Source organism: Pseudomonas sp. B1(2018) (genome assembly GCF_003097365.1).
Classification (GTDB): Bacteria; Pseudomonadota; Gammaproteobacteria; order Pseudomonadales; family Pseudomonadaceae; genus Aquipseudomonas; species Aquipseudomonas laurylsulfatiphila.
Map to the genome: position 1 here is coordinate 1 of NZ_PYUK01000017.1, position 114003 is coordinate 114003.

The window sequence follows — 114003 nt, forward strand, 5'->3', positions numbered from 1 at the left end:
CTTTATCGGCGCTTGGGTGAAAGGAGGAGGGGCGAAATCTCCCACGGATCTGTACTGCGCTAACAGTCAGAATCGGGCTTTGTCCCTCCTCCTCCCTTCAAGTCCTACCATACAAGCGGGCTTGCTCGCGAAAGCGGTCTGACAGTCAACTTTGATAGTGACTGATACGACCTCTTCGCGAGCAAGCCCGCTCCCACATTGATTTATGGTGTGCTGATAATTGGCGAATCTGTCATGTGGTTCTAAGACTAAGGTCGTCTGGAACCTGCCCCGCAGCCGCATAGAGTGGATACCGTTCCACTTCAATCTGTGCTGCGAGGATAAAAACAATGAACGACAGCATTTACCTCTCGATTCAAAACAGCCCGCGTTTCAAGGAGCTGGTCAGCAAGAGGGAGCGATTCGCCTGGATTCTTTCGGCGATCATGCTAGGGCTTTACTCCGGATTCATTCTTCTGATTGCCTATGGGCCGCAGGTGCTGGGGGCAAAAATCAACCCTGAGTCCTCGATTACCTGGGGCATACCGATTGGTGTCGGGCTGATTGTCTCGGCCTTCGTCCTGACCGGCATCTACGTACGCCGTGCCAATGGCGAGTTTGACGACCTGAACAATGCGATTCTCAAGGAGGCTCAGCAATGATCCGGCGTCTACTGGCTCTATTGAGCATCGCAGCTTTTGCACCGGGCGCCCGGGCGGCTGACGCCCTGACCGGTGCCGTGCAGAAGCAACCGCTTAACGTCTCCGCGATCCTGATGTTCGTGGTATTCGTAGGGGCAACCCTGTGCATCACTTACTGGGCCTCCAAGCGTAACAAGTCGGCTGCCGACTACTACGCGGCGGGCGGCAAGATCACCGGGTTCCAGAACGGTCTGGCGATTGCCGGTGACTACATGTCGGCGGCGTCTTTCCTGGGTATTTCCGCGCTGGTGTTCGCTTCAGGCTACGACGGGCTGATCTATTCGATCGGCTTCCTGGTGGGCTGGCCGATCATCCTGTTCCTGATCGCCGAGCGCCTGCGTAACCTGGGCAAGTACACCTTTGCCGACGTGGCGTCCTACCGCCTCGGGCAAACCCAGATCCGTACGCTGTCTGCCTGCGGTTCGCTGGTGGTGGTGGCGTTCTACCTGATCGCCCAGATGGTCGGTGCGGGCAAGCTGATCCAGTTGCTGTTCGGCCTCGACTACCACGTCGCGGTAATTCTGGTGGGCGTGCTGATGTGCCTTTATGTGTTGTTCGGCGGCATGCTGGCGACCACCTGGGTGCAAATCATCAAGGCCGTTCTGCTGCTGTCCGGCGCTTCCTTCATGGCGCTGATGGTAATGAAACACGTCAACTTCGACTTCAACATGCTGTTTTCCGAGGCGATCAAGGTTCACCCTAAAGGTGAGGCGATCATGAGCCCGGGCGGTCTGGTGAAAGATCCGGTCTCGGCGTTCTCCCTGGGCTTGGCTCTGATGTTCGGTACCGCGGGTCTGCCGCACATCCTGATGCGCTTCTTCACCGTGAGTGATGCAAAGGAAGCTCGCAAGAGTGTGCTGTACGCAACCGGCTTCATTGGCTACTTCTACATCCTGACCTTCATCATCGGTTTCGGCGCGATCCTGCTGGTCAGCACCAACCCGGCCTTCAAAGACGCGGCCGGCGCATTGCTCGGCGGTAACAACATGGCGGCGGTGCACCTGGCCAATGCGGTCGGTGGCAGTATCTTCCTGGGCTTCATCTCGGCCGTGGCGTTCGCGACCATTCTGGCGGTAGTGGCCGGCCTGACCCTGGCGGGTGCTTCGGCGGTGTCCCACGACCTGTATGCCAGTGTGATCAAGAAGGGCAAGGCCAACGAGAAGGATGAGATTCGTATTTCGAAGATCACCACCATTGCCTTGGCTGTGTTGGCCATCGTGCTGGGCATTCTGTTCGAAAGCCAGAACATCGCGTTCATGGTGGGCCTGGCGTTCTCCATCGCGGCGAGTTGCAACTTCCCGGTACTGCTGCTTTCCATGTACTGGAAAAAGCTGACCACTCGCGGTGCGATGATCGGCGGCTGGATGGGCCTGATCAGTGCCGTAGGCCTGATGATCCTTGGCCCGACCATCTGGGTGCAGATCCTGCATCACGAGAAGGCTATCTTCCCGTATGAGTACCCGGCGTTGTTCTCGATGATGATTGCCTTTGTTGGGATCTGGTTCTTCTCGGTCACTGACAAGTCGACTGCGGCTGACAATGAGCGGGCGCTGTTCTTCCCGCAGTTTGTTCGTTCGCAGACTGGGTTGGGGGCGAGCGGGGCGGTTTCGCACTAAGTCTTGATGCTTTGATATAGCTGGCGATGTTTTATGAAGTGCTCCGGTCGAGAGATCGGGGCACTTTTTTATTGTGCGTTAATCGACCTGAATTTTGCGGATGTACCGATTTACTGTGGGAGCGGGCTTGCTCGCGAAGGCGGCCTTCCAGCCGACCTGTCTTTCGCTGATCGTATACATATCCATTGCTGCGGTAACGGCCACCTATGGTTTCGCCCTTACGGCGACTCACTTTTTTACAAGCGCCTAAAAAAGTAAGCAAAAAACGCTCGCCCCTTACGTACGGCCCCTCGCCTAGGCTCGGGGTTCCTTCGCTCCGGTATTCATCAGGGCGCATCGCCTCCGGTCTGCTTCGCGACGACCTCCTCTCGATGTGTTCGACTTCGTCGAACGGCGCTGCGCGCCTGCCCCCTGATGAACACCTCCGCTCAGCCTTCCGAGGGGGCGGGTGGATCAAGATCAAGAGCGGCAGGCGAGCTAACGCTCGGCCTGTAGGAGCTGCCGCCGGCTGCGATCTTTTGATCTTGATCTTCCGCCTCTTCGACATTGTCAAAAACCAGAATCAAAAGATCGCAGCCTGCGGCAGCTCCTACATGGAAACACGCACGCATCAGAATCAGGCCGGCCGGTAGGCCGCCTCGCTTTGCTTTTGCGGTGTACGCCCCCCTCGTGAGGCCGAGCGCAGGTTTTGCGCAGTGGGCAACCCGGCATGGATGCCGGGTTAGCCGCCCCCGGCCATGGATGGCCGATGGCGGCGGGCCCACGGAGCAGGACCGGAGCGAGGGCATGCCGAGCCATGGCGAGGCACCGAATGTCAGGGGCAAGAGCGTTTGGTTACTTTGCGCTTTTCAAAGTAACCCGCTGTAAGAGCGGAACCATAAGTCGTCGTTACCTGAATAATGGATATGTACTCGACAAAGCGCACAAACAAAAACGGCCTCCTGCTCTTTATATAAAAAGCAGAGGCCGTTCCCGGTACAACTCAACACGCTACAGCAAGACAGATCTTACTTGCGGTCTTCCAGCTTGGTGATGTCACGCGACTCGTAGCCGGTGTACAGCTGGCGCGGACGGCCGATCTTGTACGGGCTGGAGAGCATTTCTTTCCAGTGGGAGATCCAGCCGACGGTCCGCGCCAGGGCGAAGATCACGGTGAACATGCTGGTTGGAATGCCGATCGCCTTGAGGATGATCCCCGAGTAGAAGTCGACGTTCGGGTACAGCGAGCGCTCGATGAAGTACGGGTCGGTCAGGGCGATCTCTTCCAGGCGCATGGCCAGTTCGAGTTGCGGATCGTTCTGGATGCCCAGTTCCTTCAACACTTCGTCGCAGGTCTGCTTCATGACGGTGGCGCGTGGGTCGCGGTTTTTGTAAACGCGGTGACCGAAGCCCATCAGTTTGAACGGATCGTTCTTGTCCTTGGCCTTGGCGATGAACTTGTCGATGTTCGAAACATCGCCGATTTCATCGAGCATGGTCAGTACGGCTTCGTTTGCACCGCCGTGGGCAGGACCCCACAGTGCAGCGATGCCGGCAGCGATACAGGCGAACGGGTTGGCGCCCGAGGAGCCCGCCAGGCGCACGGTGGACGTCGAGGCGTTCTGCTCGTGGTCGGCATGGAGGATGAAGATCCGGTCCATGGCCTTGGCGAGTACCGGGCTGATCGGTTTGATCTCGCACGGGGTGTTGAACATCATGTGCAGGAAGTTTTCCGCGTACGACAGGTCGTTGCGCGGGTACATCATGGGTTGGCCCATGGAGTACTTGTAAACCATCGCTGCCAGGGTCGGCATCTTGGCAACCAGGCGGATCGCGGAGATTTCGCGATGCTGCGGGTTATTGATGTCCAGGGAGTCGTGGTAGAAGGCCGAGAGGGCGCCGACTACGCCGCACATGACGGCCATCGGGTGGGCGTCGCGACGGAAGCCGTTGAAGAAGGTCTTCAACTGCTCGTGAACCATGGTGTGGTTCTTCACGGTGCTGACGAACTGGGCCTTCTGTTCTGCGGTCGGCAGTTCGCCGTTGAGCAGCAGATAGCAGGTTTCCAGGTAGTCCGACTTTTCAGCCAGCTGTTCGATCGGGTAGCCGCGGTGCAGCAGGATGCCGTTGTCGCCGTCGATATAGGTGATCTTCGACTCGCACGAGGCGGTCGACATGAAACCTGGGTCAAAGGTGAAACGGCCCGTGGCCGTCAGGCCCCGAACATCGATAACATCGGGACCAACGGTGCCGGTTAAAATGGGCAGCTCGACGGGGGCTGCGCCCTCGATGATCAACTGCGCTTTTTTGTCAGCCATGTGGCCTCCTATTTATGCTTGAAATCATCAGACAGACCCCCCACGCAGGGCCCGCACCACTATAGTGAGATAAATTCGAATGTCAATTTGCCTAAAGTCTTGCTCCAGAAGGCTTTAACCGGACTTTTTTCTCGAAATTGGCTGCCATTTACGCCTTTTATGTCCGTTGCGCAATCAGCTGTTTGGGTTAGGTCTTTGCGTTGTCATTAGTAGCCTAACTGTCTATACTCGGCCACCGACCGCCAGGGGCTTTTGGGCCTGCTTTATTGGGGGTCGCATCCCTGGGTGGTGGTTACCTGACCAGTGCACTCCCCAACAACTTTGCCCTGATTGTTAGGGGCTCTTCAGTGTGAAAAAAAAGCCGTGAAAAGCCAACGACCTGTAAACCTAGACCTAAGGACCATCAAACTCCCCATCACCGGCGTTACGTCGTTTCTTCACCGTGTTTCCGGCATCATCCTCTTCCTGGGCCTTGGCTTCATGCTTTATGCATTGGGCAAATCCCTGGGTTCCGAGGAAGGTTTTGCCGAGGTGAAGGCATGCTTGACCAGCCCGCTGGCCAAGTTCGTAGCATGGGGCCTCCTGTCCGCTCTTCTGTATCACCTGGTAGCCGGTGTGCGCCACTTGATCATGGATATGGGCATCGGTGAGACGCTGGAAGGCGGCCGCCTGGGCTCGAAAATTATCATCGCCGTTTCCGTGGTGTTGATCGTTCTGGCAGGAGTTTGGATATGGTAACCAGCGTTACGAACCTTTCGCGTTCCGGTCTTTATGACTGGATGGCGCAACGTGTGTCTGCGGTCGTTCTCGCGGCTTATTTCATCTTCCTGATCGGATACCTCGCAGCGAACCCGGGCATTGGCTACGACCAATGGCACGGCCTGTTCGCCCACAACGGGATGCGTATCTTCAGTCTGCTGGCCCTCGTTGCCCTGGGCGCTCACGCCTGGGTCGGCATGTGGACCATCGCGACCGACTACCTGACGCCGATGGCGCTGGGCAAGTCCGCGACTGCAGTACGTTTCCTTTTCCAGGCGGTATGCGGCGTTGCGATGTTCGCTTACTTCGTCTGGGGTGTGCAGATTCTCTGGGGTATCTGATTCATGGCTAACATTCCAACGATTTCTTTCGACGCCATCATTATTGGTGGTGGCGGTGCCGGCATGCGCGCAGCGCTGCAACTGGCACAAGGTGGTCACAAGACTGCCGTGATCACAAAGGTGTTCCCGACCCGTTCGCACACTGTATCCGCCCAGGGCGGCATCACCTGCGCGATCGCGTCTGCTGACCCGAACGATGACTGGCGCTGGCACATGTACGATACCGTCAAGGGTTCCGACTACATCGGTGACCAGGACGCTATCGAATACATGTGTCAGGAAGGCCCGGCTGCCGTTTTCGAACTGGATCACATGGGTCTGCCGTTCTCGCGTACCGAGCAAGGCCGTATCTATCAGCGTCCGTTCGGTGGCCAGTCCAAGGATTACGGCAAGGGCGGCCAGGCTGCGCGTACTTGCGCTGCCTCCGACCGTACCGGTCACGCACTGCTGCACACCCTTTATCAGGGCAACCTGAAAGCCGGTACCACGTTCCTGAACGAGTACTACGCTGTCGATCTGGTGAAGAACGGCGAAGGCGAGTTCGTCGGTGTGATCGCGATCTGCATCGAAACCGGTGAAACCACCTACATCCGCGCCAAAGCCACCGTGCTGGCGACCGGCGGTGCAGGCCGTATCTACGCGTCGACCACCAACGCCCTGATCAACACAGGTGACGGCGTTGGCATGGCGCTGCGTGCCGGCGTACCGGTACAAGACATTGAAATGTGGCAGTTCCACCCGACCGGTATCGCCGGCGCCGGTGTACTGGTTACAGAAGGTTGCCGTGGTGAAGGTGGATACCTGATCAACAAGCACGGCGAGCGTTTCATGGAGCGTTATGCTCCGAACGCCAAGGACCTTGCCGGTCGTGACGTTGTTGCCCGTTCGATGGTTAAAGAGATCATCGCCGGCAACGGTTGCGGTCCGAATGGCGACCACGTAATGCTCAAGCTCGACCACCTGGGCGAGGAAGTGCTGCACAGCCGTCTGCCAGGCATCTGCGAACTGTCGAAGACTTTCGCACACGTTGACCCGGTGGTTGCTCCGGTTCCGGTTGTTCCGACCTGCCACTACATGATGGGCGGCGTTGCCACCAACATTCATGGTCAGGCGATCACCCAGAACGCCGAAGGTGTCGACCAGATCATTCCTGGTCTGTTCGCTGTGGGTGAAGTGGCTTGCGTATCGGTTCACGGTGCCAACCGTCTGGGCGGCAACTCGCTGCTCGACCTGGTGGTATTCGGCCGTGCTGCCGGCCTGCACCTGGAAAAGGCGCTGACCGATGGTATCGAATACGACGACGCTACCGAAGCCGACATCGAAGCTGCCCTGTCGCGCCTGAACGCACTGAACAACCGTACTGATGGCGAAGACGTGGCTACCCTGCGTCGCGAGCTGCAAAGCTGCATGCAGAACTACTTCGGTGTATTCCGTACCGGCGAATACATGCAGAAAGGTATCGCTCAGCTGGCTGAGCTGCGTACCCGCATTGCCAACGTGAAGATCAACGACAAGTCGCAGGCGTTCAACACTGCCCGTATCGAAGCGCTGGAACTGCAAAACCTGCTGGAAGTGGCCGAAGCTACCGCCATCGCTGCCGAAGTACGTAAAGAGTCCCGCGGCGCACACGCCCGTGAAGACTTCGAAGACCGTGACGACGAAAACTGGCTGTGCCACACCCTGTACTTCCCGGGTGACAAGCGCGTCACCAAGCGTGCCGTGAACTTCTCGCCGAAGACTGTTCCGACTTTCGAACCTAAAGTCCGGACTTATTAAGGGTGACCGCCATGTTGCAAGTCAGTGTATATCGTTACAACCCTGATCAGGACGCTGCGCCGTTCATGCAGGAATTCCAGGTCGATACCGGTGGTAAAGACCTGATGGTGCTGGACGTGCTGGCCCTGATCAAAGAGCAGGACGAAGGTTTCTCCTATCGTCGCTCTTGCCGTGAAGGTGTTTGCGGCTCCGACGGCATGAACATCAACGGCAAAAACGGCCTGGCGTGCATCACGCCGCTGTCTGCTGTCGTAAAAGGTAACAAGTTGATCGTTCGTCCTCTGCCAGGTTTGCCGGTTATCCGTGACCTGGTCGTCGATATGAGCATCTTCTACAAGCAATACGAGAAGGTTAAGCCATACCTGCAGAACGACACGCCGGCTCCGGCCATCGAGCGTCTGCAGTCCCCTGAAGAGCGTGAAAAGCTGGACGGTCTGTACGAGTGCATCCTGTGCGCTTGCTGCTCGACTTCCTGCCCGTCCTTCTGGTGGAACCCGGACAAGTTCCTGGGCCCGGCCGCCCTGCTGCAAGCGTACCGCTTCCTGGCAGACAGCCGTGATACCAAGACGTCCGAGCGTCTGGCTTCGCTGGATGACCCGTTCAGCGTATTCCGCTGCCGCGGGATCATGAACTGCGTCAACGTATGTCCGAAAGGCCTGAACCCGACTAAGGCCATCGGTCACATCCGTAACATGTTGCTCTCGAGCGGCGTGTGATTCAGCTGCTGTACCCGCTGTACCCGTAGATGCTGCGGCGCAGGCTTCAACCGGCGCCGTAGTTTTAACCTGAGCAGCAGCTTAAAAGGCTGCGGCTCTTATTTTGAAGAAATGAGACAAGCAGGGGCATCCGGGCTGGTACCCGGACTATCAGTGTGATCCTAGTGGCTTGTTTTGGTCGCTGCATTCGGACTTCTGCAAGTTTGCTCGGTGTCGACACCGGTGGTGTTCCCCTAACCGAGGGTGACCAAGCATGCAAGAAAGCGTGATGCAGCGCATGTGGAACAGTGCCTACCTATCCGGTAGTAACGCTGCCTATGTGGAAGAGCTTTATGAGCTCTACCTGCACGACCCTAACGCTGTGCCAGAAGAGTGGCGCACCTACTTCCAGAAGTTGCCTGCTGACGGCAACTCTGCCACCGATGTTTCGCACTCCACAATTCGCGATCATTTCGTCTTGCTGGCAAAGAACCAGCGCCGCGCCCAACCGGTTTCCGCCGGCAGCGTGAGCAGTGAGCACGAGAAGAAGCAAGTTGAAGTGCTGCGATTGATCCAGGCCTACCGTATGCGTGGCCACCAGGCAGCCCAGCTTGACCCGCTGGGGCTGTGGCAGCGTCCTGCACCTGCAGACCTGTCGATCAATCATTACGGCTTGACCAATGCCGATCTTGATACGACCTTCCGTGCCGGCGACCTGTTCATCGGCAAAGAGGAAGCGAGCCTACGCGAAATTCACGAAGCGTTGCAGCAGACATATTGCCGCACCATCGGCGCTGAATTCACGCATATCACCGATTCCGAGCAGCGCCAGTGGTTCCAGCAGCGTCTGGAAAGCGTGCGCGGCCGTCCGACGTACTCCGCCGACATCAAGAGCCACCTGCTCGAGCGCGTGACCGCCGGTGAAGGCCTGGAAAAATACCTGGGCACCAAATACCCGGGTACCAAGCGTTTCGGCCTGGAAGGCGGCGAAAGCCTGATTCCGATGCTCGACGAGCTGATCCAGCGTTCCGGTTCCTACGGCACCAAGGAAATCGTCATCGGCATGGCCCACCGTGGCCGTCTGAACGTGCTGGTCAACACCTTCGGCAAGAACCCGCGCGAGCTGTTCGACGAGTTCGAAGGCAAGAAGAAGGTCGAGCTCGGTTCCGGTGACGTGAAATACCACCAGGGCTTCTCGTCCAACGTGATGACCACCGGCGGTGAAGTTCACCTGGCGATGGCGTTCAACCCGTCCCACCTGGAAATCGTTTCCCCGGTGGTCGAAGGTTCGGTTCGCGCCCGTCAGGATCGTCGCAACGACCCGACCGGCGAGAAGGTCCTGCCGATCTCCATCCACGGTGATGCTGCTTTCGCAGGTCAGGGCGTGGTCATGGAAACCTTCCAGATGTCTCAGACCCGCGGTTTCAAGACCGGCGGTACCGTGCACATCGTGATCAACAACCAGGTCGGTTTCACCATCAGCAACCCGCTGGACTCGCGTTCCACCGAGTACGCGACCGACGTTGCGAAAATGATCCAGGCGCCGATCCTCCATGTTAATGGTGATGATCCGGAAGCCGTATTGTTCGTGACCCAGCTGGCCATCGACTACCGCATGCAGTTCAAGCGTGACGTGGTGATCGACCTGGTCTGCTACCGTCGTCGCGGCCACAACGAGGCCGACGAGCCAAGCGGCACCCAGCCTCTGATGTATCAGCAGATCACCAAGCAGCGCACCACCCGTGAGCTGTATGCCGATCGCCTGACTCAAGGCGGTGTGCTGGATGCAGAGCGTGTTCAGGCGAAAGTCGACGAATACCGCAACGCGCTGGACAACGGTCTGCACGTTGTGAAGAGCCTGGTCAAAGAGCCGAACAAGGAACTGTTCGTGGACTGGCGTCCGTACCTGGGTCACACCTGGACCGCGCGTCACGACACTCGCTTCGATCTGAAGACCTTGCAGGAACTGTCCGCCAAGCTGCTGGAAATCCCGGAAGGCTTCGTGGTTCAGCGCCAGGTTGCCAAGATCTACGAAGACCGCCAGAAGATGCAAGCCGGTGGCCTGCCGATCAACTGGGGCTACGCCGAAACCATGGCGTACGCGACCCTGGCGTTCGAAGGTCACCCGATTCGCATGACTGGCCAGGACATCGGGCGCGGTACGTTCTCGCACCGTCACGCTGTCCTGCACAACCAGAAAGACGCGGGCACCTACATCCCGCTGCAGAACCTGTACGACGGTCAGCCGCGTTTTGACCTGTACGACTCGTTCCTGTCCGAAGAAGCGGTATTGGCGTTCGAGTACGGTTACTCGACCACCACGCCGAATGCCCTGGTTATCTGGGAAGCCCAGTTCGGCGACTTCGCCAACGGCGCCCAGGTCGTAATCGACCAGTTCATCACCAGTGGCGAGCACAAGTGGGGCCGTCTGTGCGGTCTGACCATGCTGCTGCCGCACGGTTATGAAGGTCAGGGGCCGGAGCACTCCTCGGCTCGTCTGGAGCGTTACCTGCAGCTGTGCGCCGAGCACAACATTCAGGTGTGCATGCCGACGACGCCGGCTCAGATCTACCACTTGCTGCGCCGTCAGGTGATTCGCCCGCTGCGCAAGCCACTGGTAGTCCTGACTCCGAAGTCGCTGCTGCGCCACAAGCTGGCCATCTCGACGCTGGAAGATCTGGCCGAAGGTTCGTTCCAGACCGTCATCCCGGAAATCGATGCCCAAGACCCGAAAAAGGTCGAGCGCGTTGTTCTGTGTAGCGGCAAGGTCTACTACGACCTGCTGGAAAAACGCCGTGCCGAAGGTCGTGACGACATCGCCATCGTGCGTATCGAGCAGCTGTACCCATTCCCTGAGGACGACTTGAAAGAAGTCCTGGCTCCTTATACCAACGTCAAGCATGCCGTCTGGTGTCAGGAAGAGCCGATGAACCAGGGTGCGTGGTACTGCAGCCAACACCACATGCGTCGCAGCATCAGCAACCTCAACAAGTCTCTCGTACTCGAGTACGCGGGCCGTGAGGCTTCTGCTGCACCTGCATGCGGTTACGCATCGATGCACGCCGAACAGCAGGAAAAACTGCTGCAAGACGCCTTTACTGTTTAACGCCTTCGCGCACCTGAAACCGAATTTAAGGAACCACAGACAATGGCTATCGAGATCAAAGCCCCCACTTTCCCGGAATCGGTTGCCGATGGCACCGTTGCCACCTGGCACAAACAACCGGGCGATGCGGTCAAGCGCGACGAACTGATCGTCGACATCGAGACCGACAAAGTCGTGCTGGAAGTGTTGGCTACCGCTGACGGCGTGCTGGGCGCTATCGTCAAGAACGAAGGCGACACCGTTCTGTCCGACGAAGTCCTGGGCTCCATCGTTGAAGGCGGTGCTGCTGCCGCTGCTCCGGCTGCCGCTGCTGCTCCGGCCGCTGCTGCCGCAGCTCCGGCCGCCGGCGCTGACGAAGACGCTATCGCCGCTCCAGCCGCTCGCAAGCTGGCCGAAGAGAACGGCATCAACCTGGCTTCCGTCAAAGGCACCGGCAAAGATGGTCGTGTAACCAAGGAAGACGTGGTTGCCGCTGTCGAAGCCAAGAAAGCTGCTCCTGCTGCCGCACCTGCCAAGGCTGCTGCTCCGGCTGCCGCTGCTCCTGTGTTCGCTGCTGGCGACCGCATCGAGAAGCGCGTACCGATGACCCGCGTTCGTGCCACCGTGGCCAAGCGTCTGGTTGAAGCCCAGTCGAACATGGCGATGCTGACCACGTTCAACGAAGTCGACATGACCGAAGTCATGGCGCTGCGTTCGAAGTACAAGGACCTGTTCGAGAAGTCCCACAACGGCGTGCGCCTGGGCTTCATGTCCTTCTTCGTGAAAGCGGCCACCGAAGCACTGAAGCGCTTCCCGGCTGTCAACGCCTCGATCGACGGCGGCGACATCGTTTACCACGGCTACGCTGACGTCGGCGTTGCAGTTTCCAGCGATCGCGGCCTGGTAGTACCGGTTCTGCGTAACGCCGAACTGATGAGCCTGGCTGAAATCGAAGGCGGCATCGCCACCTTCGGCAAGAAAGCCCGCGACGGCAAACTGTCGATGGACGAAATGACCGGTGGCACTTTCACCATCACCAACGGCGGTACTTTCGGTTCGATGATGTCGACCCCGATCGTCAACCCGCCACAAGCCGCCATCCTGGGCATGCACAACATCATCCAGCGTCCTATGGCCATCAACGGTCAGGTCGTTATCCGTCCGATGATGTACCTGGCACTGTCCTACGATCACCGTCTGATCGATGGCAAAGAAGCTGTGACCTTCCTGGTGACCATCAAGAACCTGCTGGAAGATCCGGCTCGTCTGTTGCTGGATATTTAAAAAACAGCGACAAGCTGCAAGTGACAAGCCCCAAGCTCAAGGCGAACGAGTGGGGGCTTCGAGCTTGTGGCTTATTGCTTGTAGCTTGAAGCTAAAAGAGGATTCTTTTACATGTCGCAGAAATTTGACGTAGTAGTGATCGGTGCGGGCCCTGGCGGTTATGTCGCTGCCATCAAGGCCGCGCAGCTGGGTCTCTCCACTGCCTGCATCGAGAAGTACACCGACAAGGAAGGCAAACTGGCTCTGGGCGGTACTTGCCTGAACGTCGGCTGCATTCCATCCAAGGCCCTGCTGGACAGCTCGTGGAAATTCCATGAAGCCCAGGACGGTTTCGCGATCCACGGTATCAATCACGCTGGCGTGACCATGGACGTGCCAGCGATGGTCGGCCGTAAAGCCAACATCGTCAAAGGCCTGACCTCCGGCGTTGCGACCCTGTTCAAAGCCAACGGTGTGACCTCCATCCAGGGTCACGGCAAGCTGCTGGCCGGCAAGAAAGTCGAAGTCACCAAGCCTGATGGCTCGGTAGAAATCATCGAAGCCGAAAACGTCATCCTGGCACCAGGTTCGCGTCCGATCGACATTCCGCCAGCTCCGGTTGACCAGAATGTGATCGTCGATTCGACTGGCGCCCTGGAATTCCAATCCGTTCCAAAACGTCTGGGCGTGATCGGCGCTGGCGTGATCGGTCTGGAACTGGGTTCGGTCTGGTCGCGTCTGGGTGCAGAAGTGACTGTCCTGGAAGCCCTGGACACCTTCCTGATGGCAGCTGACACCGCTGTTTCCAAAGAAGCGCTGAAAACCCTGACCAAGCAAGGTCTGGACATCAAGCTGGGCGCTCGCGTCACCGGTTCCAAAGTGAACGGCGACGAAGTCGTGGTGAACTACACCGATGCCAACGGCGAACAGAACATCACTTTCGACAAGCTGATCGTAGCCGTTGGTCGCCGTCCGGTGACCACTGATCTGTTGGCTGCCGACTGCGGCGTGACCCTGGACGAGCGCGGTTTCGTGCACGTTGACGATCACTGCGCCACCACCGTACCGGGCGTTTACGCCATTGGCGACGTGGTTCGCGGCATGATGCTGGCGCACAAAGCGTCCGAAGAAGGCATCATGGTTGTCGAGCGCATCAAGGGCCACAAGGCCCAGATGAACTATGATTTGATCCCTTCGGTTATTTATACTCACCCGGAAATCGCGTGGGTTGGTAAAACCGAGCAGGCCTTGAAAGCCGAAGGCGTTGAAGTTAACGTCGGCACCTTCCCGTTCGCAGCCTCCGGCCGTGCCATGGCCGCCAACGACACCGGTGGTTTCGTCAAGGTCATCGCAGATGCCAAGACGGACCGCGTACTGGGCGTCCACGTGATTGGCCCAAGCGCTGCCGAACTGGTTCAGCAGGGCGCGATCGGTATGGAATTCGGCACCAGCGCTGAAGACCTGGGCATGATGGTTTTCTCCCATCCGACCCTGTCTGAAGCCTTGCACGAAGCTGCTTTGGCAGTGAATGGCGGCGCCATCCACATCGCCAACCGCAAGAAGCGTTAAGACATAATAAGAAACCACGGCGGTTTGGCCCGTCGTGAGCCTTGCATGCAAGACTCACCGCGGAATATCCGCTGGACGCAGTCTTGCGTAGCTCAGCTACGCAAGCAGCAGTCACAGGTGGTGCGGCACTGAACAGTGCAGCACCGAATGCGCAGTACCTAACGAAGACGGTAATAAGCATGAATCTTCACGAGTATCAGGGTAAGCAGCTGTTCGCTGAGTACGGCCTGCCAGTTTCCACCGGTTACGCGGTAGACACCCCGGAAGCAGCAGCAGAAGCTTGCGACAAAATCGGCGGCAGCGAGTGGGTTGTCAAAGCCCAGGTCCACGCCGGTGGTCGCGGTAAAGCGGGCGGCGTCAAGCTGGTTCGCAACAAAGAAGACGCCAAAGCCTTCGCACAGCAGTGGCTGGGCAAGCGTCTGGTGACTTACCAGACTGACGCCAATGGTCAGCCAGTCACCAAGATCCTGGTTGAATCGTGCACTGATATCGCTAAAGAGCTGTACCTGGGCGCTGTCGTTGACCGTTCGAGCCGTCGCATCGTGTTCATGGCTTCCACCGAAGGTGGCGTGGACATCGAGAAAATCGCTCACGACACTCCAGAAAAAATTCTGAAGGCCACTATCGATCCACTGGTTGGCGCTCAGCCATTCCAGGGTCGTGAACTGGCTTTCCAGCTGGGTCTGGAAGGCAAGCAAGTTGCCCAGTTCGCCAAGATCTTCGTAGGTCTGGCCAAACTGTTCCAGGATCACGATCTGGCCCTGCTGGAAGTGAACCCGCTGGTGATCAAGGCTGACGGCGATCTGCACTGCCTGGACGCCAAGATCAACATCGACGCCAACGCCATGTACCGTCAGCCTAAGCTGAAGACTTTCCACGATCCGTCGCAGGACGATCCGCGCGAAGCGCACGCTGCCAAGTTCGAACTGAACTACGTAGCGCTGGAAGGCAACATCGGTTGCATGGTCAACGGTGCTGGCCTGGCCATGGGTACCATGGACATCGTCAACCTGCATGGCGGCAAGCCAGCCAACTTCCTCGACGTGGGCGGCGGTGCTACCAAGGAACGCGTTACCGAAGCGTTCAAGATCATCCTGTCCGACACTAACGTCGCTGCAGTACTGGTCAACATCTTCGGCGGCATCGTTCGTTGCGACATGATTGCCGAAGGCATCATCGGCGCGGTGAAAGAAGTCGGCGTGAAAATCCCGGTTGTTGTTCGCCTTGAAGGCAACAACGCTGAGCTGGGCGCTAAAGTACTGGCAGAAAGCGGTTTGAACATCATCGCTGCTACCAGCCTGACCGACGCTGCTCAACAAGTCGTTAAAGCTGCGGAGGGCAAATAATGAGCGTCCTGATCAATAAAGACACCAAAGTTATCTGCCAGGGTATTACCGGTTCGCAAGGTAGTTTCCACACCCAGCAAGCCATCGAGTACGGCACCAAGATGGTTGGTGGTGTAACTCCAGGCAAAGGCGGCACCGAGCACCTGGGCCTGCCAGTGTTCAACACCGTGAAAGACGCCGTAGCTGCCACTGGCGCCACCGCCAGCGTAATCTACGTTCCGGCTCCTTTCTGCAAGGACTCGATCCTGGAAGCTGCTTTCGGCGGCATCAAGCTGATCGTCTGCATCACCGAAGGCATTCCTACCCTGGACATGCTGGACGCTAAAGTTAAGTGCGACGAGCTGGGTGTTACCCTGATCGGCCCTAACTGCCCAGGCGTGATCACTCCAGGCGAATGCAAGATCGGCATCATGCCAGGTCACATTCACTTGCCAGGCAAGGTCGGTATCGTTTCCCGTTCCGGCACCCTGACCTACGAAGCTGTGAAGCAGACTACTGACGCCGGTTTCGGTCAGTCGACTTGCGTCGGCATCGGTGGTGACCCGATCCCGGGTTCGAACTTCATCGACATCCTGAAGCTGTTCCAGGAAGACCCGAAGACTGAAGCGATCGTGATGATCGGTGAGATCGGCGGTTCGGCTGAAGAAGAAGCGGCTGCCTACATCAAGGCACACGTGACCAAGCCGGTTGTTTCCTACATCGCTGGTGTGACTGCTCCTCCGGGCAAGCGCATGGGCCATGCTGGCGCAATCATCTCTGGCGGCAAAGGCACTGCAGACGAGAAATTCGCTGCTCTGCAAGACGCAGGCGTTAAAACCGTGCGTTCGCTGGCAGACATCGGCAAGGCCCTGGCCGAGCTGACCGGTTGGGCTGTCAAGTAAGCCTCGTGCTTGGCTGACGCTTTACCAAACAAAGGCCACCTTCGGGTGGCCTTTGTCGTTTTCGGCATTTGTGTTGGCTCTGCTGGCCCCTTCGTCGGAACGCCGCCCGGGGCAAGCCCGCTCCCACAGGTTTTGCAGGGAAGTCCAAATCGTATGTACGCAACAAATCCTTGTGGGAGCGGGCTTGCCCGCGAAGGCGGACTTACAGACACCAACCATTTATATGCATAAACGCGACACGGAAATGTCGCGTATCGGATAGTTCGCCCTCAAACAGTGCGTTTGTCAGACAAATTCGTTAGGCTACGCGCCATTTTTGCGTCTGCGGCCCACAAGGCACCAACGCGCTAAAAGGGTCGGTCTTATACGGACTGACAGCATTTCCCTCACCCATAGGGAAATCCCTCTCTAAATTCCGATTCAGTAGTGTGGTATTTCCTTAATGAAAGTGTTGAAAGGCCAGGACATCCTGGCACTTGGTTTTATGACGTTTGCCCTGTTCGTCGGGGCTGGCAACATCATCTTCCCGCCTATCGTCGGTTTGCAGTCCGGGCCCAATGTCTGGATGGCGGCGCTGGGTTTCCTGGTCACGGCCGTTGGTCTGCCGGTGATCACCGTTGTGGCGCTGGCCAAGGTCGGCGGGGCAATGGATGCCTTGAGCAGCCCGATCGGTAAAGTCGCCGGTGGCCTGTTGGCAGCGGCCTGCTACCTCGCTGTTGGCCCGCTGTTCGCGACGCCACGTACCGCCACGGTATCCTTCGAAGTGGGCCTGGCACCGCTGACCGGCGAGAGCCCGCTGGCATTGTTCCTGTACAGCTCGGTTTACTTCCTGCTGGTGTTCTTCATCTCGCTGTATCCAGGCCGTTTGCTGGATACCGTAGGGCGCTTCCTCGCTCCGCTGAAGATCATCGCCCTGGCCGTGCTGGGCATTGCAGCATTCGCCCTGCCGGCCGGAGACATTGGCCAGGCCACGCCTGAATACGTGGCGGCGCCGTTTTCCCAGGGCTTCATCAATGGTTACCTGACCATGGATACCCTGGGCGCCCTGGTGTTCGGCATCGTCATCGTCAACGCCATCCGTTCCCGCGGCGTCGAGTCGCCGGCACTGATCACCCGTTATGCGATCATCGCCGGCCTGATCGCCGGCGTCGGCCTGGCACTGGTGTATGTCAGCCTGTTCCGTCTCGGTTCGGGCAGCCATGAAGTGGCCGCTGGCGCTACCAATGGCGCGGCGGTATTGCACGCTTACGTGCAGCACACCTTCGGTTCGCTGGGCAGCGGTTTCCTGGCTGTGTTGATTTCCCTGGCGTGCCTGGTGACCGCGGTCGGCCTGACCTGTGCCTGCGCCGAGTACTTCAGCCGTGTGGTGCCGCTGTCCTACAAGACACTGGTGATCATCCTCGCGGCGTTCTCGCTGCTGGTGTCCAACCTGGGCCTGACCAAGCTGATTGCGTTCTCGATCCCGGTTCTCACCGCGATCTACCCGCCGTGCATCGTTCTGGTGGCGTTGAGCTTCTGCAAGGACTTCTGGCATGAGCAGGGCCGTATCCTCGGCCCGGTCATGTTGGTGTCGTTCATCTTCGGCCTGATCGACGCCCTCAAGGGCGCAGGCCTGGCGGACTGGATGCCGACGCAAATGGCCCATCTGCCGCTGAGCGAGCAGGGCCTGGCCTGGCTGGTACCTTCGGTGATGACGCTGGTGGTTGCCGTGGTCTGCGACCGTCTGCTGGGCAAGCGCGAAGAGGCGCTGGCTTAAGCTTTACCGGCCCGTCACAAGCGGGCCCGTGAAAAAAACAGAAATGCCCCGTATCAATCGATACGGGGCATTTTTTTATGGGGTGATGCGGTGTCTTTTGCGTTGCGCTAACGTCGAAGCATTGCAAATCCTGATGTGGGAGCAGGCTTGCTCGCGAAGACGGTGGGTCAGTCAACATCCATGTTGGATGATCAGCCGCCTTCGCGAGCAAGCCCGCTCCCACAGGGATTCGGTACTCCTCTTGCACATCACAAGGACCTGCATGTCGTTCATCCAAGCCAATCTGATCCACATCCTTGCCGCCATCTGGTTCGTTATCTGCTGGGGCGGGTACACCCGTTATGCCACCTGGAAAGGCCGTGACACCGCGTGCCTGGCCAGTGTGCTGCACCTCTATCGTGAAGACTGGATGCGCCGCATGCTGCTGCGCGACAACCGTATCGCCGATGCCAGCGTGATCGGTAACCTGGAACGCAACGCTTCGTTCTTCGCCTCCAGTACGTTGATTATCCTGGCCGGTATTCTCACGGTGCTGGGGGCTTCGGAAAGGGCGGTATCGTTGTTGGCGGATATCCCGATGGTGCAGCAGGCGTCCCAGGGCATGTCGGAAATCAAGTTGCTGTGCCTGGCGCTGGTGTTTGTCTATGCGTTCTTCACGTTCAGCTGGTGCATGCGCCAGTACAACTTTGCGGCGGTACTGGTAGGTTCGGCGCCAATGGTCGGCGAGCGTCTTGTGTCGGAGCAGGAGCGCAAGGCGTTTGCTTCCCGCGCGGCCCGTGTCATCTCCATGGCCGCCAACCAGTTCAACTTCGGGCTGCGTTCCTACTACTTCGGCATGACCATGCTGGCCTGGTTTGTCAGCCCCTGGTTGTTCATGTTGATGAGCGCCGGCGTGGTATTTGTGTTGTACCGTCGCGAGTTTCACTCTGACGTTCTCGACGTGATGGTCTATACCCCTACAGAGGCGCCATTGCCCGAGGTGATCAAAGAGGCTGCTTGATGAGTATTCCGTTCTGGTGCGTGTTTATCAGTGCCGTGCTGATTTACGTGGCGCGTATGCCCGTGACCAAGGCCATGAAAGAGCAGGGCGGTTACAACAATCATCTGCCGCGCCAGCAGCAGGGCCAACTCACAGGTTTTGGTGCCCGTGCGGTGGCGGCACATCAGAATAGTTTTGAAGCCTTCATATTGTTTGCGGTGGGTGTGTTGATGGCGCATACAACGCAGACGGCAGGCTGGCTCATCGATTTGCTCGCGATCATCTTTGTGATCACTCGGGTTATTTATCTGGTGTGTTACTGGAAGGACCTGGCCTGGCAACGCAGTCTGGTCTGGCTGGTGGGATTAATCTGCTCGCTGTTGCTGATGATTAGTCCGACTTTTCGAACGATTTTGCTCTAAGCATTTTTTTGAAGGCAAAAGAAAACCCGCACTTGGCGGGTTTTCTTTTATCACGCTAAAAACCGGATTAGTTTTTAGGCGCTTCTGGAGCGGCCGGAGTGGCCGGTGCAGCCGGAGCAGCCTCTTTTGCCGCTTCCGCGTTCGATTCAGCCTGAGCTTTGGCAGCTTCGGCGTTTTCTTTCGCCGCGTCGTTCACTTTATCCTGAGCTTTGCTCATGTCTTGCTGAGCTTGCTCAGCATGTTTGTTAGCTTCTTGAGCTTTGTCCTCGGATTTTTTATCGCAGGCAGCGAGACCGAGGGAAGCGGTCAACATCAAGGCAATAGCTAAAGTCTTACGCATGGGGTGTTTCTCCTGATGAAAAGCATCTACTGGCCTTAAGAACCCATACATCAGGGTTAAGTTCCTTAATTCTTTCAGATATATAAGTTTTGTTCTAATGCGGAACTTTTACCCGGACTGCCACCGCATTGCACGAACCTAAACAAGAGTGTTTATCAAATGACTGAGAACCCCGTTTTTGAGCGAGCGAAGCGCTTTTTGTCGGCGCTGCGACATTGTCAGGTACTTGGACTAAGCGTTCACAGCGCCAGCAGCGAAGGGCTGACGATTGTGCTGCCGTACAGCCCACAGATCGTCGGCAATCCCGAAACCGGCGTGATTCATGGCGGGGCACTGACCTCACTGATGGACACGGCCTGTGGCATGGCGACGCTCTGTGTGCTCCCGGAGTTCGAAGTCTGCCCGACCCTCGACCTGCGCATCGACTACATGCACGCCGCCGAACCGCACAAGGATGTCTATGGCTTCGCCCAGTGCTACCGGGTCACCACCGACGTGATTTTTGCCCGTGGCTTCGCCTATCAGGATGACCCCGGACAACCCATTGCCCATGTGATGGGCACATTCATGCGCATGGGCAAGGGCATCAAAGGCACCAAGGGCTTTGGTGGCGCAGTTGCCGGAGGTGCGCAATGAGCGAGTCGCTGAAGGACCAATTGCAAAAGGCCCATGAGCAGGGTGACTACGCCTCTCTGCTGGGGTTGATTCCCTATGCCCGGCTGATCGGTGTCGAATGTTCACGGGTGGGCGATGAGCTGCTGTTCAAGCTGCCGGCGAACAAGGACAACATTGGTAACCCTTTGTTGCCGGCGATTCATGGCGGTGTGATCGCCGGGTTCATGGAATTGGCAGCGGCGCTGCACCTGCTGGTGTTTACCGGATCATCCGGGGTGCCGAAGATCATCGACTTCTCCCTGGATTACCTGCGGGCCGGGCAGTTTCGCGACACCTGGGCCCGATGCCAGGTTTGCCGCCAGGGACGGCGGGTCGCCAACGTGGCGATTACCGCCTGGCAAAGTACCGAGGCCGAACCCATTGCCACGGCCCGTGCACATTTCAAACTCGAGGAGCCCTTGAAATCCTGAAGTCAGCCCCAAACTCAGATGACAACCCGCCGCCGACCCTCAAGGTCGCGGCTTATGCCATCTGATTGGAGTTTGATGACCATGAGTGTGGAAACTCAAAAGGAAACCCTGGGCTTCCAGACCGAGGTGAAGCAGCTGCTGCATCTCATGATCCATTCGCTGTATTCCAACAAGGAAATTTTCCTTCGCGAATTGATCTCGAACGCCTCTGACGCTGTCGACAAATTACGTTTCGAAGCCCTGGCCAAGCCAGAGCTGCTGGAAGGCGGCGCCGAACTGAAAATCCGCGTGAGCTTCGACAAGGACGCTAAAACCGTCACGCTCGAAGACAACGGTATCGGCATGAGCCGCGAAGATGCGATCACCCACCTGGGTACCATCGCCAAGTCCGGCACCGCCGATTTCATGAAGCACCTGACCGGCGACCAGAAGAAAGACTCGCACTTGATCGGCCAGTTCGGTGTCGGTTTCTACTCCGCCTTCATCGTCGCCGACAAAGTCGATGTGTACAGCCGTCGTGCCGGCAGCGCTGCCAGCGAAGGCGTGCACTGGTCGTCCAAGGGCGAAGGTGACTTCGAAGTTGCGACCATCGACAAGGCCGAGCGCGGCACTCGCATCGTCCTGCACCTGAAATCCGGTGAAGACGAGTTCGCCGATGGCTGGCGCCTGCGCAACATCATCAAGAAGTACTCCGACCACATCGCCTTGCCGATCGAGTTGCCGAAAGAAGTGGCGGCCGTTGAAGGCGAAGAGAAACCGGCCGTTGAATGGGAAACCGTCAACCGCGCCAGCGCTCTGTGGACCCGTCCGCGTACCGAGATCAAGGACGAGGAATACCAGGAGTTCTACAAGCACATCGCTCACGATTTCGAAAACCCGCTGAGCTGGAGCCACAACAAGGTCGAAGGCAAGCTGGAATACAGCTCGCTGCTGTACGTGCCGACCCGCGCTCCGTTCGATCTGTACCAGCGTGAAGCGCCAAAAGGCCTGAAGTTGTACGTGCAGCGCGTGTTCGTCATGGATCAGGCCGAGTCCTTCCTGCCGCTTTACCTGCGCTTCATCAAGGGTGTGGTCGACTCCAACGACCTGTCGCTGAACGTGTCGCGGGAAATCCTGCAGAAAGACCCGATCATCGACTCCATGAAGTCGGCACTGACCAAGCGCGTGCTGGACATGCTGGAAAAACTCGCGAAGAACGAGCCTGAGCAATACAAGGGCTTCTGGAAAAACTTCGGTCAGGTCATGAAGGAAGGCCCGGCAGAAGATTTCGCCAACAAGGAAAAAATCGCCGGTCTGCTGCGTTTCGCATCGACCCATGGCGACGACGGCGAGCAGGTTGTCGGCCTGGCCGAGTACCTGGCGCGCGCCAAGGAAGGTCAGGACAAGATCTACTACCTGACCGGCGAAACCTACGCACAGGTCAAGAACAGCCCGCACCTGGAAGTCTTCCGCAAGAAAGGCATCGAAGTGCTGCTGTTGACCGACCGCATCGACGAGTGGCTGATGAGCTACCTCAGCGACTTCGACGGCAAGAGCTTCGTCGACGTGGCGCGCGGTGACCTGGACCTCGGCAACCTGGACTCGGAAGAGGACAAGAAGGCCGCGGAAGAAGTCGCGAAGTCCAAAGAAGGTCTGGTTGAGCGTCTGAAGACCGCGCTGGGCGAATCCGTTGCGGAAGTTCGGGTGTCTCATCGCCTGACCGATTCGCCGGCGATCCTGGCCATCGGTGAGCAGGACCTGGGCCTGCAGATGCGCCAGATCCTCGAAGCCAGCGGGCAGAAGGTTCCGGATTCGAAGCCGATCTTCGAATTCAACCCGGCTCACCCGCTGATCGAGAAGCTCGACAATGAGCAGAGTGACGAGCGCTTTGGCGATCTGTCGCACATTCTCTTCGATCAGGCGGCCCTGGCGGCCGGCGACAGCTTGAAAGATCCGGCGGCCTATGTGCGCCGCTTGAACAAACTGTTGGTCGAGCTATCAGCTTAACTGTGTTGCAGAAAAACCCGCTTCGGCGGGTTTTTTCATTCTGGTGTTCAACAATCAGGAGTCAGAAATGAGCCAAATCACTGTACGTTCCGTTGCCTATCAGATCGATGGCCAAGCCTACGAAAGCCGTCTGGCCTTCGATGCCGACCATAAAGGTCCGCGTCCGGGTTTGTTGATGGCGCCGAACTGGATGGGCGTCAGTGCCGGTGCCGAGGAAATCGCCAGGTCCGTGGCAGCCAAGGGCTACGTGGTGCTGATCGCTGATCTTTACGGGCAATCGGTTCGTCCGTCGAACAATGACGAGGCCGGCGCGGCAATGATGCCGTTGAAGAATGACCGTGGGTTACTGCGCAAGCGCATGCAGGTAGCGTTCGAACAGTTGCAGAGCCAAGGCGAGGCGGCCGTCGATACGTCGAAGCTGGCGACCTACGGTTTCTGTTTCGGCGGCTGCTGTGCCCTGGAGTTTGCCCGTACCGGTGCGCCGGTGAAGGCCGCGGTATCCTTCCACGGCACGCTGGACACCCCGAATCCGGCCGACGCGAAAAACATCAAGGGTAAGGTCCTGGTCCTGCACGGTGCTTCCGATCCACTGGTGCCGAAGGAACAGTTGCCGGCGTTCGAAGATGAAATGAACGCGGCCGGTGTGGACTGGCAGTTGCTGAGCTACGGCGGTGCATTTCACTCGTTCACCGATCCGCACGCGAATGTGCCGGGCATGATGATGTATGACGCCAAGGTGGCTGCCCGGGCGTTCACTTCGATGCATAACTTGCTGGATGAAGTGTTCAGGGGCTGACCATGATTGGGTCGGTGTGAGTGCCGGCCCCTTCGCGGGCAAGCCCGCTCCCACAGGGATTTGGTCCATGCGCAATTTTTGCGGACAACATGGAAACTGTGGGAGCGGGCTTGCCCGCGAAGGCGGCCTGACTAACGATAGAAAAACTAAGGCAATTCGATCCTCTCACTTTCTCCCGGCACCGTCGGCCAGTCCCCGGCCGCCCAACGCCGCCGCGCTTCATCAATCGCCGCCGGATCGCTTGCGACAAAATTCCAGTTGATCCGCCGTGGCCCGTCCAGCGGCGCGCCGCCAAACAACACGGCGTGACTGTCGCTTTCAGCAAACAGAGTCAACTCTTCCCCGGCAGGCAGTACCACCAGCGAATGCGGTTCTATCAGCTCGCCATCCAGTTGCACCTCGCCGCTCAACACATACAGCGCACGTTCTTCATGCTCGGTGGGAATCAGCAATGTCGTCGCCGTTTGCAGGTGCAATTCCGCGTACAACGTAGGAGAAAGCACCGGCACCGGTGACTCCAGGCAAAAGCCCGACCCGGCAATCATGCGGATCTTCACCCCCAGGTTTTCGCTGACTGGCAAGGTGGACGCCGGATGGTGGCTGTAATGCCCCGGACCCTGTTCTTTGTCCTTGGGCGATGCCAGCCAGATCTGCAAGCCGTGCATCGTGAAGCCGCTCTCCTTGAGTGCCTCGGGCGTGCGTTCGACGTGGGCAATGGCGCTGCCAGCCGTCATCCAGCTGACATCGCCGGTATCAACAACCTGGTTGGAGCCCAGACTGTCCTTGTGCTGGATTTGCCCCTGGAACAAATAGGTCAGGGTGGACAGGCCAATGTGCGGATGCTGGCGGATGTTCATGCCTTTGCCCGGCGGATAACGGGTTTCCAGCATGTGATCGAAAAACACGAATGGCCCGACGCTGCGGCACTTGGCGGATGGCAGTGGGCGCAGGATCGGCTGGCCTTCGACGTCTTCGGTGCGGGGGCGGATCACGAGCGGAGTGTTCATGGTGCGTTCCAGGCTGGGCGGGTGATGCGTTCGAGCATAACCCGCTTGCGCAGCCCTTGCCGCTATTGGCTGAAGGCGCCTTCGGACAAATGCGTTTCGATGCTGACTTCAGAGGTGGTCATCAGCTTGTGGATCGGGCAGCGATCGGCCACGCGGTGCAGCTCGTCGCGCTGGGCGTCAGTGAGTACGCCCTTGAGGGTCAGTTTGACGTGCAGCGTGTATTGGCCTTTCTGTTCCAGGCTGTTGTCGCGCTTGACCTCGACGCCGACACCGGTCAGCGGGATGTCCTTCTTCTTCGCATAGAGCTTGAGGGTCAGGGCTTTGCAGGCGCCGAGCGCGGCATCGAAATAATCGTGCGGTTCCGGCGCGGTGCCTTCACCGCCCGCCGTGACGGGCACGTCGGCGAAGAGTTCGTGGTCATCGATTTGTACGCTGTGGCGAAAGCCTTCGGCAGAAACGGTGTTGACGGTAACGGTCATGGGAAACCTCGAAAGCAACGGGATATTTGTTCGATCAAAAAGACCTTGAAGGTATAGAGCATGGTGCCGGATGTGCGTTCCGGTTTTCTTGTACAGATGGGGCTTTTCGCTGAATCGTTACCGTGGCAGTAATGTTGTTTTGATATCACTTTTTCGTCTTACGCAATTTTTCAACAGTCCGATACCGTCTAAAGAACCCGCTGCCCGACGCAGCGCTTTTGGAAGGAACCAGGGGAATGAGTATCAGAAGTCTCAATATTGCGCCGCGTGCGAGTCTCGGTTTTGGCCTGTTGGCGTTGATGGTTTTTGGCTTGGGTGCGTTCGCTCTGCTGCAGATGTCGAACATGCGGGCGCAGTCCGATCAAGTCGATGACAACTGGCTGCCCAGTGTCATGGCGGTCGGTGATATGAGTCAGGACATGTTGCGGCTGCGAGCATTGACCATGCGTCTGCTGATCAATCGCGACCCGCAGGCACAGGCGCAGAACGTCAGCAAGATCAACGATCTCAAAACTGTCCTCGATGGTGCACAGCAACGTTATGACAAGTTGATCGTGCTGCCTGAAGAGCGCGTGTTGTTCGACCGCTTCAAGGCCGCCGAAGCAAAGTATCTGCAGTTTCAGAGCCAGGTGATGGCCGAAGCTACCCAGGGACGGGTGGAAGAGGCGGCGGCCATTCTCAATGGCGAGATGAATCCTCTGGCCGATGAAATCACGGTTACGCTCAGGGAGCTGGTCGAGCTCAATCGGCACAGCGCCAATCTGGCAACCGAAGCGGGTCGCCTGGTGTTCAGCCAGTCGCGGGTCTGGGTCGGGGTAATGATCGGTGTGACCGCGTTGATCACCATTGGCCTGGCGCTGCTGTTGACGCGCAGCATCGTGTTGCCGTTGTCACAGTCATTGAAAGTGGCGGAGGTGGTCGCCGGCGGCGACCTGACTGCAGCCATCAGCATTTCCGGCAAGGATGAGCCCGCGCGACTGCTGCACGCGCTCAAGAGCATGCAGCAGAGTTTGCGCGAAACCATCCAGCGTATATCCGACTCATCCAGTCAATTGGCTTCGGCTTCGGAAGAGCTCAGTTGCGTCACGGAAGACGCTACCCGAGGCCTGCATCAGCAGAGCCTGGAGATCGAGCAGGCGGCCACGGCGGTCAATCAGATGACCGCTGCCGTGGAGGAGGTGGCGAGCAATGCCGCAGCAACGTCGCAAGCTTCTCGCGAGTCCGACCGCATTGCCCAGCACGGCCGCGAACAAGTGCACCAGACGGTGCTGTCGATCGAGTCTCTGGCTGAAGATGTCACGACCAACGTCGCTCAGGTCGAAGATCTGGCGCAGAAGGTATATGGCATCACTACCGTGCTGGACGTGATTCGCGCGATTGCCGAACAGACCAATCTGCTGGCCTTGAACGCCGCGATCGAAGCCGCGCGAGCCGGGGAGGCCGGGCGCGGGTTTGCGGTAGTAGCCGATGAGGTGCGCGCCCTGGCGCATCGCACCCAGCAATCGACCCGGGAAATCGAGCAGATGATCACCGGTATCCAGCAGGGTACCGACCTGGCCGTCAGCTCGATGCAGCAGAGCAACACCCGGGCGCGCTCCACGCTGGAGGCGGCAAAAGCGGCGGGGGTTGCCCTGGAAGACATCGCCTCGGCATTCACGGTGATCAATGAGCGCAACATCGTGATTGCCAGTGCCTCGGAGGAGCAGGCGGCGGTGGCGCGGGAGGTCGATCGCAACTTGATGAACATCCGAGACCTGGCGCAACAGAGCTCGGCCGGAGCGAATCAGACCAGTGCGGCGAGTCAGGAGTTGTCGCGCTTGGCGGTGGACCTGAATACGCTGGTGGCACGTTTCTCGGTCTGATCGAAGATCAAGAGATCGCAGCCTTCGGCAGCTCCTACAGGTTTATGCGATCCATGTAGGAGCTGCCGAAGGCTGCGATCTTTTGACTTAAAAAAAGCCCCGCGATGGCGGGGCTTTTTGTGTCGATCCGGATCAGCTGCCTTTGACAGTCTTGCCGTTGACCTTGCCGTCCAGGAGCATGATGTTGTACTCCTTGCCGTCGTTTTCGACCTGTTGCAGGCGGACCAGCAGGTAGTCCCAGTCCTTGGCGAACCACATCACGGTGATGCGTTTGCTCTGCGTCGGGTCGCGCACGCGCTCAACCTTGATCGCATCGATCTGACCGGCCTTGGTGTCGACTTTTTCCGAACCCAGCACGCGGAAGTCATAGGTGTCGACTTCACCGCCATCGACCACTTGATAGCTCATGGTCTTCTTGCCGGCAGCGACATCATGTTGCAGTGCCAACTGGTAGGTGGACTTGTCGACCATGCCGCGGTTGAGTGGAAGCTTGACGGCGTCACCGCGATCGGTGCCGGTGATCATCTTGGTGTTCCAGTCGAAATCCAGATCCGATTTCTTGGCCTTGCCCAGGCCGCCACGTTCAAAGTGGTACGACTCCGGAAGAAGCGTGTCCTTGTCCAGGGTCAGGGTGCTTTCCTCGGACAGGCTGGCAATCATCATCGATGCCTTGAAACTCAGTTTCCATTTGCCGTCGCTGGTTTTTTCGAGGCTGCGTTCGGCAGTGCCGCTCATGGGGAGCTGTTTCCAGTCGGCGGTGTAGCTGGCGGAGAAGGGTTGAAGTTCTGCCGCCTGAGCGAAGGGCAAAGCGAGCAGAGCGCAAGCGAAGAGCAGGGCGCGACGCATAAAATCTCCTAGTTTCGAATCAAGTGGCCGCTGGCCGCGAGTAGCTGTCCATCCAGTAAAGCACCTTGCTCGCCGAGGGCCAGACGACCTTCGGCAAACCAGCGTACAGCCATCGGGTAGATCAGGTGTTCCTGAACATGGACCCGCTGCGCCAGACTCTGCGGCGAATCCTGTAACTCTACCGGTATTACAGCCTGTACGACCAGTGGTCCGCCATCGAGTTCCTCGGTGACGAAGTGCACGGAGCAGCCGTGCTCGGCGTCGCCGGCCTCCAGCGCGCGCTGATGAGTGTGTAACCCTTTGTATTTGGGTAGCAGTGAGGGGTGGATATTGAGCAGGCGACCCTGATAGTGGCGTACGAAACCCGCGCTGAGAATGCGCATGAATCCGGCCAGTACCACGAGTTTGGGGTTGAAGGCGTCGATCAGTTCGATCAGCGCGGCATCGAAGGCCTCGCGACCTTCGAAAGCCTTGTGATCCAGGGTGCGGGTGTCGATACCCGCGTCCCTGGCGCGTTGCAGGCCGTAGGCGTCGGCGCGGTTGGAAATCACCGCAGCGATGCGGACCGGGCTGTCGCCGGTCCGCGTGCTGTCGATCAGGGCCTGCAAGTTACTGCCGGTGCCGGACAACAGCACCACCACATCACAGGTCTGAGACATCAATGAGCCTTGAGGTTCTTCAGTTCTACCTGAGCCGCGCCTTCGGCAGCGGTGGAGATCTGGCCGATGACCCAAGGCTGCTCGCCCGCTTCGCGCAGAACGTTCAGGGCGGCTTCAACGTGCTCCTGAGCCACGCAGATGACCATGCCCACGCCGCAGTTCAGCACGCGGTGCATTTCGTTCTCGTCGACGTTGCCTTTCTCTTGCAGCCAGTCGAACACGGCCGGACGATTCCAGCTGGCCACGTCAACCACAGCCTGCGCGCCTTTTGGCAGAACGCGCGGGATGTTGTCCAGCAGGCCGCCACCGGTGATGTGGGCCATGGCTTTGACCGCGCCGGTTTCCTTGATCAGCTTGAGCAACGGCTTCACGTAGATGCGGGTCGGGGCCATCAGCAGGTCGGTCAGCGGCTTGCCGTCGAGCTGGGTGTTTTCGATGTCGGCGCCGGACACTTCGATGATCTTGCGGATCAGCGAGTAGCCGTTGGAGTGCGGGCCGGAAGACGGCAGGGCGAGCAGGGCGTCGCCGGCAGCAACCTTGGAGCCGTCGATGATTTCGGATTTTTCCACGACGCCGACGCAGAAGCCGGCCAGGTCGTAGTCTTCGCCTTCGTACATGCCCGGCATTTCAGCGGTTTCACCGCCCACCAGCGAGCAGCCCGACAGTTCGCAGCCAGCGCCGATGCCGGTAACAACCTGGGCAGCGGTGTCGACGTTCAGTTTGCCGGTGGCGTAGTAGTCGAGGAAGAACAGTGGCTCGGCGCCGCACACCACCAGGTCGTTGACGCACATGGCAACCAGGTCGATGCCGATGCTGTCGTGCTTGTTCAGGTTCAATGCCAGGCGCAGCTTGGTGCCGACGCCGTCAGTACCGGAAACCAGCACAGGCTGTTTGTAGCCGGCCGGGATTTCGCAGAGGGCGCCGAAACCGCCCAGGCCGCCCATGACTTCCGGGCGCGCAGTGCGCTTGGCGACGCTCTTGATGCGTTCGACCAATGCTTCACCGGCGTCGATGTCTACACCGGCGTCCTTGTAGCTCAGGGAGGGTTGCTTGCTCATGATCCAGGCCTTTAGGGGGGATTCAGGGGTAACGACCGAGTCCAGCGGGGCCGCCGAAATCGACGAAGGCGATTGCCTCACGCGAATTTCGAAAGTGCCCGGCTGTTGCCGGTCTGCGAAGGCGCGCGATTTTATCAGGCTTGAGCCGCAGCGGCCATCCTCAGGCCGACAGCAGGGCCATATCCGTTAAAAAAAACGTTGATGCGCGGTGTCGATGGCATCCTGCATGGCTGTATAAGGTGTCGCGATTAACCGTCTATCGTTATGACAGTGCGAAAACTTACCCGGAACGTGTGAATGTTTTGCGTCGGGCAATGGTCACAGCCTTGCTCGATCGTCTTCATGCGGTCTGTTCCAGCCGCTCTTGTCGTCAGGAATCTTCCATGCGTTTTTGTAAATTCTTGCTTGTGAGTTGTTTGTCAGTGGTCAGCCTGATCAGTCATGCCGAAACCGTCAAAGGCCTTTATCAGGTACGTGAGCCGGTGAATGGCCAGTCGCCCGAGGAGCGTGACCAGGCGACTCAACGAGCATTGGACACTTTGGTGTTGCGCCTGACCGGTGACCCCAAGGCCGCTCAAAATCCGGGGCTGGCGGCGATTCGCAAAGATCCGCAACAGATCATCAGCCAATACGGCTTTGAAGCCGGTCCGCCGGAAGTCCTGAAAGTCGATTTCGACCCGGGTACCACCGAGCAGGCCCTGCGCCGCGCCGGCCTGGCCATGTGGGGGGCCAATCGGCCGTCGATCCTCGGCTGGTGGCTCAACGATTCCACCGAGGGTTCAAGCCTGGTGGGCGACGGCCAGGCCAGTGCGGCGCCGCTGCGTCGGGCTGCCCAGCACCGGGGCTTGCCATTGCGCTTGCCATTGGCGGACCTGAACGAACAGATCGTCGCGACCGCGCCGAATCTGGAAGGCGCAGATTCCGGCCCTTTGCTTGCGGCATCGGAACGCTACAACGCCGACGCCCTGCTCGCGGTGCACGCCAAAGAGGAGGGCGGGCAGTGGCAAGCCAAGTGGCAATTGTGGCTGGGGGATAAAAAAGAGGCAGGCAGCGTGCAGGGCGCCGATCAGGCCGCCGTGGCCGATGCGGTGATGCTGGCGGTCAATGAGCGCCTGGCGCCGCGGTTTGTCGCCAAGCCCGGTGCTTCGAGCGCGCAATTGCTGGAAGTGCAAGGCATGAATCTTGAGCACTACGCGTCCCTTGGGCGCTTGCTGGAGCCATTTGGCGGGCGCGTGCAAAGCGTCGACGGCGACCGGATCGTCTACCGGGTCAATGGCAGCGCCGAGCAGTTGCGTGCGCAACTGTCGCTGGCACGGTTGCAGGAAACGCCGGCGGCTCAGGCACCGACTCCGGCAGTGCCGGTTCAACCGGCCGCTGGTGGTGCGGTGCCAGCCCAGGCGCCTGCGCCAGCGGTGACACCGCAACTGCGGTTTCGCTGGTAGTTTTTCTCTCTTTATATAGAAGCAATGGAGTGGTTCATGGCCGATACGCGGCGTTGGTTCTGGCTCGGTGGGGTGGTCCTGCTTTGTGTTTTTGTCTGGTTGTTGCATCCGATCCTGACGCCGTTCCTGGTGGCCCTGCTGTTGGCCTATCTGTTCGACCCGCTGGTGGATCGACTGGAGAAGGCGGGGCTGTCTCGCACCTGGGGTGTAGTGGCGGTATTTGCCCTGTTTACATTGATCCTGACCGCGCTGCTGTTGGTCCTGGTGCCGTTGCTCGCCCGGCAGCTGTTTCGCTTGTATGAGCTGGCCCCGCAGATGCTCGACTGGCTGCAGCACACGGCATTGCCCTGGGCGCAATCGAAATTCGGTCTGTCGGAGGGCTTCTGGAAGTTCGACAGGCTCAAGGCCGCCATCGGCGAGCATATGAGTCAGACCTCTGATGTTGTCGGTGTGGTACTGAGTCATGCGACGGCCTCGGGGTTGGCGTTGATTGGCTGGTTGGCGAATCTGGTGCTGATCCCGGTGGTGAGCTTCTACCTGTTGCGCGATTGGGACCTGATGATGGCCAAGGTCCGCAACCTGCTGCCCCGTGATCGTGAGGAGCGCGCGGTGTCGCTGGCGGGTGAATGCCATGAAGTACTCGGTGCGTTCATTCGGGGCCAGTTGCTGGTCATGGTGGCCCTGGGGGTGATCTACGCGGCAGGCCTGATGCTGGTCGGGCTGGAGCTGGGCTTGCTGATTGGCATGATTGCCGGTCTGGCGGCGATCGTGCCGTACATGGGGTTTATCATCGGCATCGGTGCGGCGCTGATTGCAGGGCTGTTCCAGTTCGGTGGCGATCTATACCCGATGCTCGGCATTGTCGCGGTGTTCATGGTCGGCCAAGCGCTGGAGGGTATGGTGCTGACGCCGCTGCTGGTCGGTGACCGGATTGGTCTGCACCCGGTGGCGGTGATTTTTTCGATCCTGGCCGGGGGGGAGCTGTTTGGCTTTACCGGTGTGCTGCTGGCATTGCCGGTCGCCGCGGTGATCATGGTGCTGGTTCGCCATGTGCAAGATTTGTATAAGGATTCCGATATCTACGGGGGCGTTGACGAACAGCAGCTGTAAAAGGTGTCGATGGGCGATGGCGGGCTGCCTCGGGTTCGTGCCGGGTCCGCCTGATTACACAGCGCGACTGTCACATGCACCGCCAAAGAAACTGTCATAAAACCGGTGCGTTAACGCAAACCTTTGATTTTGCTTGTGGTCTATCGCATTGTGCGGCCCGCTTCACGGGTATAAACTTCGCAAACTTTACACAGAGGCCACTAACGGTTCCTTTGGAACTGTTCAGTCAGCATGAAACCGATTCAGTTGCCCCTAGGTGTGCGTCTGCGTGACGACGCCACCTTTATCAACTACTACCCAGGCGCCAATGCCGCTGCACTCGGCTATGTCGAGCGGCTATGCGAAGCCGACGCCGGCTGGACCGAAAGCCTGATCTACCTTTGGGGCAAGGATGGGGTAGGGCGTACGCACCTGTTGCAGGCTGCCTGCCTGCGCTTCGAGCAATTGGGAGAGCCTGCGGTGTATCTGCCGCTGGCCGAGCTGCTCGATCGCGGTATTGAGATTCTCGATAACCTTGAGCAATACGAACTGGTCTGTCTCGATGACCTGCAGGCGGTTGCCGGCAAGGCGGACTGGGAAGAAGCGCTGTTCCATCTGTTCAATCGGCTGCGCGACAGCGGCCGGCGCCTGCTGATTGCCGCGTCGACATCACCGCGCGAGTTGCCGGTGAAGCTGGCAGACCTCAAGTCGCGCCTGACCCTGGCCTTGATCTTCCAGATGCGTCCACTGTCCGATGAGGACAAATTGCGTGCCCTGCAATTGCGCGCGTCCCGTCGCGGACTGCACCTGACCGATGAGGTCGGGCATTTCATCCTGACTCGCGGTACCCGCAGCATGAGTGCGCTGTTCGAGTTGCTTGAGCGTCTCGATCAGGCCTCCCTCCAGGCTCAGCGCAAGCTGACAATCCCGTTTTTGAAAGAAACCCTCGGCTGGTAGACCCTCTGAAACCGGGGCTTACAGCCGTTTCGGCATATTTCAGGCGCCAGAAATTCCGCTTTCCTGCAAGGTTGCAGGCCGCGTGCATGTTTAAAATGGGCTTAAGCGCTTAGATGTAAACGAGAAACCAATAAGTCACAAAAAGATTGATTGAATTTGCAAATGAGGTCGATAGCGGGCATAGTCTCGACTTCTTTACAACTTCAGCCACGGTCGTGCCCATGCTAAATCGCTTCGCACCCCTCGTGCCTCTCGCACTCGTCACCCTGTTGTTCGGTTGCGCTGCCCACACTCCAGTGGCCCAGCAAGCGCCGCAACAGCAGGTTCAAAACTCGGCCACTGCCCAGTCTTCCGCTCTCTTTCAGGAAGAGCTGGCCACCGAAAAAGAACTCGCAGACTTCGCCGGCGGCAAGTCCTACCAGCTTCCGGTCCTGGCCGACAGCATCCTCGAACGCGGCATGTCCCTGATCGGTACCCGTTACCGTTTCGGTGGCACTTCTGAAGCCGGCTTCGATTGCAGCGGTTTCATCGGTTACCTGTTCCGCGAAGAAGCGGGCATGAACCTGCCACGCTCCACTCGCGAAATGATCAACGTGGACGCTCCGCTGGTCTCGCGCAGCAAGCTTGAGCCGGGCGATCTGCTGTTCTTCGCAACCAACGGTCGTCGTGGTCGTGTCAGTCACGCCGGTATCTACCTGGGTGACAACCAGTTCATCCACTCCAGCAGCCGCCGCAGCGGTGGTGTGCGCATCGATAGCCTGGGCGATAGTTACTGGAGCAAGACCTTCATCGAGGCCAAGCGCGCCCTGGCGATGGCACCTAACGCGTCACCAATCGTCACTGCCCGCAAATAAGTGCACAGTTTGTAGGGTGAACTTAAAGTCTTACTTGAAGTTTGCCCCATAGCAGCTAGAATCCTGATCTATTAATGATGGCAAACCGCCTGCGTCCCGCGCAGGCGGTTTTCTTTTCTGCACTCCCGGCAGAAAAAGCCGCAGCCAGATCAGGATGCTCTGCTTATGACGACGTCGGCCCGCCTCGCAATCATGTTCTTCGCCGCGCTGCTCAGTGCCTGCGCCAGCCGCACACCGCCTCCCGCGCCGGTGGTTCGCGCGCCCATCGTGTTTGGTTCCCCGCAAGCTTTTTCGCCCGAAGCGGAAGACGTGCTGTTTCGCGCACTCGGTCTGGTGGGTACGCCTTATCGCTGGGGTGGCAACACACCGGATTCCGGATTTGATTGCAGCGGCCTGATCGCCTATGTGTATCGCGATGTCGCCGGTATTGCCTTGCCGCGCACGACGCGCGAGATGATCTCCATGCAAGCGGCGAATGTCGGCAAGGAAGGCCTGCAAACCGGCGACCTGCTTTTCTTCGCTACCAATGGCGGTTCCCAGGTCAGTCATGCCGGGATCTACGTGGGAGAAGGGCGTTTTGTCCATGCGCCGGCCACCGGCGGCACTGTAAAGCTCGACAGCCTGTCCAAGACCTATTGGCAAAAGGCTTACCTGAGCGCCAAGCGTGTTCTGCAGCCTGAGCATCTGGCGCGCAACCCGTAACGTCCGGAGCTGCTGCTCATGACTGCTCGCACGCTGAATCTCGACGACGCCCTGTATCAATACCTGCTTGATGTTTCCCTGCGCGAAACGCCACTGCTCAAGCGCTTGCGCGATGAGACCCAGGCGCTGCCGATGGCACGCTGGCAGGTGGCGCCGGAGCAGGGACAGTTTCTCGCTTTGCTGGTGAAGCTGACCGGCGCCAGGCGCTTGCTCGAAGTCGGTACGTTCACCGGTTACAGCGCGCTGTGCATGGCGGCGGCATTGCCGGCTGACGGTTCGCTGATGTGCTGTGATATTCCCGGCGACTACAACGCCATTGCACGGCGCTACTGGCAGGAAGCGGGGCTCGCCGGGCGGATCGACCTGCGCCTGGCACCCGCACTGGAAACCCTCGCCGAGCTTGAGCGGCAAGGTCAGGGCGGGCAGTTCGACCTGGTGTTCATCGATGCAGACAAGGCCAACTACCCGAGTTATCTGGAGCATGCCCTGCGTTTGCTGCGGGTCGGTGGGCTGGCGGTGTTCGACAACACCCTGTGGAGCGGGCGTGTGCTTGAGACCAGCCCCGAGAGCGCGGACACCCGGGCGATCCAGGCGCTCAACCTGGCGTTGAAGGATGATGTGCGGGTGGATCTGTCGTTGTTGCCGTTGGGTGACGGGCTCACACTCTGTCGCAAACGTTGAGCTGGAAATCATGTGGGAGCGAGCTTGCTCGCGATGGCGGCATGTCAGTCAACCAGGATGTTGAGTGTGCTGGCCTCATCGCGAGCAAGCTCGCTCCCACAGGTTTTTTATGTTTCAGTGATAACGTTACCTAGCAGCCGACACCCGCCACACCTTGTTCCCCACATCATCAGCCACCAGCAGATCGCCCTGCCGGTCGATCACCACGCCCACCGGGCGGCCCATGGCTTCTTCCTTTTCGTTGAGAAAGCCGCTGAGCACTTCAATCGGTTGTCCCGCAGGTTTGCCTGCGCTGAACGGCACGAAAATCACTTTGTAGCCACTGTGGGGGTTACGGTTCCAGGAGCCGTGCTGCCCGATGAAGGCCCCTTGGGTGAACGGCGCCGGCAGCTTGCTGTTTTCAGCGAAGGTCAGGCCCAGTGATGCCGTGTGTGGGCCGACGGCGTAGTCCGGAGCAATGGCCCTGGCCACCAGGTCGGGGTTTTGCGGCTCGACGCGAATATCGACATGCTGGCCGTAGTAACTGTACGGCCAGCCATAGAACGCGCCGTCCTTCACCGAGGTGATGTAGTCCGGGACCAGGTCGCTGCCGATTTCATCCCGCTCGTTGACCGCGGTCCACAGCACGCCACTGCGCGGTTCCCAGGCCATGCCGTTGGGGTTGCGCAGGCCCGAGGCGAAGATCCGTTTTTGGCCGGTGGCGCGGTCCACTTCCCAGATCGCTGCACGACCTTCTTCCTTGTCCATGCCGTTTTCCGCGACGTTGCTGTTGGAGCCCACGGTGACGTAGAGCTTGCGACCGTCCTTGCTGGCGATGACGTTTTTGGTCCAGTGGTGGTTCAGCGGCCCACCCGGCAAGTCGACCACTTTGACCGGCGGCGAGTTGATCGACGTATCGCCGTTTTCATAATGGAATCGCAGCAAGCTGTCCGTATCGGCCACATACAGGTTATTGCCGACCAGCGTCATGCCAAAGGGCGAGTTGAGGTTTTGCAGAAACACCGTGCGGGTTTCCGCGACGCCATCGTGGTTCTTGTCGCGCAGCAAGGTGATGCGGTTCGCACTGGGCACGCGAGCTCCAGCGCGGCCCATGACTTTCTTCATGACCCAGCCGCGAATGCCTTTGCCGTCTTCGGGTTTGGGTGGCGCGTTGGTTTCCGCCACCAGTACGTCGCCGTTGGGCAGCACATAAAGCCAGCGGGGGTGATCCAGGTCTTCGGCAAAAGCGGCCACTTGAGTGCCCGCGGCGGCGACGGGTTTCGCGCCCTGGGGCCAGCCGATGGCCGGGGCGATGTTCACGGTCGGGAGCAGGGTTTTGTTGGGGGGCGGCAGTTGAGGAGAGGTGCCGGTGCCGTCGGAGACTTGCAGGCCGGCGGTCTCACTGCAACCGGCGAGCCCTCCGCAGATCGCGATAACGAGAACGAGCGGGGGCGTGCGCATACGGGTGTTCCCTATGAATGCCTTGTTCTAATCATAGAGACGCGTCGTCGTCCAATGGTTCAACCTCTAGCCGCGTGCTTCCTTGAACAGCACCGCAATGCCGGGGTGATAGTTACCGGCTTCATTGCGCAACTTGCGGTAGGCATAAGGGAAATACCAGGCGACCGCGCAGGTGTGTTCCTTTTGCAGATCGTCGACCATGTCCTGCAGTTCTTCCGGTGTCGCGCCTTGCTGGGCTTTTTGCGGGGCGACGAACAGGCAGCCGAGTTTCAGGTCGCTGGCGTGGCTCAGGCGCTTCGCATCGCTGGCGATGTCGAGCAGGGCCTGGCTCAGATTGAGGCTGTTGACCCGTGGCCAACGCTGGCTGGCCTGGATGTAGGCGCGGGTTTCGGACGAGGCGAGGAACAGGTCGGCGCGGCTGTTGCGTTCACCTTCTTCGGTCTGCTTGCGGGTGGGTGTCTGTTGCAGTGTGACCATCTCGGCCATCCAGGCGGCGGCCGACAGCAGTCCGAGATTGGCTTTTTCGTCGTGCCAGTAGGGGGTGTCGCCATCACCGCGGACGGCGTTGTAGCGGTCGATGCATTCGAACCAGCGCTCGAGCACAGGACGCAGGAATTCCAGCTTTGGATTGCTGATGATCATGCCTTGCATGGGCTCACCCTTATTATTGTGTTGTGAGGTATGGCTCTTTGATATCACTGCTGAGGGCGAGGCACAAGATTGGCGTCAGTTTTTTGATTGACGACCGTTATTCGGTGGGTGGCCTCCCGGCTTTAATTGACGCTCCACCCCCAACCCTCTAACCTTCGCGGCTTGTTTCAGGTGCTCTGTGACTTGGGTCGACAGAGTGAAACAGGGAAGCCGGTGAAGCGCGTTCTTCCGTTGGTCGAAGACCCGCCATTCCGGCGCTGCCCCCGCAACGGTAAATGAGTGAAAACTGTGTCTGATGCCACTGTGTCGATTCGATGCGGGAAGGCGCGCAGTCTGGCTTCGCGCCACTCATGAGCCCGGAGACCGGCCTGATTCATCCAGCGGCATCACGGTGGGCGATGCCAGGCTTGTTGCCTTCTATTGCTGTGCCTGCCCGCCGTTATTCCTGCCTCAACGGAGAGCTCCCCCATGACTGATACCCCCGATCGTGACGAACGCCACCTGGCGCGCATGCAGCGCAAAAAAGCCGTGATCGACGAGCGCATCGCCAATTCCCCGAACGAGTGTGGTCTGTTGCTGGTGCTGACCGGCAACGGTAAGGGCAAGAGCAGTTCGGCCTTCGGCATGCTCGCCCGCGCCATGGGGCACGGCATGCAATGCGGCGTGGTGCAGTTCATCAAGGGCCGTAACAGTACCGGCGAAGAGTTGTTCTTCCGGCGCTTTCCCGAGCAGGTGCGTTTTCATGTGATGGGCGAAGGGTTCACCTGGGAAACCCAGGACCGTCAGCGCGACATCGCTGCCGCCGAAGCGGCGTGGGCGGTGTCCCGGGAACTGCTGCGCGATCCGTCCATCGGCCTGGTGGTGCTGGATGAGCTGAACATCGCCCTCAAGCACGGCTACCTCGATCTCGATCAGGTGCTCAGCGACTTGCAGGCCCGGCCGCCGATGCAACACGTGGTGGTCACCGGGCGTGCCGCCAAGCCGGAAATGATCGAGATGGCCGACACGGTCACCGAAATGGGCATGATCAAGCACGCGTTCCAGGCCGGGATCAAAGCGCAGAAAGGCGTCGAGCTGTGAGCCAGCCTCGTCATTGCCCGGCGGTACTGATTGCCGCGCCGGCCTCCGGCCAGGGCAAGACCACCGTCACCGCGGCGCTGGCCCGATTGCATCGCAATCAGGGGCGCAAGGTTCGCGTGTTCAAGTGCGGCCCCGACTTTCTCGATCCGATGATCCTCGAACGCGCCAGCGGTGCACCGGTGTATCAACTGGACATGTGGATGGTCGGCGAGCAGGAGAGTCGCCGGTTGCTGTGGGAAGCGGCCGCTGAAGCCGACCTGATCCTGATCGAAGGCGTCATGGGGCTGTTCGACGGTACGCCGTCGAGCGCCGATCTGGCGCGGCATTTTGGTGTGCCGGTGCTGGGTGTAATCGACGGCACCGCCATGGCCCAGACCTTCGGCGCACTGGCCCTGGGACTGGCGCGTTATCAGCCGGACTTGCCGTTCGCTGGCGTGCTGGCCAATCGCGTCGGCACGCTGCGCCACGCGCAATTGCTCGAAGGCAGCCTGACTGAAGGATTGCGCTGGTACGGCGCGCTGTCCCGGGAAACCGGAATTGAACTGCCGAGCCGACACCTGGGGCTGGTGCAAGCCAGTGAACTGAACGATCTCGACCTGCGCCTCGATGCGGCAGCCGACGCCCTGGCCAGCAGTTGCGAGGTCGCGCTGCCACCGGCAGTCGAGTTCGCCGCACCGGATGCCATTGCTGCCGAGCCGCTACTGGCCGGTGTGCGCATTGCTGTGGCCCGTGATGAGGCCTTTGCATTCACCTACGGTGCGAGCCTGGATTTACTGCGGGCGATGGGCGCTGAACTGTCGTTCTTCTCGCCGATCCGCGACCGCCAATTGCCGGAGGCGGACAGCCTGTATCTGCCGGGCGGTTACCCGGAGCTGCACCATGTCGCGCTGGCGCAAAACACGGCGATGCTCGAGGCGATCCGCGCCCACCACCGCGCGGGCAAACCCTTGCTCGCCGAGTGTGGCGGCATGCTGTATCTGCTCGACTCCCTGACCGATGTCGAGGGCACTCGCGCCGAACTGGCGGGCTTGCTGGCCGGTGATGCGGTCATGCAAAAGCGTCTGGCCGCGCTGGCGTTGCAAGCGGTGGAACTGCCGGAAGGTTCGCTGCGCGGGCACACCTATCACCATTCGCTGACCAGCACTGAACTGACGCCGATTGCTCGAGGCGTGAGCCCTAACGGCGGGCGCGGAGCGGAGGCGGTTTATCGTGAGGGGCGGATGACTGCCTCTTATGTGCACTTTTATTTTCCGTCCAATCCCTCGGCGATTGCCGCGCTGTTTGCGCCGGACCTTGAAGCCGCCTTCGCGAGCAAGTCGGATCGCCGCACCGCCGCTCCCACAGGGGAATGCATTTCTTCAGGCCGCTCACCTTTAAATGTGGGAGCGGGCTTGCCCGCGAAGAGGCCATGACCGACAACGCATTCACCGAAGCCGAACGCGCAGCGGTCTACCGCGCCATCGGCGAGCGCCGCGACATGCGCCACTTTAGCGGCGGTACGGTCGAGCCCGAGTTGCTCCAGCGCCTGCTCGAGGCTGCGCACCAGGCACCCAGTGTCGGCCTGATGCAGCCTTGGCGCTTCATCCGCATCAGTGATCGCGCCTTGCGCGGGCAAATCCAGGGGCTCGTGGAAGAGGAGCGCGTGCGCACCGCCGAAGCCCTCGGCGAGCGCAGCGACGAGTTCATGAAGCTCAAGGTGGAAGGCATCAACGATTGCGCCGAGGTCCTGGTCGCCGCACTGATGGACGACCGTGAGCAGCATATCTTCGGTCGCCGCACCTTGCCGGAAATGGACATGGCCTCGCTGTCCTGTGCCATCCAGAACCTGTGGCTCGCGTCCCGTGCCGAAGGGCTGGGGATGGGCTGGGTGTCGCTGTTCGAACCCCAGGCACTGGCGGACTTGTTGAGGCTGCCGCCGGGTGCCAAACCGCTGGCGGTGCTGTGCCTGGGACCGGTGAAGACGTTCTACCCGGCACCGATGCTGGTGCTCGAAGGCTGGGCGCAGGCGCGTCCGCTGCATGAATTGCTGTATGAGAACTATTGGGGAGTGAGTCAATGAGTGTGGCGTTGTTGAGTGTCGCCGCGGTTGCGCTGGATGCGCTGCTGGGTGAACCCAAACGCTGGCATCCGCTGGTGGCGTTCGGCCGTTTTGCCGATCGCATCGAGCAACGTTTCAACGGCGGCGGTCGCGGCTGGCGCAGCCATGGCGTCACTGCGTGGGTGATCGCCGTGCTGCCGCTGGTGCTGTTGGTCACGGCATTCTCCTGGGCGCCTTACATCGGCTGGATTGTCGAGATTCTCGCGCTCTATTGCGCCCTCGGCATGCGCAGCCTCGGTGAACACGTCACGCCGGTGGCCAAGGCCTTGCGCGGTGATGACCTTGATGAGGCGCGCAAGCGTGTGAGTTATCTGGTCAGCCGTAAAACCAGTGACCTGGATAAAACCGAAGTCGCCCGTGCCGCCACCGAGTCGGTGCTGGAAAACGGCAGCGACGCGGTGTTCGCCGCGTTGTTCTGGTTTGCCGTGGCCGGGGCGCCGGGCGTGGTGCTCTATCGCCTGAGCAATACGCTGGATGCGATGTGGGGCTATCGCAATGAGCGCTTCGAACGGTTCGGCTGGGCGGCGGCGAAGATCGACGACCTGCTCAATTACATTCCAGCGCGTCTGGTGGCACTGACTTATGCGCTGCTGGGCAAAACCCGGCTGGCGTTGAAATGCTGGCGCACCCAGGGTCCGACCTGGGACAGTCCGAACGCCGGCCCGGTGATGGCGGCAGGCGCGGGGGCCCTTGGCGTCGAATTGGGCGGGGCGGCGATTTATCACGGCGAACTGCACCAGCGTCCGCAACTGGGCGAAGGCGTGCCCGCGGACGCCGACTCCATTGACCGGGGCTGGCAACTGGTCCAGCGCGGGGTATGGTTATGGCTGCTGATTCTCTGCCTGGGGGCCGAATTTTATGCTTGAGCACGGTGGACGATTGCGCAAGGCGGCGCTCGAATACGGCATAGATGAAGCCGACTGGCTGGACTTGTCGACGGGCCTGGCGCCCTGGCCGTTCCCGGTGCCGGATATTCCGCTGCGGGCCTGGGCCCGTTTGCCGGAGGCGGACGATGGTCTGGAACAGGCAGCCTGTGATTACTACGGCACCTTGCAGGCATTGCCGGTGGCAGGTTCGCAAATGGCGATCCAGCTGCTGCCGCGATTGCGTCGGGCGGGCAAGGTCGGCGTGCTGTCGCCGTGCTACGCCGAGCACGCCGAAGCGTGGCGTCGCAACGGCTACATCGTGCGGGAAGTGCTGGAGCAGGAAGTCGACTTCTTCATCGACAGCATCGACGTGCTGGTGGTGGTCAATCCGAATAACCCCACGGGCCTGAGCCTCACCCCCAGTCGCCTGCTCGACTGGCACACGCGACTGGCCCAGCGCGGTGGCTGGCTGGTGGTGGACGAAGCGTTCATGGATAACACGCCGCAACTGAGCCTGGCGCCGTTTGCCCATCAAGTCGGGCTGATCGTCTTGCGCTCCTTCGGCAAGTTCTTCGGCCTGGCCGGCGTGCGCCTGGGGTTTGTGCTGGCCGAGCGCAAGTTGCTCAAGTTGCTGGCAGAACAGGTGGGGCCCTGGGCTGTGAGCGGGGCGACCCGGGTAGTGGGGCAGGCCTGCCTGCGCGATACCGAGGGGCAAACGCGGCAACGGCTGCGCACCGAAGAGGCCAGTGAGCGCCTGGCGTCTTTGCTGCAGCAACATGGCTTCGAGCCCCATGGCGGCTGTGCGTTGTTCCAGTGGCTGATCACCGAGCGCGCCGAAGCACTGCATGAGTTCATGGCCCGGCGCGGCATTCTCCTGCGGTTGTTCACGCACAACAGCAGCCTGCGATTCGGCCTGCCCGGTGACGAAGCCGCCTGGGTGCGGCTGGCGCAGGCATTCGAAGATTTCGCCAAGGAAAAGCAATGACCACGCTGATGGTGCAGGGCACCACGTCGGATGCCGGTAAAAGCACGCTGGTGACTGCGTTGTGCCGTTGGGCTACGCGTCAGGGTGTCAGGGTAGTGCCGTTCAAGCCGCAGAACATGGCACTCAATAGTGCGGTGACCGCCGACGGCGGCGAGATTGGCCGTGCCCAGGCAGTTCAGGCCCAGGCCGCGCACCTCGAACCGCATACCGACATGAATCCGGTATTGCTCAAGCCCAACAGTGACACCGGTGCCCAGGTCATCATCCATGGCCGCGCCGTCACGACCATGAACGCCGTCGCCTATCACGACTACAAAAGCATCGCCATGCAGGCGGTGCTGGCCTCCCACGAGCGCTTGAGCGCGGCCTATCCACTGGTGATGGTCGAAGGCGCAGGCTCGCCGGCGGAAATCAATTTGCGCGCCGGCGACATCGCCAACATGGGCTTCGCCGAAGCGGTGGATTGTCCGGTGTTGCTGATTGCCGATATCAATCGCGGCGGGGTGTTCGCCCATCTGGTGGGTACCCTCGAACTGCTGTCGCCGAGCGAACAGGCGCGGGTCAAAGGCTTCATCATCAATCGTTTTCGCGGTGACATCGCGTTGCTGCAACCCGGTCTCGACTGGCTTGAAGAACGCACCGGCAAACCGGTGATCGGCGTGCTGCCGTACGTGATGGATCTGCACCTGGAGGCCGAGGACGGCATCGATCAACGCCAGACCGATAAAGCCGATCGGGTGCTGAAAGTCGTGGTGCCGGTGCTGCCGCGCATCAGCAATCACACCGATTTCGATCCGCTGCGCCTGCATCCGCAAGTGGACCTGCAATTCATCGGGCCCGGCCAGGCGGTTCCGCCTGCCGACCTGATCATTCTTCCTGGTTCGAAAAGTGTCCGCAGCGACCTCGCGTACCTGCGGGCCAACGGCTGGGAAACCGCGATCGCCCGGCATCTGCGTTACGGCGGAAAACTGCTGGGGATCTGTGGTGGCCTGCAGATGCTCGGTGAGCAGGTGCATGACCCGCTGGGCCTTGAGGGCGCGCCGGGCTCCAGTGCCGGTTTGGGGTTGCTGGCGTTCCAGACCCGGCTCGAACAAGAGAAACAGCTGCGCAATGTGTGCGGTCGCCTGGCGCTGGAAGATGCGCCGGTATCGGGTTATGAAATCCATGCTGGCGTGACCACCGGACCGGCGCTGGAAAACGCTGCCGTGCAACTGGATGACGGTCGCTGCGATGGCGCGCAAAGTGCGGACGGGCAGATTTTCGGCACCTACCTGCACGGGCTGTTCGAATCGCCGACAGCGTGCAGTGCGCTGTTGCGCTGGGCCGGTTTGCAGGAGGTGCAGGACGTGGATTATCACGCCTTGCGCGAGCGCGATATCGAGCGGCTGGCGGATCTGGTGGAGAAGCATCTGGATACCGGACTGTTGCGGAAACTCTGTGGAATCTGAGGTGAGAGCTCTGGCCTCTTCGCGAGCAAGCCCGCTCCCACAGTTGATCGCGTTCCAATGTGGGAGCGGGCTTGCTCGCGAAGACTGAAGTGGCCACACCGTCTATTTGAAAGGATGTAACCATGCTCCAACTGATCCTCGGCGGCGCCCGCTCCGGCAAGAGTCGCCTGGCTGAAAAACTCGCCATCGACAGCGCCCTGGCCGTGACCTATATCGCCACCAGCCAGCCACTGGATGGTGAAATGAGCGAGCGGGTCGCCCATCACCGTGCCCGTCGTCCTGCCGAATGGGCGCTGATTGAAGAACCCCTGGAACTGGCCCGGGTACTGCGTGAGAGCGCACGGGCCGACCACTGCCTGCTGGTGGATTGCCTGACCCTGTGGCTGACCAACCTGCTGATGCTCGACGATGCCGGGCGCCTGGCCGCCGAGCGTGATGCCCTGCTGGACTGCCTGGCGTCGCTGCCGGGTGAAATCATTTTTGTCAGCAACGAGACCGGAATGGGTGTCGTGCCGCTGGGCGAATTGACTCGCCGCTATGTCGATGAAGCCGGTTGGCTGCATCAAGCTCTGGCTGAGCGCTGTCAGCGTGTCGTCCTGACCGTCGCCGGCCTGCCCCTGACTCTGAAAGGAACTGCGTTATGACTCAATCCTGGTGGCTGAACCCGTGCCGGCCGGTCGATACCCAAGCGGTCGAACAGGCACTGGCGCGGCAACAGCAACTGACAAAACCGGCCGGCTCCCTCGGTCAGCTGGAATCGGTGGCGGTGCAACTGGCGGGATTGCAGGGGCGGGTCAAGCCGAGTCTGGAACAGGTGTGGATCGCGATATTTGCCGGCGACCATGGCGTGGTCGCCGAGGGCGTGTCGGCCTTTCCCCAGGAAGTCACCGGGCAGATGCTGCTCAACTTCGTCAGCGGTGGTGCGGCGATCAGCGTGTTGGCGCGGCAACTGGGCGCTTCCCTTGAGGTGGTTGACCTTGGCACGGTGACGCCGTCGCTGAATCTGCCCGGTGTGCGTCACCTGAACGTCGGCCCGGGCACGGCGAATTTCGTACAGGGACCGGCCATGACCGAAGCCCAGGGACAACTCGCTTTGCAGGCCGGCCGTGACAGCGTGCAGCGGGCGATGGCCAGCGGTGCGCAGTTGTTCATCGGTGGCGAAATGGGCATTGGCAACACCACCGCTGCCAGCGCCCTGGCCTGTGCCTTGCTCGATTGCCCGGTGGGCCATTTGACCGGACCTGGCACCGGGCTCAATGCCGAAGGTGTCAGCCACAAGGCCCAGGTGATCGGGCGCGCCTTGGCATTGCATGGCGCACAGCGTGACGATGCCTTGCAGACCCTGTTCAATCTTGGTGGCTTCGAGATTGCCGCGCTGGTCGGTGCCTATCTCGCCTGTGCTCAAGAAGGTGTCGCGGTGCTGGTGGACGGCTTCATCTGCAGTGTCGCTGCGTTGGTCGCGGTGCGCTTGAATCCTGAATGCCGTCAGTGGCTGTTGTTCGGTCATCGCGGCGCCGAGCCGGGGCACCGTCATGTGCTGGAAACCCTGGATGCGCAACCCTTGCTCGATCTTGGTCTGCGGCTTGGCGAAGGCAGTGGCGCTGCATTGGCTGTGCCGCTGTTGCGTCTGGCGTGCGATCTGCACGGGCAAATGGCAACTTTCGCCGAAGCCGCCGTGGCAGATCGTCCGGCATGACCCTGCGCGTGGATCTGTTGCGTCACGGTGAAACCGAATTCGGCGGCGGGTTGCGCGGCAGCATTGATGATGCCTTGACCGACACGGGCTGGGCGCAGATGCGCGCCGCCGTGGTCGGGCAGGGGCCATGGGATCGGTTGATCAGTTCGCCGTTGCAGCGTTGTGCGCGGTTTGCCGAGGAACTCGGTGCGCAACTGGGTGTGCCGGTGCAATTGGATAAAGACCTGCAAGAGTTGCATTTCGGCGCCTGGGAAGGGCAAAGCGCGGCGGCGTTGATGGAAACCGACGCGCAGGCGCTGGGCTTGTTCTGGGCCGATCCTTACTCGTTCACGCCGCCTCAGGGCGAGCCGGTTGCGGACTTTTCGACACGGGTGCTGGCAGCGCTGGAGCGTTTGCACGCGACCTGTGCCGGTGAGCGCATTCTGCTGGTCAGCCACGGCGGGGTGATGCGCCTGTTGCTGGCACAAGCTCGCGGGCTGCCGCGAGAGCAGCTGCTCAACGTTGAGGTCGGGCATGGCGCACTGTTTTCGCTGACGATGGAGTCCGCTGGTTTATTGAAGGAAGTGCTCTGACCATGTTGCCATTCTGGATCGCCCTGCAATTTCTCAGCAGCCTGCCGATTCGCCTGCCCGGCATGCCTGAGCCTGGGGAACTGGGGCGGTCACTGCTGTTTTATCCGTTGGTGGGATTGCTCTTTGGCGTGATTCTGTGGGCCGTGAGCTGGCTGTTGCAGGGTGCGCCGGCGTTGCTGCACGCGGCGTTGTTGCTGAGTGTTTGGGTGCTGCTCAGCGGCGGGTTGCATCTCGATGGCCTGGCGGACAGCGCCGATGCCTGGCTCGGCGGTTTTGGCGACCGTGAGCGTACGCTGACCATCATGAAAGACCCGCGCAGCGGGCCGATCGCCGTGGTGACGCTGGTGCTGCTGTTGTTGCTCAAGTTCACTGCGCTACTGGCGCTGATCGGGCAACCGAATTCGCTGGCATTGGTCATCGTGCCGTTGATCGGTCGCAGCGCGTTGCTCGGCCTGTTCCTGACCACACCCTATGTGCGTGCCGGTGGCCTGGGGCAGGCATTGGCCGATCATCTTCCGCGTTCGGCGGGCCGGCAGGTGTTGGCGGTCAGTGCGCTGGCATGTGTTTTGATTGCCGGTTTGAGTGGTGTGGTGGCGGTGGTGTTGGCGGTTCTCGGGTTTGTCTGGCTGCGGCAGGTGATGCTGCGGCGGTTGGGTGGCACGACGGGGGACACGGCAGGGGCGATGCTGGAGTTGCTGGAGGTAGGGGTGTTGGTTGAATTGGGATTAGTCTGAGCGCAGTGATGGTGACTGTTCTGGCCTCTTCGCGGGCAAGCCCGCTCCCACAGGGTTTCTGTATTGTTGACAAAATAGTGGGCACACCGAAAATCACTGTGGGAGCGAGCTTGCTCGCGATGGCGATCTAACAGGCGCCACTCCCTTGTAACTTGATTTAACACGCTCACGGGTATATACACGCACCATGCTCGATTCCCAATGTTTATGCATCAACCTGCGTCGCGCCGCCCGTGGCGTCAGCAGGCATTACGACGGCGCTCTCGACGGCTTCGGGATCAACGTTGCGCAGTATTCTTTGCTGTGCAATCTGCAGCGTCTGGATCAGCCGAGCATTTCAACCCTGGCCGAGGCCATGGGCCTGGATCGCAGCACCTTGGGGCGCAATTTGCGGGTGCTGGAGGGTGACGGCCTGGTGACACTGGTCGAGGGCGAGGACATGCGCAACCGCATTGTCCTGCTGACCGAGGCCGGGGCAGAGCGCCTCAAGGCTGCCTTGCCGGCCTGGGAAGCCGCACAGCAGCGCTTGATCGATCGCCTGGGTGCCGAGAAGCGCGAAACCTTACTGAAGCTGCTGGACGAACTGGCGTGATGCCGGTTTTTCCGAACATAAGCGGGTATATACCCGCTACCGGAGAACAACAATGACATCGATGTGGCGTACGTGCGGTTGGGTTCTGTTGGGGAGTGCGCTGATCCTTGCGTTGTCTCTGGGGGTTCGACATGGCTTCGGGCTGTTTCTGGCGCCGATGAGTGCCGAGTTCGGCTGGGGTCGTGAAGTCTTTGCCTTCGCCATCGCCTTGCAGAACCTGATCTGGGGCCTCGCCCAGCCATTCACCGGCGCGCTGGCCGACCGCTTCGGCGCGGCGAAAGTGGTACTGATCGGTGGCGTCCTGTACGCAGCCGGGCTGATTTGCATGGGGCTCTCCGACTCGGCAGTGACTCTGTCTCTGAGCGCCGGCCTGTTGATCGGCATCGGGCTGTCCGGCACGTCGTTCTCGGTGATTCTGGGGGTGGTCGGCCGCGCAGTACCGCCGGAAAAGCGCAGCATGGGCATGGGGATCGCCAGTGCTGCCGGCTCGTTCGGCCAGTTCGCGATGTTGCCCGGCACGCTCGGTTTGATCGGATGGCTTGGCTGGTCCGCGGCGTTACTCGCGCTGGGCTTGCTGGTGGCGCTGATCGTACCGCTGGTGAGCATGCTCAAGGACAAGCCGTTGCCCGTCCTGGGCCACGAACAAACCCTTGGCGAAGCACTGAGCGAAGCCTGCTCGCATTCCGGATTCTGGCTACTGGCGTTCGGCTTTTTTGTCTGCGGATTCCAGGTGGTGTTCATCGGCGTGCACTTGCCGGCCTACCTGGTGGACCAACATCTACCGGCCACGGTCGGCACCACGGTGCTGGCGCTGATCGGCCTGTTCAACATTTTCGGCACCTATACCGCCGGGTGGCTCGGCGGGCGCATGTCCAAGCCGCGTTTGCTCACCGGTTTGTATTTGCTGCGGGCGGTGGTCATTGCGTTGTTCCTGTGGGCGCCGGTGACCACCACCACGGCCTACCTGTTCGGCATGGCCATGGGTTTCCTGTGGCTGTCGACGGTACCGTTGACCAACGGTACGGTGGCGACCTTGTTCGGCGTGCGAAACCTGTCCATGCTCGGTGGGATTGTTTTCCTGTTTCACCAGCTCGGTTCATTCCTGGGCGGCTGGCTGGGCGGGGTGGTGTATGACCGAACCGGGAGTTATGACTTGATCTGGCAAGTGGCAATTCTCTTGAGCCTGTTGGCCGCCGCCCTCAACTGGCCGGTGCGTGAGCGGCCGGTGGCACGCCTGCAAACTCAAATGAGTGCGACATGAACAGCCTTTGGCCACGCATCGCTGTAGCCGCTGTCTGCGCCTTGTTGCTGGCGTTGTCGTGGTGGGGCTGGCATCAGGGCGGGCTGGCGCTGATGCAGTTGGGCATGGGTGCTTGCTAGTGAGCGGCGAGGGCGAGTAACGTCGCTTTTGACGAATTATCAAGGATGCTCGAGATGCTCAAGCGCTGGTGTGCTGTTCCCGCGTTGCTGATGACGTTGTCCGGGCTGGCTTGGGCCGCTGATTGTCCGGAGGTGCTGCAGGGCTCGCTGCCGAAGTTGCGGGCCAAGGAGTCCATCGACCTGTGCCAGCGTTACGCCGATAAACCGCTGGTAGTGGTCAACACCGCCAGTTTCTGCGGGTTCGCACCGCAGTTCGAGGGCCTTGAGGCACTCAATCAGCACTACAAGGGGCAAGGGTTGGAAATACTCGGCGTGCCGTCAAACGACTTCAAGCAGGAGTCCAAAGACAGCGCCGAGACGGCGAAAGTCTGCTATGCCAACTACGGCGTGACTTTCACCATGACTGAACCACAAAAGGTTCGTGGCGACGATGCGACGCACTTGTTCAAAGTCCTCGCCCGTCAAACCAGTGCGCCGAAGTGGAATTTCTACAAGTATGTGGTGGATCGCCAGGGCAAGGTGATCGCCAGTTTCTCCAGCCTGACCAAACCGGATGATCCCGAGTTCATCGCCGCGGTAGAAAAAGCCCTGGCTTCGCCACCGCTTGCTTCTGCCCCCTGACGTTCGGCCTCGTTGTTTGGTGGTGCACACGTTCCCTTGTAGGAGCTGCCGAAGGCTGCGATCTTTTGATCTTGCTTTTGCGATCTGGAGATAGTTGAAGATCAAGATCAAGGTCAAAAGATCGCAGCCTTCGGCAGCTCCTACACGAAATCTGTATTCCGCGGGATTCCGTGAAGAACCAAAAAAGCCCCGCCTCTGTGAAGAGAGCGGGGCTTTTTTGAATCCGGTGGCGAGCGGTTCAGGCTCGCCGGGAATCATCAGAAGCGGTAGGTTGCACCGAGTCCGAAACCGTTTGCGTAGTTTTCATACTTGGCGTTGTAGCTTTGGCCGCGGTCGTTGCTGTTGTTGACCTTGACCGATTCTTCGCGCAGGTACGAATACGCCAGGTCGATGGTCAGGTCGTCGGTCGGACTCCAGCCGGCGCCCACGCTGAAAATTTTGCGATCGCCCGTCGGGATGCGCGGAGAGCGGTCGACGTTGTTGGTCGGTGCCTGGTCAACGGACAGACCGGTACGCAGTACCCATTGCTTGTTCAGCTGGTAGGACGCGCCGATGGCGTGAGCCCAGGTGTCGTGCCAGTTCTGTTCTTCGGTGATGGTACCGAACTGGCCATTCAGAACGGCTGGAACACCTGAGTTTTCAACGGTGATTTCTTTCAGGCGGCTCCAGCGGGTCCAGGTGCTGCCTGCGTACAGAGTCCACTTGTCGTCAAGCTGGTGAGTGACCGAGAAGTCCACCGATTCAGGTGTGGTCAGGTCCAGCGAAGCGTCGTATTTCTGGTTCGGATTCTGGCCGATCAAGCCCAGCACGTTGTAGTTGACCTTGGTGTTGCCTTCGAGCTTGTACTTCACTTTCGAGTGGTAGGTCAGGCCGACGCGGGTGCTGTCGGTGGCTTGAACCAGCACGCCGATGTTGTAGCCCAGCGCAGTGTCGTCACCTTCGATCTTGACCTTGCCGTCTGGCGCGGCCTGGGTGATCGACAGGTTCGACTCCAGGGTGCCGTCGATGCGGTTGATGGTCGGGCCGAAACCGATGGAGACCTTGTCGTTGAAGGCGTAGCTGACAGTCGGTTGCAGGGTGACGATTTTAACTTCGCTCTTGCTGCCGAAGTAACGGCCGGCAAAGTTGTTTTCGTAGTCGGTGACCAGACCGAATGGTGCGTACACGCCGATACCGAATGCCCAGTGGTCGTCGATGGGTTTGACGTAGTAACCCATCGGCACGCCCATGAAAGGGACCATGTCACCTTTGTTGGTGCCGCCGTTCGGACGGGAGCTGGCATCACTGATGTCGGTGTGCGCGTCGATGAATGCAACACCGCCGGTCACTTGTTCGCGCTTGATGCGGGACATGCCGGCAGGGTTGCCAGCAATGGTGGATGCGTCGTCGGCAGCAGAAGATCGCCCGGCAAAACCTGTACCCATCCCGCTGATGCTTTGTTCGTTGAGGGCAAAGCCACTTGCGAAAATCTGGGTGGATGCCATGGCAACGGCGAGACTAAGGGTGGTTTTGAGCATTACTTTTTTCATTATTAGAACTCCTGGTGATCACCGGGGCGAAAATTACCAATATTTTCGTCCCGGCGCCATAGGCTGTATGCCTTGATTTAGAGCGGTTTTGTAGGACAATCAGACCAAAATCACCGCCTGTTGCGCGATGTTTGGATCCAGAAGAGTCAGCAGGCTACCTGATTCAGAGGTGAAACACAGGTTTGCCAGGCGCTGGTGAAATCACGCAGACGCCCTTGGGGATGAAATGTCTGGCGCCAGATCCTGGCCATGCCCAACAAATCATCAGGGGAGGGGAGGGGGGTATTCTGTTCCTCCACCAGCAGCCAGGCGATGGCTGTGGCGTAACGCAGGTTGACGGTCAACTCGAGGTGCGGGCCGCTCAGAAACGCATGCTGGCTGGCCAGGCCGCGGACCAGGCTTGCACGCTCCGGATCAAGGGCCAGGTAATGGTCCCAAAGTGCCTGGTGGCGGGGCTCGGCGATGCGGTACAGGCCGTGCCCACGGCGGTCATGCAGGGCGGAACCAAGGGCTGACTGGCTGGCGGCAATGCCCAGCAGCAGGGATTCGGCAGTAGCGCTATGGCGTCCGAGGTAGATCAATGTCGGACGAATCACATAGCGACACAGTTCGCTGGCAGCGATACCCATAAAACCCTCGAAACCTGAATTGGACGGCGATACCTGAAGGGGGCTTGGCAGCTGTGAATCGGTTCAGGCTCGCCGCAAGCGGGTCAAGCCGCTTGAGTTGAAGTGTAGTGTCATATTCGCGCTGTAAAGGACTGTTTTTAAAATATTTCCAGCGAACAGTTATAACCCTTATATCTGATCGTGCTTAGTCGTGGCTCGAGGGTGGGGAAACATCGGGCAATGAAAAAGGTTCTTCACGGAATCCCGGGGGGAATACAGATAACCAAATATCTGTAGGAGCTGCCGAAGGCTGCGATTTTTTGATTTTGCTTTTGCGATCTGGAAATTACTGAAGATCAAGATCAAAAGATCGCAGCCTCCGGCAGCTCCTACAGGGGAACATGTGCACCACAAAAACGAGGCCGAGCGTTAGCTCGCCTCGCGGTGCTTTTGCGGTGCACGCCCCCTCGAGAGGCCGATCGCGGCGGGCTGTATAGGGGCGAGCTTGCTCCGGGCAACCAATAAAAAAGCCCTGCTTTTCGGGCAGGGCTTTCGGTTTTTTCAGCCTTTCTGGCGTTTCAGGCAACCAGGGCCTGACGGGTACGCTCGATCACGGCCTGCAGCGGTTCGGCGCTGGAGTATTGATCGGGGTACAGGCGTTCGCTGTGACGAGCGATGCCGTGTTCGTTGACCAGGGTGAAGCTGAAGCAGCCTTTGCGAGCGGCCATGATCAGGCAGTTCATTGGTGCAAAAGCGTTGGTTAGGGTGCGAATGGCATCCTGAGTGTGGATTTGAGTAGACATTATTGGGTGTTCCTACAAATGACACGGATAAGAACCGTGCAACGTTAAAACGTTCCAGTAACGTCGATCACCATTGATCGAACGAAGAACCCGACTGGAACAAAGCAGCCAGTTTGAAGCGCTGATAAGTTGGCGCGCTTGGGCTGGCAGGTAGGTACTTAGGAGGGCAGGCAACACATCAAGGGCAAAGGTTCTGGGCCCGGGGTGAAGATCCTGATCAATTTGCAGGTTGGTTCGAGCAGAGTAGGCAGGCGGAGCAACACCCTTTGTTTTCGATTCAAAGGTCGTGTCGGCGCAAGATTTACCTGGAAACCATCGAGGTGGTCGATCCCGCTTGTTCGGTGGAGGCTTCCGTCGGGAAGGCTGACCGGGGGGATTTGTTCGACCAGAATTGACTTTCAGCTTGGTACTAACGCCGCGGATACTAACGGATTGAACTGGATAAGGGAAGTGTGTTAGCAAAAAAGGACTCCCCGACGGGGCTCGATCGGGCTGCTTTACCTTGCAGACCAGCGTATGAAGCGGCGCTGCCTCCGATGGATAGGCCCTGTAGCACAACAAAATCCGACCATCGGTCATCGACGTTGATAGCAACGCAGCCGTCTAAAAACCGGGTTTGCCAGAGCTTATCCCCAGGCATGACAAAAAAAACGCGCCGAAAAAGTGCGTTGATATAACCGTCGCAAAGGCACTTGTGCACATTAGTTGCAGAGTCTGTCACCCCGCTGTCATCTCAGGTTCAAGCGCAATGGCTGCCTGTAACCAAAATTTAAGTCAATGAAAAACATCGCTTTTTTTTACTGGTGAAAAAATCGTCAGTTTGACTGCGAACCCCATTCCACAGGGCTTTGAGCGGGTTCAAGGGCGGTTGTCCACTGAGTTATCCACAGCTTCTGTGGATTGTCCCGAGCGCTTGCTCTAGGACGGGCGTGCCGGGACATTTTCAGCTTTACCTGTAAGAAAAAGAGAGTAAAGTTGCGCGCCTTCCGATCTGCCCCACAGTGCTTTATGAAGTTTCGCTCAGCCCCTGTTTCCTCTACCTCCACACCACCCTCTGTTGCCCCTACCAAGCGCTTTTCCATGCGCGTGGCAGAGTGGCTGTTGGACAGTCCGCACCTGGGCGAAAACCCCAACGTCAAACACATCGCCGGACGTCTGCTCAAGCAACCGGCCCGTGAGGGCGTGGTGGCTGCGCAAAGTCGCCTTGGCCAGTTGATGTGCCGCGAATGCGGGAATGCCCGGGACCGCCGTATCGGTCAGGACCTGTTGCGTCAGGCCGCCCGCGCAGGCGATCGCCGCGCTCAACAGGAACTGGGGCTGATCGAAGACTGAGCTGTCCAAGACCGGACGCCTTGGTTAACCTTCAGGCTTTACCCGAATGGCAGGAGTGGCTATGGCAATGGACTTGACCAGCGTGTTGCTGGGTCTGGCAGCGGCAGGGTTGCCGTTGCTGGTATTGGCCTGGCAACTTCAGCGTCGGGCCAGCACCACGCAAGCAGACGTTGCACTGCTGCAGGAGCGCCTGGCCATGGCGCAACTGGCACAGGACGGCTTGAATGCACAACTGGAGTCCAGCCGCGATGAAATCGCTGATCTGACCCAGGCCAACTCCGCCAAGCAGGCTGATCTGGCTGCATTGCGTCGTGAAGTCGAACTGTTGCAGATCGAGCGCGACGACGCCCGGGATGCGGCCCACGCGTGGAATATCGAGCGCGCCGGCAAAGACGCCGAACTGCGCCGTCTGGATGCCCAGGCTGCGTCGCTCAATGCCGAATTGCGCGAGCAACAAGACAGCCATCAGCAGCGCCTTGAAGACCTGCAAGGTTCGCGGGACGAATTGCGCGCGCAGTTTGCCGAGCTGGCGGGGAAGATTTTCGATGAGCGCGAGCAGCGTTTTGCCGAAACCAGCCAGCAGCGTCTGGGACAGTTGCTCGATCCGCTCAAGGAGCGCATCCAGTCCTTCGAAAAGCGTGTCGAGGAAAGCTATCAGAACGAGGCCCGTGAGCGTTTCTCCCTGGCCAAGGAACTGGAGCGCCTGCAACAGCTGAATTTGCGCTTGAGCGACGAAGCCACCAACCTGACCCGCGCCTTGAAAGGGCAGAAGACCCAGGGCAACTGGGGCGAACTGATTCTTGAACGTGTGCTTGAGCATGCAGGGCTGGAGAAGGGCCGTGAGTACCAGACTCAGGTCAATCTCAAGGGACCGGACGGCGAGCGCTTCCAGCCGGACGTGATCATCTATCTGCCGGGGGACAAGCAGGTGGTGGTCGACTCCAAGGTCAGCCTGACCGCCTATCAGCAATACGTGGCGGCTGAAGACGAGGCCATCGGCCAGATCGCCATCAAGCAGCACGTACTTTCATTGCGCAATCACGTCAAAGGCCTGGCCGGCAAGGATTACAAGCGCCTCGATGGCTTGCACAGCCTGGATTTCGTGTTGCTCTTCGTGCCGATCGAGGCGGCGTTTTCTGCCGCGTTGCAGGCTGAGCCAACGCTGTTTCAGGAGGCATTCGACCGCAACATCGTGATCGTCAGCCCCACCACGTTACTGGCGACCCTGCGTGTCATCGACAGTCTGTGGAAACAGGAGCGCCAGAGCCAGAACGCCCGGGAAATCGCCGAGCGGGCCGGGTGGCTGTACGACAAGTTCGTGCTGTTCATTCAGGATCTGGACGAAGTCGGCAATCGCCTGCAGCAACTGGACAAAGCCTACAGTTCGGCACGCAACAAGCTGACAGAGGGGCGTGGCAACCTGGTCAGTCGCAGTGAGCAACTCAAGCTGCTGGGCGCACGGGCGAGCAAGAGTCTGCCGGCGGATTTGCTGGAGCGGGCGATGACCGATATCGATGGGTTGGTCGAGTTGCCGGAGTAGCCCCCGGTCGAGCGTGGACCCTGTGGCGAGGGAGCTTGCTCCCGTCCGGCTGCGTAGCAGTCGTCAGACAGTCCAAATGGTATGGGGACCGCTGCGCGGCCCAACGGGGGCAAGCCCCCTCGCCACAGGAGGCTGTGTTAAACCTCGCTACAGAGGCAAATACCGACTCAACAACGCCCGCAACGCCGCCGGTTTCACCGGTTTGGCCAGGTAATCCAGCCCTGCTGCATGCACCTTGTCGACCGTCTCCGGTCGGCCATCGGCACTGATCACCACGCCAGGAACCGGCTCGCCCATTTGCGTGCGCAACCAGGCCATCAGGTCGGTTCCGGTTTCGCCATGATCGAGGTGGTAATCCACCAGCGCCAATTGCGGGCGCATGCCTTCGCCCAGTAGCGTTGCGCACTCCTCGCGATTGCGTGCGGTCCAGACCTGGCAACCCCAACGGCTGAGCAAACTGTTCATGCCGATCAGGATGCTGTCCTCGTTATCGATGCACAGCACCTGCGCGCCATTGAGCAATTTGCCATTAAGCTCGGCGACTTTTACCGGCGCTGCGTTTTGCGCCTTGGCCAGCGGTACGCTGACGCTGAACACGCTGCCACGTCCCGGCCAGGAGCGCACGCGCAAGGTATGGCCGAGCACGCGGCATAGCCCGTCGGCAATGGCCAGCCCCAGGCCGAGGCCTTTTTCCGCCCGTGTCTGATGGCTGTCGAGGCGCTTGAATTCTTCGAAAATCACCTGTTGTTTATCTTCCGGAATACCCGGCCCACGGTCCCAGACTTCCAGGCTCAATGCTTCCTTGTGCCGACGAACGCCGAGTAGTACCGGCCCTTTGCCGTAGCGAAACGCATTGGTCAGGAAGTTCTGCAAAATTCGCCGCAGCAGCTTGATGTCGCTGTCGACCCGCAGCGCGCTGCCGCGAACGCGGAACTCCAGGCCTTGTTCCTGCGCCAGCACCTTGAACTCTGTACCGAGGGTATCGAACAGTTCATTGAGCGCGAACGGCTGGCGATTCGGGTTGATCTTGCCGTTCTCCAGGCGGGAGATGTCCAGCAGGTCGCTGATCAGGTCCTCGGCCGAGCGCAGCGAGCTGTCCAGGTGTCCGACAAGCTTCTGCGCTTCGCCGGAGAGTCCATCGTGTTGATGGGAGAGGGCGGCGGAGAACAGGCGTGCCGCATTCAGCGGTTGCATCAAGTCATGGCTGACGGCCGCGAGGAAACGGGTCTTGGACTGGTTGGCCGCCTCGGCGATGCCCTTGGCTTCGGTCAGGGCGACGTTGAGCTGGGACAGTTCGTGGGTCCGTTCGGTGACCCGTTGCTCCAGGCCTTCGTTGGCTTCGGTCAGCGCCTGCTCGGCTTCGCGGAACGCGGTGATGTCGGTGAAACTCATGACGAAGCCGCCACCCGGCATCGGGTTGCCAATCAGCTCGATCACCCGGCCGTTGGGGAAAAGGCGCTCGGAGGTATGCGCGCGGCCCTGGCGCATCCAGTGCAGGCGACGCGCGACGTGAACTTCGGCTTCGCCGGGGCCGCACAGGCCACGCTCGGCATTGTGGCGAATGATGTCGGCGATCGGCCGACCGACACTGATCAAGCCGTCCGGGTAGTTGAACAATTCCAGGTAGCGACGGTTCCAGGCCACCAGTTTCAGCGACTGGTCGACCACGCTGATGCCCTGGGTGATGTTCTCGATGGCGCCTTGCAGCAAGGCGCGGTTGAACTGCAGCACCTCCGAGGCTTCGTCGGCGATGCGCACGACGTCCTCCAGTTGCATCTCCCGGCCTTCGATGGCGGCTTTGACCACTGCGCGGGTCGAAGAGGCACCCAGCACACCGGCCAGCAGGCGTTCGGTGTGGGCGATCCATTCACCGTCGGCGTTCTGGTTCGGGTTGAAGCCTTTGCCCTGGCGATAGGCAAAACGGATGAAGCTCTGGCGGGCGCGTTCTTCGCCGACGAAGCGCGCCGCCAGTTGCAGCAGGTCGTCGATCTGCACTGCCAGCATCGAGCGCGCGCTGGGGCGGGCACTGATTTCCTGGCCGATGAAGCGACCCGCCTGCCAGTGCTCGGAAACCCGGGTGCGCGACAGCACCGAGACCCAGGCGAAGAGCGTGAAGTTGCCCGCCAGCGATAGCACCACGCCCTGGGTCAGCGGGGTGATCGGAAGGTTCAGTGGATTGCTGTGCAACCACGCCAGCCCCGGGAATGTGCTCAAGGAAACGCCGAGGCTGAGGGCGGCGATCGGCAGGATCAGGGTGTAGAACCACAGGAAGGTACCTGCGGCGAGGCCGGCGAAAACACCGCGGCGGTTGGCCTGTTTCCAGTACAGCGCACCCAGCATGGCGGGGGCCAGTTGGGTCACGGCGGCGAAGGCGATCTGGCCGATGGTCGCCAGGCTGGCGGTCGAGCCCAGCAGGCGGTAACTGACATAGGCCAGCAGCAGAATGACCACAATGCTGACGCGGCGCACCGACAACATCCACTGGCGGAACACTTCGAACGGGCGCTCGGCATTGTTGCGACGCAGCAGCCAGGGCAGCAGCATGTCGTTGGACACCATGGTCGACAGTGCCACGCTGGCCACGATCACCATGCCGGTGGCCGCCGATGCGCCACCGATAAACGCCAGCAGGGCCAGCGCCGGATGCGCCTGCGCCAGGGGCAGGCTGATGACGAACGAGTCCGGCAATACCGAGCTGGGCAGCAGCATCTGGCCGGCCAGGGCGATCGGCACGACAAACAAGGCAGCCAGGGCGAGGTAGGCCGGGAATACCCACTTGGCCAGGCGCAGGTCCTGGGGATCGATGTTCTCGACAACGGTCACGTGGAACTGCCGCGGCAAGCAAATGATCGCCATCATCGCCACACCGGTCTGCACCACCATCGACGGCCAGTTGATGGTTTCCTTCCAGTACTGTTCGAGGCGCGGCGCCAGCATGGCCTGGTCGAACAGGTCGTCGAAACCGTCGTACAGGCCGTAGGTCACGAACGCGCCGACCGCGAGAAACGCGAACAGCTTGACCAGTGACTCGAAGGCAATGGCCAGCACCATGCCGCGGTGGTGCTCCGTGGCGTCGAGGTTGCGGGTACCGAAGACGATGGTGAACAGCGCCAGCACCAGCGACACGATCAACGCCGTGTCCTGGGCCCGGGTGCCCATGGCGTCGGCGCCGGCGCCGATCAGCAGGTTCACGCCGAGCACAATGCCTTTGAGCTGCAACGCGATATAGGGCAGCACGCCGACCAGGCAAATCAGCGCCACCACCACCGCCAGTGACTGGGATTTGCCATAGCGCGCGGCGATGAAGTCGGCGATCGAGGTGATGTTCTCCTGTTTGCTGATCATCACCATTTTCTGCAGGACCCACGGCGCGCCGACCAGCAACAGGATCGGCCCGAGGTAGATCGGCAGGAACGACCAGAGCTGTTCGGCGGCCTGGCCCACGGCGCCGAAGAACGTCCAACTGGTGCAATAGACCGCCAGCGACAGGCTGTACACCCAGGCGCGCACACGCGGCGGCAAGGGCGCGCTGCGACGGTCGCCATAGAAGGCGATGGCGAACATGATGGCCATATAGGCCAGGGCGACGGCGGCAATCAGCCCGGTGGACAGCGACATGGGGACTCCAGACAAAAGATACCCGGACCTCCCGCCCGGACAGACAGTCTCGCACGACCGCCGGTGTTAGTCAGTGTCGACCAAGGTCGTGGCGTGGCGGGGTGTCGCAGGGGATTTTGCAGTGTCTGGGTGGGCCTCTTCGCGAGCAAGCCCGCTCCCACATTACGGTCGCGTTCAATCAGGATAAACGCGATCACCTGTGGGAGCGGGCTTGCTCGCGAATAGCGGTATTACGGAATCAACGCAATCTCGATCAACCGATGCAGCTCTTCAACCTCCAGCGCGGCCTCGGAAAACAGAATGCGGAAAACGATGGGGGCGGCGATCAGGTTGATCAGCCGATCGACACCCGGCACGGGCTCGTTGGGAAAACGGTCGAGGATCGTCTGCAACTGCCCGCCAATGATCGTCGCGCAGTAACTTGGCTTGAGCGCCGCCTGTACGTCGCGCAGCATGTTGCGGCCAGGTTCGGAGCTCATTTCGTCCAGGTACTGTTCCGCCCAGGCTCGAATATCCCCACGCAGGCTGCCGGTGTGGGTGGGGTCGTTGTCGGGCTGCATGCGGGCGAGGGCGACGTCGGCCAGCAGCGCCGACAAATCCCCCCAGCGTCGATAGATGGTCGAGGGGGTAACGCCTGCACGCGCAGCAATTTGCGGCACGGTCAGGCTGGCGCGGTCCTGCTCCTCGAGGAGTTGACGCACGGCCGAATGAATCGACTCTTGTACCCGTGCGCTGCGTCCGCCCGGGCGTAAGGTGGGAGCTGTCATCCTGGGGTTCCTGTAAAAGCCATGCCTCGGACCTTAACACAAAGAATTTGCTTTAAGAGAGATCCAGTAGCACACTCCGCAAAAGCAAAAAGTTAGCTTTTGTGGAGCGCGCCCATGTCCAGTTCTCATTCAAACCGTGCCAGCCTGTGGTTTCTCGCCGTTACCTTGCTCAGTTTCCTGGCGGCTTCCACGGCGCCGACGCCGCTGTATCACCTGTATCAGGAGCAGATGCAGTTTTCGGCCGCGACCCTGACCCTGATTTTTGGCGTGTACGCCCTCAGCCTGTTGGTGGCGTTGCTGACCGTCGGTTCGTTGTCGGATTACCTGGGGCGCAAACCGGTGATTTTCACGGCGGTGGTGCTGAATATCCTGGCGATGCTGCTGTTTATCCACGCCGACAGCGTCGCCTGGCTGATCAGCGCCCGAGTCCTGCAAGGTTTTGCCACCGGCATGGCTACCGCAGTGCTGGGCGCAACGCTATTGGATACCGACCGCGAACGGGGGCCGCTGGTCAATAGCGTTGCACCCTTGACCGGGATGGCCATTGGCGGGCTGGGCTGCGGTGTGTTGGCCGAGTTCGCCCCGGCGCCGTTGCACCTGACGTACTGGCTGCTGCTGGCGTTGTTTGTGATGCAGGCGTTGTATGTCTGGCGCTTGCCGGAAAGCGTCTCGCGGCAGGCCGGGGTTTGGGCCTCGTTGCGACCGACTCTGCACGTACCGCTGCAGGCGCGTTCGACTTTGTGGCGGGTGCTGCCGCTCAATACTGCCCTGTGGGCCCTCGGCGGTTTCTACGCTTCCCTGGCGCCTTCGCTGGTGCGCACGGCCACAGGCTCGACCTCGAACATGATCGGCGGGGCGACCGTTGCCGCCTTGACCTTGACCGGTGCGCTGATGATCTACAGCATGCGCAACCGACCCGCCGGCAAGTCATTGTTATTGGGCGCCAGCCTGATGCCAGCGGGTGTCTTGATGGTTTTGCTGGGTGTGCACAGTGCCAGCCTGCCGCTGTTCTTCCTTGGCACCCTGGTCGCAGGCTGTGGTTTCGGCTCCGGTTTTCTTGGCACCTTGCGTAGTCTGGTGCCGCTGGCCTTGCCCCATGAACGTGCCGGGCTGGTGTCGACGTACTACGCACTGAGCTATCTCGCCTTCTGCCTGCCATCGCTGCTGGCCGGGAACCTGAGCCGAACCCTCGGTTTGGTGGCGACCGTCGACGGTTATGGTGCGGTGTTGATACTCCTGGCCCTTGGCGCTTTGGCAGGTTTGATGCGCCCGCGTTCAGGCAGGGCATGCGAGGTCAATTGAATATCTATGTAATAGATAACATATAGAGATATTACCCGTTATATTGATATTCGATCCGGATCTAAGATGGGCTCTACCTCACGAGAGGACAGGAGTTCGCCATGACATGCGCCAATAGCATCAAGCCCGGAATCAAACCGTTCAGTCACCTGCAGCACCCACGCGAAGTGATCCGCCAGTTCACCCCCAACTGGTTCGCGGCCACCATGGGCACCGGTGTGCTGGCCCTGGCTCTCGCGCAATTGCCGGTCGCCATGCCCGCCTTGCACGCCTTTGCCGAAGCCCTGTGGCTGTTCAACATTGCGTTGTTCCTGCTGTTCATGGCGCTGTACGCCGCCCGTTGGCTGCTGTTTTTCGACGAAGCACGACGGATCTTCGGCCATTCCACGGTCTCGATGTTTTTCGGCACCATCCCGATGGGCCTGGCGACCATCATCAACGGCTTCCTGGTGTTCGGCTTGCCACGCTGGGGCGACGGTGTGATTCACCTCGCCGAGGTGTTGTGGTGGCTGGATGTGGCGATGTCGCTGGCCTGCGGCGTGCTGATTCCCTACATGATGTTCACGCGTCAGGAGCACAGCATCGACCAGATGACCGCTGTCTGGTTGTTGCCGGTGGTCGCGGCAGAAGTGGCGGCCGCCAGCGGTGGCCTGTTGGCGCCGCATTTGGCCGACGCTCACTCGCAACTGGTGATGCTGGTGACCAGCTACGTACTCTGGGCATTTTCCTTGCCGGTGGCTTTCAGCATCCTGACCATTCTGTTGCTGCGCATGGCCCTGCATAAACTGCCCCACGAAAACATGGCCGCCTCGAGCTGGCTGGCCCTTGGCCCGATCGGCACCGGCGCGTTGGGCATGCTGGTACTGGGCGGCGATGCACCGCTGATTTTCGCGGCCAACGGTTTGCCGGGCGTCGGTGAGATCGCTGCGGGACTGGGCCTGGTGACCGGCATCACCCTGTGGGGCTTCGGCCTGTGGTGGATGCTGATGGCGTTGCTGATCACTGCGCGCTACCTGCGCGCCGGCATCCCCTTCAATCTGGGCTGGTGGGGCTTCACCTTCCCGTTGGGCGTCTATTCTCTGGCGACGTTGAAGCTGGCCAGTACCTTGAACCTGACGTTTTTCAGTGTGTTTGGCTGTGTGCTGGTGGCGTTGCTGGCGGTGATGTGGCTGATCGTCGGCAAGCGCACGGTGCTGGGCGCCTGGCGTGGCGAGCTGTTTGTCTCGCCATGCATTGCCGGTTTGAAGAAATAACCGGCAAAGATTAGGTAAGGTGTGGCCTGGATCGAGTTTCGATACTCCAATTACAGTATCCAGGCCACTCTCTACATAATCAGGGACACATGGAAGATGAGTCACCCCTCACAGTTCACCTTGTTGCGTACCCGGCGCTTCCTGCCGTTCTTCATTACCCAGTCCCTTGGGGCATTCAACGACAATGTGTTCAAGCAGTCGTTGATCCTGGCCATTTTGTACAAGCTGACCATCGAGGGTGACCGCTCTGTCTGGGTCAACCTGTGTGCGCTGCTGTTTATTCTGCCGTTTTTCCTGTTCTCGGCCCTGGCCGGGCAATTCGGGGAAAAGTTCGCCAAGGATGCGTTGATCCGCCTGATCAAGCTTGGAGAAATCGCCATCATGGCGGTCGGCGCCGTCGGTTTTCTGTTCGATCACCTGTCGCTGATGCTGCTGGCGCTGTTCGCCATGGGCACCCATTCGGCGCTGTTCGGGCCGGTGAAGTACTCGATCCTGCCGCAGGCCCTGCGTGAGGATGAACTGGTTGGCGGCAATGGCCTGGTGGAAATGGGCACCTTCCTGGCGATCCTCGCCGGCACCATTGGCGCCGGGGTCATGATGTCTTCGGCGCATTACGCACCGGTGGTGTCCACGGCGATCATCGGCATTGCCGTGCTCGGCTACCTGGCCAGCCGCAGCATTCCCCGGGCGGCGGCCGCTACGCCGCAAATGCGCCTGAACTGGAACATTTTCAGCCAGTCCTGGGCCACATTGAAACTGGGCCTGGGGCAAACACCGGCGGTGTCACGCTCGATTGTCGGCAACTCATGGTTCTGGTTTGTCGGGGCGATCTATCTGACGCAGATCCCGGCCTATGCCAAGGAATGGATGCACGGCGACGAAACCGTGGTGACGCTGATTCTGACGGTGTTCTCGGTCGGCATCGCATTGGGTTCGATGCTGTGCGAGAAGCTCTCCGGACGCAAAGTCGAGATTGGCCTGGTGCCGTTCGGATCGTTCGGCCTGACCGTCTTCGGTCTGTTGTTGTGGTGGCATTCCGGTGGAATTCCGGACAGCACCGCCGGCCATGGCTGGATCGACATCCTCGGCTTCGGCCACACCTGGCTGGTGTTGCTCGACATCCTCGGCCTGGGCGTCTTCGGCGGTTTCTACATTGTACCGCTGTACGCGCTGATCCAGTCGCGCACAGCGGAGAACGAGCGGGCGCGGGTGATTGCCGCCAACAACATCCTCAACGCGCTGTTCATGGTGGTGTCGGCGATTGTCTCGATCGTCTTGCTGAGCGTGGCCAAGCTGTCGATCCCGCAGTTGTTCCTGGTCGTGTCGTTGCTGAACATCGGGGTCAACGCCTACATCTTCAGGATTGTCCCGGAGTTCACCATGCGTTTCATGATCTGGCTGCTCAGCCATTCCATGTATCGCGTGGAGCACCGCAACCTGGACCTGATCCCCGACGAAGGCGCGGCGCTGCTGGTGTGCAATCACGTGTCGTTCGTCGACGCCCTGCTGATTGGCGGCGCGGTGCGTCGGCCGATTCGCTTTGTGATGTATTACAAGATCTACAACCTGCCGGTGCTGAACTTCATCTTCCGTACCGCGGGGACGATTCCGATTGCCGGGCGCCAGGAAGACATCCAGATCTATGAACAAGCCTTCACGCGCATTGCCCGGTATCTGAAGGACGGTGAGCTGGTGTGCATCTTCCCCGAAGGCAAATTGACCGCCGATGGCGAGATCAACGAGTTCAAGGGCGGGCTGACGCGGATTCTCGAAGAGACACCGGTACCGGTGATTCCGCTGGCCTTGCAGGGGTTGTGGGGGAGTTTCTTCAGCCGCGATCCGGGCAAGGGACTGTTTCATCGCCTGTGGTCGCGGGTGACATTAGTAGCAGGGCCGGCGGTGGCGGTTGAAGTGGCGCAGCCGGCGAAGTTGCAGGCGATGGTGGGTGAGTTGCGCGGGACAGTCAGATAGTCGGTGACAGTTCGGGCCTCTTCGCGAGCAAGCCCGCTCCCACAAGGATTGATGGTGTGCTCTATATGTGTGGGAGTACACGAAACCTGTGGGAGCGGGCTTGCTCGCGAAAGCGGTAGTGGCCTAAGCGCTGACTTTGAGCCCAACCAACCCGCTAATGATCAACGCCACACTCGCCAGCCGTACCAGCGCCATCGACTCGCCAAACAGAATGATCCCGGCGATCACTGTGCCAACGGCGCCGACACCGGTCCAGATCGCATAGGCTGTGCCCAGCGGCAATTCCTTCATCGCAAGGCCGAGCAAGCCAAGGCTGATGGCCATGGCGGCAACGGTCAATACGGTGGGGAGCGGGCGGGTGAAACCGTCGGTGTACTTGAGGCCGACGGCCCAGCCCACTTCGAACAGGCCGGCGAAAAACAGAATGATCCAGGACATGAAGACCTCCATCGTCTGACGGGGTCGTCCCCAGATTAATGACTCGATCGAGCCGCGAGGTCGTCCTCGCGATGGGCAATATAGTGCCCAGCATTAACCCGGGGATCAAGTTTTCCAGTCAGTCGCTGACCTGCTGCGCCGCTATTTCCCGATCCTGTTTTTCACTCATGCGACGGAAATACGTGGAGAGCAATGCCCCGGAAATATTGTGCCAGACACTGAATAATGCACTGGGCACTGCCGCCAGCGGCGAGAAGTGCGCGCTGGCCAACGCGGCGCCCAACCCGGAGTTCTGCATGCCGACTTCCAGGGCCAGGGACTTGCGCTGGGCCAGAGGCAGCTTGAACAGGCGCCCGGTGAAGTAACCCAGCAGGTAGCCAAAGCTGTTGTGCAGCATGACCACGGCCATGATCAACAGGCCGGACTCGGCAATCTTTGCCTGGCTGGCGGCCACCACTGCCGTGACAATGATCACGATGCTGACCACCGACACCAGCGGCAACACATCCACGGCGTGGCGAACCTTGTCGCCGAGCACCCGTTGGGCAACCACGCCCAGCACGATCGGCAACAGCACCACTTGCAGGATCGACCAGAACAACTCCATGAACGACACCGGCAACCAGGCCGAGGCCAGCAGCCAGATCAGCGCCGGCGTCAGCAAGGGGGCGAGGAGGGTGGTGACGGCGGCGATGGCCACCGACAGCGCCAGGTCGCCACGGGCCAGCCAGGTCATCACGTTCGACGAGGTGCCGCTTGGGCAGCAGCCGACCAGAATCACGCCGACGGCGATTTCCGGCGGCAAGTGGAACGCCTGGCAGAGCAACCACGCCACGCCCGGCATGATCACGAAATGTGCGACCACACCCAGGGCCACGCGCCAGGGATGGCGAGCGACTTCGGCGAAGTCTTCGAGCTTGAGGGTCAGGCCCATGCCGAACATCACCAGCCCCAGCAGCGGCACGATGGCGCCTTTGAGGCCGATGAACCATGCCGGCTGCAGGAACGCCACGACAGCGAAAATCAGTACCCAGTAGGCGAAGGTGTTGCCGACAAAACGACTCAGTGCAGCCAGTGCGCGCATGGCTTGATCCTTGTTAGGTGAAAGCGTTAGGGAGCTAAGCATACGCTGCTGGCAAAAAAGATCGCAGCCTGCGGCAGCTCCTACATTGGAATGTGTTCCTCCTGTAGGCGCTGCCGCAGGCTGCGATCTTTTGATTCAGGCGATCAGATCCCCTGCGGAGTCTCTTCACCACCCAGCGCTTCAACCAGCGCCGGCAGGAAGTCACCGAAGGTCAGCATCATCAGGGTGAAGCTGGCGTCCAGTTGGCCCAGGGCTTCGTCGCCACCGTCCTGTTCCGCCTGGTCTTGCAGCAGGTCTTCGAACTTCAGGCGCTTGACCACCATCTTGTCGTCGAGGACGAACGACAGTTTGTCCTGCCAGGCCAGGGACAATTGAGTGACCACTTTGCCGGTGCTCAGGTGCAGCTGGATTTCTTCGCTGGTCAGGTCCTGGCGCTTGCAACGCACGATGCCGCCGTCTTCGTGGGTATCGCGCAGTTCGCACTCGTCCAGTACAAAGAAATCGTCCGCGGCTTTCTGCGTGGTGACCCACTCGGTCATGGTCGCGGTCGGCGACATTTTCACGGTCAGCGGACGCACCGGCAGGGTGCCGATCACTTCACGCAGGGTCGACAGCAAGTCTTCGGCGCGTTTCGGGCTGGCCGAGTTGACCAGGATCAGGCCCTGTTTCGGCGCGATGGCGGCGAAGGTCGACGAGCGGCGGATAAAGGCGCGGGGCAGGAAGGCCTGGATGATTTCATCCTTGATCTGATCGCGTTCCTTCTTATAGACCTTGCGCATTTGCTCGGCTTCGATCTCTTCGACCTTTTCCTTGACCGCGTCACGCACGACGCTGCCTGGCAAAATACGTTCTTCCTTGCGCGCGGACACCAGCAGGAAGTCACCGCTGACGTGCACCAGTGGCGCATCTTCGCCTTTGCCGAACGGCGCGACGAAACCGTAGGTGGTCAACTCCTGGCTTGCACATGGGCGCGCCAGTTTGGTGGCCAGTGCAGTTTCCAACGCCTCGGCATCAACAGGCAGATCTTGGGTCAGGCGATAGATAAGCAGGTTTTTGAACCACATGGGGTGAGTCTCTCCTTTATACAAAGGGGGGCATTATTGTCTTCGCCGTGCCATAGGCCAACCTTTCTCTAAGCCTTTGGAAGGCCTGAGAAAATTATTTAAAAAAGTGCTTGCCAGAGGTTGGGTCGCTCCGTAGAATGCGCGCCACACCGAAGCGAAGGGTGATTAGCTCAGCTGGGAGAGCGTCTGCCTTACAAGCAGAATGTCGGCGGTTCGATCCCGTCATCACCCACCATTCGTTTCATGTGTTTAGCGCAGCGGTAGTTCAGTCGGTTAGAATACCGGCCTGTCACGCCGGGGGTCGCGGGTTCGAGTCCCGTCCGCTGCGCCATATTCGGTAACCTGGAACACTGAACGCCAGGTCACCACGGAAAAACCCGCTATAGCGGGTTTTTTTCTGCCTCAAGTTTGTACGTTGTACCCGCGGGATGTGTCGTTTTACCGGTTTTCGGATTTATTTGAAAAAAACTTCAATTAAATCAACACTTTACGAAAACTTGTGGCATAATGCGTCCCGTAACGAAGCGAAGGGTGATTAGCTCAGCTGGGAGAGCGTCTGCCTTACAAGCAGAATGTCGGCGGTTCGATCCCGTCATCACCCACCATTCGTTTCAAGCGTTTCGCGCAGCGGTAGTTCAGTCGGTTAGAATACCGGCCTGTCACGCCGGGGGTCGCGGGTTCGAGTCCCGTCCGCTGCGCCATATTCGGTAACCTGGAACACTGAACGCCAGGTCACCACAGAAAGCCCGCCTTGTGCGGGCTTTTTGCTTTCTGGCATTTGGCCAGTCCTGAAAGCGATCCCGGGATCGCTTTTTTGTGTCTGCCCGGTTATTGCTCGGCGTTGCGGCTGTGCCGGTAGTCGCTGACAGCTTCATAGACGGCTTTGCGCAGGCGATTGATGCCGCCGATGGGGCGGTGTGCCTCGATACCGAACCAGGGATTGAATGACTGGTTGTCGCATTGCAGGTTCAGTGCCGGTGTGTCGAAGTCCTGCGCCGGTACCTTGATCCGCGCCACCGTCTCGAAGGGCGCATCGCTTTCACGCCATTCAATGCTGGTGTCTTCAATCGGCATGTACTTGTTGGCGTCCTGCCGCTGGATTTGCAAGACGAAACACGCGGGTACCCGGTCGGTCGACAACTGTTGATTCAGCGCATTGCGCAGGAAGTTCGGCAACTTGCGGTTTTGTTCCGGCAGGTTGTAGGCCGGGCAACTGCCCGGATCGGGCATGACCCGGAACTTGGCATTGGCTTCACCGAATTTGTAGGGTGAAACCGAAAAGTACGTCGTCCGGGTTGGGCTCGATGGCGCAGGGGACAAGGTCGCCAGGGCAATAAACAGGTGGCGAACCTGCCACGAACGCGGATCCCACCCCGGAAAGAACGCCATCATCTTTTTACCCTCGGCCTGGGCAGCGACGTTCTGACGGTATTCGGCCACGTTACTTACAAAGAAGTTCGGATGGCTGAACATCACAAAGTCCTGTTCGCTTCGCCCCGGCTGATCGCTCAATAGTTGTTTGCCCGGAACATCGAACAGCTTGATCGCCATGCCCCGGGCATCGCGGATGCTGTCGAACTGCGGGTAGGCGTTGCCGTTGGACAGGCGCATCGTCGCTTGCCAGGTTTTGCCCGGCTCGCTGAACACGCCCTGGCGCAATTCGGCGGCCAGTTCCGGCAACACCTGGACTTCGGCTTTCACGCAGCCGTGGGCCTTGGCGTGAGCATCGCGCAGGTAGCGGGTGCTTTCGCGGTGCTGATCGACGATGCGCACGGCGGTCTGGATGATGTCCCGGGTCATCGCGGCTTCATCGTCCGCAATCGACTCCTGCGCCGAGACCGGTCCGCGCTGCTGCCAGGCAAGCCAGGCGGTGGCCAATGCCCAGCCAAGCACGCCGAGAACCAGCAGCCACAGCAACAGCTTGCCGAGAAAGGCGCCCAGGCGCAGCCAGAGTGTAATCAGCATGAGAGCGTCCTTTTGGCTGAGGTTGTGGTCATGGCAATTGCGCTTCCAGCGGGCCGCCCAGCACTTTCAGATATTCCAGCAATGCCCAGCGCTCCTGCGGCTGCAGCCAGCGGCCGATCACGCCATTGCCGAGTTTGCCGGCACGGAATTCATGACCACTGTTGTGGTTGCCGGTGATTCGCGTGTCGAACAGAAAACCATTGGTAAAGGCTTCGGTGCGGTAACCCAGGTGTCCCGGGTCATATTCGAAAGTGCCTTTGTAGAACGTGGTTGCACGCTCATCCTGAGGCGACAGCAATTGATAAATGCTCGGTACCGAACCGTTGTGCAGAAAGGGCGCTGTCGCCCATACACCCGCCAACGGCCGGGCTTTGTACGAGCGTAATTCGCGTACGCCGATTGGCAGGCCGAAACCGTCCATTTCCGGGCGCTCGGCGGGGGTGACATTGGCGTCCTGATAGGCGTGCTCGCGGACAAATGCAGTGACATAGGCCAGCCCCTTGGCTACGGACATCTTGCTCAGGTCCAGTGGTTCGACGGGTTTTGGCTCTACATCGAGTTTTTCCAGTTCCGCCTGCTTCCATTGCAGCGCTGTCAGGTCGAAGCGGTGGTCGGCGATGTTGTTGGCCGCGCCCGGGTCTGTGCCGATGTCATCCACCGGGAGCATTTTCAGGTGCTGAACGTATCGTCCCTCGCCTTGGGTGGTACGCGGTACATGGCAGCCCGCGCAGTTTTCCGCGAACAGGGTGCGCCCCTTGGCGGCCAGCGGCTTGTCGATCGCGCCCAGCAGGTCTTCCGGCCAAGCCGGCGGCGAGAGTCGTTGCAGGGTTTCTTCGATCAGGTGCAGGTCGCGCACACGGACGCTGGAGGGATAGCGGGCATCGCCCGTCAGCGGCTGGCCGTTCTGGTCGAAGAAGTTCAGCGTGGCGCCGACGCCCAACGCCTCGCCGATGTTGCGGGCCATCGGTTGTTTCGCCGAGCCGTTCCACTGCACCCATTCGAACGTCCACATGTCCCACAACTGCGGATAATCGACCGGAGCGTTGGCCACGCGGTAGTTGTCGGGGGAAATCGCGTCACCGAAGCTGGCGTTGGCAATGCGCCCGAAGGCATCGGTGCGCCCAGGGCCTTCCTCGGTTGGATAGAGTCCGCGATGAGTGTCGTTCCAGGCCACTTTGAGGAATGTATCGAGCGAAGTCTTGAGTTCTTTGCGCAGTTGCTTGTGGCGCGTCTCGTAGTCTTGGCCCAGTACGTTGCGTGCGAAACGTTCGAATTTCCACGGGTTGTAGTAGGTCGAGACCAGGCTGGCGACCAGCGCTTGTCCGAAACTGCCTCCTTTGAGCGTAGGAACGCTGGACGGCAGCACATGCTGCGCCGAACCGCCGTCGATACGCACGGCTTGCCCCTTGAAGCGCAGTTCGCCGGTATGGCAGGCCGCACAGGTGATGTCCAGAAACACCTCCGGGCTGCCGGCATTCTGATGCCGGGTAAAGCCTGCGGGGAGGTTGCCGGGGTTGTTCGGTGTGGGTTTCTGGCCGGTGTCCACCAGAAAACCGAAGCGCGCGAGGTACTCGGGGGCGGCGAAGCGTTGCTGCGAGAAGGGCAGTTCGAGGGCGGTGAACCAGTCATAGCGCAAGCCTTTGACCTGGGTGCCCTGGGGTGTGAAGTAATAAGTCTCTCGGTCGACGGCGCTCCATTGGTCCAGGTAATGCACCTGTTGTGCAGGCGACCAGGCCGGCAGTTTCGGGTTGGCGACGTAATAAAGAACCACGGCCAGGGCCAGCCCGAGCAGGACTGCGATGAGAGCCAGCAAGCGTAGGAAGAGGCGCAAGATAAACATCCTTGTCGAATTATCATGCCGTTATGCCCGAGTACCCAATGTGCGGCAAGGGGCCATTACGCCAGATTGCAGGTTCAGGAATCAGCCTCCGTCGGAGCAAGATGAAGGAAGCTTCATCACTCCAATTGTGAAAAGCGTTTAAACACCTGAACTTATCAATTGATTCCGGCTCTCATGCCGGTAGCCATTGGTCGTGGCGGCCTGATAAGCTCGCGGCTTTACTCGATTGCCCTTTAGGCGCATGAACAAGGAAATAGCATGAAACAGCATCGGTTGGCGGCGGCGGTGGCCCTGGTTGGCCTGGTACTTGCGGGTTGTGATTCGCAGACCAGCGTAGAGCTGAAAACTCCGGCGCAAAAAGCTTCCTACGGCATTGGCCTGAACATGGGCAAGAGCCTGGCTCAGGAAGGCATGGATGACCTGGATTCCAAAGCTGTAGCCCAGGGCATCGAAGACGCCGTCGGCAAGAAAGAGCAGAAGCTCAAGGATGAAGAACTGGTTGAGGCGTTCGCCGCACTGCAAAAGCGTGCCGAAGAGCGCATGGCCAAGATGAGCGAAGAGTCGGCCGCTGCCGGCAAGAAATTCCTCGAAGAAAACGGCAAGAAGCCTGGCGTGACCACCACCGCTTCGGGCTTGCAGTACGAAGTCGTGCAGAAAGCCGATGGCCCTCAGCCTAAGCCGACTGACGTAGTGACCGTTCACTACACCGGCAAGCTGACCAACGGCACCGTCTTCGACAGTTCCGTCGAGCGCGGCAGCCCGATCGATCTGCCGGTCAGCGGTGTGATCCCGGGTTGGGTCGAAGGCCTGCAACTGATGCACGTTGGCGAGAAGTACAAGCTGTACATCCCTGCTGACCTGGCTTACGGCGCTCAAAGCCCGAGCCCGGCGATTCCGGCCAACTCGGTGCTGGTATTCGACCTGGAACTGCTGGCCATCAAGGACCCGGCAAAAGAAGACGCCGCTGCCAAGTAACCAGCGCCAGCTTCGACAACAACGCCTCGCTCATGCGGGGCGTTGTTGCATCTGGCGTTCGGCAGGGGTAAACAAAACGAACAGACGCTCTAGGCCGGAGTCTTAGGCATAGTAGTGTCGGCGGTAGACGCACAAGGCCGCCAAGTCAATGAAATTATGGGTTTTTTTTGATGAGTAAAAAACGCCCGATCTGAACGCAGGCCTTGTAAAACGGGGCTTGCAGCGATGAAAAGCAGCTCTGTTCACAAGGTTATCCACAATTTGTGTGGATAACATTTCAACGGGAGGAATGATGAAAGCACCCTGGAATTTCGCTCGTTTCCTGCCACTGGCCGGACGTCTGCTGGCACGCGGTCGATTGCCGACCCTGTTGTTCGCGGTCGCCAGCAAAGGCGCAAGCCAGGGCAATCGACTGGGCAAGATCAAGGACGACCTGAAGCTGTTACAGGCACTCTGCCTGGCCTACTGGCGTGGCGAGTATCGCGCCATCAGCCCCAAGGCGCTGGTGTCGGTTGTCGCGGGCCTGATGTACTTCCTCAGCCCGGTGGATGCGATCCCGGATTTCATTCCGGTGTTCGGCATGTTCGACGACATCGCAGTCCTGGCGTGGTTGATGAAAGTGCTCGACGACGAGCTCAATGCCTTCCGCGTCTGGCGCAAACGGCAGGTCCCGGAGAAGCTCGCGGTGGTTGAGCGCCTGCCCGATACCCCCGAGCAACTTCAACTGCAAGGCCCGAAAAAACGCTGAGTCGATTTTGACGACTTCATAGATTGATGCCCCCCGCGACCTTGGCCGCTGTTAGGATTACACTTCTAGGGAAAAGTGCCGACTCGCTAAGTGTTGTTGTCCTACGGGGTAGTGATGGATATTCAGATAATTACACGCGAAGGCGAGCCCGAGTATGCGGTTCTGCCATGGGCTCAATATCAGGCGTTATTGAAAGCAGCGGGCATCAAGGAGCAAGCGTCGCCTCAAGCCACGAAGTCTCAGGCGGCGACACCAGACGCGATTCTTCCGGGTCTGGATCAACTACGCAGTTTGCGCGAGGGGAAGGGCATCGCCATCGAGGCGCTGGCCCGCACGGTAGGCATCAGCCCGTCTTACCTGGCCATGATCGAAAGTGGCGAGCGTCTGCCCGACGCCGCGATTCGCCGCAGCCTGGCTTGGGAATTGACGGTGCCAGGGTGGAGGGATGAATCGTGAGTGTACGCATCAGTCGTCAACACTGGGACGGATTGCTGGGCGAACTGGATCAGGCGCGACGCCAGCGCCATCTGTTGACGTATCGGGCATTGCTGGAGCGCTTGCAGCTGCCGACCCCGGCCATGCAGACCCTGACGGCGGCCCTTGAGCATCTGGCGGCTCTGGACGCCAAGGCGGAGCAGCCATTGCGCAGTTCACTGGTGATCAGCCAGGGCGCCAGCCGTTTGCCGCGCACCGGATTCTTTGAGTGTGTCGAGCGTCTCGGGCGTTTTTCCGGGCCGTCGGACGGCGTTGCCGCCGCGTCCTGGCACGCTTCGGAAGTGGTGCGGGTGTTCGAGTACGAATACCCGGAATCGGCCGAGGCCTGAATGTTTTTGCAACTCAAGGCGCGAGCCGGATATTGGCTCGCGCGCCGGTTGTTTCACTGGTCGTGGTTTGTTCGCCAGCCGCAGGGCTGGCGCTGGCTCGAAGGCCAGTTTGCACGCATGGCCAACCTGGGCGACGTCGGCGCCCAGAGCTTCTATGGGCACATCCTGACGTTTCGCGGTGTCGGCCTCGGCGCTCGTGAGGAGGGCGTGCGTTTGTTGCGCCTGGCGGCATTGGCGGGCGATGGCAAGGCGGCGTATCAGGTGGGCGTGATCTGTTTGGCCGGAACGGCGAGCAAGGCGCCGGATCCGCTTGAAGCGGCGCGGTTTTGGGGGATTGCTGCCAAGGCCGGGCATCCGTTGGCGCCGATCAAGTTGCAAGAGTTGGCGTCTCGCGAGGCTGAGCTATAACCCTGGGCTGGCGGGGGATGGCTATTTGGGGAATTGTTTTGCGCCTGTCTGCAAGGCGATCTGTCTTTTGTTGACTGTGTACATATCCGTTTCTTCGGTAACGGCCACTTACGGTTCCGCTCTTACAGCGGGTCACTTTTGGCAAACGCCCCAAAAGTAACCAAAAGGTCTCGCCCCTTACGTACGGCCCCTCGCTGAGGCTCGGGGTACCTTCGCTCCGGTATTCATCCGGGGGCATTGCCCTCCGGTCGGCTTCGCTTCGACCTACATGCAATGAGTTCGACTGCGTCGAACGGCGCTGCGCGCCCGTCCCCGGATGAACACCTCCACTCAGCCTGCCGAGGGGGCGGGTGGATCAAGATCAAGAGCGGCAGGCGAGCTAACGCTCGGCCTGTTGAGTGGTGAAGAGCGTTTGTGTACGCAAATCTGCTTTTGCTCTTCTGTGGGAGCGAGGCTGCTCGCGAAAGCGTCCTGTCAATCACCGCTGCCCCATCAGGCAAGCACCTTCATGTTCCTGCCCCACCAGGGTATCAATCACATGCACGCTATAGCCCTGCACATTCTTCGCATGGTGCTTGGCTTGTGACGCCATTTCCGCCAGCTGGCTCGCATCGAGTTGTCCACAGGCCTGTGGATGAAGATGTACCACGCCGATCGACAGTGACAACAGCGCAAACTCCTGTCGTACGCCCTGGCGATTCGGTGCGATGAAGCAGCCGGCTTCCAGGTGCTCGCTGCGGTAGAAGCGTCGGCATTGGCTCTGGAAGTCGTCGAGCAACTGGTTCAAGCGTTTGCGCCAGTCTTCCGGGCCGAGCACCAGCAGGAAATCATCACCGCCGATGTGGCCGACGAAGTCGCGGGACGGGTCGACGCGGTCGTTCAGGCATTGCGCCAGGCACAACAGGACTTCGTCGCCGCGGCCATAGCCGTAGATGTCGTTGAAAGGTTTGAAGCTGTCGATGTCCACGTAGCAGATCACCGATTCCCGTTGCTGTTGCAGCAACCGCGTCAGGCATTGCTGGATCGGCACGTTGCCCGGGAGCAAAGTCAGCGGGTTGGCGTAGCGGGCTTGCTGGATCTTCAGTTCGGTGATCAGTTTGAGTACGTCTATCACGCGGCCCAGCCCGAGATAGCCGCCATTGAGGGTGATGATGAAATCTTCTTCGATGCGCTGGCGGGCACGGCCGGTGATCAGGCGGCTGACTTGTTGCAGCGACTGGCTCAGCTCGACGGCGAGGAAGTCATCGTTCATCAGGCGGCTGATGGGTTTGCGGGCGAACAGATCGGTGGCAAAGGGCTTGAGCAGGGCATCGGAGAGCGAATGCCGATGGACGATACCGCAAGGCTGACCCTGTGCATCCAGGACCGCCAGCGAGTTCAGGTTGGCCTGGCGGCGAAAGGCTTCGAGTACCGTGGCGGTCGGGGTGTCCCGGTTCACGGCGGGTTGCTCGTTGAGCAGTGCGCTGAGGTCGCTACCGTCTTCGCTCAGTACAACGCTGGTGCTGTCCTGGCGGGGCATCATTGCCCGGGCATCCTGTGGCGGGTGTTCCTGGGGGCGGCAGAGCAGATAGCCCTGGACCAGATCGACGCCCATCTCGGTCAGTACCGTGAGCTCTTCCGGTAACTCGATACCTTCGGCAATGACTTGCGCCCGCGAGGCCTTGGCGATTTGCAGGATCGAGCCGACGAACTCGCGCTTGAGCGCATCCTGATGAATGCCATCAATGAAATGCCGGTCGATTTTCACGTAATCCGGCCGCAGTTCGGACCACAAGCGCAAACTTGAATAACCCGCCCCCAGATCATCCAGCGCAATCGAAAATCCCATCGCCCGATAGTGATGCAGGGCGGTTTGCAGCAGCTGGAAATCATCCGTCGGCGTCTGTTCCGTGAGCTCGATGACTACCTGACTCGGCGGAATGCCGAAGTCCTGCAGCAATTGCAGGGTGCGTCCCGGTTGATGGGCTGCTTCGAGCAGGGATTCCGGGGATACGTTGAGAAACAACAGGCCGGGCAGTTGTTGTTCATTGAAGCGTCGGCAAGCGCTTTCGCGGCAGGCAATTTCCAGCTCGCTCAAACGACCGGCCTGACGAGCGACGGCGAACAGGGCGACAGGGGAGTGCAGAGGGCTGTTGGACGGCCCGCGACTGAGGGCTTCGTAGCCGAGAATGCGCCGCTCAGAGAGGCTGATGATCGGTTGGAACAAACTGTGCAAACCGCCTTGAGTCAGGATCGAGCTCAATGCACTCAGCTGTTCGGTTGTGGTCATGGCGATCTCTGGCGATAAAAAAAGGACTGGCGTGGTCCCTTTCGACAAGGAGCACGCCAGTCCCGTATTTCACGACAGAATGATGACTGTTTGATGACGCCCCGGAGGGCGTTAGCATTAAATTGCCATCAGCTGTTTATCAACACTCAGTGCTTCGCCACTGTCGTGTTGAGTTTCAGGTAGTCCAGCAGAATCCGCCCGGTTTCGCTCAGGTAGGCATCGTCTTCCGGTTTGGTCTTGTCGTCCTCGGCCGCGATGGCGTCCTCGTCTTCTTTCTTCAGCTCTTTGAGCGGTTCTTCGCCCTTGGCCTTGCGACGGATGTTCTCCATGGCCAGCTGTTTGGCTTCGATGTCGGCGTGCTGGGCACGACGCTCGGCTTCATTGAGGCTGACGGTCTTTTCGGCCATCAGTTTCTGCGCCAGGGCCAGCTTGTCGCGGATGAACACGAACTCCGCATCCTTGGCGGTACGAATGTCGTGCTCGGACTTGAGCTGCGAAAGGTACGGCTTGAAGGGGTCGACCGCCGGCTTGATCGCCGCCTTGATGGTGTCCCACGGCATGGCTTCGGGCAGGGCGCTTTCGCCGATTTCCTTGGTGTCGATGATCGACGGGTAATCGATGTCCGGCAAGACGCCCTGATGCTGGGTGCTCTGTCCGGAAACCCGGTAGAACTTGGCCAGGGTCAGTTTCAGCTCGCCATGGTTGAGTGGCTGGATGGTCTGCACGGTACCTTTGCCGAAGGTCTGGCCGCCGATGATCAGTGCGCGGTGGTAGTCCTGCATGGCGCCGGCAAAAATCTCCGAAGCCGAGGCGGACAGGCGGTTGACCAGCAACGCCATCGGGCCTTTGTAGAACGCACCGGGGTTTTCATCTTCCAGCACGTCTACACGGCCATCGGCGTTACGCACGAGCACGGTCGGGCCTTTGTCGATGAACAGGCTGGTCAGTTCGGTGGCTTCCTGCAAGGAGCCGCCGCCGTTGTTGCGCAGGTCGATGACCACGCCGTCGACTTTGTCTTTTTGCAGTTCGGTCAGCAGTTTCTTGACGTCGCGGGTGGTGCTCTTGTAATCCGGGTCGCCGGCACGGAAGGCCTTGAAGTCCAGATAGAACGCCGGGATCTCGATGACGCCGAGCTTGTAGTCCTTGCCGTCCTGCTTGAGGTTCAAGACCGACTTCTTCACGGCCTGGTCTTCGAGCTTCACCGCTTCACGGGTGATCGGCACGATCTTGGTGGTCTGGTCGTTCGGCGCATTGCTGGCCGGGATCACTTCCAGGCGCACCACGGTGCCTTTCGGACCACGGATCAGCTTGACCACTTCGTCCAGGCGCCAGCCCACCACGTCGACCATTTCCTTGTTGCCCTGGGCAACGCCGATGATCTTGTCGGCCGGTGCGACCTGCTTGGTCTTGTCCGCCGGACCTGCCGGCACCAGGCGCACGACTTTCACCTGGTCGTTATCGCTCTGCAACACGGCGCCGATGCCCTCGAGGGACAGGCTCATGTTGATGTCGAAGTTTTCCGCGTTATCCGGCGACAGATAGTTGGTGTGCGGGTCGTAGGACATGGCGAAGGTATTGATGTACGCCTGGAAGATGTCTTCCGCGCGGGTCTGGTCCAGGCGCGCCAGCTGGTTCTTGTAGCGCTTGGTCAGGGTTTCCTGGATCTGCTTGGAATCCTTGCCGGCGATCTTCTGGCGCAGGACCTCGTCCTTGACGCGTTTGCGCCACAGGTCGTCGAGTTCCGCGGTGGATTTGAGCCAAGGGGCGTCCTTGCGGTCGATCAGCAAGGTTTCCTTGGTGTTGAAGTCGATCTTGTCGACGCCCTTGTTCAGCTCGGCAAGGGCAAAGTCCAGACGCGCCTTCACGCGGTCCAGGTAGCGCTTGTAGATGGTGAACCCGGCGTTGAGGTCGCCGCTCTTGAGGAAGTCGTCGAACTGCGTCTTCCACTTGTCGAATTCGGCAATGTCGCTGGCCATGAAATAGCTGCGCGATGGATCCAGCAGCTTGAGGTAGCTGTCGTAGATGATCACCGAGCGCGCGTCATCGAGTGGCGGCTTGCTGTAGTGGTGGCGTTTGAGCAATTCCACGACGTTCAGACTGGCGATCACTTCGTCACGATCGGGTTGAAGCTTGTCCCAGCTATTGGCTGCGAATGTATTGCTCGAAATCGGCAGCAAGCCGATACCGATGAATAAGGCGAGGGCAGTGCTGGGGAACAGATGCTTCATGCTGATTCGACGCGGGGACAATTGATAACGCATATTAGGCCGTCTTTGAAGTCGCCGGCTCTTTGGGAGCCGGTCGCATAATGCAAAAAGCCCGGCGCTATAGCTTCGGGCTCAGTCCAGACTCACTATGGAGGCACTGTGAAAGCATTGCAAGGCGTTGACGGTCAAGTGGTATGGGTTGATGAACCCAGTCCTGCATGCGATGTAGGGCAAGTTCGTATTCGAGTGGCGGCAGCGGGCCTCAATCGTGCCGATTTGTTGCAGAAAGCCGGTCTTTATCCGCCACCGCCAGGGGCCAGCCAGGTGCTCGGTCTAGAGTGCTCGGGGGTCATCAGCGAGGTTGGCGCCGGCTCCTCCTGGCAGGTGGGCGATCGGGTTTGCGCCTTGCTGGCCGGGGGCGGGATGGCCGAAGAGGTGGTTGTCGACGGGCGGCATGTATTGCCGGTTCCCGACGGAATGTCACTGGTCGAAGCGGCGGCATTGCCCGAAGTTTATGCAACGGTCTGGTTGAATGTGTTTCAACTGGCTGCGCTCAAGCCGGGTCAGAAAGTTTTGTTGCATGCCGGAGCAAGTGGCATTGGTTCAGCGGCCATTCAGCTGTGCAAGGCCTTCGGTAACCCGTGCTGGGTCAGCGTCGGTTCTGCCGAGCGACTGGCGTACTGCGAAGCGCTGGGTGCCCAGGGCGGCGTGGTGCGTAACGGTGATCTGGAGAGCTTGCGCGATCTGGGGCCGTTCGACGTGATTCTCGACCCGGTGGGTGGCAGTTACGCGGCATTGAACCTGAAGTTGCTGGCTCAGGATGGTCGCTGGGTGTTGATCGGTCTGATGGGCGGGCGCGAGGCCAAGCTGGATCTGGCCCAGGTGCTGGCCAAGCGCGTGCAGTTGCTGGGTTCGACCCTGCGCAGCCGGGATGATCAGTTCAAGGCAGATCTGTTCAGCGATCTGGGCCTGCACGTGTGGCCATTGTTTGCCGAGGGGCGCTTGAGTGCGCAACTGGCCAGGACCTTTGCAATCAAGGATGCCGAAGCAGCGTTTGCAGAACTGGCGAGTAATAACGTGGCGGGGAAGGTGGTGTTGGTGATTGACGAGAGCCTGAACTGACAACGAGAAACCTGTGGGAGCGAGCTTGCTCGCGATGGCGGAGTGTCAGTTGATATTAATGTAACTGACTCGCCGCCATCGCGAGCAAGCTCGCTCCCACAGGGGGCCGGGTTATTTCCAGTCGTGGATCGGCCAACCGGCCTTTTCGGCCTGCTCGCGCAACACCGGATCCGGATTGACCACGTGGGGGAAATCCACCTTCAGCAACAGCGGCAGGTCATTGCGAGAGTCGGAATAGAAACTTGCGCCTTCGAGGTTTTCCTCTTCCGCATCCAGCCACTCCAGCAAGCGGGTGATCTTGCCTTCGCGGTAGGTCAGGGTGCCCACGGTATGGCCGGTGTAAACGCCCTGAGCCACTTCCAGCTCGATGCCCAGTATCTCGTCGATGCCCAGGCGCTCGGCGATGGGGCCGACCAGGTGAGTGCCCGAGGCCGAGATCACCAGAATTCGGTCGCCGGCCTTGCGATGCGCCGCGATCGCCTTGGTGGCGTCGCTGAAAATGATCGGCTCGATGTAGTCTTCCACCCAGGGGCCAACCAGATGCTCGACCTCTTGTGGCGTGCGGCCGATCATCGGCTCCAGGCTGAAGGTCATGAAGTCTTCCATGCGCAATTTGCCGTGGCTGTAAGCGTCCATCAGCTCGTTGTTCTGTCGCATGAACGACTCGGGGTCGACCCAGCCCAGGCGGCCCATCTGCTCGCTCCAAAGGGTGGCGCAGTCGCCGTGGATCAGGGTTTCGTCCAGATCAAAAATTGCCAGGGCCATCGGGTTCTCTCTGAGAACAGCTGCAAGCTTCAAGCTGCAAGCTGCAAGAATTGGGTTAGGTGGTCAGCAGTCTACAACTTGAAGCTTGCAGCTTGAAACTTGCCGCTGCCTTCAAGCTACCTCACACAGGGCCGTCGGATCGATGGAAAGCGCCAGGCGCTGACCATCGGGATGCAGGTCGGCCGCCGAGCGGTTCAGCACATCCACCACCAGTTCCACGCCCCGGGCTTCGACCCGGTAGCGGATTACGTTGCCCAACAGGCTGTGGCTGCGTACCTGCGCGTCCAGTTCACCGTTGAGGCTCAGTTCGATGGCTTCCGGGCGAATGGCGATGCGCTTGTTGATTGGCCGCTGCAGCAGCTTCGAGGCACTGTCGGCATCCAGCAGGTTGTAGTTGCCGATGAAACCGGCAGCGAACACATCCACCGGCGCAGTGTAGAGGGTTTCGGCGTCGCCGCTTTGTACGATCTTTCCCTGATTCATGAGGAAAATCCGGTCAGACATGGTCAGGGCTTCTTCCTGATCGTGTGTGACGAAAATCGTGGTCAGGCCCAGTTCGCGCTGGATCTGACGGATCTGTTCGCGCAGGTGCTTGCGAATGCGCGCATCCAGCGCCGACAGCGGTTCGTCCAGCAGCAACAGGCGTGGTCGGGTCACCAGCGAGCGGGCGAGGGCGACGCGCTGGCATTGGCCCCCGGACAGCTGATGTGGATAGCGTGCGGCGAAGTCCTGCAACTCCACCAGTTTCAGTACTTCGGCGACGCGTTTCTGGCTGTCATCGGCATTGACCTTTTGCATGCGCAGACCAAAGGCGACGTTTTGCTCCACGGTCATGTTGGGGAACAGCGCATAGCTCTGGAACACCATGCCGATCCCGCGTTTCTGCGGGCTCACCGGCACGATATCGGTACCGTCGAGCAGGATTTTGCCGCCATCCACCGACGTCAGGCCGGCGATGCAGCGCAGCAGGGTGGACTTGCCGCAACCGGAGGGGCCGAGCAGGGTGACGAACTCACCTTTCTGGATTTCGCAATTGATGTCGCTGAACACCGTGGTGCCGGCGAAGCTTTTCTGAAGATGTTGGACGCTGACATAGCTCATTCGCTTTTGTCCCTGTTCAAGATATTGGCAATCCAGGTCAGAACCAGCACAAAGAAGAAGTAGGAAATCACCAGCGCACTGGTGAAATGACCGCTGCTGTTGCGCATGTTGTTGAGGTAGACCTGCAGGGTTTCGTAGCGGGTGCCGACGAGGATGTTGGCGAACACGAACTCACCGAACAGGAACGAGAACGACAGCAGCAGCGCCACCATCAGGCCCTTGCGCAGGTTCGGCAGCACCACCAGGATGGCGGCTTGCCAGGTGCTGGCGCCGAGCAACTGGGCGGCGTCCATCAGGTCGCGCAGGTTGATCGCTTGCAGGTTGTTGGTGATCGCCCGGTACATGAACGGCAGCGCCACGGTGAAGTAGCAACCGATCAGGATCCAGGGTGTACCGACCATGGCGAACGGCCCGGAACCATAGAGCTGCAGCAGCCCCACCGACGACACCACCGGTGGCACGGCGAAGGGCAGCAGGATCAGGATGTTCATCAGCGCATCGAGTTTCGGGAAGTGGTAATGCACCACGAACAGCAACGGCAGGATCAGCACGACGGAAAGAATCAGTGAACCCACGCAGACCAGCAGCGATTGCCCGAACGCATTCAGGAAGCGCGGATCGCTCCACAGTTGGATGTACCACTTGAGGGTGAAACCGCTGGGCAGAATGGTTGCCGACCAACTGCTGGCGATCGAGTAGACCAGCGTGCCGGCCAGCGGCAACAGCAGGATGGCAAACAACAGGTAAACCACGACGCGGTGGTAGACACCGGCGGGCCCCAGTTCAGCGCGAGACATGGTAGCTCCTCTTCAACAGCAACTGATGCACGATGGTCACCAGGGTCATCAGGGCCACCAGTACCACGGCCAGGGCGCTGGCCAGGTTCGGGTCCAGGGAAATGTCACCGGACACCATCGCCGCGATGCGGATTGGCAGCACGTTGAAGTTGCCGGTGGTCAGGGCGTACACCGTGGCGTAGGCGCCTAGGGCGTTGGCCAGCAGGATCACGAAGGTGCCCAGCAGTGCCGGCGTCAACACAGGCAAACCGATATGCCGCCAGTACTGCCAACCGTCGGCGCCGAGTAGCGCCGCGGACTCACGCCAGTCTTCGCGCAGCGCATCGAAGGCCGGGTACAGCAGCAGTACGCCCAGAGGAATCTGGAAGTAGGTGTAGAGAATGATCAACCCGGTTTTCGAGTACAGGTTGAAATCCTGAATGATCCCGGCCTGCTTGAGCATGATGGTGAAGCTGCCGTTGAAGCCGAGCAAAATGATGAACGCGAAGGCCAGGGGCACGCCGGCGAAGTTGCTGGTCATGTTGGCGAAGGCGTTGACGAAGTTGCGCAGTTTCGAATCGACCCGGCGCAGGGAGTAGGCGCCCAGTATCGCGATGATGATCCCGAACACGCTGGACCAGAAGCTGATCTCGAGGCTGTACTGGATCGCCTGCAGGTAAAACTTCGAACTGAAGATTTTGCTGAAGTTGGCCAGGCCCCAGCCGAATTCTTCCGATTGCAGGCTGTTGATCATCACCCAGGTCAGCGGTGCGATCTCGAACACGATGAAGAACAGTGCGAACGGGACCAGGCATAAGGCTGCCAGCCATTTACTGCGGGTCATGGCATTCACTTGAGCAGCTCCCGGCAGACCGGTTTGTCGTGGGGCGCGCCCAGCAACTCGCAGACGGTGCCGCAGATCTCGGTCTGTTTCGGCGCTGCACCGGCGCCGAAGCTGAACGCATCGCCGAGAACGAACAACGGCACCTCACGTTCTTCCGGCAGCAGGCCGTTGTGGGAGCGGTCGTTGTTCATGCCGTGGTCGGCGGTGACCAGCACCTGATAACCGGCATCGAGCCAGCCTTGCAGGTAGTCGGCCAGGATGATGTCGGCCGAGCGGGCGCTGTTGCGGTACTGCGGGGTGTCGAGGCCGTGCTTGTGCCCGGCGTCGTCGATGTTCATCGGGTGGATCAGCAGGAAGTGCGGCGCATGGCGCTGGCGCAGGTTTTCGGCGTCGGCGAACAGGTGCGAATCGGGGTAGTGATCGTTCCAGTAGAAATGCCCATGCTGGATCGGCAGTTGCGGGTCATCGGTGTGGCGGTCCCGTGCCGCCACGAAAGGCGAACGGTTATACAGTTCGCTGACCCAGTGATAGGCCGCCGCGGCGGTGACTAGACCTGCGTCGGTGGCGTAGTGATAGATGCTGCGCTGGTTGGACAGGCGCGAAACGTTGTTGTGGACGATACCGCTGTCGATGGGCGCAACGCCGGTCAGGATGCATTCGTACAGCGGGCGGGACAGGGCCGGCAACTCGCACTCCAGCTTGTAGAGTGCCGCACGTCCTGCACCGACGTACGCCTGCAGGTGCCCCATGGCGTGACGGGCGACCTCATAGTTGAGGCCGTCGAGCACCACAAGGATGACGTTGTGCTTCATAGGGGCGATGACTCCAGATTCAAAACTGAACGGTGTAGGAGCTGCCGCAGGCTGCGATCTTTTGATCTTGAAAAAGCACAATCAAACGATCGCAGCCTGCGGCAGCTCCTACGGATGCAGCATTACTGCATATTGATAATGACTTCTTCCTGCCACTTCTGAGGAAGGGCCTTGGAGGTCTTTTCCCACGCATCCGCGTCTTTGATCGGCGTCACTTTCTTGTACTGCTCGTTAGGCAGCAGCTTGGCCTTCACGTCGGCCGGCAGTGTGATGTGCTCGGCACGGATCGGACGGGCGTTGCCCTTGGCCAGGTTGATCTGGCCGGCGTCGCTGAAGATGTATTCGCGGGTCAGCTTGGCGGCGTTCGGGTTTTTCGCGTACTTGTTGATGATGGTGGTGTAGCCGGAAATCACCGAGCCGTCGGACGGGATCAGCACCACGTAGTCATCCGGGTTGGCCATCTTGGCCTTGTAGCTCAGGCCGTTGAAGTCCCAGACCACGCCGACTTCGATTTCGCCTTTTTCCATGGTGGCAATCGTCGGGTTGGACATCGACAGGCGACCTTGCTTGGCGATGTCGGCGAACAGCAGCAGGGCAGGCTGGAGGTTTTTCTCGTCGCCACCGTTGGCCAGTGCCGCGGCCAGTACGCCGTTGGCTGCCTGGGCTGCGGTGCTCACGTCACCGATGGACACCTTGTACTTGCCGCTCTTGAGGTCAGCCCACTTGGTTGGGGCTTCGGAGCCGTGCAGCAACTTCTTGTTGACGATGAAAGCGATGGTGCCGGTGTAGGCCAGTGCCCAGTTGCCGTCCTTGTCCTTGGCCCAGGCTGGCACCTGATCCCAGGTGGAAGGCTTGTAGGGCTGGACTACGCCCTGCTTGACCGCGATCGGGCCGAAGGCTGCACCGACGTCGCCGATGTCGGCGCTGGCGTTGTCTTTCTCCGCGGCGAACTTGGCGATCTCCTGGGCCGAACTCATGTCGGTGTCGATGTGCTTGAGGCCGTACTTGTCGCTCAGGTCTTTCCAGGTGCCGGCCCAGTTGGCCCAGTCATCGGGCATGCCGACGCTGTTGACGGCGCCTTCCGCTTTCGCAGCGGCTTCCAGGGTTTTCAAATCATCGGCCGCCATGGCGGCGGTGCACATTGCGATGGTCGAGCCTAACAGTGATGCCAGGAAAAGCTTTTTCATTCCGAAGCTCCTTGGGTCGTGTTCAACGCTGCGATTGCGGTTTGTGTTGGTCTAGGTCAGCAATACCTGAGCCAATTTAAGGGGGCTGGATGACACTTTGATGTCGCTCGTCGCCCTGGAGGACTTTTTGTTCAGCGGTATCGCGACTGGCCTGATAAGCGTAGACCATGGTCAAGGCCTCGGCTGGCAAGGGACTTGGCCGATGAATTGCAGGTTTCGAGTTCGCAGAGCGGCGACCGTTGGGCAGCTTTGTCACACCTCGGTCATCTACGCTGCCTACGCTTGCAGACTATTGAATGAGCCGGATTGCGCGGCGGTTCTGCCCTGAATTGGTGCTGGTCTAGTCCAGATAGGAAACGTTGATGCGTGAAGAGGCAACAAAGGCGGTAACAGCCATCGGCCAGGTGCTTCAGGAGCAGATCGACCATGGCCTGTTGGCCCCGGGCAGCAAATTACCCGCCGAGCGCAAGCTCAGTGAATTGTTCGGCACCACGCGGATCACTTTGCGTGAGGCGTTGTTGCAGTTGGAGTCGCAGGGGCAAATCTACCGCGAGGAGCGTCGTGGCTGGTTCGTCTCGCCGCCACGCCTGGCGTACAACCTGATGCAGCGCAGCCACTTTCACGCGATGGTCAGTGCCCAGGGGCGGGTGCCGTCCACCGAGGTGATTTCGGCACGATTGCAACCGGCGTCGGCGGCCGTTTGTGCCTGGCTGCAATTGCCGGCGCTGTCGAGCGTGATCCAGATCTGCCGCTCACGGCGCATCGACGGGCGACTGGTGCTGTACGTGGAGCACTATCTGAACCCGCAGTACTTTCCGGGAATCCTCGATTTCGACTTGAATCAGTCGATCACCGAGTTGTATGCGCGGCATTACGACCTGCACTACGGACGGGTGCGCTTCGAGATTGTGCCCACGGCGTTGTCGGTGGATGCGGCAGCGGCGTTGAAGGTGTCGGCGGGGAGCCCGGGCTTACGGATTGCCCGCGTCAACTATGACCAGCATGAACGGTTGATCGACTGCGACCTGGAGTTCTGGCGGCATGATGCGATTCATGTCGGCGTTGACGTGGTTTGACTTTGTAGGAGCTGCCGCAGGCAGCGATCTTTTGATATTTAAAAGATAGCAGCCTGCGGCAGCTGCTACAGGGGTTGGTCCCGGGAGCCGGTGGCGGCTGTGACCTGAATACTCATCCGCGGTGTCGCCAGGTCCAGTCCGGCTTCATCCATGTGCCGCTTGAGTGACAGGTTGAACGCCCGCGAAACCTCCCACTGCTTGATCGGCGCGGTCTTGAAGCGGGCGCGCAGGATCGCGTTGCCCGACTCGAAACTTTCCACCCCCTGGAACTCCAGCGGCGACCAGATATTGCGTCGCTGCAACGGATCGGTGCGCATTTTCTGGCCGACTTCGCGCATCAGTTTGATGGCGTTGTCGATGTCCATGTTGGCCGGCACCGCGACCCGGAAGATCGCGTAGCCGAATTCCCGGGAGTAGTTCTTGATGCTTTTGATTTCACTGAACGGAATGGTGTGGACGATGCCATCGATGTCCCGCAGGCGCACGGTGCGGATGGTCAGGCCTTCTACCGTGCCGAGGTGGCCGCCGACATCCACGTAGTCGTCGATGGCCAGTGAGTCTTCGATGATGATGAACAATCCGGTAATCAGGTCGGCTACCAGCGATTGCGCACCAAAGCCGATCGCCAGACCGATCACACCGGCACCGGCCAGCAGGGGCGTGACGTTCATGCCCATGTTCGCCAGGGCAACGATCAGCGCGACAATGAAAATGGCCACGAACAGCACGTTGCGAATCAGCGGCATCATTGTCTGCGCGCGGGCATTGGCCAGGCCTTTGCGCGAGCGGGTCAGTGCATGGTGCACGGCGGTGTCGCTGAGAATCCAGATCAGCCAGGCGAACAGCAGCGTGCCGGCGAGGCTGAACAGCTTGACGCTGACTTCGTGGCCGTCGCCTTCGGTAAAGCGGATCAAGGACATGCCCCAGACCCGCAGGCCGAGTTCGATAAAGGCCAGCCACACCAACAGGTGGAGGATTGTGTAGAAGAAGTTTTTCAACCGTTCCGAATACACGGCGTAACGCCGGATGCCGCGCTGGGGCTTGAGGGCGTGGCGGCGTACCAGGCCGTTGATGACCATGCACAACACCAGCAGCACGGTGCAGATCAGCGACTGGCGCAGGGCAGTGCTGGTGTCGCCGGCGGAAATGAACGTCGCGAACAGGGAAATGGCCACCAGCACCAGCGCCGGCACGTACCAGAAGGTGCCGAGAATCGACAGGGTGTCGTTGAGGGCGCGGCGGGTCAGGCGTCGGGACAGCGGCTGGTTGCGGATCAGGTGGGCGATCGGGCGGCGGAAACGCAAGATGAACCGGGCCGTGGACAAAGCTGCCAGGACATTGGCAATCGTGGCAGCCGTATGGGCCAGATGGCTGCCGAGGCTGTCGACCAGTTTTGGGTCGCTCAGCGCTTCGCCAAATGCGGCGAAGCTGCCGATCAGCCACAGCGGTCGAAACGCCTGGTGCCGCAGAATGTACAAGGCGCGGTGGCGGTGTGGGCCGTCGAGCAGGGAAAAGGCAATCACGCAGATGGCCGAGAAGCAGGTGCCGACGACCAACGCATAGGCCAGCACCATCGCCAGGCTTTTGCCCAGGGACGAGGGCAGGGCATAGCTCATGTAGATCGTGATCACCAGGGCGATCAGCCATGGCCCGAGCTTGCGCAAGGCAAAGCGCAACATGTCCAGGGCACGGGGGTGTTGCGGCAGTTCTTCAGTCAGGCCGAAACGCATGCGCACGCGGTGGCTGATCCAGATCAGCGCGGCGGCCAGCAGGCTCCAGACCATCAGGATCATGGCGAACGCAAAGAGCATCGGCAGCCATTCATTGGCCGGCAGCGCCAGGGCCATCAACTCTTCCTGGGCCTGGTCGAACTCGCTGGACCAGCGCGTGAGCGGACTGTCGTCGCCGGAAAATTTCTTTTCGATCGTGGCCAGGGTTCCGCCAATCAGGCCCAGCACGCCTTCTTCGGTAGTCGGCTGGGCCTTTTTGGTGGTGTCACGCAGCCTTTTCAGATCGACCAGCAGCTTGGTGCGCTGCTGATCGTTTTCCAGTGACTTGATCACTTCGTCCAGGGACTGCCCCAGTGGTTCCTGTGCTTCGGGCTGCGCCTTGGCCTGGCCGCCGAGCAGGCTTGGCAGGCCGGCCGCCTGGGCAGGTGCCACTGGCAGCAGCAACAGGCAGGCAAGGAAAAAATACGGAAGGGCAAAAAGACGAGCGAACACTAGGCGGTCAACCTCGCAAGGAGCGGATCGACCGAGTGTACGAGCCCGTCAAATTCAATGCGAGCCAAGGGCGATGAATTATTCGTTGAGTTTGGCGAGGATCTTGATCACCACGGTGGCGAGGATGGTCAGCATGCCGATCCACATGGCAAACACACCGGCATTTTTGTCGCGAAAGTTGAAGCCTACGGCCAGCAGGAGCATCCCGGCAAGAATCGGGATCAGCATGGCGTGAAAGGTGGACATCGAAATCATGGAGACAGCCTTGTCGAAGGGATACTTGAAGTCTAGGCCGCTTTTGAAGCAGCCGAATTGATGTGCGTGTGTAGGAGCTGCCGCAGGCTGCGATCTTTTGATCTTAAAAGCAAAATCAAAAGATCGCAGCCTGCGGCAGCTCCTACAGGGTTTAAGGCAACTCGCGGCAGGCGTAGAACGCGCTCAGTACCTTGACCAGGTGCGCCAGGTCTTGGCTGCCGCACAGTTCGCGGATCGAGTGCATGGCGAACGTCGGCAGGCCGATGTCCACGGTGCGCACGCCCAGGTGGCTGGCGGTGATCGGGCCGATGGTCGAACCGCAGCCCATGTCGCTGCGCACCACGAAGCTTTGCACCGGCACTTCTTCAGCCATGCACAGGTGACGAAAGAACCCGGCGGTTTCGCTGTTGGTGGCGTAGCGCTGGTTGCTGTTGACCTTGATCACCGGGCCGGCGTTGAGTTTCGGGCCATGGTTGGCATCGTGCTTGTCGGCGTAGTTCGGATGCACGCCGTGGGCGTTGTCAGCCGAAACCAGCAGGGATTTCTGAATGGTGCGTACGAACTCATCACCTTCAGGCAGCAGGCGACGCAGGGTTTGCTCCAGCATCGGGCCATCGGCACCGCAGGCCGAGCAGGAGCCGACTTCTTCGTGGTCGTTGCAGACCAGCACGCAGGTTTCGTCGGTGTCGGCCGTCAGCAACGCTTGCAGGCCGGCGTAGCACGACAGCAGGTTGTCCAGGCGCGCGCCGGCGATGAAGTCGCCATGCAGGCCAATGACTGCAGCGCTTTGGGTGTCGTAGAAACTCAGCTCGTAATCGAGCACCACATCGGCATTCAGGCCGTGTTCGCGGGCGAGCTGGTCGGTGAGTACCGCGCGGAAGTCCACCCGCTCGTCACCGGCGAATTGCGCAAGGATCGGCGGCAGTTCGGTCTGGGCGTTGATGGCCCAGCCCATGTTGGCTTCGCGGTTGAGGTGAATCGCCAGGTTCGGAATGATCGCGACCGGGGCCTTGAAGTCGATCAACTGGCTCTCGACCTTGCCGTCACGCCGGAAGGTCACGCGGCCGGCCAGGGACAGGTCGCGGTCGAACCACGGTGCCAGCAGTGCACCGCCATAGACTTCGACACCCAACTGCCAGAAACCCTGGCGCTGCAGCTCCGGTTGCGGCTTGACGCGCAGGCACGGGCTGTCGGTGTGGGCGCCGACCAGGCGAATGCCGCCGTGCAGCGGCGAATGGCGGCCCATTTTGATCGCGACGATCGAAGAGTCATTGCGGGTGACGTAGTAGCGACCGTTGGCTTCGGTGTTCCACGGCTCGCGCTCGTCGAGGCGTTGATAGCCCGCCGCTTCCAGGCGCTGAACAAGGCTGGCGGTGGCATGGAACGGGGTAGGGGAGGCCTTGAGGAAATCGATCAGGCCTTGGTTCAACTCTTCGCGCATAAAGTAGCTCCAGACAGCAGTGGCGCCAGTTTAACGTATTGGTCAGGGAATTGGCGGTGGTGTGCGGGTGGAGTGGCGCCCCCCCCCCTGTAGGAGCGAGCTTGCTCGCGATGGTCGTCAACGATAACGCGGGAAGCCTGGCGCCCCGCGGCGTTCTTGAGATCATCGTCGGAACGCCGCCCGGAGCAAGCTCGCTCCTACAGGGGGAGTGCGTTGCGTTCAGAACGGTGCCGGGCACTCGAAGCGCAGGCGCTCGCCGGTCTGGGGATGGGTGAAGGTCAGCATGCTCGCGTGCAGGCACAGGCGCGGCCAGGCCGCCAGCGCCTGCTCGTGGGCATAGAGCCCGTCACCGAGCAGCGGATGACCGATCGAAAGCATGTGTACGCGCAACTGGTGGGAGCGGCCGGTGATCGGTGTCAGCTCAACGCGGCACCAGTCGCCGCAACGCTCCAGCACGCGCCAGAAGGTCAACGCATGTTTGCCGAATTTATGATCGACCACATGCCGCGGCTTGGTCGGCGGGTCGTAGCGCAGGGGCAGGTCGATGCTGCCGCTGTCGAGTTCCGGCTGACCCCAGCACAGGGCGGTGTAGGCCTTTTCGGTTTCGCGGTCGTGAAATTGCCGGGACAGCTCGCGATGGGTGTCCGGGTCGCGGGCCAGCAGGATGATGCCGGACGTCTCCCAGTCCAGCCGATGGACGATTCGCGCTTCCGGGTAGCCGTTTTCCTGCAGGCGGGTAATCAGGCAGTCCTTGTTGTCATCGGCCCGGCCAGGGACAGAGAGCAACAGGGTCGGTTTGTTCACCACCAGTACGGCAGCGTCCTGATGGATGATGTGGATGTTGGACAACGGCATTAAAACAGCCTCGTAACAAACGCCAACGGCGGCTCAGGCCCCTCGTTCCCTGTAGGAGCTGCCGCAGGCTGCGATCTTTTGATTTTGCATTTCAAAAACAAGATCAAAAGATCGCAGCCTGCGGCAGCTCCTACAAAGGCCTGAAGGGCCTGAGCCGCCGTGGCTCCTGGCGGATCGACTCAGCGATCAGGCAGGGTGATGTTGAGTTCCAGAATCGAGCAGCTGCCCTGGCTTTCCAGTGCGACGTGCACGTCATCGGACCCGATATTGACGTACTTGCGGATCACCTCGACCAGTTCCTTCTGCAAGGCCGGCAGGTAGTCCGGGGTGCTGCGTTGGCCGCGTTCGTGCGCCACGATGATCTGTAGACGCTCTTTCGCTACCGACGCGGTGCTTTGCTTTTTGTTGGCACGAAAGAAGTCAAAAAGGTTCATTGCTTAGTTGCCTCCAAACAGGCGCTCGAAGAATCCCTTCTTCTGTACATCAAGGAATCGATGATCCACGGTCTTGCCCAGCAGGCGGTCAACGGTATCGCTGTAGGCCTGGCCGGCATCGCTCTGGTCGTCGAGAATCACCGGAACGCCCTGGTTGGATGCCTTGAGCACCGCCTGGGATTCAGGGATCACGCCGAGCAGGGTCACCGAAAGGATTTCCTTGACGTCTTCTACGCCGAGCATTTCGCCTTTGCTCACACGCTCCGGGTGATAACGGGTAATCAGCAGGTGTTCCTTGATCGGGTCTTCGCCGCGTTCGGCACGACGGGACTTGCTGGCCAGCAGGCCGAGCATGCGGTCGGAGTCACGTACCGAGGAAACTTCCGGGTTGGTCACGACGATCGCTTCATCGGCGAAGTACATGGCCAGGTGGGCGCCTTTTTCGATGCCCGCCGGGGAATCGCAGACCACGAACTCAAAATCTTCCTTGAGTTGCATCAGGACTTTTTCCACGCCTTCGACGGTCAGCGCGTCTTTGTCGCGGGTCTGGCTGGCGGCCAGCACATAGAGGTTTTCCAGGCGCTTGTCTTTGATCAGGGCCTGTTGCAGGTTGGCTTCGCCGTTGACCACGTTGACGAAGTCATACACCACGCGGCGCTCGCAACCCATGATCAGGTCGAGGTTACGCAAGCCCACGTCGAAGTCGACGATAACTGTTTTGTGGCCGCGCAGAGCGAGGCCGGTACCGATAGCGGCGCTGGTGGTGGTCTTACCCACACCACCCTTGCCGGATGTAACCACGAGAATCTTGGCCAAGGTGTTTCACCCCTAAGGAAAAAGGACTTTTCAGCCCCTGAAAAACATCTCCTGAAAAACTACTGCAGTCGGACAGCCTTGGCTGGAATCGGGTTTTAAGCGGCGTTTACCCCCGGTAAACACTGCTTTCGGCCTTTTCCTACTTCGTTTGAGCCGTTTTCGCTACGTTTTAGAGATGCTTGGAAAATGCGGCAGTATCCGTTAAAGCCGAATGATGTTCAACACGTCGCCGGACAGGCTGACCTGCACACCCGAACCCCACAGAGGGTCGCGGCGCAGATCTTCGGAAACCTTGTAATGTCCGGCAATGGAAATCAGTTCAGCACTCATTTGCTGACAGAAAATCCGCGCCTTGGTGTCGCCCTTGACGCCGGCCAACACACGACCACGCATCGGGCCGTATACATGGATGTTGCCATCGGCGAGAAGTTCCGCCCCCGGGCTGACCGAGGAGATCACCACCAGATCGCTGCCCTGGGCATAAATCTGCTGGCCACCGCGTACGGGCGAGGTGATGATTTTTGTCGGCTTGATGGTCGGTTCAGGCGGTTTTTCCGGTTTTTTCTTCGGTTCGCCTTCGGTCAGGTCCAGTGGACGCTCCCGAGCACCGGACGGTGGCAGCACCGGCAAGTCGACTGCGATGGCGGCGGCAATGTCTTCGATGCGGCTGGCGCGGATCGCCAGGGTGCGCAGGCCATGCTGGCGGCACACGCGCATCAGGCCGGGCAGATCGACGGCGCCTTCGTTGGCCGGGAGTTTGTCCAGGGCCAGTACCAGCGGCGCGTTGCTGAAGAAGTTGGGCGCCTGGGCGACCTTGGCGGCCAGTTGCCGATCAAGGCTTTCCAGGTCGTTACGGGCCAGTTCCAGCACCGTAATGGCCAGCATGCTGCCCTTCAACTGGAACACGGGATCTTGGTCTAGCGGTTCGGTTTGGCTCATGGTCGGCATACAACGACTTGTCACTAAAAGTGCCGAGACTTATAACGAGAACGCCCGCAGGCCGCAAGCCGGGTCGAACGATGTAGAATGCGCGGCCATTGTCATTCCGGAAGCATTAATGGACCGCCCGCGTTTTCGAAAAGCATTTCTATCTCCACGTTTCTGGCCGCTGTGGTGTGGCCTGGGGCTGTTGTGGCTGATCGTCCAGTTGCCATATCCGGCACTGCTGTGGATCGGTCGCGTCCTGGGTTCATTGATGTATCGCGTGGCCGGCGACAGACGGCGCATTGCCAAGCGTAATCTGGAACTGTGTTTTCCGGAAAAAACCGCCGCCGAACGCAAACGCCTGCTCAAGGAAAACTTCGCCTCCACCGGTATCGCATTTTTTGAGATGGCGATGAGCTGGTGGTGGTCGCGCAAACGCCTGGCGAGTCTCGCTCACGTTGAAGGGCTGGAGTATCTGCAGCAGGCCCAGCGCGAAGGCAAGGGCGTGATCCTGATGGCGCTGCACTTCACCACGCTGGAAATCGGCGCGGCATTGCTCGGTCAGCAGCACACCATCGACGGCATGTACCGCGAGCACAAGAATCCGCTGTTCGACTACATCCAGCGCCAGGGCCGCGAGCGGCACAACCTCGATTCGCTGGCGATAGAGCGTGAAGACGTGCGCGGCATGCTCAAGTTGCTGCGCTCGGGCCGCGCGATCTGGTACGCGCCGGATCAGGACTACGGCGCCAAGCAAAGCATCTTCGTGCCGCTGTTCGGCATTCAGGCGGCGACCGTCACCGCCACGAGCAAGTTTGCGCGGCTGGGCAAGGCGCTGGTGGTGCCGTTCACCCAGGAACGCCTGGCGGACGGCAGCGGTTATCGGCTGGTGATCCATGCGCCGCTCGAAGGCTTCCCCGGTGAAACCGAGGAAGAAGACTGCATTCGCATCAACCAGTGGATCGAAGGCGTCCTGCGCGAATATCCCGAGCAATACCTGTGGGCCCACCGCCGCTTCAAGAGCCGTCCACCGGGCGAGCCGAAGCTGTACGCCAAACGCCGTTGAACCCCGATCCCCTGTAGGAGCGAGCCTGCTCGCGATGGACTGGAGAGCGCCACTGGGCGTCAGGTTACCCGCGTTATCGTTGACGTCCATCGTCGGAACGCCGCCCGGAGCAAGCTCGCTCCCACAAGGGAACAGGTCGAAACAACGAAATCCCATCAAGCACCATGGAGAGTTGTGCATGAGTCCAGCTGAACCGGTTACAGGGTTGATTCTTTCCGGCGGCGGGGCTCGGGCGGCTTATCAGGTCGGGGTGCTGGCGGCGATTGCCGAATTGCTGCCGCCGGGGGCGAGCAATCCGTTTCCGGTGATCGTCGGCACCTCGGCGGGCGCGATCAACGCCGTCAGCCTCGCCAGCGGGGCAATGGACTTTCGTCGTGCCATCCAACGCCTGACGGCCTTCTGGCAGGCCTTTCGCAGCCCTCTGGTACTGCGCAGCGACTGGCCCGGGGTCATTCGCCAGGCCAGTCGCTTTGTCAGCCACAGTTTGCTCGGCATCGGTGCCCAGGTTCCGGTGGCACTGCTCAACAGTTCGCCGCTGCGGGATCTGCTCAACGACAAGCTGCATATGGGCGGCATCGCCGAAGCGATCGCACAGAAGCAATTGCATGCGGTGGCGGTCACGGCGTTCGGCTATGAGTCTGGCCAGGCCGTCACCTTTTATCAGGGCGGCGGCAAGATCGATGCCTGGTTGCGCCATCGACGCATTGGCGTTCCCACCCGACTGTCGGTAGAACACTTGCTCGCCAGTTCGGCCATCCCACTGCTGTTCGCCCCGGTGAAAATCGGCGAAGAGTATTTCGGTGATGGCGCGGTGCGTCAGTCGGCGCCGATCAGCCCGGCGCTGCATCTGGGCGCCAGTCGGGTGCTGGTGGTGGGCGTCAGCGGCAACCCCCGCGGTATCGACCCGCAACAACCCTTGCAGCGCAGCTACACCGGTCAGCAGCCGACCCTGGCGCAGATCGGCGGGCACATGCTCAACAGTACGTTCATTGACAGCCTGGAAAGTGACATCGAACTGTTGCAGCGCCTGAACCAGTTCAGTCACCTGATGCCTGATGGCACACCGACCCGCGCATTGGGCGTGGCGCCGGTGGACGTGCTGGTGATTTCACCGAGCCAGCCGATCGACGAGATTGCCGCGCGGCATCGTCAGGAATTGCCGCCGGCATTACGCCTGTTTTTACGCGGACCGGGCGCGACCAGGACCAGCGGGGCAGGGGTGCTGAGCTATCTGTTGTTCGAGGCGGGGTACTGCAGCGAGTTGATCGAACTGGGGCGGCGCGATGCGTTGGCCAAGCGCGGAGAGTTGAGTCGGTTTCTGGGGTTGCCATAAGCAAAAGATCGCAGCCTTCGGCAGCTCCTACATTGGAATGCGTTCCCCTGTAGGAGCTGCCGAAGGCTGCGATCTTTTGATTTTAAATCAGAAGTGCACCTTAACCAGGAAACTGGTCACGCTCTGATCCGTCTTGAAACCCTGGCTGTCTTCAATCCCGTACTTGTTTTTCCAGTAGTCATACTCGACACCGACGTACAACTGCTTGGCACCCAGGTTCAGCGCCTTGCCCAGGTCGTATTTGACCTGTGGGTTGAAGTGCAGGTTGGCGTGGTATTCGCCTTTGCTGTTGACGTCGTTGTCGACGACCCAGTCCATGAAACCGTCGATCAGCACGTCCGATTCACCCACCGGGATGGTGTAGGACCAGACCGGCGAGACCTGCCAGATGTTGTCGCCCGGGCGGTCGCCTTCGGTGTGACGGTTGTAGAAGTTCAACTGGAAGTAGTCGAAGCCCGGGATGGCCAGGTCGAAGCCAGGGCCGATCAGGTACGACTCGGTGTCGTCTTCACCGAACTCGTAGGTCATGGCCAGCAGGACGTCCTTGATCGGGCCTAACTCGAACTTCTGGTCGAAGATCTTGTTGAACGACAGGCGCGGGCTGAGCTCGCCATAGTGGGTGTTCTTGCCCGCGAAGGCGTCTTCCTTGCCGTTGTAGAAGATCTTGTCGATGAAGAAGAAGTTGTCGCCGTACTTCCAGCCATCGGCGTGTTCGAAGGTCACCGTCTGCTGGATGCGCGGGTTGACCTGGAAGTCCTTGCCATACAGGTAGGTCAGGCTGTTGGTCTGCCACTGCAGCAAATCGCCGGCCATGGCCTGGCCCCCGGCCAGCATCGACCCCGCCAGCATCAGGCTAGTGCACGTACGTTTCATTCGGTTGCTCCCAAAAAGTAGGTGGTTCCACGTTATTTTTTTAAGGTCGGCGCTCTGGTGTGGCGCCTGTTTCCGTAGCGGTAAAAAATCATCCAATCGGTCAGCTTTGGTGCTGTTAGCAAGAGCTGAGCCAAGGCTTTCAAAAAGCAAAAAAACTCCCGCTCGACGGCTCAAGAGCAGTCGATTGAGAGGGGTTTTGGGGTGCCTTGGTGCCTGCCAGCGCCGGGATAAGTTGGCCTGCTGGTCAGGTTTTACATCCGGGCTTTTTTTTAAACCGGATTCGGGCGGCCGCGGAGAATACTGACTCCTCGGCCAGGTCTCAAGTGCTCCGCAACGGCGCACCGACGACAGGTTTGGCGCACGGTTGCGGGGCAACATCAGAAATGCACCTTCACCAGCAGGCTGGTGGTGTTTTCATTGGTGTCGAATTTGCCGCTGTTTTCGATGCCGTACTTGTCTTTCCAGTAGCTGTATTCGGCGCCGACGTACACCTGTTTCTCCCGCCAGCCCAGGGCTTTGCCCAGGTCGTACTTGATCTGCGGGTTGAAGTGCAGGTTGGCGTGATAGGTGCCATGGGCGTTCTGGTCGTTATCCACGACCCAGTCCATGTAGCCGTCGATCAACAGGTTCGAGTTGCCCAATGGCAGGGTGAAGGACCAGGCCGGCGTGATCTGCCAGACATCGTCGCCGGGACGCGAGCCTTCGGTCTGGCGGTAGTAGAAGTTCAGGGTGAAAAAATTGAAGCCCGGTACCGCGAGGTCGAATCCGGGGCCGATCAGGTAGGCCTCGGTGTCGTCTTCGCCGTTCTCGTAGGTCATGGCCAGCAGCACGTCCTTGATCGGGCCGAATTCGAAGCGACGGTCGAGGATCTTGCCCAGGGAGAGGCGCGGGCTGAACTCGCCGTAGTAGGCGTGGACGCCTTTGTTCCGGTCTTTCTCGCCGTTGTAGTAGGTGCTGTCGATGAACATGAAGTTGTCACCGTACTTCCAGCGATCGGCGTGTTCGAAGGTTATCGTCTGCTGGATCGACGGGTTTACCACGAAGTCCTTGCCGTACAGATAGCTCAGGCTGTTGGTCTGCCACAGCAGTAAATCGCCGGCCATGGCCTGACTCGCAGCCAGCAGGCCAGCACCCAACAGCAGGTTGGTTTGTGTCCGAATCATCTGTTGCTCCCTCTTGTTTTTATTTTTAAGGCGCATGTAGCTCTACTGTGGGAGCGGGCTTGCTCGCGAAAGCGGTGCATCAGTCAACGATGATGTTGAGGCTGATGGCCCCTTCGCGGGCAAGCCCGCTCCCACAGGTTTTGTGGCTTTCGTCTGTTAATGCGTGTGTGCGTGGCAGTCGTTGATGGCCGCGCGTTCGGCGCCGCCAAGGATGTTGAACAACAGGTTCAGCGTCAGCGCGCTGAGGGTGGCCATGGCGATGCCGCTGTGGGTGATCGGGCTCATCCACACAGGCAGGTGGGCAAAAAACTCAGGGCGCACCACCGGGATCAGGCCCATGCCGATGCTCACCGCCACCAGCAACTGGTTGCGACGGTCACCGATGTCGGCTTCCTGGAGAATCTTGATCCCGGTGGCGGCGACCATGCCGAACATCGCAATCGCTGCGCCGCCCAGAACGGCTGGCGGGATCGAGGCCACCAGGAACGCGGCCTTGGGGAGCAGGCTCAGGACGATCAGCAAACCGCCGGCGACGATGGTCACGGAGCGGCAGCGCACACCGGTCATCTGCACCAGGCCGATGTTCTGGGCAAAGGAGGAGTGGGTGAAGGTGTTGAAGAACCCGGCGAAGAACGAGGCGCCGGCATCGCACAGCAAGCCGCGCCGCAGCATCCGTGGGCAGACCTCCTGGCCGGTGATCTTGCCCAGCGCAAGAAACATCCCGGTGGACTCGACGAAAATGATCACCACCACCAGGCACATCGACAGGATCGGTGCGAGTTCGAATTTCGGCATGCCGAAGTGCAGCGGGGTGACGAATTGCAGCCATGGCGCCTGCGCCATGCCGCTGAGGTCAACCATGCCGAGCAGGCCGCAGAGCACGTAGCCCAGGCACATGCCGATCAGCACGGAAATATTGACCCAGAAGCCGCGCATGAAACGGTGGACCAACAGGATGGTGCCCAGCACGAGGGCGGCGATGGTCAGGTAGATCGGCGAGCCGAATTGAGCGGCGCTGGCACCGCCGCCGGCCCAGTTCACGGCCACGGGGAACAGCGACAAACCGATCGAGGTGATGACCGTGCCGGTTACCAGCGGCGGGAAGAAACGTACGACCTTGGACATGAACGGCGCGATGAGCATGCCGAAGAAACCGGCGGCGATGGTCGCGCCGAAGATCCCTTGCAGGCCGATACCGGGCATGCCGGCCATGGCGACCATGCTGCCGACGGCGGCGAAACTGGCCCCCATCATCACCGGCATGCGAATGCCCATGGGGCCGATGCCGAGGGACTGGACGATGGTGGCAATGCCGGCCACCAGCAGGTCGGCGTTGATCAGAAAGGCGATTTCTTCACGACTCAGGCCAGCGGCCTGTCCGATGATCAGCGGCACCGCGATGGCGCCACCGTACATCAGCAGAACATGTTGCAAACCGACCAGGATCAGTTGCAAGAGGGGCAAACGCTGAATGGCGGGTGCGTCGGGGATGCGCGCTGCGGATAGCTCGGACATGCAACACCTCGGATCTTTTTTATTCTTGTGATTTTGTGCGTCAGGCAAACCTGTGGGAGCGGGCTTGCTCGCGAAGAGGCCATAACATTCAACATCGTTGTTGACTGACCTGACGCTTTCGCGGGCAAGCCCGCTCCCACAGGATCTGTGTTGCCTGTGTGGGAGCGAGCCTGCTCGCGAAGCTTTTAACGATCAGTTGGTCTGGGCTCCCTGCACAATCCAGGCACCGATCAGGTCACGTTCCTGCTGGGTCATCTGCGTGATGTTGCCCAGTGGCATGATCTGGCTGGTGACGGCTTGCGCCTGGATCCGCGGTGCGTTCTGACGGATCTGCTCGGGGGTGTCGAACATCACACCGGCAGGGGCCGCACTGAACAGCGGGCTGGTGGGCTTGGCCGAGTGGCAAACCGCGCAACGTTCCTGAATCACGCTGTGCACTTTGTCAAAGCCAGGGCCGGCGTTGGACGCTTGCGCCGGAGCGGCGGCTGGCGTTTCTGCAGGTTTGGCTTCAGCGGGTTTCAAACCACCGCCCACTGCGGTTTCCGGCAGCGGCTGGTATTCGATCTTCGCGGGTGCCTTGGCCACTTCCGGGCTGTTCAGCGGCGCAGGGCCGGTGACGTAAGCCAGGCTGATCATGCCGACGGCTGCGACTGGAAGCGTCCAGGCAAACTTGTGGCTGTCATGACGGGTGTTGAAGTAGTGACGCACCAACACTGCCAGTACCGCGATCCCGGCCAGGATCAACCAGTTGTACTGGCTGCCGTAGGTGCTCGGGAAGTGGTTGCTGATCATGATGAACAGCACCGGCAAGGTGAAGTAGTTGTTGTGACGCGAACGCAGCAGGCCTTTGGCCGGCAGGGCCGGATCCGGCGTGCGGTTCTCGGCGATCGCCGCCACCAGTGCGCGCTGTGCGGGCATGATGATGCGGAACACGTTGCCGACCATGATGGTGCCGATGATCGCGCCGACGTGCAGGTACGCACCGCGACCGCTGAACACCTTGCTGAAGCCATAGGCCGCGCCGATGATCAGGACGAACAGGATGAAGCCAAGCAGGGCAGGGCGTTTGCCCAGGGCCGAGTCGCACAGGAAGGAGTAGACGAACCAGCCGATGAACAGCGAGCCGATACCGATGGCCACGCCTTCAGGGCCGCTCAGGGTGCTGCCCGGAGCCAGCAGGTAGAGCGTCGGGTTGGAGTAGAACACCACGCACAGCAGCGCGATCCCCGACATCCAGGTGAAGTAGGCTTCCCATTTGAACCAGTGCAGGTTGTCCGGCATGGTCGGTGGGGCCAGCTTGTATTTTTCCAGGTGGTAGATACCGCCGCCGTGGATCGCCCACAAATCGCCGGCCAGGCCGGTTCTCGGGTTAACCCGGTTGAGGTTGTTTTCCAGCCAGACGAAATAGAACGACGCGCCGATCCAGGCCACGCCAGTAATCATGTGAACCCAGCGCACGCTCAGGTTCAGCCATTCCAACAGATGTGCTTCCACAGTCTTTACCTCTCGCCTGTCACTCTGTTGTCGAGTGATCAGACCTTCTCTTATTGGTGGGGGGCGAGGATCAAACGCTCATCCTCTTTGAAAAAATGCTCATCGCAGTTATTGCCTGTGCCACTGCGATCAACCACCAGGAAGTCATCCCGCTTTTCGATCGTCAGCACCGGGTGGTGCCAGACGCCGCGATGGTAATTAATGCCCTGCCTGCCGTTGGTGACGAAGGCGCGGACCAAGCCTGATACAGGTTCATCGCCAAGTGGCGCGACCACGATCAGAAAGGGGTTGCCGAGCAGCGGAATGAAAGCCTGGCTGCCCAGCGGATGGCGCTCCAGCATGCTGACGGTCAGCGGCATGTCCTGCGCGTCGGCGCGGAAGATGCTGATGATCGCGTTGTCCTCTGGCGTAGCGGTTTCGACCGTCGCCAGTTTATGGAAGCGCATGGTCGAACCGTTGTTGATCATGAAGTGATCGCTGCCGTCGGTTTCGATCACGTCACCGAAAGGGGCGAAGGCTTCTTTGGTCAGCGGTTCAATCGTCAGTGTGCGCATGCTGTTCTTCTTATCCAAAATTCGTTATCGGTTCACCGTGCCCCTGTAGGAGCTGGCGAAGCCTGCGATCTTTTGACTTTGCTTTTTAAGATCAAGATCAAAAGATCGCAGCCTGCGGCAGCTCCTACAGGCTCAGCATTACTTCGCGACCTTGCCCAAAACGCGCAGGCGGCTCACACCACCGTCCGGGAACACGTTCAGGCGGATGTGGGTGATCGGGCCCAGTGCCTTGATCTGCTCGGCGAAGGTGTGTTCGGCGTGCATTTCCAGCTTCTGGCTTGGCAGCAGTTCGCGCCAGAACAGCGATTGGGTTTCGATCTGGCTGTCGGTACCGCCCTTCACGAAGGCGCCCTGGATCGAGCAGCTGTCCGGGTAGTTGCCTTTGAAGTGCAGGGTGTCGACGATGACTTTCTCGACTTCGCCGGCATGACCCAGCGCGACGATGACCCAGTCATTGCCCGGGGTACGGCGACGCGCGGTTTCCCAGCCGTCGCCCATGTTGATGCCGCGGCCCGGGTTGAGGATGTTGCTCATGCGGCCGAAGTGTTCATCGGAGCAGGCGAGGGCGCGGCCACCGTTGAGGGCGGCAGCCAGGTCGACTTGCTCGTTGTCGCCGATGGCCGACCAGTCGCGGAACGGCACGCCGTACACACGCAGACGGGCCACGCCGCCATCCGGGTAGATGTTGAAGCGCAGGTGGCTGAAGGCCTGGTCGTTGCTGATTTCGTGGTAATGGTGGCTGTTGCCTTGCAGCTCGACGGCGGACAGCACTTCAGTCCACTGGGTATTTTCATCAGGCTCGCCCGACGCCAGGAAGCAGGCTTCCAAGGACGCCGACGGCGGGAAGTTGCCGGTGAAGAATGAAGTGTCGATGTCGACGCCCTTGATCGAACCCGGTACGCCCAGGCGGATCACGGCGCTGTCGAAGCCTTCGAAGCGCTTGCGGCGCGATTCCCAGCCGTCCATCCACTTGCCGTTGTCATCGAACACGCCCTCCTTCCATACGGCCGGGGTCGGTTGGAACAGACGGTTGGCGTCTGCGAACCAGTCATCGGTGACCGAGATGATTTTGGTGCCCAGGCGGGCATCGGCCAGGTTGACGAACTTCTCGAAAGGTACGGCGTAAGCTTTCATTCTTCTTGTCTGCCTTTAATAAGTTGGCTTGGGATGCTTGCAAGGCCCTGGGCGGTTTCGGCGTTCATGAAATCGCTGGGCCAGGCTTGCTATAGGGTCAGTAATCGGAACAGGGCGATCTTGTTGATCTCCGCCAGCGCGCACTTGAACTCGGTGTCGACTGGGTTGTGGATGCGCGTTTCGAACGCTGCGAGGATCTGATGCCGGTTGCTGCCTTTTACCGCCATGATGAAGGGAAACTTGAACTTGGCTTTGTAGGCGTCGTTCAGCTCGGTGAAGCGCTGGAACTCTTCGGCCGTGCATTGGTGAATACCGGCGCCAGCCTGTTCATGAGTGCTGGCTTCGGTCAACTGGCCCTGGACGGCGGCTTTGCCGGCCAGGTCCGGGTGAGCGTTGATCAGAGCCAGCTGGCTTTCGTGATCGGCGCTCAACAGGATGTCGCTCATGCGCTGGTGCAGGGTTTCGATCTCGTCGATCGAGGCGTCCTGGCCCAGGTCGAAGGCCTTTTCGGCCACCCATGGCGAATGTTCGTAGATGTCGGCGAAGGCTTTGACGAAGGCGTCGCGGCTCAATGTCGAGGGTTTCAATGTTTGAAAGGCGCTCATTTCGCAGCCCCTTGGTACGGGTGGGTTTCCTGCCAGTGGCGCGCGATGTCGACGCGACGGCTGAACCACACCTGTTCATGACTTTTAGCGTATTCGATAAAGCGCTTGAGCGAAGCCAGACGCGCCGGACGGCCGATCAGGCGGCAGTGCAGGCCGATCGACAGCATCTTCGGTGCTTCGGCGCCTTCGGCGTAGAGCACGTCGAACGCATCCTTGAGGTATTCGAAGAAGTCGTCGCCCTTGTTGAAACCCTGGACCTGGGTGAAGCGCATGTCGTTGGTGTCCAGGGTGTACGGAATCACCAGGTGCGGCTTGCCGGTCGGGTTGTTCGGTTCCCAGTAGGGCAGGTCGTCGTCGTAGGTGTCGCAGTCGTAGAGGAAACCGCCTTCTTCCATCACCAGGCGACGGGTGTTCGGACCCGTGCGGCCGGTGTACCAGCCCAATGGGCGCTCACCGGTGATTTCGGTGAGGATGCGGATCGCTTCGAGCATGTGCTCGCGTTCCTGGTTTTCGTCCATGTACTGGTAGTCGATCCAGCGGTAGCCGTGGCTGCAGATCTCGTGGCCGGCATCGACCATGGCGCGGATCACGTCCGGGTGACGCTGGGCGGCCATGGCCACGGCGAAGATGGTCAGCGGAATGTCGAATTCCTTGAACAGCTTCAGGATCCGCCAGACGCCGGCACGGCTGCCATACTCGTAAAGGGATTCCATGCTCATGTTGCGCGCGCCTTGCAGCGGCTGGGCAGACACCATTTCCGAGAGGAAGGCTTCGGACTCTTTGTCGCCGTGCAGGATGTTGCGCTCGCCGCCTTCTTCGTAATTGAGTACGAACGACAGGGCAATGCGGGCATTGCCCGGCCAGTGTGGATGAGGAGGGTTACTGCCGTAACCGACCAGGTCGCGTGGGTAGTCAGCGCTCACTGCAGGCTTCCTTCTTGTTCGATGATGACGGTTGGTGTGACGCAGCTGAAGATTGGTTGGCAGGCTGGCGTCACAGCGATGGGCTGATTGTATACAACTTTATATTCACTTTGTAAGCCTGAATTTTCGCATTTTTAACCGACTGTCATCTTTTACTGCTATTGGCGTGAGCCTGCAAGAAATCTGCCTGACTGGTCAGTAATTTGATGAAGGGTTCATGGAGTGTGCTGTTCGGCGGGAAATCGGCGGTAAATGTGCAGGTGCCGGGTATGGCGCGAAAAATGTCGTTTTTATTGTGTACAATTTTTTTGAAAAGTGTCTTAATCAGTCGCTCGCCGCAACTTTTCGTGCTCCGAATCGGTGCGGTCTCCTTTTCAACTGACTTCGGGAGGCGCGAAGTCTGACTGCTCCACGCAGGCAGGCGCGCAGAATCAATGGGACGTTTGACTACACACGTTTTGGACGCAGCACACGGTTGCCCGGGCAGCTCGATCAAGGTCGAGTTGTACCGCGTTGAAGGATCGCACCTGGAATTGGTCGCCAGCGCGATAACCAACAGCGATGGCCGTGTCGATGCACCGCTGCTGCAAGGCGATGACTACCGCACCGGGGTCTACCAGGTTCAGTTTCATGCCGGCGACTACTACCGCGCCCGCGGCGTCAAGCTGCCGGAGCCGGCCTTCCTGGATGTCGTGGTACTGCGTTTCGGCATCTCTGCCGAGCAGGATCACTACCACGTGCCGTTGTTGATTTCGCCTTACAGCTATTCCACCTATCGCGGCAGCTGATCCCCCAAGCAGCTGCTGCACCCTGGAAGCGACTGCGCATATAGCTTCTTTGGTCTTTCGCCCGCTCACACTGCGGGCTTTTTTTCGTCTGTGAAAAAATCAAAAGATCGCAGCCTTCGGCAGCTCCTACATATCCGCGTAGGAGCTGCCGAAGGCTGCGATCTTTTGCTCTTGCTGTTTAGCGGCTCAACAGGGACGCAGCCCCCGCGCCACTGAACAACCCGGCACTGATCCGGTTGAACCAGCTCTGCCCCTTGCCACTGCGCAGATACCGCGCCGCACCATGGGCGCCGAGGCCGTAGGCGAGCTTGCACAGCAAGTCGAGCAGGGTCCAGGTCGCAATCATCACCAGCAGCTGCGGCAGGAACGGCTGTTCGGCACTCAAGAACTGCGGCAGGAAAGCGGCGAAGAACAGGATGTCCTTCGGGTTGCTGGCGCCCAGCATGAACGCACGCCCGAACAGCGCACGAAAGCGTGGCACCGGCGCAGCCTGTGGCACTTCAGCGCCATGGGAAGGCAGGCGCGATTGCTGCCAGCTCTGCCAGGCGAGGTAGAACAGGTAAAGGGCACCCAGAATCTTCAGGGCGCTGAACAGCTGTTCCGACGCCAGCAACAACGCACCCAGGCCCAGCGCCGAAGCACTCAGCAGGCAGATCGATGCGGACACGCCGCCGAGAAAGGCCGGGTAAGAGCGGCGCAGGCCGTAATTCAGACTGTTGCTGATCATCAGCAAAGACAGCGGCCCCGGGATCAGAATCACTATCAGCGCAGCGCCGCTGAACAGCAGCCAGGTTTCCAGACTCATCACTTACCTCCATTTGCACAAAAGCCTCACCCGACGGGGTGAGGCTGTTTTGAAGCGGGTCCCGCGTAAGGCTTACAGGAAGATGAACTTGGCGATGAAGATCGCGCAGAGCACCCACAGACTGACGGAGATTTCCTTGTACTTGCCGGTGCCGGCCTTCAACGCCACGTAGGTGATGAAGCCCAGCGCGATGCCATCGGCGACCGAGAAGGTCAGTGGCATCATGATTGCGGTGACGATCGCCGGGATGCTGTCGGTCGCTTCATCCCATTCGATGTGGGCCATGCCGCCCATCATCAGCATTGCCACATAAATCAGTGCGCCAGCGGTGGCATAGGCGGGAATCATGCCGGCCAGTGGTGCGAAAAACATTGCCGCTATAAATAGCACACCCACGGTGACTGCGGTAAGACCAGTCCGACCACCCGCAGCGACACCGGCAGCACTTTCAACGTAGCTGGTAACCGGCGGAACGCCGACTACCGCACCGAATACGCTGGAAGCACTGTCGGCTTTCATGGCGCGGGAGAGGTTTTCGATGCGACCGTCAGCGCCCACCAGGTTGGCGCGCTGGGCAACCCCCATCAAGGTGCCGGCGGTGTCGAACATGTGTACGAAGAGGAACGCCAGGACCACGCTGATCATGCTGACGTTGAACACGCCGGCGACGTTCATGGCCATGAAGGTAGGGGCAAGGCTCGGTGGAGCCGACATGATGCCCTCGTAGTGCACCAGGCCCAGACCCCAGCCAGCGAGGGTCACGGTGATGATGCTGATGAGGATCGCGCCGAACACCTTGTGATAGCTGAGGATGGCGATCATCAGGAAGCACACGGCGGCGAGCAGCGGGCCGGGTTCGCGCAGGGAGCCGAGCTTGATCAGCGTGGCCGGGCTATCGACGACGATACCCGCGGTTTTCAGCCCGATCAGCCCCAGGAACAGACCCACGCCGGCGCCCATGGCGAAGCGCAGGCTGACTGGGATGCTGTTGAGCAGCCATTCGCGGATTCGCGAGAAGGTCAGGATCATGAACAACACACCGGACACAAACACCGCGCCGAGGGCGGTTTCCCAGTTGTAGCCCATGGTGCCGACCACGGTGTAGGTGAAGAAGGCGTTGAGCCCCATGCCTGGCGCCAGGCCTACCGGCCAGTTGGCGTACAGGCCCATCAACAGGCAACCGAGTGCTGCGGCGATGCAGGTGGCGACGAATGCCGCACCGTGATCGATCCCGGCGTCGGCCATGATGTTGGGGTTGACGAAAATGATGTAAGCCATCGTGATGAAGGTTGTCAGACCGGCAATCAGCTCGGTCTTCACCGTGGTGCCGTGCAAGCTGAGTTTGAACAGACGCTCCAGCAAGCCAGTGCGTAGTGGCGGCGAGAGATCCAGCGTCGATGCTTCGGATTTGCGGCTTTCCACAGCGAATACTCCTCAAGAGTTTTATTGTTATTTCCAGGGCCGGACCCATGAGGGTGGCAGCGGCCCTTTGAGGCACTTGCGAATTTGTTGACCGCTTGGTCAGGAACTCGCACGAAGTGGATTATGCTTTTGTATACAAAGAAAGCAAATAATGTTTTTGATTTTGTCGACGAAAAGTTTGGCTTTAGGGATATATCGCCTGTTCCGGCCCCTTCGCGAGCAAGCCCGCTCCCACAGGAAACCCGGTCAGGCACAAGATTTGTGGACACCATCCATCACTGTGGGGCTTGCTCGCGAAGAGGCCGGATCAGGCAGCATCAAAATCAGCAATTCAGTCGGTATGCGCCTGACTTTTCCCCAACGCCAGATTCACCGCCAACCACCCATTCACCGCTGTCTCCCCAGCCTCGGCAAACACCCGCTCCAGCAATTTCACCTGCTCACGCCTCAATGCCTGCTCAAACCGCGCGCCTTCCGCTGTCAACTCCAGCAGACGCTTACGCTTGTCCGTCTCGGACGCGACGCTCTCGACCAGATGCATCTCCAACAATTGCCGCAACGGCATGTTCAGCGCCTGCTTGCTCACGCCAAGCAAGGCCAGCAGTTCCTTGACGCTCAGGTTCGGATAGCGGGCGATGAAAAACACGATGCGTTGATGCACACGGCTCAGGCCACGGCGCTCGAGCATTTCATCGGCCTTGGCGGTGAAAGCCTGGTAGCCGAAGAAAAACGCTTCCATGGCTTGCTGTTGGGAAAGCGGGTTTTTAAGGTCAAGCATGTTGACGTATCCATTCGAAGAAGCGTAATTTCGGTCAACAAGTTTGACTCATTTTCCACATGCCTCGCTACCGGTGATCCCCATGGCTTTTTCCGAACGTGTCTCACGCCTTAAAAGTTCTTTGATCCGTGAAATCCTTGCCGCGGCCCAGCGCCCGCAGGTGATGTCGTTTGCCGGCGGTTTGCCTGCCGAAGCCATGTTGCCGAAGGTTGATTGGGCCGAGATGCCGCTTTCCATGGGGCAATACGGCATGAGCGAGGGCGAACCGGCTCTGCGTGAGGCGCTGGCCGCCGAGGCGCGAGCGTTGGGTGTGGCATGTGAGGCAAGCCAGGTACTGGTGGTCAGTGGTTCACAGCAAACTCTGGATCTGGCCGCCAAGCTCTACATCGACAAGGGCACCGAAATCCTGCTCGAAGCGCCGACTTATCTGGCGGCATTGCAGATTTTTCAGCTGTTCGGCGCCAATTGCCTGACCGTGCCGCTGGAGGCTGACGGGCCGAACCTGGCAGAACTGCGCGCTCGCCTGGAGCAACACCGCCCGGCCTTCATCTACCTGATCCCGACCTTCCAGAATCCTTCGGCGGTACGTTACAGCGAAGCCAAACGCGACGCGGTGGCAGCACTGCTCGACGAGTTCGGCGTCACCCTGATCGAAGACGAGCCTTATCGCGAGCTGACCTTCGACGGTGGCAGCGCCACGCCGATTGCCGGTCGTTTGAAAAAAGCCAGCTGGATCTACACCGGGACCGTGTCGAAAACCCTGTTGCCGGGTTTGCGCGTTGGCTATCTGATTGCCAGCCCGGACCTGTTTCCCCATCTGTTGAAACTCAAGCAGTCGGCGGACCTGCACACCAACCGGGTAGGCCAGTGGCAGGCGCTGCAATGGATCGGAACCGAGAAGTATCAGCAGCATCGCAGTGAGCTACGGGATTTTTACCGGGTGCGCCGGGATGCGTTCCAGCGGGCGCTGCAAACCCACTTCTCTGATCTGGCGAACTGGAACGAACCACAGGGCGGGCTGTTTTTCTGGTTGAAACTCAAGCAACCGCTGGACACTCGAACCTTGCTCAATGCGGCGTTGGCCAACGACGTGGCGTTCATGCCGGGCGAGCCGTTCTTCCCCGAGCCGGACAAGCATCACGGGTATTTGCGGTTGAACTTCAGCCACATTGACCCGGCGCGGCTGGAGGAGGGGCTCAAGCGGTTGGCGGCGGTGGTGCGACAGGCGCAGGCGGCACAAGCGGCCTGAAAACAAATAAACCGGCGCAGGGGCCGGTTTATTCTTGTCTGGCGTTTGCGGTGTCTGTGCCGGCCTCTTCGCGAGCAAGCCCGCTCCCACAGGTGACCGAGTTCCCCCTGTGGGAGCGGGCTTGCTCGCGAAGGCGTCCGTCAGAACACCACAAGCAAATCAGGCTGCCGCGAAACGCTTGTCCAGATAATCAATGATCACCTTGGACTCATACATCCAGGTGGTCTGGCCATTCTCTTCGATACGCAGGCACGGCACCTTGATCTTGCCGCCTTGCTCGAGCAAGGCCTGGCGATCCTGTTCGTTGTTCTTCGCATCGCGAAGAGCCACCGGCACGTTCAGGCGGCGCAGGGTGCGGCGAGTCTTCACGCAGAACGGGCAGGCGTGGAATTGATACAGGGTCAGCCCCTTGGCGGCGGATTCAACCTGGGCCTGGGCGGCGGCAGGGCGCTGCTTTTTGCTTGGGCGAGTCAGGAAGTCGATGAAGATGATCAGTTGGCCAAGGCCGACACGAAGCGCTTTTACGAACACGTTGAAAGCCTCACGGTGCAAATGAAGAAGGGCGCGCAGCTTACCTGATTTTTTGCGGACGAAAAAAAACCGGCGATGAATGCCGGTTTTCTTCATGCCGCGAATTACTTGATGAGGCTGAGGAATTCGCTGCGGGTGGCGGCGTTCTCGCGGAATTCACCGAGCATCACCGAAGTGATCATCGACGAATTCTGCTTTTCCACGCCGCGCATCATCATGCACATGTGCTTGGCCTCGATCACCACTGCAACGCCCAGGGCGCCGGTGACTTGCTGGACCGCATCGGCGATCTGGCGGCTGAGGTTTTCCTGGATCTGCAGGCGGCGGGCGTACATGTCGACGATCCGCGCCACCTTCGACAGGCCCAGGACCTTGCCGCTCGGGATGTAGGCGACGTGCGCCTTGCCGATGAACGGCAGCAGGTGGTGTTCGCACAACGAGTACAACTCGATGTCCTTGACCAGCACCATTTCGCTGTTGTCGGAGCTGAACAGGGCACCGTTGGTGACCTCTTCCAGTGTCTGTTCATAGCCGCGGCAGAGGTACTGCATGGCTTTGGCGGCACGTTTTGGCGTGTCGAGCAGGCCTTCGCGGGAAACGTCCTCGCCGAGCTGGCCGAGGATCGCCGTGTAATTCTGTTCCAGGGACATGAAACTACCTGTGGGATTTTACGCAAAGGGCAAGGGTACGGTGACGGACACGACGCTGCAAGCGTGGCGCATCAGCTTTACTCGTCGCGACCTTCCATCATGGTGCGTTTGAGCATCACATAGACCGCCCCGGCACCGCCATGTTTGGCCTGGCACGAGGTGAAGCCGAGCACTTGCGGATGCTGGCGCAGCCAGGTGTTGACGTGGCTTTTGATCATCGGCCGCTTGCCGTCCAGGCGTACCGCCTTGCCATGGGTGACGCGCACGCAGCGGATTTCGAATCTGGTTGCTTCGGCGAGGAACGCCCAGAGGGTTTCCCGGGCCTTTTCCACGCTCATGCCGTGCAGGTCGAGGCTGCCTTCGAATGGAATCTGACCGATCTTGAGCTTGCGCATCTGGCTTTCCTGCACGCCGTCACGCGCCCACATCAGATCGTCTTCAGGGCCGACGTCGATGACGAATTGATCGGACAGACCGTCAACGGTGGTGGATTCGGTGCGTACGGTGGCCGCTTGACGCAGTTTGGCAATCTGCGCACGGTCAGCCTTGGGTTTGCCGGTTTCGGCGCGATCGTGCTTGATCGGCTTGACGCCTTGGATCGCGCTTTTGAACAGGGAAAAATCGTCGTCTTGCATGTCAGCCTCCGCGAAGGGCGGCCAGTTTACCCAACTCGAAGCGAATCGGGCGCGACAAAAACGCGCGCAACGCTTGGCTCAGTCGTGTTTTTTCATCAGGTGCGGAGACATGGCCAGTTCCCGCGACTGCCGCGAGCGACGGCGGCAACGGCGCCACAGCCAGACACCGAGGTACAGCACGAACAGGCCGATGGCCAGGATCACGGCAGCACCGGTGCGGCTGGTGTTCAATTCTCCCAGGGCGGGAGCGTGGCCGAGCAGGCCGGCGGCACCGGCCATGGCGAGCAACACGCCGCACATCGCCAGCAATGCCGCGAACGTCGCGCCGATTCGAAAACGCCAGTTGCGTTGGCCTTTGGGCCGCAAGCGGCGAGCGTCAAAACCATCGGATAACTTCATTCCGACCTTCCTCAATGGGTATCGGCCCTTCGACCGGGAGTTGACCGGGATGTTCCTGAGGCTAAGACAATTACGGCAAATGCGAGGTTTTTGCGGATGAGCGGCGCTCCAGGCCGCTCATTGAGCGTCGATCAGATCAGTTCACAGGTCAGCGCGAGGGTGGCGAAGTTGTCGCCCATGATCGCCATTTCGGTCTGATGAACGTGCGCGGCGCTCAGGACGCCGCCCTTGTAGGGCAGGTCGCGTGTGGCGCAGGCGTCTTCGATCAGCGTGCAGCGGAAACCCAGGTTCTTCGCGGCGCGCACCGTGGTGCTGACGCTCGAGTGACTCATGAAGCCGCAGACGATCAGGTCGAGGGCGCCGAGGTCCTCCAGGCGTTTGGCCAGTTCGGTCCCGTGGAACGCGCTCGGCAGCAATTTGCCGATGATGGTTTCGTCGCTTTGTGGCTCAAGACCCGGAATGAATTCACCACCGACGCCTTGCGGGTTGAACATGCCACCGAGCGTGCCGAGGTGGCGGACATGCACGATCGGCCGGCCGGCGGCACGGGCCGCGGTGAGTATCTGCTTGATGTTCGCGACGGCCTCATCCATGCCGCTGAGGGCCAGCGGCCCGCTCAAATACTCTTTCTGGGCATCGATGATGATAAGGGTCGCATGACTCAGTTTGGCTGCCGGATAACCGCGGCCGCTGAGTTGAAACATCGTTTTTGGAACGGACATTCTGGGGCTCCTTGGAGTGGGGCTTTTGCGCCATTGTCCTCTGGCTGAGCGGTTATGTGAATCGCTACGATCGTAGGTGCCGTGGTTGCTGGCCTCTAGCCTTGTCAATAGTCACGTTTTGTTCAATAGCCTGGCGAAAAAACGGATAACTCCTACATTTGAGTCGGTCGTTTTCCTGCGTCGTCGTGGCGCCGTTTGACTGGTAGAATCGCCCGTCGATTTTTCTGGAGTTTGCCGTCGTGATCACTTCCCGCCTTCGCACCCTGCGTGACCATATCCGTTGGGCCGTCAGCCGCTTTCATGGGGAGGATCTGTTTTTCGGCCATGGCACCGACAACGCCTGGGACGAAGCCCGTCAACTGGTGCTGGGCGCGCTGCACCTGCCGTGGGAAATCGCCGACAGCTACCTCGACTGCAATCTGGAAGAAGACGAAGTGGTCCACTTGCAGTTGCTGCTCAAGCGCCGCATCGAAGAGCGCGTGCCAACGGCCTACCTGCTGGGCGAGGCCTGGTTCTGCGGCATGTCGTTCATCGTCGATGAGCGCGTGTTGATCCCGCGTTCGCCGATCGGCGAACTGATCGAAAACCGTTTTACCCCGTGGCTGGCCAACGAGCCGGCGCGGATTCTCGACCTGTGCACCGGGTCCGGCTGCATCGGCATCGCCTGCGCCTACGAGTTCCAGCATGCCGAAGTGGTGCTGGCTGACCTGTCGTTCGAAGCGTTGGAAGTGGCCAACCAGAACATCGAGCGCCACGGTGTCGATGAGCGCGTGTACACGGTGCAGGGGGACGGTTTCGAGGGCCTGCCGGGACAACGTTTCGACCTGATCGTGTCGAACCCGCCCTACGTCGATGCGGAAGATTTTGCCGACATGCCGGACGAATACCAGCACGAACCGGAACTGGGCCTGGCCTGTGGCGATGACGGTTTGAACCTGGTGCGTCGCATGCTTGCCGAAGCGGCGGATCATCTGACCGAGAAGGGTTTGCTGATTGTCGAAGTGGGCAACAGCCAGGTACACGTCGAGGCGTTGTACCCGGAAGTCGACTTCGCCTGGCTGGAGTTCGAGCGTGGCGGTCACGGTGTGTTCATGCTGAGCGCGCAGCAGTGCCGGGAGCATCAGGCGTTGTTCGCTTCCCGCGTTTAGAAAGCAAAAGATCGCAGCCTGCGGCAGCTCCTACAGGGATACGCATTCCATGTAGGAGCTGCCGCAGGCTGCGATCTTTTGATTCAACGGTGCGTGGCGATCCAGATCAGCAACCCCGCCTGAAACACCGCAAACGCCACCAGGCACGTAATGGTGAAACGCAGCCCGGCGTCTTCGCGTTTGTATTTGCTGACCTTCTCTTCGTGTTTCTTGAGTTTGACTTCCTGCTCGGCCAGGTTCTGCTCGGCTTGCTGGAGCATCTGTGCCGCCTCGAGAATTTCCACGACCTGCAGTTTTTCGCTGTTCCAGTCCCCCGCGAGGTCGCCGACCTTGACTGCTTTGACGCTGCCTTTCAAATGCTGGGCATCGGCATACACCACGTCGAAACCGTGCACGCGCAAAAAATGATCGCGGCGCTGGCGGGTGTCTTCGTTGAGCGCTTCCTTGTTGTTCAGATCAAAACCGTCGACGGTGTAGGTGGGCCAGCGCTTCTTCGCCCAGTTGATGCCCTGGGCGATCATGAATCGGCCGATGCCGCGGTTCAGCGGTTCGATTTGCAAACCGCTTTCCGGTCCGAAATGCACGCGCTTTTCCGCGTGATCGACCCACACATCCAGATGATTCTGTTCCTTGCGCACGCGCTGGGCGGGCAGGGTGATGCTCATGCGCATCAGGCTGTGCGCCTTGTCGTTGCGCTCGGCATAGCCGAACTCGACAAAGCGCAATGGGCGCCCGCCTGTATTACGGTCAGTCTGCAGCGGTGCCAGACGGAGCATCTTGTGGTGCTCGACGTGGACGTCCGCCCAAGGCAGCTCGACCGCTGGCGGTGCTTCTGTTTCAGCGGGGGTGTCGGGTGAAGTCTGGGTGTCTGTCATAACGGCGAGATCCTGTCCAAGCTCAGCTTGTCGCCAACCAATGTGTTGGCGACAAAGGCTTATCGGCCGTTTTTCCCAGGACTGGAGGGCCAGGGGCGTTCCCAACTAGTTTTCACACCGCGCCGTGCCTGCTGTTGTGCAGGGCAAGGCGCGAGAAGCGTGGTTTGGTCATTCCAAATAAGCTTCGAGCAACGCAGCCCTGCACAACAGCAGGCACGGCCCTTCGGGTTGTGCCTTAAAGCTGGCCAGGCTGCGTTGCAGGCCTTGGAAAGGGAAAAACCATTCCCAGCGGCCTGCGCCTTGCCTGGCCCGCTTTAAGGCGACAACGCGGTGCGAAAACTAGTTGAGAACGCCCCTGAGCGGTTAACTGGTGCGAAGTCCGTCAATAAACCCGAGGATTCGCGTGCCCAGTTCCGCCGCCAGAGGCAATTGCGGGTCCTTATAGGAAGCCAGCTGGCGTTTGACGTCGTTGGGCACGATGCGCATGACGTGGTTCATGCCCTCGATCAGGGCCAGTTCGGCGTCCGGTTTGGCGGCCTTGAGCAGCCTGGCGTCATTGACGCCGACCTGGATGTCGTTGCTGCCCTGGATGATCAGCGCTGGCATTTTCAACTGGCCAAACGCCGCAGCCGGGTCCTGGCGGAACAGGGAAATCAGGTACGGCTGCACGCTCGGACGGAAAATGGCCTGCAAGG

Annotated in this window: 108 protein-coding genes, 4 tRNA genes and 1 riboswitch (1 of these 113 only partly in view); of the genes, 60 read left to right on the forward strand and 52 right to left on the reverse strand. The window is 60.0% G+C overall.

Translation table 11 applies throughout. The annotated features are described in order from the left end of the window. The first annotated feature begins 329 nt into the window (after positions 1-329). Both C9422_RS23440 and C9422_RS23445 read left to right on the forward strand, forming a co-directional pair. Complete coding sequence (locus tag C9422_RS23440) at positions 330-641, forward strand: DUF485 domain-containing protein (RefSeq protein ID WP_007971395.1); 312 nt, start codon at positions 330-332, stop codon at positions 639-641. Further along, complete coding sequence (locus tag C9422_RS23445; RefSeq protein ID WP_116582317.1) at positions 638-2296, forward strand: cation acetate symporter; 1659 nt, start codon at positions 638-640, stop codon at positions 2294-2296. Before C9422_RS23440 ends, C9422_RS23445 begins: the two co-directional genes overlap by 4 nt. Positions 2297-3303: 1007 nt before the next feature. Here C9422_RS23445 and gltA read toward each other — a convergent pair. Further along, positions 3304-4593, reverse strand: coding sequence for a citrate synthase (gltA, locus tag C9422_RS23455; protein WP_007977501.1), 1290 nt, complete (start codon positions 4591-4593; stop codon positions 3304-3306). A gap of 363 nt (positions 4594-4956) precedes the next feature. On the opposite strand from gltA, the gene sdhC reads away from it, so the two are divergent. The 12 genes from sdhC to C9422_RS23520 all read left to right on the forward strand — a co-directional run bounded on the left by sdhC (position 4957) and on the right by C9422_RS23520 (position 19465). After that, positions 4957-5331: a succinate dehydrogenase, cytochrome b556 subunit gene (sdhC, locus tag C9422_RS23460; protein WP_015096190.1), complete on the forward strand. Its 375-nt coding sequence runs from the start codon at positions 4957-4959 to the stop codon at positions 5329-5331. Continuing rightward, positions 5325-5693 (forward strand): succinate dehydrogenase, hydrophobic membrane anchor protein, encoded by a 369-nt coding sequence (sdhD, locus tag C9422_RS23465; RefSeq protein WP_007977503.1) that lies wholly within the window; start codon positions 5325-5327, stop codon positions 5691-5693. Before sdhC ends, sdhD begins: the two co-directional genes overlap by 7 nt. Before the next feature lie 3 nt (positions 5694-5696). After that, positions 5697-7469, forward strand: coding sequence for a succinate dehydrogenase flavoprotein subunit (gene sdhA, locus C9422_RS23470; RefSeq protein WP_007977510.1), 1773 nt, complete (start codon positions 5697-5699; stop codon positions 7467-7469). A gap of 11 nt (positions 7470-7480) precedes the next feature. Next, positions 7481-8185, forward strand: coding sequence for a succinate dehydrogenase iron-sulfur subunit (locus C9422_RS23475; protein ID WP_003223007.1), 705 nt, complete (start codon positions 7481-7483; stop codon positions 8183-8185). 253 nt (positions 8186-8438) lie between these two features. Then, the gene (locus tag C9422_RS23480; RefSeq protein ID WP_102701985.1) at positions 8439-11270 is read left to right on the forward strand and encodes a 2-oxoglutarate dehydrogenase E1 component; all 2832 of its coding nucleotides are present in this window, start codon (positions 8439-8441) and stop codon (positions 11268-11270) included. Positions 11271-11312: 42 nt separating this feature from the next. Further along, on the forward strand, positions 11313-12533 hold the full coding sequence (gene odhB, locus C9422_RS23485) for a 2-oxoglutarate dehydrogenase complex dihydrolipoyllysine-residue succinyltransferase (RefSeq protein ID WP_007977514.1): 1221 nt from the start codon (positions 11313-11315) through the stop codon (positions 12531-12533). A gap of 111 nt (positions 12534-12644) precedes the next feature. After that, a complete protein-coding gene (gene lpdA / locus C9422_RS23490; RefSeq protein ID WP_007977515.1) occupies positions 12645-14081 on the forward strand; it encodes a dihydrolipoyl dehydrogenase in 1437 nt (478 codons plus the stop codon). Between the two features lie 179 nt (positions 14082-14260). After that, positions 14261-15427: an ADP-forming succinate--CoA ligase subunit beta gene (sucC, locus tag C9422_RS23495; RefSeq protein WP_003223015.1), complete on the forward strand. Its 1167-nt coding sequence runs from the start codon at positions 14261-14263 to the stop codon at positions 15425-15427. Beyond that, positions 15427-16308 carry a succinate--CoA ligase subunit alpha gene (gene sucD / locus C9422_RS23500; protein WP_003223019.1) on the forward strand — a complete coding sequence of 294 codons (882 nt, stop codon included), beginning with the start codon at positions 15427-15429 and terminating at the stop codon, positions 16306-16308. The genes sucC and sucD overlap by 1 nt, the downstream gene beginning before the upstream one ends. 442 nt (positions 16309-16750) lie before the next feature. Next, positions 16751-18064 carry a branched-chain amino acid transport system II carrier protein gene (gene brnQ / locus C9422_RS23505; protein ID WP_007977517.1) on the forward strand — a complete coding sequence of 438 codons (1314 nt, stop codon included), beginning with the start codon at positions 16751-16753 and terminating at the stop codon, positions 18062-18064. Positions 18065-18326: 262 nt separating this feature from the next. Next, a complete protein-coding gene (locus C9422_RS23515; protein WP_007977519.1) occupies positions 18327-19064 on the forward strand; it encodes a DUF599 domain-containing protein in 738 nt (245 codons plus the stop codon). Beyond that, on the forward strand, positions 19064-19465 hold the full coding sequence (locus C9422_RS23520) for an MAPEG family protein (RefSeq protein ID WP_116582318.1): 402 nt from the start codon (positions 19064-19066) through the stop codon (positions 19463-19465). Before C9422_RS23515 ends, C9422_RS23520 begins: the two co-directional genes overlap by 1 nt. Positions 19466-19532: 67 nt before the next feature. Here C9422_RS23520 and C9422_RS23525 read toward each other — a convergent pair whose 3' ends face one another. Then, positions 19533-19805, reverse strand: a complete 273-nt coding sequence (locus tag C9422_RS23525; RefSeq protein WP_007977522.1) for a hypothetical protein — start codon at positions 19803-19805, stop codon at positions 19533-19535. A 159-nt stretch (positions 19806-19964) separates the two neighbouring features. Here C9422_RS23525 and C9422_RS23530 point away from each other — a divergent pair, with 159 nt between their 5' ends. From C9422_RS23530 to C9422_RS23545, 4 genes are all read left to right on the forward strand, one after another. Next, complete coding sequence (locus tag C9422_RS23530) at positions 19965-20441, forward strand: PaaI family thioesterase (RefSeq protein ID WP_007977524.1); 477 nt, start codon at positions 19965-19967, stop codon at positions 20439-20441. Next, entirely contained in the window at positions 20438-20890 is a 453-nt protein-coding gene (locus C9422_RS23535; RefSeq protein WP_007977526.1) for a PaaI family thioesterase, read from the forward strand. The genes C9422_RS23530 and C9422_RS23535 overlap by 4 nt, the downstream gene beginning before the upstream one ends. Before the next feature lie 81 nt (positions 20891-20971). Beyond that, positions 20972-22876: a molecular chaperone HtpG gene (gene htpG / locus C9422_RS23540; protein ID WP_116582397.1), complete on the forward strand. Its 1905-nt coding sequence runs from the start codon at positions 20972-20974 to the stop codon at positions 22874-22876. Between the two features lie 67 nt (positions 22877-22943). Continuing rightward, positions 22944-23672 (forward strand): dienelactone hydrolase family protein, encoded by a 729-nt coding sequence (locus C9422_RS23545; RefSeq protein ID WP_116582319.1) that lies wholly within the window; start codon positions 22944-22946, stop codon positions 23670-23672. A gap of 146 nt (positions 23673-23818) precedes the next feature. On the opposite strand, the gene C9422_RS23550 is transcribed toward C9422_RS23545, so the two are convergent. Both C9422_RS23550 and C9422_RS23555 read right to left on the reverse strand, forming a co-directional pair. Then, positions 23819-24679, reverse strand: a complete 861-nt coding sequence (locus C9422_RS23550; protein ID WP_116582320.1) for a pirin family protein — start codon at positions 24677-24679, stop codon at positions 23819-23821. Positions 24680-24741: 62 nt separating this feature from the next. Next, entirely contained in the window at positions 24742-25158 is a 417-nt protein-coding gene (locus C9422_RS23555; protein ID WP_104449859.1) for an OsmC family protein, read from the reverse strand. A gap of 236 nt (positions 25159-25394) precedes the next feature. Between C9422_RS23555 and C9422_RS23560 the strand changes: the two genes are divergently transcribed. Next, the gene (locus tag C9422_RS23560) at positions 25395-27020 is read left to right on the forward strand and encodes a methyl-accepting chemotaxis protein (protein WP_116582321.1); all 1626 of its coding nucleotides are present in this window, start codon (positions 25395-25397) and stop codon (positions 27018-27020) included. Positions 27021-27152: 132 nt separating this feature from the next. On the opposite strand, the gene C9422_RS23565 is transcribed toward C9422_RS23560, so the two are convergent. From C9422_RS23565 to purM, 3 genes are read right to left on the reverse strand one after another with little or no spacing between them, the layout of a single operon-like run. Further along, positions 27153-27866 carry a DUF3108 domain-containing protein gene (locus tag C9422_RS23565; protein ID WP_007977541.1) on the reverse strand — a complete coding sequence of 238 codons (714 nt, stop codon included), beginning with the start codon at positions 27864-27866 and terminating at the stop codon, positions 27153-27155. A gap of 8 nt (positions 27867-27874) precedes the next feature. After that, positions 27875-28525, reverse strand: a complete 651-nt coding sequence (gene purN, locus C9422_RS23570; protein WP_007977542.1) for a phosphoribosylglycinamide formyltransferase — start codon at positions 28523-28525, stop codon at positions 27875-27877. Continuing rightward, positions 28525-29583 (reverse strand): phosphoribosylformylglycinamidine cyclo-ligase, encoded by a 1059-nt coding sequence (gene purM, locus C9422_RS23575; protein ID WP_008049708.1) that lies wholly within the window; start codon positions 29581-29583, stop codon positions 28525-28527. The genes purN and purM overlap by 1 nt, the downstream gene beginning before the upstream one ends. 383 nt (positions 29584-29966) lie before the next feature. Between purM and C9422_RS23585 the strand changes: the two genes are divergently transcribed. The 6 genes from C9422_RS23585 to C9422_RS23610 all read left to right on the forward strand — a co-directional run bounded on the left by C9422_RS23585 (position 29967) and on the right by C9422_RS23610 (position 35308). Further along, positions 29967-31025, forward strand: a complete 1059-nt coding sequence (locus C9422_RS23585; protein WP_116582322.1) for a DUF2066 domain-containing protein — start codon at positions 29967-29969, stop codon at positions 31023-31025. A gap of 36 nt (positions 31026-31061) precedes the next feature. Then, complete coding sequence (locus C9422_RS23590; protein ID WP_116582323.1) at positions 31062-32135, forward strand: AI-2E family transporter; 1074 nt, start codon at positions 31062-31064, stop codon at positions 32133-32135. 231 nt (positions 32136-32366) lie between these two features. Then, complete coding sequence (hda, locus tag C9422_RS23595; protein WP_007898944.1) at positions 32367-33071, forward strand: DnaA regulatory inactivator Hda; 705 nt, start codon at positions 32367-32369, stop codon at positions 33069-33071. A 221-nt stretch (positions 33072-33292) separates the two neighbouring features. Then, on the forward strand, positions 33293-33925 hold the full coding sequence (locus C9422_RS23600) for a C40 family peptidase (protein WP_057715813.1): 633 nt from the start codon (positions 33293-33295) through the stop codon (positions 33923-33925). A 165-nt stretch (positions 33926-34090) separates the two neighbouring features. Then, entirely contained in the window at positions 34091-34627 is a 537-nt protein-coding gene (locus tag C9422_RS23605) for a C40 family peptidase (RefSeq protein WP_110662246.1), read from the forward strand. Positions 34628-34645: 18 nt separating this feature from the next. Continuing rightward, positions 34646-35308 (forward strand): class I SAM-dependent methyltransferase, encoded by a 663-nt coding sequence (locus C9422_RS23610; RefSeq protein ID WP_116582324.1) that lies wholly within the window; start codon positions 34646-34648, stop codon positions 35306-35308. Positions 35309-35434: 126 nt separating this feature from the next. Here C9422_RS23610 and C9422_RS23615 read toward each other — a convergent pair whose 3' ends face one another. Together C9422_RS23615 and C9422_RS23620 are read right to left on the reverse strand one after the other, a co-directional pair. After that, positions 35435-36748, reverse strand: coding sequence for a sorbosone dehydrogenase family protein (locus C9422_RS23615; protein ID WP_116582325.1), 1314 nt, complete (start codon positions 36746-36748; stop codon positions 35435-35437). Positions 36749-36814: 66 nt separating this feature from the next. Beyond that, positions 36815-37399: a hypothetical protein gene (locus tag C9422_RS23620; protein ID WP_116582326.1), complete on the reverse strand. Its 585-nt coding sequence runs from the start codon at positions 37397-37399 to the stop codon at positions 36815-36817. Positions 37400-37551: 152 nt separating this feature from the next. Beyond that, positions 37552-37786: riboswitch (cobalamin riboswitch) on the forward strand. A gap of 81 nt (positions 37787-37867) precedes the next feature. On the opposite strand from C9422_RS23620, the gene cobO reads away from it, so the two are divergent. From cobO to C9422_RS23690, 14 genes are all read left to right on the forward strand, one after another. Further along, positions 37868-38479: a cob(I)yrinic acid a,c-diamide adenosyltransferase gene (gene cobO / locus C9422_RS23625; RefSeq protein WP_007984541.1), complete on the forward strand. Its 612-nt coding sequence runs from the start codon at positions 37868-37870 to the stop codon at positions 38477-38479. Beyond that, the gene (locus C9422_RS23630; protein ID WP_116582327.1) at positions 38476-39891 is read left to right on the forward strand and encodes a cobyrinate a,c-diamide synthase; all 1416 of its coding nucleotides are present in this window, start codon (positions 38476-38478) and stop codon (positions 39889-39891) included. The genes cobO and C9422_RS23630 overlap by 4 nt, the downstream gene beginning before the upstream one ends. Continuing rightward, positions 39888-40538, forward strand: a complete 651-nt coding sequence (bluB, locus tag C9422_RS23635; RefSeq protein ID WP_116582328.1) for a 5,6-dimethylbenzimidazole synthase — start codon at positions 39888-39890, stop codon at positions 40536-40538. The genes C9422_RS23630 and bluB overlap by 4 nt, the downstream gene beginning before the upstream one ends. Then, positions 40535-41443 carry an adenosylcobinamide-phosphate synthase CbiB gene (cbiB, locus tag C9422_RS23640; RefSeq protein WP_116582329.1) on the forward strand — a complete coding sequence of 303 codons (909 nt, stop codon included), beginning with the start codon at positions 40535-40537 and terminating at the stop codon, positions 41441-41443. Before bluB ends, cbiB begins: the two co-directional genes overlap by 4 nt. Further along, positions 41436-42428 (forward strand): threonine-phosphate decarboxylase CobD, encoded by a 993-nt coding sequence (cobD, locus tag C9422_RS23645; RefSeq protein ID WP_116582330.1) that lies wholly within the window; start codon positions 41436-41438, stop codon positions 42426-42428. Before cbiB ends, cobD begins: the two co-directional genes overlap by 8 nt. Further along, positions 42425-43876 (forward strand): cobyric acid synthase, encoded by a 1452-nt coding sequence (locus C9422_RS23650; RefSeq protein WP_116582331.1) that lies wholly within the window; start codon positions 42425-42427, stop codon positions 43874-43876. The genes cobD and C9422_RS23650 overlap by 4 nt, the downstream gene beginning before the upstream one ends. A gap of 122 nt (positions 43877-43998) precedes the next feature. Further along, positions 43999-44520 (forward strand): bifunctional adenosylcobinamide kinase/adenosylcobinamide-phosphate guanylyltransferase, encoded by a 522-nt coding sequence (cobU, locus tag C9422_RS23660; protein WP_116582333.1) that lies wholly within the window; start codon positions 43999-44001, stop codon positions 44518-44520. Beyond that, positions 44517-45572: a nicotinate-nucleotide--dimethylbenzimidazole phosphoribosyltransferase gene (gene cobT / locus C9422_RS23665; protein WP_116582334.1), complete on the forward strand. Its 1056-nt coding sequence runs from the start codon at positions 44517-44519 to the stop codon at positions 45570-45572. Before cobU ends, cobT begins: the two co-directional genes overlap by 4 nt. Further along, positions 45569-46144 (forward strand): alpha-ribazole phosphatase family protein, encoded by a 576-nt coding sequence (cobC, locus tag C9422_RS23670; RefSeq protein WP_116582335.1) that lies wholly within the window; start codon positions 45569-45571, stop codon positions 46142-46144. The genes cobT and cobC overlap by 4 nt, the downstream gene beginning before the upstream one ends. A 2-nt stretch (positions 46145-46146) precedes the next feature. After that, positions 46147-46878, forward strand: coding sequence for an adenosylcobinamide-GDP ribazoletransferase (locus tag C9422_RS23675; RefSeq protein WP_116582336.1), 732 nt, complete (start codon positions 46147-46149; stop codon positions 46876-46878). A 187-nt stretch (positions 46879-47065) separates the two neighbouring features. Continuing rightward, on the forward strand, positions 47066-47470 hold the full coding sequence (locus C9422_RS23680) for a MarR family winged helix-turn-helix transcriptional regulator (RefSeq protein WP_046037619.1): 405 nt from the start codon (positions 47066-47068) through the stop codon (positions 47468-47470). 52 nt (positions 47471-47522) lie between these two features. Further along, positions 47523-48731: an MFS transporter gene (locus tag C9422_RS23685; RefSeq protein ID WP_116582337.1), complete on the forward strand. Its 1209-nt coding sequence runs from the start codon at positions 47523-47525 to the stop codon at positions 48729-48731. Beyond that, the gene (locus C9422_RS32650) at positions 48728-48850 is read left to right on the forward strand and encodes a hypothetical protein (protein WP_007977581.1); all 123 of its coding nucleotides are present in this window, start codon (positions 48728-48730) and stop codon (positions 48848-48850) included. Before C9422_RS23685 ends, C9422_RS32650 begins: the two co-directional genes overlap by 4 nt. A 54-nt stretch (positions 48851-48904) precedes the next feature. Then, positions 48905-49471: a glutathione peroxidase gene (locus tag C9422_RS23690; RefSeq protein ID WP_116582338.1), complete on the forward strand. Its 567-nt coding sequence runs from the start codon at positions 48905-48907 to the stop codon at positions 49469-49471. Between the two features lie 257 nt (positions 49472-49728). On the opposite strand, the gene C9422_RS23695 is transcribed toward C9422_RS23690, so the two are convergent. From C9422_RS23695 to C9422_RS23705, 3 genes are all read right to left on the reverse strand, one after another. Beyond that, positions 49729-51000: an OmpP1/FadL family transporter gene (locus tag C9422_RS23695; protein WP_116582339.1), complete on the reverse strand. Its 1272-nt coding sequence runs from the start codon at positions 50998-51000 to the stop codon at positions 49729-49731. 146 nt (positions 51001-51146) lie between these two features. Next, complete coding sequence (locus C9422_RS23700) at positions 51147-51629, reverse strand: hypothetical protein (RefSeq protein WP_007977587.1); 483 nt, start codon at positions 51627-51629, stop codon at positions 51147-51149. A gap of 557 nt (positions 51630-52186) precedes the next feature. Continuing rightward, positions 52187-52411, reverse strand: a complete 225-nt coding sequence (locus C9422_RS23705; protein WP_007898912.1) for a hypothetical protein — start codon at positions 52409-52411, stop codon at positions 52187-52189. Between the two features lie 1008 nt (positions 52412-53419). On the opposite strand from C9422_RS23705, the gene C9422_RS23715 reads away from it, so the two are divergent. Together C9422_RS23715 and rmuC are read left to right on the forward strand one after the other, a co-directional pair. Then, positions 53420-53743 (forward strand): sel1 repeat family protein, encoded by a 324-nt coding sequence (locus C9422_RS23715; RefSeq protein ID WP_015096151.1) that lies wholly within the window; start codon positions 53420-53422, stop codon positions 53741-53743. 175 nt (positions 53744-53918) lie between these two features. Beyond that, positions 53919-55283, forward strand: a complete 1365-nt coding sequence (rmuC, locus tag C9422_RS23720) for a DNA recombination protein RmuC (protein ID WP_165824811.1) — start codon at positions 53919-53921, stop codon at positions 55281-55283. A 147-nt stretch (positions 55284-55430) separates the two neighbouring features. On the opposite strand, the gene C9422_RS23725 is transcribed toward rmuC, so the two are convergent. Both C9422_RS23725 and C9422_RS23730 read right to left on the reverse strand, forming a co-directional pair. Beyond that, positions 55431-58901: a PAS domain-containing hybrid sensor histidine kinase/response regulator gene (locus C9422_RS23725; RefSeq protein ID WP_116582342.1), complete on the reverse strand. Its 3471-nt coding sequence runs from the start codon at positions 58899-58901 to the stop codon at positions 55431-55433. Between the two features lie 230 nt (positions 58902-59131). Continuing rightward, positions 59132-59668: a TetR/AcrR family transcriptional regulator gene (locus C9422_RS23730; RefSeq protein ID WP_116582343.1), complete on the reverse strand. Its 537-nt coding sequence runs from the start codon at positions 59666-59668 to the stop codon at positions 59132-59134. Positions 59669-59782: 114 nt separating this feature from the next. On the opposite strand from C9422_RS23730, the gene C9422_RS23735 reads away from it, so the two are divergent. The 3 genes from C9422_RS23735 (at position 59783) to C9422_RS23745 (ending at position 64194) form a co-directional block, all read left to right on the forward strand. After that, complete coding sequence (locus C9422_RS23735; protein WP_116582344.1) at positions 59783-60970, forward strand: MFS transporter; 1188 nt, start codon at positions 59783-59785, stop codon at positions 60968-60970. A gap of 101 nt (positions 60971-61071) precedes the next feature. After that, the gene (locus tag C9422_RS23740) at positions 61072-62223 is read left to right on the forward strand and encodes a TDT family transporter (RefSeq protein ID WP_116582345.1); all 1152 of its coding nucleotides are present in this window, start codon (positions 61072-61074) and stop codon (positions 62221-62223) included. A 96-nt stretch (positions 62224-62319) separates the two neighbouring features. Next, a complete protein-coding gene (locus C9422_RS23745) occupies positions 62320-64194 on the forward strand; it encodes an MFS transporter (protein WP_116582346.1) in 1875 nt (624 codons plus the stop codon). Positions 64195-64317: 123 nt separating this feature from the next. Here the strand turns inward: C9422_RS23745 and sugE are convergent, their stop codons facing one another. The 3 genes from sugE to rdgC all read right to left on the reverse strand — a co-directional run bounded on the left by sugE (position 64318) and on the right by rdgC (position 66780). Beyond that, entirely contained in the window at positions 64318-64632 is a 315-nt protein-coding gene (gene sugE, locus C9422_RS23750) for a quaternary ammonium compound efflux SMR transporter SugE (protein ID WP_007977599.1), read from the reverse strand. A gap of 118 nt (positions 64633-64750) precedes the next feature. Beyond that, positions 64751-65716: a bile acid:sodium symporter family protein gene (locus C9422_RS23755; protein WP_116582347.1), complete on the reverse strand. Its 966-nt coding sequence runs from the start codon at positions 65714-65716 to the stop codon at positions 64751-64753. Between the two features lie 143 nt (positions 65717-65859). Then, complete coding sequence (gene rdgC, locus C9422_RS23760) at positions 65860-66780, reverse strand: recombination-associated protein RdgC (protein ID WP_007969735.1); 921 nt, start codon at positions 66778-66780, stop codon at positions 65860-65862. Between the two features lie 159 nt (positions 66781-66939). Between rdgC and C9422_RS23765 the strand changes: the two genes are divergently transcribed. The 4 genes from C9422_RS23765 (at position 66940) to C9422_RS23780 (ending at position 67481) form a co-directional block, all read left to right on the forward strand. Further along, positions 66940-67015: transfer RNA gene (locus C9422_RS23765), tRNA-Val, on the forward strand. Between the two features lie 19 nt (positions 67016-67034). Further along, positions 67035-67111 (forward strand) — tRNA-Asp (locus C9422_RS23770). Positions 67112-67309: 198 nt separating this feature from the next. Continuing rightward, a tRNA-Val gene (locus C9422_RS23775) sits at positions 67310-67385 on the forward strand. 19 nt (positions 67386-67404) lie between these two features. Continuing rightward, positions 67405-67481: transfer RNA gene (locus tag C9422_RS23780), tRNA-Asp, on the forward strand. Between the two features lie 127 nt (positions 67482-67608). Here the strand turns inward: C9422_RS23780 and C9422_RS23785 are convergent. Beyond that, positions 67609-68745, reverse strand: coding sequence for a catalase family protein (locus C9422_RS23785; RefSeq protein ID WP_116582348.1), 1137 nt, complete (start codon positions 68743-68745; stop codon positions 67609-67611). A 28-nt stretch (positions 68746-68773) separates the two neighbouring features. Beyond that, positions 68774-70576, reverse strand: coding sequence for a di-heme-cytochrome C peroxidase (locus tag C9422_RS23790; RefSeq protein ID WP_116582398.1), 1803 nt, complete (start codon positions 70574-70576; stop codon positions 68774-68776). 267 nt (positions 70577-70843) lie between these two features. Between C9422_RS23790 and C9422_RS23795 the strand changes: the two genes are divergently transcribed. The 5 genes from C9422_RS23795 (at position 70844) to C9422_RS23815 (ending at position 73540) form a co-directional block, all read left to right on the forward strand. Further along, positions 70844-71560, forward strand: coding sequence for an FKBP-type peptidyl-prolyl cis-trans isomerase (locus tag C9422_RS23795; protein ID WP_007974985.1), 717 nt, complete (start codon positions 70844-70846; stop codon positions 71558-71560). Positions 71561-71852: 292 nt separating this feature from the next. Beyond that, a complete protein-coding gene (locus tag C9422_RS23800) occupies positions 71853-72308 on the forward strand; it encodes a YkvA family protein (protein WP_116582349.1) in 456 nt (151 codons plus the stop codon). Between the two features lie 114 nt (positions 72309-72422). Next, positions 72423-72764, forward strand: coding sequence for a helix-turn-helix transcriptional regulator (locus C9422_RS23805; RefSeq protein WP_116582350.1), 342 nt, complete (start codon positions 72423-72425; stop codon positions 72762-72764). Further along, positions 72761-73132, forward strand: a complete 372-nt coding sequence (locus C9422_RS23810; RefSeq protein ID WP_003223109.1) for a hypothetical protein — start codon at positions 72761-72763, stop codon at positions 73130-73132. The genes C9422_RS23805 and C9422_RS23810 overlap by 4 nt, the downstream gene beginning before the upstream one ends. Continuing rightward, positions 73133-73540 (forward strand): sel1 repeat family protein, encoded by a 408-nt coding sequence (locus tag C9422_RS23815; protein ID WP_116582351.1) that lies wholly within the window; start codon positions 73133-73135, stop codon positions 73538-73540. 478 nt (positions 73541-74018) lie between these two features. Here C9422_RS23815 and C9422_RS23825 read toward each other — a convergent pair whose 3' ends face one another. Together C9422_RS23825 and C9422_RS23830 are read right to left on the reverse strand one after the other, a co-directional pair. After that, positions 74019-75809: a bifunctional diguanylate cyclase/phosphodiesterase gene (locus C9422_RS23825; RefSeq protein ID WP_116582352.1), complete on the reverse strand. Its 1791-nt coding sequence runs from the start codon at positions 75807-75809 to the stop codon at positions 74019-74021. A 146-nt stretch (positions 75810-75955) separates the two neighbouring features. Then, complete coding sequence (locus C9422_RS23830; protein ID WP_165824809.1) at positions 75956-78037, reverse strand: carboxy terminal-processing peptidase; 2082 nt, start codon at positions 78035-78037, stop codon at positions 75956-75958. Between the two features lie 138 nt (positions 78038-78175). On the opposite strand from C9422_RS23830, the gene C9422_RS23835 reads away from it, so the two are divergent. Further along, positions 78176-79138, forward strand: a complete 963-nt coding sequence (locus C9422_RS23835; RefSeq protein WP_116582354.1) for a zinc-binding dehydrogenase — start codon at positions 78176-78178, stop codon at positions 79136-79138. A 111-nt stretch (positions 79139-79249) separates the two neighbouring features. Here C9422_RS23835 and C9422_RS23840 read toward each other — a convergent pair whose 3' ends face one another. The 6 genes from C9422_RS23840 to C9422_RS23865 form a co-directional block, all read right to left on the reverse strand. Beyond that, positions 79250-79903: an HAD family phosphatase gene (locus tag C9422_RS23840; RefSeq protein WP_116582355.1), complete on the reverse strand. Its 654-nt coding sequence runs from the start codon at positions 79901-79903 to the stop codon at positions 79250-79252. Positions 79904-80014: 111 nt separating this feature from the next. After that, positions 80015-81004 carry an ABC transporter ATP-binding protein gene (locus C9422_RS23845; RefSeq protein WP_116582356.1) on the reverse strand — a complete coding sequence of 330 codons (990 nt, stop codon included), beginning with the start codon at positions 81002-81004 and terminating at the stop codon, positions 80015-80017. Beyond that, complete coding sequence (locus tag C9422_RS23850; protein ID WP_116582357.1) at positions 81001-81801, reverse strand: ABC transporter permease; 801 nt, start codon at positions 81799-81801, stop codon at positions 81001-81003. The genes C9422_RS23845 and C9422_RS23850 overlap by 4 nt, the downstream gene beginning before the upstream one ends. Beyond that, positions 81788-82624, reverse strand: a complete 837-nt coding sequence (locus C9422_RS23855) for an ABC transporter permease subunit (RefSeq protein ID WP_165824810.1) — start codon at positions 82622-82624, stop codon at positions 81788-81790. The genes C9422_RS23850 and C9422_RS23855 overlap by 14 nt, the downstream gene beginning before the upstream one ends. A 5-nt stretch (positions 82625-82629) precedes the next feature. Continuing rightward, positions 82630-83436: an alkaline phosphatase family protein gene (locus tag C9422_RS23860; protein WP_116582358.1), complete on the reverse strand. Its 807-nt coding sequence runs from the start codon at positions 83434-83436 to the stop codon at positions 82630-82632. A gap of 122 nt (positions 83437-83558) precedes the next feature. Continuing rightward, the gene (locus tag C9422_RS23865; protein WP_007974957.1) at positions 83559-84623 is read right to left on the reverse strand and encodes an ABC transporter substrate-binding protein; all 1065 of its coding nucleotides are present in this window, start codon (positions 84621-84623) and stop codon (positions 83559-83561) included. 362 nt (positions 84624-84985) lie between these two features. Between C9422_RS23865 and phnR the strand changes: the two genes are divergently transcribed. Then, positions 84986-85699, forward strand: a complete 714-nt coding sequence (gene phnR / locus C9422_RS23875) for a phosphonate utilization transcriptional regulator PhnR (protein WP_007974952.1) — start codon at positions 84986-84988, stop codon at positions 85697-85699. 65 nt (positions 85700-85764) lie between these two features. Here the strand turns inward: phnR and C9422_RS23880 are convergent, their stop codons facing one another. From C9422_RS23880 to minC, 7 genes are all read right to left on the reverse strand, one after another. Beyond that, the gene (locus C9422_RS23880) at positions 85765-87921 is read right to left on the reverse strand and encodes a mechanosensitive ion channel family protein (RefSeq protein WP_116582360.1); all 2157 of its coding nucleotides are present in this window, start codon (positions 87919-87921) and stop codon (positions 85765-85767) included. A gap of 78 nt (positions 87922-87999) precedes the next feature. After that, a complete protein-coding gene (locus C9422_RS32295; protein ID WP_008048365.1) occupies positions 88000-88176 on the reverse strand; it encodes a hypothetical protein in 177 nt (58 codons plus the stop codon). Positions 88177-88327: 151 nt separating this feature from the next. Further along, entirely contained in the window at positions 88328-89617 is a 1290-nt protein-coding gene (locus C9422_RS23885) for a M18 family aminopeptidase (protein WP_116582361.1), read from the reverse strand. A 219-nt stretch (positions 89618-89836) separates the two neighbouring features. Next, on the reverse strand, positions 89837-90472 hold the full coding sequence (locus C9422_RS23895) for an RluA family pseudouridine synthase (RefSeq protein ID WP_116582363.1): 636 nt from the start codon (positions 90470-90472) through the stop codon (positions 89837-89839). 179 nt (positions 90473-90651) lie between these two features. After that, positions 90652-90906 carry a cell division topological specificity factor MinE gene (gene minE, locus C9422_RS23905; RefSeq protein WP_007974947.1) on the reverse strand — a complete coding sequence of 85 codons (255 nt, stop codon included), beginning with the start codon at positions 90904-90906 and terminating at the stop codon, positions 90652-90654. A 3-nt stretch (positions 90907-90909) separates the two neighbouring features. After that, the gene (gene minD, locus C9422_RS23910; RefSeq protein ID WP_007974946.1) at positions 90910-91722 is read right to left on the reverse strand and encodes a septum site-determining protein MinD; all 813 of its coding nucleotides are present in this window, start codon (positions 91720-91722) and stop codon (positions 90910-90912) included. Positions 91723-91923: 201 nt separating this feature from the next. Beyond that, entirely contained in the window at positions 91924-92661 is a 738-nt protein-coding gene (gene minC / locus C9422_RS23915) for a septum site-determining protein MinC (RefSeq protein ID WP_007974945.1), read from the reverse strand. A 118-nt stretch (positions 92662-92779) separates the two neighbouring features. Here minC and C9422_RS23920 point away from each other — a divergent pair, with 118 nt between their 5' ends. Both C9422_RS23920 and C9422_RS23925 read left to right on the forward strand, forming a co-directional pair. Further along, the gene (locus C9422_RS23920) at positions 92780-93712 is read left to right on the forward strand and encodes a lipid A biosynthesis lauroyl acyltransferase (protein ID WP_007974944.1); all 933 of its coding nucleotides are present in this window, start codon (positions 92780-92782) and stop codon (positions 93710-93712) included. A 178-nt stretch (positions 93713-93890) separates the two neighbouring features. After that, positions 93891-95045: a patatin-like phospholipase family protein gene (locus C9422_RS23925; RefSeq protein WP_116582364.1), complete on the forward strand. Its 1155-nt coding sequence runs from the start codon at positions 93891-93893 to the stop codon at positions 95043-95045. 87 nt (positions 95046-95132) lie between these two features. Here C9422_RS23925 and C9422_RS23930 read toward each other — a convergent pair whose 3' ends face one another. The 8 genes from C9422_RS23930 to puuE form a co-directional block, all read right to left on the reverse strand. After that, complete coding sequence (locus C9422_RS23930; RefSeq protein WP_116582365.1) at positions 95133-95918, reverse strand: outer membrane protein OmpK; 786 nt, start codon at positions 95916-95918, stop codon at positions 95133-95135. A gap of 377 nt (positions 95919-96295) precedes the next feature. Further along, on the reverse strand, positions 96296-97081 hold the full coding sequence (locus C9422_RS23935; RefSeq protein WP_102699325.1) for an outer membrane protein OmpK: 786 nt from the start codon (positions 97079-97081) through the stop codon (positions 96296-96298). Positions 97082-97237: 156 nt separating this feature from the next. Then, complete coding sequence (locus tag C9422_RS23945; protein ID WP_116582366.1) at positions 97238-98596, reverse strand: nucleobase:cation symporter-2 family protein; 1359 nt, start codon at positions 98594-98596, stop codon at positions 97238-97240. A 192-nt stretch (positions 98597-98788) separates the two neighbouring features. Continuing rightward, a complete protein-coding gene (locus C9422_RS23955; RefSeq protein WP_116582367.1) occupies positions 98789-100090 on the reverse strand; it encodes a urate hydroxylase PuuD in 1302 nt (433 codons plus the stop codon). A gap of 50 nt (positions 100091-100140) precedes the next feature. Then, positions 100141-100644 (reverse strand): ureidoglycolate lyase, encoded by a 504-nt coding sequence (locus C9422_RS23960; RefSeq protein ID WP_007960046.1) that lies wholly within the window; start codon positions 100642-100644, stop codon positions 100141-100143. Positions 100645-100782: 138 nt separating this feature from the next. Beyond that, the gene (gene alc / locus C9422_RS23965) at positions 100783-101778 is read right to left on the reverse strand and encodes an allantoicase (protein WP_007974931.1); all 996 of its coding nucleotides are present in this window, start codon (positions 101776-101778) and stop codon (positions 100783-100785) included. An 89-nt stretch (positions 101779-101867) separates the two neighbouring features. Continuing rightward, on the reverse strand, positions 101868-102383 hold the full coding sequence (uraD, locus tag C9422_RS23970; RefSeq protein WP_116582368.1) for a 2-oxo-4-hydroxy-4-carboxy-5-ureidoimidazoline decarboxylase: 516 nt from the start codon (positions 102381-102383) through the stop codon (positions 101868-101870). Continuing rightward, positions 102380-103306: an allantoinase PuuE gene (gene puuE / locus C9422_RS23975; RefSeq protein ID WP_102673301.1), complete on the reverse strand. Its 927-nt coding sequence runs from the start codon at positions 103304-103306 to the stop codon at positions 102380-102382. Before puuE ends, uraD begins: the two co-directional genes overlap by 4 nt. Positions 103307-103740: 434 nt before the next feature. Here puuE and uraH point away from each other — a divergent pair, with 434 nt between their 5' ends. Next, positions 103741-104094, forward strand: a complete 354-nt coding sequence (gene uraH / locus C9422_RS23980; protein WP_007974925.1) for a hydroxyisourate hydrolase — start codon at positions 103741-103743, stop codon at positions 104092-104094. A gap of 178 nt (positions 104095-104272) precedes the next feature. Here uraH and C9422_RS23985 read toward each other — a convergent pair whose 3' ends face one another. The 3 genes from C9422_RS23985 to C9422_RS23995 all read right to left on the reverse strand — a co-directional run bounded on the left by C9422_RS23985 (position 104273) and on the right by C9422_RS23995 (position 107099). Then, positions 104273-104899, reverse strand: a complete 627-nt coding sequence (locus C9422_RS23985; RefSeq protein WP_116582369.1) for a LysE family translocator — start codon at positions 104897-104899, stop codon at positions 104273-104275. A 72-nt stretch (positions 104900-104971) separates the two neighbouring features. Next, on the reverse strand, positions 104972-106321 hold the full coding sequence (locus tag C9422_RS23990; protein WP_116582370.1) for an NCS2 family permease: 1350 nt from the start codon (positions 106319-106321) through the stop codon (positions 104972-104974). Positions 106322-106652: 331 nt separating this feature from the next. Next, the gene (locus C9422_RS23995) at positions 106653-107099 is read right to left on the reverse strand and encodes a MarR family winged helix-turn-helix transcriptional regulator (protein WP_102700129.1); all 447 of its coding nucleotides are present in this window, start codon (positions 107097-107099) and stop codon (positions 106653-106655) included. Positions 107100-107181: 82 nt separating this feature from the next. On the opposite strand from C9422_RS23995, the gene C9422_RS24000 reads away from it, so the two are divergent. Continuing rightward, positions 107182-108348 (forward strand): PLP-dependent aminotransferase family protein, encoded by a 1167-nt coding sequence (locus C9422_RS24000; protein ID WP_116582371.1) that lies wholly within the window; start codon positions 107182-107184, stop codon positions 108346-108348. A gap of 159 nt (positions 108349-108507) precedes the next feature. Here the strand turns inward: C9422_RS24000 and C9422_RS24005 are convergent, their stop codons facing one another. The 5 genes from C9422_RS24005 to C9422_RS24025 form a co-directional block, all read right to left on the reverse strand. Continuing rightward, a complete protein-coding gene (locus C9422_RS24005) occupies positions 108508-108879 on the reverse strand; it encodes a glutathione S-transferase N-terminal domain-containing protein (protein WP_007974915.1) in 372 nt (123 codons plus the stop codon). Between the two features lie 104 nt (positions 108880-108983). Further along, complete coding sequence (gene folE / locus C9422_RS24010; RefSeq protein WP_003204506.1) at positions 108984-109529, reverse strand: GTP cyclohydrolase I FolE; 546 nt, start codon at positions 109527-109529, stop codon at positions 108984-108986. A 77-nt stretch (positions 109530-109606) separates the two neighbouring features. Further along, on the reverse strand, positions 109607-110164 hold the full coding sequence (locus tag C9422_RS24015; protein WP_095945229.1) for a Smr/MutS family protein: 558 nt from the start codon (positions 110162-110164) through the stop codon (positions 109607-109609). Positions 110165-110242: 78 nt separating this feature from the next. Next, the gene (locus C9422_RS24020; RefSeq protein WP_007974911.1) at positions 110243-110563 is read right to left on the reverse strand and encodes a hypothetical protein; all 321 of its coding nucleotides are present in this window, start codon (positions 110561-110563) and stop codon (positions 110243-110245) included. 131 nt (positions 110564-110694) lie between these two features. Beyond that, positions 110695-111285, reverse strand: coding sequence for a cysteine hydrolase family protein (locus C9422_RS24025; protein WP_116582372.1), 591 nt, complete (start codon positions 111283-111285; stop codon positions 110695-110697). Between the two features lie 239 nt (positions 111286-111524). Here C9422_RS24025 and prmB point away from each other — a divergent pair, with 239 nt between their 5' ends. After that, positions 111525-112433, forward strand: a complete 909-nt coding sequence (gene prmB, locus C9422_RS24030) for a 50S ribosomal protein L3 N(5)-glutamine methyltransferase (protein ID WP_007974906.1) — start codon at positions 111525-111527, stop codon at positions 112431-112433. Positions 112434-112516: 83 nt separating this feature from the next. Here the strand turns inward: prmB and C9422_RS24035 are convergent, their stop codons facing one another. Both C9422_RS24035 and C9422_RS24040 read right to left on the reverse strand, forming a co-directional pair. Further along, entirely contained in the window at positions 112517-113308 is a 792-nt protein-coding gene (locus C9422_RS24035) for a hypothetical protein (protein ID WP_116582373.1), read from the reverse strand. Positions 113309-113671: 363 nt separating this feature from the next. Next, a protein-coding gene (locus C9422_RS24040) for an alpha/beta hydrolase (RefSeq protein ID WP_116582374.1) crosses the window boundary here: on the reverse strand, positions 113672-114003 show its 3' portion. It continues 667 nt past the right edge of the window; only the last 332 of its 999 coding nucleotides appear in the window; the start codon falls outside the window, past its right edge; the stop codon is at positions 113672-113674.

Bases quoted from the DNA above. Each gene is read 5' to 3' on its own strand.
- C9422_RS23440 (WP_007971395.1), top strand. From the start codon at position 330: ATGAACGACAGCATTTACCTCTCGATTCAAAACAGCCCGCGTTTCAAG.
- C9422_RS23445 (WP_116582317.1), top strand. From the start codon at position 638: ATGATCCGGCGTCTACTGGCTCTATTGAGCATCGCAGCTTTTGCACCG.
- gltA (WP_007977501.1), bottom strand. From the start codon at position 4,593: ATGGCTGACAAAAAAGCGCAGTTGATCATCGAGGGCGCAGCCCCCGTC.
- sdhD (WP_007977503.1), top strand. From the start codon at position 5,325: ATGGTAACCAGCGTTACGAACCTTTCGCGTTCCGGTCTTTATGACTGG.
- sdhA (WP_007977510.1), top strand. From the start codon at position 5,697: ATGGCTAACATTCCAACGATTTCTTTCGACGCCATCATTATTGGTGGT.
- C9422_RS23475 (WP_003223007.1), top strand. From the start codon at position 7,481: ATGTTGCAAGTCAGTGTATATCGTTACAACCCTGATCAGGACGCTGCG.
- C9422_RS23480 (WP_102701985.1), top strand. From the start codon at position 8,439: ATGCAAGAAAGCGTGATGCAGCGCATGTGGAACAGTGCCTACCTATCC.
- odhB (WP_007977514.1), top strand. From the start codon at position 11,313: ATGGCTATCGAGATCAAAGCCCCCACTTTCCCGGAATCGGTTGCCGAT.
- lpdA (WP_007977515.1), top strand. From the start codon at position 12,645: ATGTCGCAGAAATTTGACGTAGTAGTGATCGGTGCGGGCCCTGGCGGT.
- sucC (WP_003223015.1), top strand. From the start codon at position 14,261: ATGAATCTTCACGAGTATCAGGGTAAGCAGCTGTTCGCTGAGTACGGC.
- sucD (WP_003223019.1), top strand. From the start codon at position 15,427: ATGAGCGTCCTGATCAATAAAGACACCAAAGTTATCTGCCAGGGTATT.
- brnQ (WP_007977517.1), top strand. From the start codon at position 16,751: ATGAAAGTGTTGAAAGGCCAGGACATCCTGGCACTTGGTTTTATGACG.
- C9422_RS23515 (WP_007977519.1), top strand. From the start codon at position 18,327: ATGTCGTTCATCCAAGCCAATCTGATCCACATCCTTGCCGCCATCTGG.
- C9422_RS23520 (WP_116582318.1), top strand. From the start codon at position 19,064: ATGAGTATTCCGTTCTGGTGCGTGTTTATCAGTGCCGTGCTGATTTAC.
- C9422_RS23525 (WP_007977522.1), bottom strand. From the start codon at position 19,805: ATGCGTAAGACTTTAGCTATTGCCTTGATGTTGACCGCTTCCCTCGGT.
- C9422_RS23530 (WP_007977524.1), top strand. From the start codon at position 19,965: ATGACTGAGAACCCCGTTTTTGAGCGAGCGAAGCGCTTTTTGTCGGCG.
- C9422_RS23535 (WP_007977526.1), top strand. From the start codon at position 20,438: ATGAGCGAGTCGCTGAAGGACCAATTGCAAAAGGCCCATGAGCAGGGT.
- htpG (WP_116582397.1), top strand. From the start codon at position 20,972: ATGAGTGTGGAAACTCAAAAGGAAACCCTGGGCTTCCAGACCGAGGTG.
- C9422_RS23545 (WP_116582319.1), top strand. From the start codon at position 22,944: ATGAGCCAAATCACTGTACGTTCCGTTGCCTATCAGATCGATGGCCAA.
- C9422_RS23550 (WP_116582320.1), bottom strand. From the start codon at position 24,679: ATGAACACTCCGCTCGTGATCCGCCCCCGCACCGAAGACGTCGAAGGC.
- C9422_RS23555 (WP_104449859.1), bottom strand. From the start codon at position 25,158: ATGACCGTTACCGTCAACACCGTTTCTGCCGAAGGCTTTCGCCACAGC.
- C9422_RS23560 (WP_116582321.1), top strand. From the start codon at position 25,395: ATGAGTATCAGAAGTCTCAATATTGCGCCGCGTGCGAGTCTCGGTTTT.
- C9422_RS23565 (WP_007977541.1), bottom strand. From the start codon at position 27,866: ATGCGTCGCGCCCTGCTCTTCGCTTGCGCTCTGCTCGCTTTGCCCTTC.
- purN (WP_007977542.1), bottom strand. From the start codon at position 28,525: ATGTCTCAGACCTGTGATGTGGTGGTGCTGTTGTCCGGCACCGGCAGT.
- purM (WP_008049708.1), bottom strand. From the start codon at position 29,583: ATGAGCAAGCAACCCTCCCTGAGCTACAAGGACGCCGGTGTAGACATC.
- C9422_RS23585 (WP_116582322.1), top strand. From the start codon at position 29,967: ATGCGTTTTTGTAAATTCTTGCTTGTGAGTTGTTTGTCAGTGGTCAGC.
- C9422_RS23590 (WP_116582323.1), top strand. From the start codon at position 31,062: ATGGCCGATACGCGGCGTTGGTTCTGGCTCGGTGGGGTGGTCCTGCTT.
- hda (WP_007898944.1), top strand. From the start codon at position 32,367: ATGAAACCGATTCAGTTGCCCCTAGGTGTGCGTCTGCGTGACGACGCC.
- C9422_RS23600 (WP_057715813.1), top strand. From the start codon at position 33,293: ATGCTAAATCGCTTCGCACCCCTCGTGCCTCTCGCACTCGTCACCCTG.
- C9422_RS23605 (WP_110662246.1), top strand. From the start codon at position 34,091: ATGACGACGTCGGCCCGCCTCGCAATCATGTTCTTCGCCGCGCTGCTC.
- C9422_RS23610 (WP_116582324.1), top strand. From the start codon at position 34,646: ATGACTGCTCGCACGCTGAATCTCGACGACGCCCTGTATCAATACCTG.
- C9422_RS23615 (WP_116582325.1), bottom strand. From the start codon at position 36,748: ATGCGCACGCCCCCGCTCGTTCTCGTTATCGCGATCTGCGGAGGGCTC.
- C9422_RS23620 (WP_116582326.1), bottom strand. From the start codon at position 37,399: ATGCAAGGCATGATCATCAGCAATCCAAAGCTGGAATTCCTGCGTCCT.
- cobO (WP_007984541.1), top strand. From the start codon at position 37,868: ATGACTGATACCCCCGATCGTGACGAACGCCACCTGGCGCGCATGCAG.
- bluB (WP_116582328.1), top strand. From the start codon at position 39,888: ATGACCGACAACGCATTCACCGAAGCCGAACGCGCAGCGGTCTACCGC.
- cbiB (WP_116582329.1), top strand. From the start codon at position 40,535: ATGAGTGTGGCGTTGTTGAGTGTCGCCGCGGTTGCGCTGGATGCGCTG.
- cobD (WP_116582330.1), top strand. From the start codon at position 41,436: ATGCTTGAGCACGGTGGACGATTGCGCAAGGCGGCGCTCGAATACGGC.
- C9422_RS23650 (WP_116582331.1), top strand. From the start codon at position 42,425: ATGACCACGCTGATGGTGCAGGGCACCACGTCGGATGCCGGTAAAAGC.
- cobU (WP_116582333.1), top strand. From the start codon at position 43,999: ATGCTCCAACTGATCCTCGGCGGCGCCCGCTCCGGCAAGAGTCGCCTG.
- cobT (WP_116582334.1), top strand. From the start codon at position 44,517: ATGACTCAATCCTGGTGGCTGAACCCGTGCCGGCCGGTCGATACCCAA.
- cobC (WP_116582335.1), top strand. From the start codon at position 45,569: ATGACCCTGCGCGTGGATCTGTTGCGTCACGGTGAAACCGAATTCGGC.
- C9422_RS23675 (WP_116582336.1), top strand. From the start codon at position 46,147: ATGTTGCCATTCTGGATCGCCCTGCAATTTCTCAGCAGCCTGCCGATT.
- C9422_RS23680 (WP_046037619.1), top strand. From the start codon at position 47,066: ATGCTCGATTCCCAATGTTTATGCATCAACCTGCGTCGCGCCGCCCGT.
- C9422_RS23685 (WP_116582337.1), top strand. From the start codon at position 47,523: ATGACATCGATGTGGCGTACGTGCGGTTGGGTTCTGTTGGGGAGTGCG.
- C9422_RS32650 (WP_007977581.1), top strand. From the start codon at position 48,728: ATGAACAGCCTTTGGCCACGCATCGCTGTAGCCGCTGTCTGCGCCTTG.
- C9422_RS23690 (WP_116582338.1), top strand. From the start codon at position 48,905: ATGCTCAAGCGCTGGTGTGCTGTTCCCGCGTTGCTGATGACGTTGTCC.
- C9422_RS23695 (WP_116582339.1), bottom strand. From the start codon at position 51,000: ATGAAAAAAGTAATGCTCAAAACCACCCTTAGTCTCGCCGTTGCCATG.
- C9422_RS23700 (WP_007977587.1), bottom strand. From the start codon at position 51,629: ATGGGTATCGCTGCCAGCGAACTGTGTCGCTATGTGATTCGTCCGACA.
- C9422_RS23705 (WP_007898912.1), bottom strand. From the start codon at position 52,411: ATGTCTACTCAAATCCACACTCAGGATGCCATTCGCACCCTAACCAAC.
- C9422_RS23715 (WP_015096151.1), top strand. From the start codon at position 53,420: ATGAAGTTTCGCTCAGCCCCTGTTTCCTCTACCTCCACACCACCCTCT.
- C9422_RS23725 (WP_116582342.1), bottom strand. From the start codon at position 58,901: ATGTCGCTGTCCACCGGGCTGATTGCCGCCGTCGCCCTGGCCTATATG.
- C9422_RS23730 (WP_116582343.1), bottom strand. From the start codon at position 59,668: ATGACAGCTCCCACCTTACGCCCGGGCGGACGCAGCGCACGGGTACAA.
- C9422_RS23735 (WP_116582344.1), top strand. From the start codon at position 59,783: ATGTCCAGTTCTCATTCAAACCGTGCCAGCCTGTGGTTTCTCGCCGTT.
- C9422_RS23740 (WP_116582345.1), top strand. From the start codon at position 61,072: ATGACATGCGCCAATAGCATCAAGCCCGGAATCAAACCGTTCAGTCAC.
- C9422_RS23745 (WP_116582346.1), top strand. From the start codon at position 62,320: ATGAGTCACCCCTCACAGTTCACCTTGTTGCGTACCCGGCGCTTCCTG.
- sugE (WP_007977599.1), bottom strand. From the start codon at position 64,632: ATGTCCTGGATCATTCTGTTTTTCGCCGGCCTGTTCGAAGTGGGCTGG.
- C9422_RS23755 (WP_116582347.1), bottom strand. From the start codon at position 65,716: ATGCGCGCACTGGCTGCACTGAGTCGTTTTGTCGGCAACACCTTCGCC.
- rdgC (WP_007969735.1), bottom strand. From the start codon at position 66,780: ATGTGGTTCAAAAACCTGCTTATCTATCGCCTGACCCAAGATCTGCCT.
- C9422_RS23785 (WP_116582348.1), bottom strand. From the start codon at position 68,745: ATGCTGATTACACTCTGGCTGCGCCTGGGCGCCTTTCTCGGCAAGCTG.
- C9422_RS23795 (WP_007974985.1), top strand. From the start codon at position 70,844: ATGAAACAGCATCGGTTGGCGGCGGCGGTGGCCCTGGTTGGCCTGGTA.
- C9422_RS23800 (WP_116582349.1), top strand. From the start codon at position 71,853: ATGAAAGCACCCTGGAATTTCGCTCGTTTCCTGCCACTGGCCGGACGT.
- C9422_RS23805 (WP_116582350.1), top strand. From the start codon at position 72,423: ATGGATATTCAGATAATTACACGCGAAGGCGAGCCCGAGTATGCGGTT.
- C9422_RS23815 (WP_116582351.1), top strand. From the start codon at position 73,133: ATGTTTTTGCAACTCAAGGCGCGAGCCGGATATTGGCTCGCGCGCCGG.
- C9422_RS23825 (WP_116582352.1), bottom strand. From the start codon at position 75,809: ATGACCACAACCGAACAGCTGAGTGCATTGAGCTCGATCCTGACTCAA.
- C9422_RS23830 (WP_165824809.1), bottom strand. From the start codon at position 78,037: ATGAAGCATCTGTTCCCCAGCACTGCCCTCGCCTTATTCATCGGTATC.
- C9422_RS23840 (WP_116582355.1), bottom strand. From the start codon at position 79,903: ATGGCCCTGGCAATTTTTGATCTGGACGAAACCCTGATCCACGGCGAC.
- C9422_RS23845 (WP_116582356.1), bottom strand. From the start codon at position 81,004: ATGAGCTATGTCAGCGTCCAACATCTTCAGAAAAGCTTCGCCGGCACC.
- C9422_RS23850 (WP_116582357.1), bottom strand. From the start codon at position 81,801: ATGTCTCGCGCTGAACTGGGGCCCGCCGGTGTCTACCACCGCGTCGTG.
- C9422_RS23855 (WP_165824810.1), bottom strand. From the start codon at position 82,624: ATGACCCGCAGTAAATGGCTGGCAGCCTTATGCCTGGTCCCGTTCGCA.
- C9422_RS23860 (WP_116582358.1), bottom strand. From the start codon at position 83,436: ATGAAGCACAACGTCATCCTTGTGGTGCTCGACGGCCTCAACTATGAG.
- C9422_RS23865 (WP_007974957.1), bottom strand. From the start codon at position 84,623: ATGAAAAAGCTTTTCCTGGCATCACTGTTAGGCTCGACCATCGCAATG.
- phnR (WP_007974952.1), top strand. From the start codon at position 84,986: ATGCGTGAAGAGGCAACAAAGGCGGTAACAGCCATCGGCCAGGTGCTT.
- C9422_RS32295 (WP_008048365.1), bottom strand. From the start codon at position 88,176: ATGATTTCGATGTCCACCTTTCACGCCATGCTGATCCCGATTCTTGCC.
- C9422_RS23885 (WP_116582361.1), bottom strand. From the start codon at position 89,617: ATGCGCGAAGAGTTGAACCAAGGCCTGATCGATTTCCTCAAGGCCTCC.
- C9422_RS23895 (WP_116582363.1), bottom strand. From the start codon at position 90,472: ATGCCGTTGTCCAACATCCACATCATCCATCAGGACGCTGCCGTACTG.
- minE (WP_007974947.1), bottom strand. From the start codon at position 90,906: ATGAACCTTTTTGACTTCTTTCGTGCCAACAAAAAGCAAAGCACCGCG.
- minC (WP_007974945.1), bottom strand. From the start codon at position 92,661: ATGAGCCAAACCGAACCGCTAGACCAAGATCCCGTGTTCCAGTTGAAG.
- C9422_RS23920 (WP_007974944.1), top strand. From the start codon at position 92,780: ATGGACCGCCCGCGTTTTCGAAAAGCATTTCTATCTCCACGTTTCTGG.
- C9422_RS23925 (WP_116582364.1), top strand. From the start codon at position 93,891: ATGAGTCCAGCTGAACCGGTTACAGGGTTGATTCTTTCCGGCGGCGGG.
- C9422_RS23930 (WP_116582365.1), bottom strand. From the start codon at position 95,918: ATGAAACGTACGTGCACTAGCCTGATGCTGGCGGGGTCGATGCTGGCC.
- C9422_RS23935 (WP_102699325.1), bottom strand. From the start codon at position 97,081: ATGATTCGGACACAAACCAACCTGCTGTTGGGTGCTGGCCTGCTGGCT.
- C9422_RS23945 (WP_116582366.1), bottom strand. From the start codon at position 98,596: ATGTCCGAGCTATCCGCAGCGCGCATCCCCGACGCACCCGCCATTCAG.
- C9422_RS23960 (WP_007960046.1), bottom strand. From the start codon at position 100,644: ATGCGCACACTGACGATTGAACCGCTGACCAAAGAAGCCTTCGCCCCT.
- alc (WP_007974931.1), bottom strand. From the start codon at position 101,778: ATGAAAGCTTACGCCGTACCTTTCGAGAAGTTCGTCAACCTGGCCGAT.
- uraD (WP_116582368.1), bottom strand. From the start codon at position 102,383: ATGAGCGCCTTTCAAACATTGAAACCCTCGACATTGAGCCGCGACGCC.
- uraH (WP_007974925.1), top strand. From the start codon at position 103,741: ATGGGACGTTTGACTACACACGTTTTGGACGCAGCACACGGTTGCCCG.
- C9422_RS23985 (WP_116582369.1), bottom strand. From the start codon at position 104,899: ATGAGTCTGGAAACCTGGCTGCTGTTCAGCGGCGCTGCGCTGATAGTG.
- C9422_RS23995 (WP_102700129.1), bottom strand. From the start codon at position 107,099: ATGCTTGACCTTAAAAACCCGCTTTCCCAACAGCAAGCCATGGAAGCG.
- C9422_RS24000 (WP_116582371.1), top strand. From the start codon at position 107,182: ATGGCTTTTTCCGAACGTGTCTCACGCCTTAAAAGTTCTTTGATCCGT.
- folE (WP_003204506.1), bottom strand. From the start codon at position 109,529: ATGTCCCTGGAACAGAATTACACGGCGATCCTCGGCCAGCTCGGCGAG.
- C9422_RS24015 (WP_095945229.1), bottom strand. From the start codon at position 110,164: ATGCAAGACGACGATTTTTCCCTGTTCAAAAGCGCGATCCAAGGCGTC.
- C9422_RS24020 (WP_007974911.1), bottom strand. From the start codon at position 110,563: ATGAAGTTATCCGATGGTTTTGACGCTCGCCGCTTGCGGCCCAAAGGC.
- C9422_RS24025 (WP_116582372.1), bottom strand. From the start codon at position 111,285: ATGTCCGTTCCAAAAACGATGTTTCAACTCAGCGGCCGCGGTTATCCG.
- C9422_RS24035 (WP_116582373.1), bottom strand. From the start codon at position 113,308: ATGACAGACACCCAGACTTCACCCGACACCCCCGCTGAAACAGAAGCA.